Raw genomic sequence first — 112814 nt, forward strand, 5'->3', positions numbered from 1 at the left:
CGGAGCTCCTCCTAAAGGGGACGTCACCACCGGCCCCTTCGTGGTGACGTTGTACGCAGGCCAGCCAGTCGCCGTCGTCGCTTGTGGACCCGTCGCTTCCACAGCCGCCTCCGGCTCGGCAACTGCCCGCGCCGAGCGTTGATACGTCGCAGTGCCAAAGCGAAGGTCCGGGCCAATGGTGTCAGCGATGATCCGCCGGGCTTCACGTCGTTCCCCGTCTTTGTCGTAAGCACGGAACTCAAGCTCACCCGACACCGTCACAGGGTCACCCTTCTTCAGAGAAGTAGAAGCGTTCTCCGCGAGCATCCGGAACGCAGACACGTTGTGGAAGACCGGTTCGCCGTCTCGCCAGGTGCCATCCGGGTTCTGAATCCGCTGGTTCACGGCAACGCGGAGCTTCGCGTGCGGAGTGCCGGACTCCCCGATGGTCAGTTCGGGATCTGCGACCAGGTTCCCCGCGATAGTGATGGGGATCTTTGTATTCATGATGGTTACCTTCCATAGTCGACGGGCCTCTCCCGACGGACATCTGTGGTTTCAAGGACCAGCAATCTCAGGACCGTTCAATGAAGCATTCGGTCCAGGGACGCCGGCATAGGTCGGACTGGCCACAACCGACGGGTCCGCACTGGCGGCAGCGAACTTCCCTCCGAAACCAGGAGGATCCGAGACCGCCAAGATCCCCTTGGTAGCCCCGGTCACCCGCCCCAGCACCGACTTCGCGATGTCGACGCGCGACGTCGGCACCCGGCCATCCGCGGAATCGTGCTTCAAGTCCCTCTCTGTGCTGATCACAGCGTCGGCCCAGCCAGCCAAATAGGACGCTGACTGCGCCCCACGATCGATGCCGTGGGCCCGCAGGACGGTATAGGCAACTGATTCGGCTTCCACTTCCGCTAGGCCGCGATGATTGGCGCTGCTTCCATACAGTCGTCCCAGACGATCGTTTGGTCCGTGCAAGAGGACGTGACCGAGTTCGTGGGCAAGAACCGCTACCCGCTCCTCGTCGTTCATCCAGGCACCAACTTGAATTCGACGAGCATCAAAGTCGGTATAGCCACTGGTGTAACCGTGTTGAAATCCCGACACCTCAACCCGGAAGCTGTGTTCCTTCGCGACCTCCCGCAGGGAACTCCACAGATCACCCACGTCCGCCCCACCGTGAGCATCCGCGCGAGGCACCAGCAGCGGCGTGCCCTCCGTTTGAGTAACGTCAAAGACAGCCTGCCCGCGCCAACCTGTGATCACGTTCTTCTTGCCTCTGCTGACAGCATCATCAGGTGCAGCCTGATTCGCTGGCAGGAGCTTGCGCTGTCCGTCAGGCAAAATCATTTCCTGCATCGAGGCCGTCCGGGGCGCGATCACCCAAAGCGCATGTTCTCCCCGCAGGACTGTTCGCCCATGCCGGGCCCACTCTTTGTAGCCGGCTACCAGAGTCGGCTCTTGGGTGCCGCGCTGTGCCATCTGCATCATCAGCAGGGCGACGTTACCTCCTGAGTACCGCCACAGGGTTGCGGAAGCGTCAAGCAGAACCTGCCAGCGCATGGGCGAATCAATGGCTTCCTCAAGTGCTGTGTGAAGTCCCCTGGTCAGGTCGGCTATGCGCTCCTCAGGTGACAGGCGAACGTTCGACGGCGGCGCGGCGGCTTCTTCAGCCCCGCTTGCGTCAGCATTCAGTTCAGATTCAGAGGCCACGACAGCCATCCTTCGTGCTTCTAGACGGCCCCAAGTAGGGATCACCTATTCATGTCGAGCAAACGAAGCAACGTCATGACGGGGTCAGCTTCGAGTCTGATGGGTGCCCAGCTTCCAGTCCTCGAAGTCCGGCTCGGCTGGCACGATCCTCATGACCGGTTCCTTGTGACTCTGCAACCCGACGCACCCAGCAGTCCGCGTGTGGGTTCGGAGACGTTCGACGGCGTGTGGCAGCCTCTCGTGGAAAGCCAGTGGCCCGAATCCCGAGTCGTCTGACGTGAAGGATGCCACTTCGGCCCGCTGAAGCGCATAAAGCTCGGCCACGATCTCCGAGTGCCGCCACCAACAATCCGGCACCACCGACGTCGTCAGCTGATACGTTGCAACAAGCCACCGCACCCACCCAAAGAGGCTCTGCCAAACTACCTCTGCCTGCGCCGATGACATGTCCCGCCAACGGTGGGTCAAGCCAGCGTTGCGTGGCGACGGCTGGAACGAGGAACGGAACAGTTCCGCGGTTAGTTCGTCATCCAAGTCGGATACCCGCCCCACCTCGAAGTCAGAGTCATCCGCCTGCGTGCTCATGAATCAGCCTCACTGTCTGCTGCCTGCCTACTCAAATGGCCAGCGGCCAATTCCCGCTCCGTCTCCAGCTTCGACCGTCCCAGCTCAGCGGCGTCCTTGCGCTTATGCCAGTCTCGTAAGTCCAACAGGATGGGACGAGTTCGTCGGCCGAGCATGAGAGCCGTACCAACAGGAAGCCGCCGGATCTCGTCCAAGCGAATAACAGGGCTCTCCCTGATCTGCTCGCCGTCCTGCCGTCCCTGAGACGACCAAGAACGCGTGTTGAGGATGAGGCTCCGTTCCCCCAGCAGTCCCGCCAGCGAGCGCAGATCACGCTCATCCGAGCCGCCACCGAAGATCACCTTGATGATCGCTGAATCCCAGATGGTGGCTGCCTCCTCGATCGACCATCCGCTCCGCGCCTGCGAAAGGGACTGCAGAACCACGAGCGTTGAGATGCCGATACCACCACCATCAGAGAGCACTACAGGCAGGCCGGGCCACGGCGATAGATTCGCTATCTCGTCGAGGATCAGAGAAAGCGGTGGATCGAGTCGGCCTCCAGGTGCGACGAAGGCCAGCTCACGCGCGGCGTTGTCGATGTCGTCAATCAGAGCCGAGAGATAAGGGCCAGCGGCCGCAGCTCCAGAGCGGGTGCCAATAAGGTAGAGAGTCCCCCGTCGCCTGATGAAACTCTTGGGATCAAACTCTTGAGCTTCGTCCTGTGGGTTCAGCGCCGCCAACACCCTAGGAGATGAAAGCGGGGCCACGGCGGCTGAGACCCCAATCCAGGAGTTCGAAGTGTTCCGCGGGTCGTCTTCCAAAATCCCCATCAGATCTGCCTGCCAACCCAACGCTGCACCCGGACGCCCCAGGATATCCAGCGCCTCCCTGGCCAACACCGGACTGGACGACCATCTGCGAAATGCAGCTATTCCCTCCCCTGACAGCGCTGCCGCATGGAGCAGGCACTGGAGCACGATCAGCGAGCGCTTTTGCCATGCAGCATTCTCGCCCTTCATCTCTGTATCTGCGGTGATCACAAGAGCGCGTCGGGTGGCGATATCCGGGTCACCGCAACCACGTACCGGCGACCAGCGCAGCGTCGTTGGCAGACCCGACATGCCCTGAGGATCAAAGACTGTAACCGGCCGCCCATCAGACATCCGCGCTCGCATCGTGACCACGAGGTTGTCAGCTCGCGTTGATGTAGTGACGACAGCGCCGGGCGCATCGAGAATCGCATTGATGACCACGTATAGGCCCTTGCCCGACCGAGGAGCCCCCTGAATGACCATCGACTCTTCGGTGGAAACATGGATAGTCACCCCGCGGGAGCGCCCAAGTGTCCACGAAACATCGTGAATGCTCGGCTTGCTAAGGCCCGGCCGAGTGAATTGTCCACGCTTGCGAACGGCTCTGGCTCCGAAGTCCCGAAGTATCTCTGCCCGGCCAGCTACGCCATCCCTACTCAGGATGTCCTGCCGCAGCCATGCGCCTGACTGTTTCCAGGTTCTCCACGCGAAGGCCGCCGCGAGTGCGAGCCCCGCAAGCAAGGTTAGAACGACGCTCACAACCCACCAGACTGCCGCCATGTCCAAGATGCAGGTTCGGGAGGCACCAACAATCCAGTCCTGGCGGCCCGCAAACAGCCCGGCGCCTGCAGCGGGATTGAAGAACGACGGCGGCCTGCCGCCACAGTGCCCCGCGCCAGCAAGGTGGGCAGCTGCCTGGACCAACAGGCAGAAAGCCATGTAACCCGTCAAAGCCCAGAGTCCCACTGAAACCATGGGAGTGCTGCTACTCGATCTCGCCCTCACAGGTGCATCCGGTCATCGGTGCCAAACACTTCCAGCTCGTCCGTGGTCACTCTGTTGGCAACGATGAATGAGCGGTTCCCAACCTTCCAAAGCCCAACGCCCTTCGGAAGGTTCTCGACGTGCTCGCACTCCGCTTCGGTGAGACCCAGGGCTTCCTTGGTCAGGCGCATGGCGTCATGCTTCTGCCGATAGATGATGCGTGTGTCTGCCTCTGTCAGCAGCCCCAAGGCCTTTTGACGGTGACCGCTAGTGCTGTCCCCGATCTCGTTGAGGTCAGCCACTTTGTGCATGATGAGGAGGTTGGCAATCCCGTAGGTTCGCGCAAGGCGCCATTGCTCGCTCATCTTGGCCAACATGTAGGGATCGGCGAGCATCCGCCAACCCTCGTCATACACCACAAGCCGCTTGCCGCCGTCGGGATTTGTCACTGCCGCCTCCAGCCACGTGGCACTGCAGGCGGCGGCAAGGGACAACGCCTGTTCGGAGGCGCCGATGAGCGCGGACGTATCCATGACCATCATTGGCGCGTCGGCATCGAAGGCCACAGTGGACGGCGCATCAAACATGCCTTCCAAGTCGCCAGATACTGTGCGCCGCAGGGAGTGGCTGACCGATGCGCCGCCGTCCTTGCCAACAAGGGCGAGCGTTTCTGCGGAAGGACTCAACAGGTGGTCAAGCACCATAGGGAGGGTCGGCGTCGAGTTTTCCGCGGTGGTTTCCATCAGAGCCATGTCGAGAGCGGTGTGCTCGACGGGATGCAACGGTGTGCCCTGGCGCATGAGAGACACCAAAGCCACGATCAATTGCCGGCGCCTTTGCCGGACGACAGCCTTCCACTGGGTGTCAGACAGTGAACTAGGCCGGGGACCCGCGTCCAGAGGATTCACACGTGCCGTGCGCCCAGGACCAACGGAAATGACCTTGCCACCCACAGCACGGGCCACCGAGACCCATTCACCCTTGGGATCCGATGCAACGGCCGCTTTCCGTCCCAACGTGATGGAGCGAGCAACCAGCGACTTCCCACACATGGACTTGCCTGTGCCAACCGTGCCAATGACGACGATCGAAGGACCGCTGATGATTCCCTTGTCGTACAAGATCCACGGATCGTAGGAAAAGGCTCCCGAACCAAAGACGTCAGTTCCTATGTACGTTCCCTCGTGGCCAAGTCCTGACTCCGTGATGAACGGGTATGCCGCCGCGAAGGTCATGGTCGAGGCGCGGTGAGGTGCCGGCCGGAGTCTATGCGGTCCCCATAATGACTGCGATTCCCTACTCCCCCAGTCGCCGCCGAGGCGCTCGCGGTCACCGCGCCGTTCCAAGGCTTCGTCAATCCGCTGGCCGAGTTTGCGCTTCTGTGGCAATGACTCAGCAGTTGTCGCCTGTCTGAGACTCTTGCGTTCGGCGCGAGTGCCCGACGGCGTATAGGTCACCTCTTGGTTCTTGAGGCTCATCGCAATCCCCTTCCCAGAGGCAGTCCACCGGCAATGAAAGCTGCCCACTGCTGCCCCGCCAGCAATCGAAGTTCGACGAACGCGCCGGCTGCTGCGGACTCGAGTTCGTGGCGGTGTCGGGCCAGATCCTCCAAGGACATTGCGGTAATCGTCACGAAGGCGGTCGGACGTACATCGCCATGTCCGGCAACGATTTCTTCTTCCCGTTGCGATACTTCTTCTTCCTCGGCTCGCTGCTCCCGCGTCGTGGGTCGGTCGAACCGGGCATTGATCCTGCGACGAGTTTCATGAGCTTCCTGGGCTGATCGGATGTCCCGAAGCGCCTCCAAGGTGGGAACAGCACGAATGACCTGCGTGACGGTGTGCCGGAAGTCGCCGACGTAAACCAGCGGGTGCAGGAAGCCGGGATAAACCTTTTGCCGCGGCCATTCTGCGACCCAGAAAGTCTGGTGGAATCCGGAGTCTGTGCGGAGGTACGTCCAGTGTTCCTCGAGAGCCATTGGACTTGAACTCAGTCGCCGTTGCTTGCTCGGTTGGGAATCCTGCGGCTCACTGTCATTCTTCACCGACCCATGGGAGACCGTTTCAGGATCAAAGGAACCCCTGAATACCTCAAGTAGTCGGGATTCCGAAAGCCACTCGTCCACCCGGACTCCATGAGTTGCCAGGGATGTAGTGATGGCCTGCACCTCCAAGCGCAGAACACGCTCCAGTCCGCCTGTGCCTCCGCCGGATTCCTTGATGCGCCTCCTCGACTTGGCCGTATCCACCACGACGGACAACAAGACGTCGTGGCTCATGGCGGACCCGGCTGCAGCTATCAGGTCCTGATAGGCCAGCTCACCCCACGAATTGCCACCAGGTCGGCCGCCATTTTGCACGATGGTGTGGTCGTAGAAATCCTGAAGGGCGGACGACGGATAGGGAACCGTGTAATCCTGCACGGCGATTCTTGCTATGTCCGATCGCTGGGCCAGCCCGGCCTGCACGCGTGACCAGGCCTGGGCCGCCCAAGCTTTGTCATCGTCGTCGAGGAGAGCGAATGATCTGGTGGTGCAACGCAAGACGACCGTTGCTTCCTTGCCCTGAGGGTCGACGATAAAGCACTCTCCACGGCTAGTCATCTGGAGTTTGAGGCTGCCAAGTCCACCTGGCAGCGCAAGCTTTCCCGCTTTCAGCGCCTTCTCGGGACGGGTGAGGTATCGCGTCTGGCCCAGAATCAAACGCACGAAGAACAGCGTGATAAGGCTGACCCAAATGGGATAAGGGATTCGAGCGTGTTGCAGCACTCCCATCAGCATGAGCAGCAGCCAGATGGGACTCATCGTCGTCAGTCCGACCGGACCTCCTGTTGCAGAGGCGATAATCGCCGTCAGGATACCGAGGGCCAGCAACACGAGCTGGTACCACTTCAACCCAATAAAAATGCCGCGACGCTCATATCGGGGAAATTTGACGGCCTCAAGGGCCCGGGAATCTTCAGTCATGGGGTTTCTCCGGAGGAAGGTGCCCCTCAGAAGCCTTGGGCCTGATGGGCGGCAATTGGGATGTGGGCAGCGCGCTGCCGGGACTTCGCACTTCGGGCTGCCGAGGAGTCCTTGGGCGGTTTGACTTTGGCGGTCCGGCGGCCGGGTTCCGGCCTATCGGCGAGGGCGTCGCAGACGATGCTTGCTTGCTCTGCTCGGTGACGACGACTTCTCCACTCACCACGTTGTCCTGTCTCGCGGTGCTTCCGCGGGCAGGGTTTGCTCCGTACGATGCCGAAGCGTTGTCACCTGAGGTGAGTATCGGCGTCGTGCTTGTCAGGCTGCGCGGTAGGGGCAGTGAAGGTGCCAGCGTGCGCGTGGGCATGTCTCTGCGACTTGAGGGAATTGGTCGCGCTAGTGACGATCTGCCCAACATTGAGGAAATCGTCATGCCACCGAGTTGTCGACTGAACTGCCTGGAGACAACGCTGCTGCTGCGAGCAAGAACGTGGCCGCCGCCGGCCGTTTGAGCTGCGGCTGCGAGTTCGCCACCCGCAAAGCTCACCAGCCTCAGCGCCATCAATGGTGCTCCGCAGGCAAGAACCATGCCAACAGTGCCGGCAGCCAAACCTGCAAAGGACGTCGAATCAGCGAACAGCTTGATCGCCGCTGCAAGAACCGTCGCTGCCAGAGGTTTCGCCAGCAAGAGCGCGACGACGACTTCACACCACCGTCCGGCCCAAGCCTTTGACTTCTCCCAGGGCATCATCATGAGCGCGACCGGCGCGACGGCCGCCAAGACTGCGAGGGCGAACGTCCTGAAGATCATCGAGCACATGAGGATGAACGCCAGGATCCACACGACGATGACGGCCATTACGGTCACAATCGCACCGCCGACGGCTCCGCCTTGGTTGCCAGGCGCGAGGGAGATGACGTTCCATTCCCGCTCGGAGCCTTCCGGCGCTCGTTCGAAACCGAAGAGCCGCATGAAAACGACGTAGGGGTCCGTTCCGATCGATTCCAAGAGAGCGATCGAAGCAGAGTCAGTCACTCGGGTGAGCTGCTGAACCAGATACACCGCCGCAGCAACCAAAGGAACCGCTGCCGCTCCCCCAACCAGCGCCCTGACCAGCCGCCGAGGTTGCTGACTGATCAGTCCAGACAGGAGTTGGAGGATCATCACAACTACCAGCGGAGTCATCATCACGACGACCCACCAATTGGTCAGGCCGCCGATAGCCGCCCACTGCGAATCGTCGACTTCGGAAACGTTGAAGGCCCCAGTGATGAATCCCCACATCCACGAGGCGATGTTCTGAAGGACGTTGGCGAAGATTGAAGTGATGGAACCTTGGACGCCGTCGTTGGCTTGGGAAACCAGTCCGCAGCCCGGCGGCCACCAACCGTTGAGGTCACACTCGATAGGCATGATCGCAAGTGGCTAGAAGCCCAAGGGAAAGGCCGTTTGCGACCACAGTATGTATCCGTTGATGCCGCCAAGGATTGCCGCGACCGGGCCCGTCCACAGCAGGATCACCCCACCGCCCGAGGCCAGCCGCGAGGATTGGCTCAGCTTGCCAGCAAGGAGCATAGCTGCTCCGATGATCGCCACTATCGCTATGACGATGAAGGCGCCGACGAGTATGCCGCCGCCGATTTGCTTGAGGGACTCAAGAAAGGGGAAATTCGCGTTTGGTGTGATCCCAGGATCCACCGCTGCCAGTACCATCTGGTGCTCCATCCAGTCGACTTCCAATGGAATGAGCTGCTTGGGCTCACGACTTCATGGGGGTCGGGGAAGGGGAACGACATGACCGTTGCTCGAGCTAGCATATTCGCCAAAGCGTTGCACTCTCGGACAGTGACTAGACGCGCTAGCACCAAACCAGAGAACGAAGCGCAACATTCGAAATCAATACGTCGCTTGCTGAACACCGGCAACAGTCAGTTGAAATCAACCGCCTCAGTTCAACAGTGTGTGAGGCAGGCCTCCCTTATGAATCCATCTCGAGGGCTTGGTCAAAGGCGACTCCAGGATTACCATCTAGGTCCGCTTCGGACTTAACGAGCAGGCTATCTACCTCCATACGAATGTCATCGTCCAATTGCTCTATGGATAGCAAAGCCTCCACCTCAATCCCTATGAGCTCTCCTCTGTCAGAAAAATTCAACACTTCGGCGTGGTCTTCAACGAGCTTCAATGCGACCGACCGACCAAATCCAACTTCTTGAAGTTCGACCGCTCTTGGGTCAGTTGTTCCATATTCGACTAGGCGAGCAACATTGACGCCGGCCCTATCGACGCCCATAGCGTGGATACTAGACTCATAATAGTTCTGAAGATACGAGATGACTCGGAATCGTAGCCCACCCTCAATATCTAACAGAAGATTCTCAATGACAATATTGATATGCTTTGCAGACGTTGGATCGAAAGGCTCCTTCACGATCCTGCGACCACCCACAAACTCCTCATAAGAGAAATCAACCTCTCGAATGTGATAGTTAATCGAGTTCCGGATAAGTCGATTTAGCTGATCCCCTCGAACCCAGCTCTTCATCAAGAGCGCCCAGTACTTCAAGCGTCGGTCCAGGGCCTTGGGCTTGGAATTTGTACTCACGAGCGAATTTCTCCCGATGGACTCCGTGTCTTGCCAAGCATAAATTCGATTGAGAAGTCGCAGAGCGTCGTGGAAGGTTTCCGTCTCTCCCAAGTCAGCATCTTCGGGAATCAAGGGCTGAGCAGAAGCAGACTTCAGCTCTCGCCATAGGGCCGACTGATACTTTGGGAGTATATCCGGCGAGGATCGGATTAACTCTTCGGGGTAGTCGACGGAATTCACAACAGACTTTAGTAGGTCACTACCGCCGGGAACTTTGTTCAAAAAATTCAAAAGGAGTGGACTGGGTTGCCCTCCTTTTGCGTGCAAAGTAAGTATCGACGCATACTGACGAATCGATTGAAGCTTGTCCGCTGAAGGATTACCAGGAACACGGCGGTTCCTGAGAACATGCTCAATATCGGTGTAATCCTTCTTCCGGTTAGAAGGGGGATCTACCAAAAAACTCGATGCCGAAATCGACTTTAGACTTGGGATCAACTCACGAGCATCAGAATTCCATTTTTTCTCATCATCACGGATACACACCACATTGCCAGAAAAATCATAAGTCAGGCGTCCCGCACGACCAACAAGATTCTCAAAATCAATTGGTGAGAACTTACGAAAACCATGCTTGTCACTCATAATAAATATATTCTTAGCGGGTAAGTTGACACCCTCTAAAAGCGTAGATGTGCACACAATGAACTGAACAGGCGAGTGAGGGTCTGCATAAACGGACTCGATCTTCTCGCGAATCTCCTGCGGCATCTTTCCATGATGATAAGCTACACCATTCTTCAATGTGTCAGCCAAGAAATACTTGGCATGCACAAACTCCTGGACATAGCGAATCAAACCCTGAGTTCTGACGTCCGTCACCGGAGAGAGTAAAGCGGCGAGATCTCTAGCCACCGAGGCCGCTTTCTGCGATCCGTTCACATATATAATCGCCTTGCGCACTCCACTACGTTTGATAATGAAACGCAAGGAGTCATCAGTATCCGGTGGCCCAGCCACCTCCCTAGGAGATCCTTTATAGGCTGAGTAGTGATACTGTTTTTGTCCGACAAAATCGATCAAGTAGCGCTGTTGGGTTACAGTTCTTTCCTTGACGGCCAAGGCTCCATTAGTAGATTTCCCAAAAAGCTCGAGAAAAATCTCAGGATTAGAAATACTAGGAGATGAAAAAATCAACTTGGCCGCAAAGAGACGCGTTACTTCGACAATCGCGTGATAGTAGAGCGAACTGCGGGCATCATTCTCCGCGACTATTTTCTGAGCCTCATCAACGATTAGATAGTCAATCTCGCGTACGGGATTAGATAGATAACGGAGAAGGCGCTCCGGCGTGAAAACAAATACGGTTCGAGAATAACGGTCCCGAATCACGCGTGGCAAAGACGGATAAGTTGCCACGTGAACTTCCGGAACTTCCTTAAAGAGGTTTCGAAGATCCTCTGCTGTCTGTCCAACCAGCGCTTTCGTCGGTACCAGCACTACAACACTTCGCTGATTTAGGTCGTCGTTTCGCACAATATCGTAAAGCGAGTCTTTTATTATGAATGACTTGCCCAGAGAGGTAGGACCCGAGAAGCTGAAGAAGTCAGTCGCCCTCATCTTTGAAACGATCCTGAACTGCGCATCGGTAAGCACAGCGTCGTTACGGCTATTGGAGTGGGCGAGCTCCTTGGCCACGCGCACTGCACCCTTCGAGATGGGTAGCGCGTACTTACTCTCGCCGACTTTGTGCAGCGTTCGCAGACCAGGAAAGTTGCCGAGTTGAATCAGCACAGCTTCCGCGACGCCACGCACGCGTTCGATCTCCGCAGACGATAACGCAGCCATGTCACCATAGTCATTAAGGAATGAGATAACACCATAGGCGAAGGAACGATGTTCGCTTATTGTTGAGTGAGAAAGAACATCGGCGTAGCGAAGAAGATGTCCCAGCTCTTCAGAAGACAAACGGTCTTGCCGTTGGACACCAAGATATCCATCTGTCACTATTCGCTCGATCTTGGTCACCAGGTCTTGAAAGTCCTTACGACCCAGGATGATCTCACCGAGTCCATCGGCCACGGACTTACTTACCATTCTGTTTCGCCTTCTCAGCTAGGCGGTCCATAGTCTTCACACTCGGTGTTCTGCCACTCAGCTCTTCGGCGATTCGCATCCGTACTTCCTGAACTCCCTGGACACCGTCAACGGTTCTTCTCTTCAAAAAGGGAATCGCGTAGATGTAGAAGTGATGCCCCCCTAGACCAAACTTACTTATCTGATTCGCAATGGTTTCGACTTGCTTGGTGATGGCATCTTGAGCCATCCTCTTCAGGTGCGATTCAATTTCCTCATCAAGGTAGTCTTCAAAGGCAATGTCCAAGGCATCGATCTCGTAGCCTAAGAAGACGCCAAAAGCATTAGACTTTTTTACGGCATCTGCTGCACGCGCGGATGGCAACAAGATTTCGGCCAACTTGCTGATTTTCTCCTGATCCGCAATCTCCTGCATGATCTGAGACTCGACCAGCCAATTATCCCATTGAAAAAGGTTTCTCTTTGTTTCGGCCATCGATTTGAACGCCGACTCTATCGCATTCTTTATGCTAGAACCGGGTTTACTCTTTGTGTCACCATACATTTTAGATTCGCCAAATATGAGCTGATAGTTTGACGCGTCTACTTCCAGCAAGTGCACACCATCCGCACCATTCACGTACAGTTCAGGCGAAGTCTTTAGCTCCATCTTGGAAAGAACCTTAGGAGCTCCGAGATGGCCTTCGAGGAAAGCATAAAGAAGAAGTTCTCCTCCTTCGCCTGCATTTTCATCAGGCGTCTTGAACTGTGCTTGAATTTTCTTGCGCATTTCAGGATATCGCGAGATATCGCTTACTAGTTCAGCATACTTTGTACGCGACAGGACGTAGGTGTCGCTATGGTTTAGGAGTTGAGTGTACAACGGTCCAAGTGCGAAATCCCCGTCTTCAATGCGCAGCACATGCAGATGGAGCGATGTTTTTTTCTGGATCTCGAAATCGACAGACTTATAAAAGAGATCCAAAAATCGCTCTGGCTTGAGAATTGTAAGAGGAAGAAGCGGTGAGGACATTTAACGTTCAACCCGATCCGTTGCTTCAACCGTCAGTACACTCCGGATCGTAGATCCGCAAAACCCTAGAACGAAGAACTCTTCCATGCTGCTGACTGGCCCCATCTTTTATTGTCTCTATCTTCGCCAAATATTTGCCTAATGGCACATGTGTCCACGTCGTCCAGCCTTGAATCAGTTCGCCCATGACTCTAAGGTCAGAAGCTCACCCTGACCGCCGCCCAAACTGCCCTGGAGGGACACTGGTCCGCTTTACTTTGTGAAGCCTTGCGGAGGCCATCGCTGCGAGGATGATCACAAAATGACGACGCCATTTGGCCTTCGACGACCCAAGCCGTCAGCTTGGGCGGCTCAGGCCTGTACAAATCGGAGGGCTCACGGGACGCACCCGTGGAGTGCCTGACCACTTATGGTGGCAGCACACGCAGAATTAGTAGATCACGTTTCAGAGTCACCCAAAAATCCCGTCCACGGAACGGGTAATTTTGCACCTCAGTCTAGCTGTCAACGTCGAATTGGTAGGTTCGACTGGCCACTGTTGTCTAGGTTGAGGCGGCGCTTCTCGCCGTCCAACTACACGCGCAAGGTCCAGTCACGGGAAGTGGGTGTTCCTGTTCGGAATTCCAGACGCCCCACAACGTGCGTGATGCAAAGGGTTCGGCCAGCCAACTACAGCTGGTGCAACGAGTCTTCTCTCATCGTCAGTTCAAAACGTCTGCAATAGGTCGAAGTATGCGGTCCCCGGGTTCCAGTCGATTGGATGCAGCAGCGTTCCAGCGGACGGGTTGAGCGCGCTATACATCATCCCGTCGCCCGCATAAATGCCCACATGTCCCCAGTTGTATGGACCTTTGGGATTTTGAACCACGAGGTCTCCGATCTGAGGCTTGTCCGTCATTCGCCCGACTCGCCACTGCTCCACACGAGGTAGTTCGATTCCGACTTGGCGGTAGATCCACTGCACAAATCCCGAACAGTCCCAGGCTTTGAAAGCCGTACCACCCCAGACGTAAGCACCGCCTAAGCCTGCCTGGGTAAAGCGCAGAATATCCTTTCGGATCTGAGACAACCCTTCGGCGGAAACCGAATCTGGCCGAGCACTCTCCCCCGCCCCGCACGCCGGGACCGGGGCGACACCTTGGAGCAGGTCTATGATGGCGGTCGCCTGCGGTTCCCACCGGGCATAAAGCTCCGGAAACGCAGACACCTGGACTGCTTGGGCTGCCTGCCCTTTGCTCATGGCAGACCAGCCCGGCACATCCAGCAGACCTCGAGGACTACCCTGATTCGGTCCGGACGGCCCTCCATAGAATGCCCGTGCGTTGTAGGAAAGGTCCATCAACTCTGCAACGGTTCCCCAGCCAGCCGCTGGCCTCTGCTGTGCCGACCCTACTGAGTCGTGGTCGCTCCCAACCCCGTCATGAGGAAACTGGAATGACGCAGGGACATTCGCGTTGGCGAGCATCCGGAGGGTCGATTCCTGGAGCGACATCATTATGGCGATCACCATCGCCTCCCGAGGAACACTAAGTTGCTTCCCGACGGAAATGTACCCCAGTGCCACAGCAATCTGCCCTGCGGACAGTGCAACGGCTTGTCCATCCGGTCGAGATCCGCTGTTCTCGAGGACGCCCTGTGTGACCGCGCTGCTGCTGGACACACACCCGACAGGTGATTCCGGTTTCTCTCCCGAGAAGGCTAAACCGACGACACTGATGACAACACCCAAGGAAAGCACAATGACGAGAACGACGGCGGTGGCAGCCCGTCTGAGCGTTCGGCGCCTGGCTAGGGCCATCGCCAATGTCGCATGCGGCATCAGTAGACGATCCGGCTAGTCGAGGCATAGAAGCCGACCATTTGGCATCGATCAGGCGGGGCGGTCGCTGCCGGCGGGCAATTAGCTATGACGCTGACCGGCGCTGTGTATGAATTGCTGCTACTGACTGTCTGGTCAACGACCTTGAGTCGAACCGTGCAGACATGAAGTCCCACCCACGGAGCCGGCCGTTCGCGAACCTTCACGAGTTCGTTGTCGCATGCCATGGATTCGAACGTCGCAACCCTGTAGGCACCTTGGCCCGCAAGCGAAGCGAAGGACCCCGCGTTTATGCCCGTTGCCTCAAACTCCTGGACCAGGATGGCCAACGGATTTGATCCGTCAGGGAGGACGAACCACCAACCCCGAATTCGAGCGTACACATCCGAATAGGACGAAATTCGGGTGTCCCAGCTATAGATTGTTACGGCGGCCGCGGAAGCAAGCGCCCGATAATCGGCCGTGGCAGGCGGAGCGGACGCAGGCACCTTAGGGAGTGGAGCTGACCTCGTTGGTTTCGCTGTAGTAGACGGGGAAAGGCTCGGCGGAGAGTTGCGGGTTTGAGACTCTTCGGATGGGACACCCGTCCCATCGGGAGACGGGGACTCCTGCGGTACGACCAGAACGAGAATGAGGGTGCCAAAGATTGCCGTCAGTGCTAAACCAAACACCCAGCGACGAGTTGCTCGCCCACGCCAAAGCGACTTCACCGTGTTTGCCTCCTAGCCTCTTCATGGCTCAGCTCCCCATTGAGCAACATGACTCAACCAGTCGAAATCATGGAACTGCGAATGACCCTCCATGCCGCTTGGTACAGGCGACGGGCCGTGCCGATTTGAACGGCCACATATCGATCAGTGACTTTGAACTCCTCGGCGACCGCGGCGATGGCAACCTGCCGTTCGACGCCGTGATGTTCGGGCAGAACGATTGCATCGGCCACTCCCCGCAGCAGCGGACTCGGCAGACAGCCAACGGCGTGCCGGCATAGACCGGGCATGTCGCGCACAGCTTCAGGATCTACATCCAACGCTTGGCTTACCGTCTTTGCAGTCTGCCGGACCGTGGTGACTGCATTCCAGCGGCGACGGTCTTGCGGCGATGGAGGGGCGAATCGTCGCGGCTCGGTAAGACTGCCCACGGCGAGGCGCCATACCGAAGCTGACACAGCGGCTCGAGTCAACCCAAGAACCATATGCGCCCATTCTTGATCGATGAATTCCTCGGCATCGCGGTAATCACGGGACACGACCAGCACCGTTAGCTGCTGAACAATGTTCAAGCTCTCACTGTTGCCCGGATCCAAAAGTAGCGGCAGCGTCTTGTGGCCGAGTTCCCTGCGGACGTGCGCTGCGCAGACATTCCCGGCGACGCCTTGCACCCAGGCCCCGAACGGAACTCCAGGGATCTGTCGGTAATTTCCGCGTGCCACCCCGTCCCAGACAGCCATCCTGATGTCTTGCATGACATCGTCCACATCACACGAGCGGCCGATCCGAGCCAGGTGCGAGATGACGTAGCGACGCACGGCTTCGACTGCTCCCATCATTTGCTCGACGGAAACTCGCAGGGTCGGTGTCACCGGATTCAGCAGCGAAATGTCCACCGGGGATGGGTTTGAGGTCTCTATTTCAGCGTTGCCCGCCAGGTGTTCCAGGCTCATGGCTCTCACCGCTTCGACTAACGGATTCGAATATCTCCAGCGCCACCAGACGTGGTGACTCAACGCGGCAGTGACGACACTGACCACAACACAAGCTTCTAAAGAATATTGTCGAAGATAATTAAAGTATCGTCAAGACCCACGTTCTTACTTTTTGCATGTTGTTCAGCAAGAATGGAGCCATGCCACGGATCACGCAGCCTCACGACGACGCCTGGTCGCCAGACGTTGAAGGCGCCGTGGCAACGTTCGGGAACCGCTCCCGGAATGAGATTCTGAGGTTCCTGACGGCGAATGGTCCGGCGTCCAGAGGGGACATCGTCGCGGCCGTCAGCGCCGGCGAGCCCAGCGTCGCCAAACACCTCATCGCACTTGAACAGGTCGGCGCCATTGAGGTCGATGTGGAGGCTGGGCGGCGTCACGGCCGCTCTCCCCGCTACTCGGCCAATCCTACCCGCATCAAGGAGTTGCTGGACGCCCATCTCCGGTACGTCTTGGAGGAGTAGCCGCGGCACGCTCCCCGTTCGGGTGCAAGTCGATGTCTTTGTTCAGATACTCGGAGATTGCGCGAAGTGTCTCCGGCGAGACGTCCCCGAGCGTCCTAGCAGCGAATGACTTCACCCGGGCTGCCCTCAGAGACTTCACAAACTCCAACTGCGAGTCGATGCGTTCGGGAAGATCATCTTCGACGCCGTTCAGCAAATAGGAGGGATCGACGTCGAACATCTCGCAGATAGCGCCAAGCAGCTGCGGATCACTGACGAGACGACCTGTCCCGTCCTTCATGTAAAACCATCTGGCCCTGGAGATTTTGACTCCTCGAGCTCGGAGTCCGGCCTCAATCTCCCTGAAAGTGACGGGCGAACCCCTCTCGGCTACAACGACGTCGAGCAGCAGGTTTAGCCGGCGGGCAAGGGTCGCCTGTGGTGACAACTCGCCGTTGCGGCTAGCGTCTTTTGCCGGCATGCTCCACTTGCCTCGTTTCAATAGAAATACTGCTGCGTTGCCATCAGTATTCCGCGAGCGCAGTGACTAAACAATCAACCCACCTTGAATCTAGTCCGCTGCCTACATGAGGCGTATCCTGATGCTGTAGACCCGTCTACAGAAGCAGCCTCCACAATCGTGAGCCGTGGTTTGAATGTCGACATCCATCCTGATGAACCGAACACGGAGCCAAATCCTTCGCTTCCTCATCAGAAGTGGGCCATCAACCCTTGGCGTCTTGGCATCAGGAATTCACGCTTCCCGAGCGACGGTTCGGCGCCATCTCCTCGTCCTTGAGTCGGCTGGTTACGTTCAGGCCTTGGCCGACGAGCGTTACTCCGCTCACGCCTCACTCGTCGAGTGTCAACTCATTGACTTAGCGGCCCAGTACTCAGTGCAAATGCCTCCTACGACTGCGCTCCCGCTTGTTCCGGACTAGAGCCAGCCAGCCGGAGACCGTGAAGCCACTCCTCGACCGATCGCTCCCACTTTTCGGAGTCGACATTCCACTCCAGAGAGTGGCCCACAGATTCAAACTCCACCAATCTGACTAGGTCCGGCCTCAGACTGGCAGCTTTCTTGGATGCTTCGAAGGGTGTTGTATCGTCCCCCTCTCCATGGAGTACGAGGATCGGTTTGTTCAATTCAGTTGCTCGCGCCAGCCAGTCCAGGGAATCGAGGCAGATGGGTTCAGCAAGGCCGGTCACCCATCGGAGGGCCTTGGATCGAAGAATGCTGAAGCCCAGATGCACGAGTGGCCGAGGTAGTCCGGCCGCCTTGGCGTTCGCTGCCAGGGTCGTTCGCCAGTCGAAGACTGGTGCATCGAGAATCATCCCGGCTATTCGCGAGGAGTTCGGCGACAACGCCACTGTTTGAAGGGCGATAGCAGCGCCGAGTGACCATCCAAATAGGACTATGAGTTCAGCGCCATTGGAAATGGCGTAGTTGATGCCGGCCTCCACGTCGCGCCACTCAGTCTGGCCGAGACTGTAACGGCCATCGTACGACGGCGGTGCATCGCCGTCGTTGCGGAACGAGACAACCAGCGACGTCAGTCCTAGACGCCTTGCGACCGGTATGCCGCGAAGCGTGCCGGCTCTTTTACCGCCCATGCCATGGATGTGGACGGCCCATTCGCCGGATGGGTTGACGCCGGCTGGAGGATCGAATTTCCAAGCCGGGGCGACGCCATTCTCAACCGGAATCACAACGTCTTCGTACGGCAGGCCGAGTTGCTCTGGTTTCGAGTAGACGTACCCACTCCAGATACCTGCCTTGGCTTGTTCAAGGTCCCCCGAGTCCACTCGCTCAACTACCCGGACTACTGAGTTTCGGTCAGGGTGGGAGCCAACGACCGGTCCGAGGCATGCGTGGCCCGCCCCCTGCTCAAACCACAGACTGTATCGTCCCGGCGCTCTCGTTTGTTCCGTAGCGGGGAGTTCGATCTCTAGGGATCCGTCCCCGTTGGCGTGCACTGCCCGAACTTCCAGACCCTCACGACGGCTGTGTTTTGGCACTACAACCTGACGAGCGAAGTACGCTGCGCCGGCCACGCCTGCAAGCACCGCCCCTGATGCAGCAAGAACGGCAACCTCTAAAGCCCTAGGACTAATTGCTGTCGGCATCGTCCACCCCTTGGGCCCTCCTGCGTTCGTCGATCACTGCGCGGAGTCTCACCAGGGTATCCGGAGAGATCCCGTGCAACTGACGAGCGGCGAAGTTCCGCACACGTGACTCACGCAGGGTACGAAGAAGTTCCAGCTGAGCGTCTACAAGCTTTGGTACCTCGCCGGCATCGTCCAAGAGGTAGTCACGATCCACTCCAAAGAATTCCGCAAGGTTACGAAGCAGCATGGGATCGGTCGCCAACGAGCTGTCCCCGCTACGCATGTAGGCCCAGCGGGAGCGGGAAAGCGGCGTTCCACGCTGACTCATATGCCGATTGATCTCGGGGTATGTCAACGCCTCCGATCCCTCGGCCTCGTAGAGGTCAAGTAGGAGATTGAGTTTTCGTGCCAATCTGGTCTGTGGGGTCTCGAAGGAACTGGCATCATCCGTCATATCGCCGACTCCCCTTCCGTCGACGAACTGCAACTTGGCGCACGATCGGTCCCGCCAGGTAGTTCTCAGCTGCGTTCAAGACATTGAGGTCATGGATGTCCAAGGAGCTGCCTAACCCGGGCTCTACTAACAGTGCGTCCTGCACTTCAACAAGCATCCTATGGAGTCTTTGGGCATGGTCCTGATGGCTGATCATTTCGGTGTCTCGCACGAGTCGAACGTTTTGCCGTTTCTTTGTTGTGTTCTCCCAGATTTTCGTGAGGTCGCTAACCAGCTCCGCCTCGGTCGCGGATTGATTACGGCGGAGAATTCGACGCGCCACGGGTGGGATGGCCAGACCTACGCACAGGAAAGTCATGGCGGCAACGACCGCCGCATCATAAATGGGCGAGATCGCACGCATAGCATCCAGGCGTCCATGCAAATGCAGAACATCCATGGCCAGCACGAGCAGCACAAGGAGAACGGCAAAACTACAACCAACCCCGATACTCGTAAATGCCATGCGGAAGTAGGGCCTCAACATGTCGCCGCGAAATCGGAAACAGGTAACACCCGCAACGCTAACCACGTAGCCGATGTAAACAAACTGGATCGATGAGTAGAGGGCAGCGGGCCACTGACCACCGTAATCCACCATGAAACGAGTGGAACTGCCTTCGGTAACGACGGCGCTGAAGCTGGCTGCAAGGCACACAATTACCGTGGCCAAGAGAACTAGGCCAGCAGTGTCTCGTCTCTCGACCGTTTCGTCCGGTTTAGCCGCCCGGATGATAGCTGTCGAGAGAAAGTAGATGCCCACGACCATAGATATGTTGGACAACAGGTCCACAAAGTTACGACCGCCCAGGACAGCATCAAAGCCCAAGTAGACCTGATCTATGTTGAGCGTCAGTGCGACTGCAATCGTGATGGCGGCCGTCAGCACGCTGTGATCGCGCCGTCTCCTGAAACCAAGCAACAGGCAAACGACGAGTAGCCAAATCATAGCTGCGGCCACTGTCTGGATCATTCGAAGACCTTCTCGAACGATCGCGGCTCCCTGGCACTGTTCCGTATTGCTGCCGCGAAGAGATCTGCCAGCGATTCCGCAGCGGCTTCCAAGTCGTCAGTGAAGCTGCTCCTGGCCAACACACGAGATACCAGGCCGGTCGGAAGGTTCGGGAAGAGGACCCCTATGTAGTCGGCCGGCACCACAAGTTCGTCATGCCTCAAGACCATGTGCCCCAGCTCGTGAAGGACAAACTGTTGACGGTGGAGTCCGGATGGGCTGATGGCATGCAAGATGATCTCGACATCATCCGTGGACAGCCACAAACCGCAGACTGATCCACCATTCAGTGCTCCGGCAGCTTCAATTTCTATGGGCCGATGCCGGACACCCTCAACCACTTCAACGAGGCGTTCCAGGTTCAAATGAGTAGGAAGCGCTAACGAATCGAAGGCACTCGCTGCGCGTTCCGCCGGCGATTGTCCTGAGGGATATGGGTCGTTGGTCATGACATCCCCAGTGATGCGTTTCCCCTCGGTTCGTGTTGACGTGCGCAAATTGCTGCGCCAGCCGACGAACCCTGTAATTCAATTGAACGCCCGCGCTCTGGACATGTCCAGAGCGGCAAAACGACCTACGCCCCCGAGCTTCGCTGCAGGTGTCGGCATAGGGTTCAGTCAGCACCGCCGAATATCGCGAACATACTTCCAGAAGGCAATTCGGGATGCGCAGCTGCTGTCGTCGGGGCCTCGAAATGTAGTCGCCGCCTCAGTAGCTACCCTCCGCTCAGTTCCTGTTTTCAGAGCGGATAATCCTTAGCCTCGGGCCATGTTTCCTTCCACTCCCGATTCTGAGGGTGGCTCGATAGCCACTGACGGATGTTTATTAGGACTTCATTGACATCGTGCAGGAGGTCCTTCTGCTTTCGTACGAAGGTTTGGTCGGTCACGTTGGTTCGAAGAGCGTGGGCCGGCTTTTGCCGAGCCGCTCGAACTTGGCGTAACGGCCTCAACGCCCACTTGGCAGACTCTGGCGCTACGTGCTTCATCGTCATGAACAACTCAAACCGGCCAAGGGTGCCCAAAGGGTCCCCTTTCTCGTTCGTCCGTGGAACCTTGGCCTTATCAAGCGCTCCGCCATCAATGTTGTCTGACAAGAGCTTGTCGAACGAGTGAATGAAATGGTCCCATTCGCGTTGGTCTGCTCTGAGGATCCAGCCGAAGTCGTCAGGAAGTTCGTGCGACCTGAATAGACGGATGCCCCATACGTTTTCGAACAAGTCGCCAATAGCTTTCAGTTCCTGGGCGAGTCGGGCGAACGGGCCCATGCCGTCCGGCCAGTGACCCATTTGTGACGCGTACCAAACTGGGTGGGGATCAACCCCTTTCTTGGCAACCTGGAAACTCGCCCATCGCTGTTGGTGCTCTGGTGTGAGGTCGTCCAAGTCCCCGTAGAATGCGGCCACGCGTCGAATGATCGGCGAATCCGAGGCCTGTGGGTCGTACTGGCGCATATCGTAGGCAAAGCCGAGATGCAGGAGACCAACCCTGTCTTTCTTCGGCTGGTCTCTGTCTTCGAACGCCTCGTCCGACAGTCCAAAATTAATACCAAAGTCCCCCATGCCGAACCTGAACCGGGCATCGTTTCGGTAACCCTCGAGCACGTCCGCGCTGAAGAACGCCAGTTCGAGCGTGGATCGGCCACGAGCCATTGCCTTAGAAAAGGGAGCATTTTCGAACTTCCCGGGCAATTTCGTCTTTTTTAGTGCTTTTGCCTTGGGATAAAGACAGACCCCGTAATCGTCTTCGGAGAGTTCCCGGAGCTCCTCGATTTGCTCAGCCACCGTCCTTCGCGAAGGCCAGGGACGTATGTGAATATTCAGGTAGTCACTCGGGCCCACGACTTCGACCATGCCGGCCTCAGCCAGTTCGACCGCTCCATCGATCTCTTCGGTTGTGTTCCGAGAAGTACTGACGTGGAGTCCGTTGAAGTCCCGGGATTCCAGATATCGCCGTTTGACCTTCTTCAGCATTCCTCTCGCAGATGCGGAAAGGTCCTCTCCTCCTGTTGGCATCTCGCGCTAGCCGTCTTCTCGCGTCGTTACTCGGTTGGATTCGTCTGCGGGCGCAGGCACCTCCGGCGGGACCGCAGCGGAAGTCACGCCATCGACAGACACGACCACGCACCGGTCCAAAAACTTTGCAAGAATACTGAGCGTCGCTAACTGTTCGAGCCCGTCCTGCTCGGTGAAGTCTGCGGAGACGTGCGTCGCTGGGTTTCGTATCACCATGTTTACACCGGGAGCGAAGCTAAGCAGACCGGACTGCATCGTCTTGACGTCCTGGTCATCAACATCCCCGGGCCAGCGCAGCCGAGGCTTACCTTCCTGGGGATCCGCGGCTGCGAAGGCCTGCTGCCATAGAGACGTGTCACTCGCGTTGTTCCGACCAATGAGCTGCTTCATCTGGCCGCTGACGGCCTCCGCAGAAGCTGCAACCGCTTGACGAAGATGACCGTCGTTCCAAAGACGCTGGGCCGCTGCCCACACGAGAGGATGGAGAAGCGATGGCTCGATGTTCGGAGACGACAGAGCGGCGGCTTTAGCCTGCAGGCCCTCTAAACGACCGGCGGCCTGAAGGCAGCAACTTCGGACCACACCAGCATCCAGCAGCGGCTTCGGTTCGAGCATTCGCTGCCAATTCACGAAGGGGTCCAGGACGCCGGCTCCCTGGACGGTCATCCTGACCTGAGTGACATTGCTGAGATCCATGAGAGCTCCAGCGAGGTGGTTCAGCTGATCAGTGAGCGCCCGCACACGTGCTTTGTCAGCACCGTCCTTCGGCAGCACAGCAGGTGCCATGCCCATGGCGATGCCTCCAAAGCCCGTGTTCTCCACGTGATGTGTCATGAACTCGTCGAACGTGCTCGAGAATTTATCAAGTCGATCCCCCAGAAACTCCAAGTAGTCGCTGTTCGTCCGGCTCTCCATCACTCCCCCTAATTCAGTAAGCATCCGCTGCTCCAGTCACGTCATCGTGGCCGAACACAACGTCAAGTCTGCCGGATACGTGCCCGTTTTCAGAACTGTTGAATCGCCGTGCCGTAAGACGACGACCATGCGGGCATCGCTGCTTCCCGCCTCAACACCCATCGCCAGTCTTCCCATGGTTGGACAGGTTCACGTCAATATCAGGGCGATATTAAGAGGACACTGCCTTGGAGGGCGCCAGCCACCATATTTCTGTGGTGTTCACAAGGCAGAGCCATAATCTGACGCAAAGGGTCCGGGGTTGTCCTCTTCGCGAAGGTAGATTTTGTTAGTCATGTCCTTCACGTTCAAATGCTCCATGAAAACTTCACATTGGATTTCACCTTGGACGGATAGACATGGACCTGGAATTCTTTGAGCCTGCGGAAGCAGCAAGTCTCATGCGATGCAGCGAGGGATGGCTGCGTGACGGCGCAGCCGCGGGACGCTTCCCTCACGCGTGCTGGGGCAAGGGAAAGATCGTCTTTACGTCAGAGCACATCGCAGAGATAGCCAGGCTAAGTGAGATCCTGCCCGGCACACACCGGGCGGCCGCCGCAAGCGGCGACACAACCAGCACCCGGCTCATCGGAACAAGGGCCCGCAATCGCCTCGTTTCCTGAGCACGAACAAACCACGGCATCTCTACCGCATAAACGCAGCCACCGAGCGCTCCGTCGCATCCGCCCCAGCCTGCAGAGCTTCCGGCATGAGGTGCCCATAGACGCCCTCTGTAGTCCTGGTCGAGGCGTGCCCCAACCGACGCGAGATCGTGAAGATAGGGACGCCGTCCTGAATTAGCCAGGAAGCATGCGTGTGCCGTAGATCGTGAATGCGCGGGTTCTTTCGCAAGCCGCGCTCCTGCGCAGCTATGACCGCGGGCATCCAGTAGTGGTGCCAGTACAGCTTGTGAACAATCCGCTCACCTTTGGGTGTTGTGAAAAGCAGGTCACCACCAAGGCGGCCGGCCACCAACGGAATCAACAGGTCCACCAGGGCAGGGTTCAACCCGATGGTCCTCTTGCCAGCGCCTGTCTTCGTCGGACCGATATAGAACTGGTTCTGCCCGTCCCGTTTCCACGCCTTGTTGATCCGGGCAGTGGCCGGTTTTCCCAGGAGATCGATGTCCGCGACGGTGAGCGCCGTCGCTTCACCAAAGCGCGTCCCGGTCATGACTAGGAAGTTCGTGAAATCCCGGTAACGCTCCCCCATGCCCTCCATGATCAACCCGAACTCAGCATGGGTGAGGAACATCATTTCGTCCTCGGCCTTTTCAACGCTGGGCAACTGCACGCCGCGGCAAGGATTGCGGGTGATGTACCCCAGCATCTCCGCAGTGTTCATCGAAGCAGAGATCAGCCCGTGCACGTTCTTGATCGTCTTCGGTGAGCGGCCCTTGGCCATCATCGACTTAACCCAGTAGGCGATCATCCGGTAATCCAATTTGTCGACAGGGACGTGCCCGATGACCTTCTTCACATGAAGATCAAGCATTGTCTGATACGTCTTGACGGTCCCGCTCGACGGCCGGATCAGGAGGTCGATGTGCTCCTGAATGACGTCGCCAACCGTGGGTATCTTCGCCCTGTTGTCCAGAAGCGCCTGCTGGGCGACCTCGAATGATTGGCCGTTCGCATCGAGTAACCGCTTCAGCGTTTCAGCCTCATGCGCGGAGTCGACAGTGATGCCCTGCTGCTTCCGGATCTTGGGGTCGCGCCAGACCACCATGAAGGACGAAGAGCCGTCCTTTTTGACGCGTTTCCGGATACTAGCCACATAAAAATGCTAGTTCCGTGTCAACAGATTTGGGGGTTTTGTCAACAGTCAGGGGCCATATAGGCCCCTGACCTGCGACATTACTGTGCCCGAGGTGGGACTCGAACCCACACACCTTTCGATACCGCATTTTGAGTGCGGCGCGTCTGCCAATTCCGCCACTCGGGCGCGGATTACCGGGAAGTTAATTCTCGCTGACTGCTCTCATGGCTGTGAGCAACGCGATCCTTTCCCAGCACGCGAAACTACTCTACATGCAGATAGGCTGTTTTTCAGAACTGGGCGCGCGAGTGCAACAAAATCATGTGCCGCAGCGGTCCACACTAAGATGGACTAGAACCCGCCGAACCTTTTCAAGGAGATCCCGTGACCGAACAGACGGAGTCCACACCCGCAGCCCAACTGGCCCGACGCGTCGTCGTTGCCGAGGATGAGACCCTCATCCGCTTGGACATTATTGAGATCCTGAAGGGCGAAGGGTACGACGTCGTCGGCGAGGCAGACAACGGCGAGAAGGCCGTACAGTTGGCCGAAGAGCTGAAGCCGGACCTTGTCCTCATGGATGTGAAGATGCCCGTCATGGATGGCATCTCGGCGGCAGAGAAGATCGTCAAGGCCCGCATCGCCCCCGTTGTCCTGTTGACTGCTTTCAGCCAGAAGGAACTCGTGGAGCGTGCCCGCGACGCCGGCGCCATGGCTTACGTTGTGAAGCCGTTTACGCCCGCTGACCTCATCCCCGCCATTGAGATCGCTCTGTCCCGCCACGAGGAGATCAAGGCCCTCGAAAACGAGGTTTCCGATCTCCAGGAGCAGTTCGCCACCCGCAAGCTCGTAGAGCGCGCCAAGAGCCTCCTGACCACCAAGATGGGACTTACGGAGCCGGAGGCTTTCCGCTGGATCCAGAAGACGTCCATGGACCGTCGCCTGAGCATGCGTGAGGTTGCTGAAACGATCATCAACCAGGTCAACTAGCACCAAGCAGTCAACGACGGCGGCCGGTCACCTCATCGAAAGGTGGCCGGCCGCCGTCGTACCCACCCAAGCCAGGAAACAGCAAAGCGGGCCCCACGAACAAAAAGTTGGCAGGACCCGCTTCACTCAAGCCTGAGCCAGGAACCTAGGCCCTGGTCTTGCTTTTCTTTTCAGGCCACGGGCCAACGGGCTCCTTGCGCGACGCGTCCACGGAGGACGTGTCGGCGAGGTCGCCCACCTTGTGGACCTTCAGCGAGTTCGTGGAACCGGCCTGTCCGGGAGGGGAACCGGCAGCGATGACCACCAGGTCACCTTCCTCGACGATCTTCATGTCCAGGAGGCTGCGGTCAACCTGTGCGGTCATTTCGTCGGTGTGGCCAACGGTGGGGACCAGTACCGGCTGGATGCCCCAGGTGAGGGCGAGCTGGTTCCAGACGTGTTCAACCGGCGTGAAAGCGAAGACCGGCTTGACCGGGCGCAGACGCGAGAGGCGACGTGCCGAGTCACCGGACTGGGTGAACGTACAGATGTACTTTGCGTCCAGTTGGTCGGCGATTTCGACGGCGGCACGGGTGATGGCGCCACCGCGGGTCTTGGGCTTGGTGCCCAGCGGGGGGACGCGCTCGAGGCCGTGCTCTTCGGTGGACTCGATGATCCGGGCCATGACCTTGACGGTTTCGATCGGGTACTGACCCACTGAGGTTTCGCCGGACAGCATGACTGCGTCGGCGCCGTCGAGAACTGCGTTTGCGCAGTCAGAAGCCTCGGCACGCGTCGGACGCGGGTTGTCGATCATGGATTCCAGGACCTGAGTTGCCACGATGACCGGCTTGGCCCAGCGGCGTGCCAGTTCAATGGCGCGCTTCTGGACGATCGGCACCTCTTCGAGCGGGAGCTCAACACCGAGGTCACCACGGGCAACCATGATGGCGTCGAACGCATCGATGATTTCGTGGAGCTGGTCCACGGCCTGGGGCTTTTCGATCTTGGCGATCACCGGAACGCGGCGGCCTTCTTCGTCCATGATTTCGTGGACGCGCTTGATGTCGGAGGCATCCCGGACGAAGGACAAGGCAACCAGGTCCACGCCACGCTTGAGGGCCCAACGGAGGTCGTCCTCGTCCTTTTCGCTCAGTGCGGGGACGTTGACGGCAACACCGGGCAGGTTGATGCCCTTGTTGTTGGACACCTTGCCACCGACCGTAACGGTGGCGACAACCTTGACGTCGTCAACTTCGATGGCGCGAAGGGCAACCTTGCCGTCGTCGATCAACAGGGCGTCGCCCACGTTGACGTCTTCGGTGAGGCTCTTAAGCGTAGTGGAGCAGATGTCCTTGGTGCCGGGGACGTCTTCGGTGGTGATGGTGAAGATGTCGCCAACAGCCAGCTCGTGCGGGCCGTCAACAAAGCGGCCAAGACGGATCTTGGGACCCTGGAGGTCAGCCATGATGGCCACGGGCTTGTGCAGTTGCGCCGCAGCCTTGCGGACATTCTCGTAGGTGATGTCATGCACGGAGTAGTCGCCGTGGCTCATGTTCATGCGGGCAACGTCAACGCCGGCTTCCAGCACTGCAAGAGTGTTGTCATAGCTGGAGATTGCCGGACCGAAAGTTGCCACAATTTTCGCGCGTCTCATATACCTACCCTAAGTAGTGTGCTGCTGATTGAGTTAAAGATCATTCCTGCCGGCGCTATAAGACCGCGATTGCCCGGTCGGTGGGGGCGACCGGTGCCGGAAGGATTGTGCTTCCCATGAGGAACTTGTCCACTGCTGCCGCACACGCACGGCCTTCGGCAATGGCCCACACAATCAGGGACTGGCCACGTCCGGCGTCGCCGGCAACAAACACACCCTCGGTGTTCGTCATGTAGTAGCCGTCGCGGGCTACGTTGCCCCGACCGTCGAATTCTGCACTGACCTGCTCGGTGATACCGGCCGGTTCAGCACCGGTGAAGCCGAGGCTCAGGAAGACGAGGTCAGCAGGAATGATCCGCTCCGTCCCGGCCTTCGGGAGGCGCTTGCCATCCACGAACTCCGTCTCGGCAACCTTGACCCCGGTGAGTTTGCCGTTCTCGCCAACAAACTCCACGGTGGAGGCCAGGTACGTACGCTCGCCACCTTCTTCGTGGGCGCTGGCGACCTCGAAGAGCGTGGGGAACGTCGGCCACGGYTGGTGACCTGCACGCTCAAGAGGCGGCTGCTTGCCGATCGCCAGCGTGGTAACAGAAGCCGCCTGGTGACGGTGCGCTGTACCGATGCAGTCCGCGCCGGTATCGCCGCCACCAAGGATGACCACATGCTTGCCACGGGCATCGATGTGATTTTCCGGGCTCTCCCCCGCTACTACGCGGTTGGAAGGAACCAGGTAATCCATGGCAAAGTGAACACCTTCAAGGTCACGGCCCGGAATCGGCAGATCGCGCGGGACGGTTGCACCGGTAGCAATCACGACGGCGTCGTAACGACGGCGCAGCTGTTCCCAGGTCACGTCCGTACCGACTGCGACGCCGGTGCGGAAGCGGGTGCCTTCGGCCTTCATCTGCTCCAGGCGGCGGTCAACCTGTTCCTTCTCCATTTTGAAATCCGGGATGCCGTAGCGAAGCAGGCCGCCGATCTTGTCGTCGCGCTCGTACACGGCGACTGTGTGACCAACGCGGGTCAGCTGCTGTGCAACTGCGAGGCCTGCAGGACCGGACCCCACCACGGCAACCGTCTTGCCAGTGAGGCGCGTCGGCGGAAGGGGGTGGACCCAGTCGTTGTCGAAGGCTTCGTCAATGATGGAAACCTCAACCTGCTTGATGGTCACGGCAGGCTGGTTGATACCCAGCACGCAGGACGCTTCGCAGGGTGCCGGGCACAGACGGCCGGTGAACTCCGGGAAGTTGTTCGTGGCGTGAAGGCGTTCAATCGCTTCCTCACCCTTGTCCCGCCACACGAGGTCGTTCCACTCGGGAATGAGGTTGCCCAGCGGGCAGCCCTGGTGGCAGAACGGTACGCCACAGTCCATGCAGCGGCCTGCCTGGCTCTTCAGGACACCCTTTTCCTGGGCTTCATACACTTCTTTCCAGTCCATGATGCGGACCGGAACGGGACGGCGTGGCTGCGTCTCGCGCTGCCGGACTTTCAGAAATCCGCGTGGATCAGCCACCGGTTACCTCCAGGATTCGAGACCATACTTCTTCGCCGTCGGGGTCAAGGCCCTCTTCGATGGCGTCGAGACGGGTTTGCAGGACTGCGGCGTAGTCGCGCGGCAGTACTTTGGTGATGCGGGCGGCGGTGTCGTCGAAGTTCTCGAGCAGACGGCCGGCCAGGACGGATTCGGTTTCCTCGGCGTGCTTGGTGAGCAGGCCGTGGACGATGTCGCGGTCCTCGGCGTCCAGCTCAAGGAGCTGAAGTTCACCGGAGTCCAGCGCATCCTTGTTGACGCGCTCGTGCTGCAGGTCCAGCACGTAAGCAGTACCACCGGACATGCCGGCACCGAAGTTGCGTCCGGTACGGCCAATGATCAGTGTTTGGCCACCGGTCATGTACTCGCATCCGTGATCGCCAATACCTTCGACGACGGCGGTCGCACCCGAGTTACGCACCAGGAAGCGTTCACCAACCTGGCCGCGCAGGAACATCTCGCCACTCGTTGCGCCGTAGCCGATGACGTTTCCCGCAATGACGTTGCGCTCTGCCTGGAACACGTTGGTGCGGTCCGGGCGGACGATGATACGTCCGCCTGAGAGGCCCTTGCCCACGTAGTCGTTGGAGTCTCCGTACATGCGCAGCGTGATGCCGGCAGGCAGGAAGGCGCCAAGTGACTGGCCGGCGGTGCCGTTGAGCGTGATGTCGATGGTGTCCGTCGCCAGCACATCGGTGCCGAACGTCTTGGTCACCACATGGCCGAGCATCGTGCCCACGGAACGGTCCGTGTTGATGACGTCCAGGGTGATCTTGACGGGCATGCGGTCACTGAGCGCTTCGGCGGCCATGGTGATGAGCCGCTGGTCGAAGTGCTTGTCCAGCTCGTGGTTCTGCGTGGTCATGTTGCGCAGCGGCACGTCGTCGTCAAACTCAAGACCGTGCAGGATCGGATCCAGGTCCAGGCCTTCGGCCTTCCAGTGGTCGATCGCTTCGCGGGTGTCCAGTACTTCAGCGTGGCCGATCGCCTCTTCGAGGCTGCGGAAACCGAGCTCTGCCAGGATTTCGCGGACTTCTTCCGCGAGGAACTCGAAGAAGTTGACCACGAACTCAGGCTTGCCGTTGAACCTCGAACGCAGTTCCGGGTTCTGGGTAGCAACACCAACGGGGCAAGTGTCCAAGTGGCAAACGCGCATCATGATGCAGCCGGAGACAACCAGCGGGGCCGTTGCGAAACCGAACTCTTCGCCACCCAGCAGGGCGGCAATGACAACGTCACGGCCGGTCTTGAGCTGGCCGTCCACCTGGACCACTACGCGGTCGCGGAGGCCATTGAGCATGAGGGTTTGCTGGGTCTCGGCCAGGCCAAGTTCCCACGGCACGCCTGCATGCTTCAGCGAGTTCAGCGGCGAGGCGCCGGTACCGCCGTCGTGACCTGAAACAAGCACGACGTCGGCCTTCGCCTTGGTCACGCCGGAGGCCACAGTGCCGATCCCGACTTCCGAAACCAACTTCACGTGTACACGGGCCGAAGGGTTGGCGCGCTTGGCATCGTAGATGAGCTGCGCGAGGTCTTCGATCGAGTAGATGTCGTGGTGCGGAGGCGGGGAAATGAGTCCGACACCGGGCGTCGAGTGGCGCGTGCGGGCTACCCAGGGGTAGACCTTCTGGGCCATCAACTGGCCACCCTCGCCGGGTTTGGCGCCCTGTGCCATCTTGATTTGGATGTCGTCAGCGTTGGTCAGGTACAGGCTGGTGACACCGAAGCGGCCGGAAGCAATCTGCTTGATGGCAGAGCGGCGCTCCGGATCCAGCAGACGGTCAACGTCTTCGCCACCTTCACCCGTATTGGACTTGGCGCCCAAACGGTTCATGGCGATGGCAAGAGTCTCGTGGGCTTCCTTGGAGATGGAGCCGTAGCTCATGGCGCCGGTGGAGAAACGCTTGACGATGCTGGAGACTGACTCCACTTCCTCAAGCGGCACGGCCGGGCGGACGTCACTCTTGAACTTGAGCAACCCACGCAGGGTCATCAGGTTCTCGGACTGATCGTCAACGCCCTTGGTGTAGGCCTTGAAGATGTCGTAGCGGCGTTCGCGGGTGGCGTGCTGCAGGCGGAACACCGTCTCCGGGTTGAAGAGGTGCGGTTCGCCGTCGCGGCGCCACTGGTATTCGCCGCCGCCGAGCAACGGCTGGTGCGGGTGCTCGATGCCACCCTCCGGGTACGCCATCTGGTGGCGTGCCGAAACTTCCGCGGCAATGACGTCCAGGCCCACGCCACCCAGCTGGGAGTGCGTACCCGAGAAGAATTCGTCAACGAGCTCCTGCGACAGGCCCAGTGCCTCAAAGGTCTGGGCGCCGGTGTACGAAGCAACGGTGGAGATGCCCATCTTGGACATGATCTTCAGGACACCCTTGCCGAGTCCCTTGATGAGGTTGTAAACGCCGTCTTCCGGAGTCACGCCCTCGACGTCGCCGTTGGAGATCAACTGTTCAACCGATTCCATGGCGAGGTACGGGTTCACTGCCGATGCGCCGTAGCCAATAAGCACGGCAACGTGGTGCGTCTCGCGGACGTCGCCGGCCTCAACCACGAGTGCCGTCTTGGTGCGGTTGGCACTGCGGAGCAAGTGGTGGTGGACAGCGCTGACCAGCAGGAGCGACGGAATAGGTGCCCACTGCGCGTTCGAGTCGCGGTCGGACAGCACAACGTACTGCACGCCACGGTTGATCGCGCCGGAAACCTGCTCGCAGATCTCTGTCAGACGGGCACGCAGTGCCGCTTCCCCACCCTCCGGGCGGTAAAGGCCACGTACCTTCATGGCGATGCGATCGCCGTCGGCGTTTTCGATGTTCGAGATCTTGGCGAGTTGATCGTTGTTGATCACGGGGAACGGCAGGGAGATCTGCGGTTGGCGGACCTGCTTGCCATCCAAAAGGTTGCCGTTGGGTCCGATGGCGCACTTCAGTGACGTGACCAGCTCTTCGCGGATGGCGTCCAGCGGCGGGTTGGTGACCTGGGCGAAGGACTGCACGAAGTAGTCGAACAGCAAGCGCGGACGCTTGGACAGTACGGCAACCGGGGTATCGGAACCCATGGCACCCAGGGGCTCAGCGCCCGTGCGGGACATGGGGCCGAGCAGGATCTTCAGTTCTTCAGTGGTGTAACCGAAGGTCCGCTGGCGGATGTTAACCGATGCAGCGGTGTGGCGTACGTGCTCGCGCTCGGGGAGCTCGTTGATGTCGATCAGGTTGTCCTTGAGCCATTCGGCCCACGGGTTGGCTGCAGCGACCTCGGCCTTGACCTCGGCGTCGTCGATGATGCGGCCGGCCTCGGTGTCCACCAGGAACATCTTGCCAGGGGCAACGCGACCCTTCTTGACCACGTTGGAAGGCTCGACCTCGATGACGCCCACTTCCGAGGCGAAAATGATCAGGCCGTCTTCAGTGATCCAGTAGCGTCCGGGACGCAGGCCATTACGGTCCAGCGTTGCGCCCACGAGGTTGCCGTCAGTGAAGGACACAGCGGCGGGACCATCCCACGGCTCCATGAGCAGTGAGTGGTACTCGTAGAAGGCGCGGCGGGCCGGATCCATGGTGGCGTGGTTCTCCCACGCTTCCGGGATCATCATCATGATCGAGTGCGTGATCGGGCGGCCGGAGAGCCAAAGGAGCTCGGCTACTTCGTCGAAGGAAGCAGAGTCCGAGGCACCCGGGGTGCAGATCGGGTACAGCTCTTCGGGGGTGTCGCCCAGCAGCGGGCTTGCCAACTGGGACTGGCGGGCACGCATCCAGTTGCGGTTGCCCTTGACCGTGTTGATTTCGCCGTTGTGGGCGATGGTGCGGAACGGCTGCGCCAGAGGCCACGACGGGAACGTGTTCGTGGAAAAGCGTGAGTGGACAATGGCCAGCTTCGTCTTGAAGCGCTGATCCGAAAGGTCGGGGTAGAACGGCTCCAACTGGGCTGTCGTCAGCATGCCCTTGTACACAATGGTGCGCGAGGACAGCGACGGGAAGTAGACGCCGTACTTGTTCTGGGCCCGCTTGCGGATTCGCCAGGCGCGGGAGTCAAGTTCGTTGCGTTCAAGCTGCTCGCCGGTAGCGGATGCAAAGAAGGGCTGCGAGAAGTACGGCATACAGGCCCGTGCCATGGCGCCCACGAGGTCTGCGACCACGGGAACTTCACGCCAGCCAAGGACCGTGAGGCCCTCATCCGCTGCAAGAGCTTCGATACCGGCCTTGGCCGTAGCTGCTTCGCGCGATTCAGCAGGAAGGAAGGCGGTACCCACCACATACTGGCCCGGACCGGGCAGTTCGAATTCTGTGACGGCCCGGAAGAACTCGTCCGGAACCTGCATGAGCAGGCCCGCACCGTCGCCAGTACCTTCATCGGCGCCCACGGCGCCGCGGTGTTCGAGATTGCGGAGGGCAGTCAGAGCCGCTTCCACGATGTCGTATCCCGGTTCCCCGCGGAGCGTGGCGATAATTGCCAGGCCGCAGGCGTCCTTCTCCTTGTCCGGGTTGTAAAGACCCCGGGCCTCCGGAAGCGCAGCAAAGCGCTTGAATGGAGACATGGCACCCTGCGGTTCGATATTTTCGGACCAACCGGGGTTATGAAGATGGGTCATGGGAGACGTCCTTCCTCGTGATCGTGCGTATGGAAGGGACAACGTTGGCCCCACCTTGCATGCCCTTGTGATGGGCACAACAAAGCGCTAGTTATTGGAATTGTAGGCCAGCCAATCAAACGCAACTAACAGTTACGCAGACCACTGGCCCCGGCTTGACCAGTGAACATCGGTATGCTGCGATCCGGTTTCCGGGGTGCCACGACGCTGTGGACTGGGCCCTACGAGCGGTGACTCTGTTGCCCCTTTGCCGGAAGCGACTACTTGGTGTCGTCAGCTTCCAGCGAGGATCCGGGGGCCTTCCTTGCGGCAGTCGCAGCAGATTCCGATTCCGCCTTGGACGTTGTGTCCTTTGCGGAATCTCCTGCTGCATCCTGCGGCTCGTCAACGTGGCCCGGATCGCTTTGGTTATCTGGGAGATTACCACGGGAACCACTATCCGAGACAGATGGGTCCACATCATGACTGGTGACGCTCGTCACGGAAGCCTCATCTTTGGACGGCGTCGCTTCAGGTTCCCGGCCCGGTAAATAAGGGGTATCCGGCTGCGGCCGTCCTCCCCTGCCCAGAACAAGGAAGATAACCAGCGCCGCAATGAAGACGAAGATACTCGTCCATACATTCAGCCTGGTGGTGATCCCGAAGAGGCTGATTTGCTCGGCGTCGTCAATCCTGAGGGCTTCGATCCACACACGGCCAAGCGTGTAATACATTGCGTAGAGCCAGAACAGGCGTCCGCGGCGGAAGTGGAACTTCCGGTCCAGCAGGAGCAGAATGGCGACCCCCAGAATGTTCCACAGGAATTCATAGAGGAACGTCGGGTGGAAGAGCGTGTCTGCGGGCATACCCGCTGGAAAGTTGGCGTTGGCAGGGTCAATCTGGAGTCCCCACGGCAACGTGGTGGGGGCGCCGAAGAGTTCCTGGTTGAACCAGTTGCCCCAACGGCCGATCGCCTGGGCAAGCAGCAAACCGGGAGCCGCAGCATCCAGGAACGCCGTGAGCTTGACACCTGCCCGACGGCAACCGATCCAGGCACCCACGGCGCCAAGCAGCACGGCACCCCAAATACCGAGGCCGCCCCGCTGTATCTGCGGAATCAGGGAGAGGTCACCTGTGCCGTCGAAGCCAGGACCAAAGTAAGCGTCCGGCGACGAAAACACGTGGTAGAGGCGGCCACCGATGATGCCGAAGGGAATCGCCCAAATAGCGATATCCCACAGGCTGCCTTCCGGGGCTCCGCGGCGCTTCCAACGGGCAGACGTCAGCCAGAGGCCGATGATGATGCCCGCCAGGATACAGAGGGCGTAAGCGTGGATACGCAGCGTCCCCCACGGCAGCGGAATGTCGAAACCGGACCACGATGGGCTCGGGATGCTCAGTGGAACCATTGCCGCTGCGTGGAGGACGGTCTGCATTGGGCTTCGCTGTTTCCTTTTCCTAGGCGTCTGCAGCTGCGCGGCCCAAGCCGGCGCTGAGGTTCTTGGTGAGTTGGCCGACGGCGTCAACGCCGCCGTCGCGGAGGGCCGCCACGAGCGCGGTGCCGACGATCACGCCGTCCGCGTAGGCAGCTATCTCGCGTACATGATCCGGGTTGGAAACACCAAGGCCAACGCAAACGCGTTCCGCGCCAGCAGCATGGGCGCGTGCCACGACGTTTTCGGCGGTGCTGCTGACGGACTGGCGCGTGCCGGTCACGCCCATGATGGAGACGGCATACACAAAGCCACGGCTCGCCTTGACAGTCATATCCATGCGTTCCGGCGTTGACGACGGAGCCACCAGGAAGACCCTGTCCAGTCCGTACTTGTCCGAGGCTGCGAACCATTCACTGGCTTCATCCGGAATAAGGTCCGGAGTAATCAGGCCTGCTCCCCCGGCTTCAGTCAGACGGCGGGAAAACTCATCCACACCCATCCGCATAACCGGGTTCCAGTAGGTCATCACCAACACGGCGGCGTCAGTAGCGGCAGTAATCCCCGCAACGACGTCGAAGACATTGGCGACGCGGAAACCGTTGTTGATCGCTTCCGTGGTTGCAGCCTGGATTACAGGTCCGTCCATCACTGGATCGGAGTAGGGAATACCGATCTCGATGAGGTCCGCACCGTTCCGTGCCAGGGCAATGCCTGCCTCGATGCTGTCCTGGACAGTGGGGTAGCCCGCCGGAAGGTATCCGACAAGGGCTGCCCGGCCTTCAGCCTTGGCACGGTCGATGGCGGCAGCAGATTTGCTGGCGAATTGTTCAGTCATCAGTTCTGGTCCTCGTTTACGTCCACGGCTGCTTCGGAGGTGCGCTCTGCAGGACCTTTGGGCTTACGGGTAGACAGGGTGGTGCCCTTGACGTGACCTTCTTCGTCCAACATGTTGAACCATGCGGCTGCGGTTTCCACGTCCTTGTCCCCGCGACCGGACAGGTTCACGATGACGGAGATCTGGGACGGGTCCTCTTTGCCATCGGTGAGGCGCTTGCCCACCTTGATGGCACCGGCAAGCGCGTGCGCAGACTCGATAGCTGGGATGATCCCCTCGGTCCGGCACAGGAGGCTGAAGGCGTCCATGGCTTCGGTGTCAGTGATGGGCTCGTACGTCACGCGTCCAATGTCCGCGAGGTACGAGTGCTCGGGTCCCACGCTGGGGTAGTCCAGTCCGGCAGAGATCGAGTGGGATTCGATGGTCTGGCCGTCTTCGTCCTGCATCAGGTAGGAACGGGCACCGTGCAGCACACCGGGACGTCCCAGGGAGATTGCTGCAGCGTGACGCCCGGTCTCTACGCCGTCGCCACCTGCCTCAAAGCCGTAGATCTTCACGGATGCGTCGTCCAGGAAGCTGTGGAACAGGCCGATGGCATTGGAGCCACCACCGATGCAGGCACAGATGGCATCGGGCAGCTTGCCAGTCTGGTCCAGGATCTGGGCGCGGGCTTCCTCGCCGATAACTTCGTGGAAGAAACGAACCATGGCGGGGAATGGGTGAGCTCCGGCCGCGGTACCCAGCAGGTAGTGGGTGTTCTCCACGTTTGAAACCCAATCCCGCAGGGCGTCGTTGATGGCGTCCTTGAGGGTCTGCGAACCATTGGTCACGGGAACCACAGTGGCGCCGAGCAGTTGCATGCGTGCCACGTTTAGGGCCTGACGGCGGCAGTCCTCGGCACCCATGTAGACAACACACTCAAGGCCCAGGAGGGCGGCTGCCGTCGCGCTGGCAACGCCGTGCTGGCCTGCGCCGGTTTCGGCAATGACCCGGGTCTTGCCCATGCGCTTGGCCAGGAGGGCTTGCCCCAGGACGTTGTTGATCTTGTGCGAACCGGTGTGGTTGAGGTCCTCACGCTTAAGGAAAATCCTCGCGCCACCAGCGTGCTTGGAGAAGCGCTTGGCCTCAGTGAGCAGTGACGGACGCCCGGAGTAGTTCTTGTTGAGGTCCTTCAACTCCGCGAGGAACTCAGGATCGGCCTTGGCTTTTTCGAACGTGTCCTGGACTTCGTCGAGTGCGGCGATAAGTGACTCGGGCATCCAACGGCCACCGTAGTTACCGAAGTACGGCCCGCTCGCGTTGCGCAGCGAAGTGCCACCTTGCAGGAATGCGTCGGCCGCATTCTCTTCCGAGCTGGCTGTTGGCGCGTCCACCATCAGTCTCACCGTCCTGTTCGAAGTTAGTTCATCGGGTAGTTCCACGTGCCACAAGGCAGCCGCAGGCTCATGCCCGGGCTGCCTCATGGCTGTCGCCTTGTTTCAGGTACTGCCTCAGTTCCTGACGGCGATGGCAGCAGCTCCAGCTGCCTTGAATTCTGTGATGCGTTCGCGCGGGGTTGAGTCGCTGACCAGCGCCTCCCCCACCAAGATGGCATTGGCACCGCTCGCAGCATAGTGTGTGACGTCCTCGGCCGTCCGCACGCCGGACTCCGCCACAATCACTGCCTCAGCCGGAATCAAACCGGCCAGTGAACCGAAAACTGAACGGTCGACGTCGAGCGTCTTCAGGTTGCGGACGTTGATGCCGATGATCTTGGCCTGCGCAGCGACGGCGCGCTCAATTTCCTCTTCGGTATGCGTTTCCACGAGCACGTTCATGCCAAGCTCATGGCTGAGGGCGCTGAAGTGAGCCAGCTCCGAGTCGGACAAGGCCGCAACGATCAGCAGAATAAAGTCCGCACCGTGGGCGCGGGCTTCCCAGATCTGGTACTCGTCCACCGTGAAGTCCTTGCGCAGCAAGGGAATATCGACGGCGGCACGTACGGCATCGAGATCTGCCAGCGATCCGCCGAAACGTCGCTTCTCGGTGAGGACGCTGATAACGGAAGCTCCGCCATGTTCGTACTGCACCGCGAGCGAGGCGGGGTCGTCGATGGGTGCGAGATCGCCCTTGGAGGGGCTCCGACGCTTGATCTCAGCGATGACCTTGAGATCCTCGCGGTTCGAGGAAGGACCACCCAGGGCAGCCCAAGCGTCACGCGCGGGAACTGCACCTGCAACGCGGTCCTTCAGCTCAACGAGGGACACAAGCCGGCGGCGGGCCTCCATGTCCTCCTTGACGCCGACGATGATGTCGTCAAGAACGGTCACGATTAGTGGCCGTTGTTCTGCAGCTTGCTGCCACCCACTCCGTAGCCGGCCTTGCGCATGGCCCAGCCCACGATGAGGCCGGCCACCATGACCACGACACCGCCGATGAAGATGGGGGTGCTGGCAATGACGAAAGCAATGGAGGAAATCAGGGCGCCGACCAGCATCACAATCACGCAGGTCCAGGCAGCCGGGCTGTTACCGTGGCCGATGGCATCAGCGTGGCTGGCCATGGTGGAGGTAGCTTGGTTTGCGGACACTGTGGTTTTGCTCATGTGGAATCTCCTCAGGATGAATACTGCTTACATTCTGCCATTTATTGACGGCGGCCGGGACATCGTCCGACGTCAGGACCGGCCCCGGCGCTTATGTTGCGCCATACCGGCCCGAAAGAGTGCTGGACGGCCTAGGTTGGGTCTTCGCCGCGGGAAAGACTGTCCCAGCTGTCGATCTCGTCCACTGGTCCGTTACCGCGTTCCCTAACAGCAGCGGCATCGTACTTGGTCCGGGATTTCCAATACCGTCCCGCCAGCGGCAAGACCACTGCACAGACGGCAAGCAGGGCACCGGCCACGATTGCCAGCACGGGGAAGACCGTTGTGGCCACGCTCGCCTGACCTCCCGAGATGCCGGTTGCCGCAGCGATGGAACCCTGGGCTGCCCCGAGAGGATCGGACAGGACCGTGGCGGCTGCGAGGATAATCCCAGCAGCAGACAGAGCAAGGAGGGCCGCGATGATCCAGCGGGCGATCCGCCCCGCAATGGAAGCGGCCAACCCACCGGCGAGGGCTACGAGTGCCAGTGCGGTAACGGCCGTGGCTGCCTTGCTGCCTTGAACGTGGAGGTCGCTGTTGGAGGCAGCTGTCGGATCAAGACGGACCTCGATCCAGGTCTGCGTGGTAGTTCCAAAGACAGCGAGTGCCAGGAGTGCCGTTGCAAGAACAAGAGTTGACTTCCGCGCCCAACGCGGCGATGTGGTCGCCGTCGGCCCCTGTGCTTCAGCGGTCATGAGCCGGGCGTCCCGCCGTCGACGATTCCTGCTTCGGGAACGGTCTCCGCAGAAATATTTTGCAACGAACCCGCCGTGTGCACGGCCCGAAGCGGCGCAGCAGCCTTGTTCACGGTTTCAAGGGCTTCCGACGGCTTGTGTGAATCAGCAACAATCCCGCCGCCGGCCTGCACGTAGGCCCGGCCTTCCCGCAGCAACGCAGAACGGATGGCAATCGCCATGTCCATGTCACCGGCAAAGTCCAGGTAACCCACAACGCCACCGTAGATACCACGGCGGTGCGGTTCGAGTTCGTCCAGTAGGCGCAGGGCCCGTGGTTTCGGGGCACCGGAAAGGGTACCTGCGGGGAACGTTGCCTTGAGGACGTCGTAGGCCTTGGCATGCGGAGCCAACTCCCCCACCACAGTGGACACCAAGTGCATGATGTGGCTGAAACGCTCCACCTCCATGAACTGGGTGACGTCAACCGTGCCGGCAACGCAGACCTTTGAGAGGTCGTTACGTGAAAGGTCAACCAGCATGAGGTGCTCTGCACGCTCCTTCTGGTCGGCCAAAAGTTCCGTGGCCAGGGCTTTGTCAGCTTCAACAGTCTTGCCACGGGGACGCGATCCGGCGATGGGGTGCGTAATGACTTCGCCGCCGGTTACCGTCACCAACGCTTCCGGCGAGGAACCCACGATCGAATACTCGCGGCCGTCAGCATCTTCGAGGCTGAAGATGTACATGTACGGGCTCGGGTTGGTGTTGCGCAGTACGCGGTAAACGTCCAGCGGGTCGGCCTTGCACTCCATCTCGAAGCGGCGCGAAATGACCACCTGGAAGACCTCGCCATCAACGATCGCTTCCTTGCCGCGATCGATAGCTTCCAAGTACTTGGCCTCGTCCCAGCGTTCTTGCACGCTCGACGCGAAATCCAGTGCGGCCGGCTCCAGCACCGAGACCGGCTGGGCAACAGGTGTACTGACCTGGTCCAGCAGCGCTTTAACCCGCGCCACGGCGTCGTGCCAGGCGTCATCCACACGCTCGGAACTGTTGTCGAAGTTGATCGCGTTGGCGATCAGGAGGACTGTGCCGTCCACGTTGTCGTGCACTGCCATGTCGGTGACCAGGTTCAGGGCCATCTCGGGCAGCTGGAGGTCGTCTTCCGGCGGTGCCGTCAGCTTCTCCCAATGGCGCACGGCTTCCCAGCCCAGGAAACCAACGAGGCCGGAAGTAAAGGGTGGCAGCCCTTCAAAACGGTCCGTTTCCAGGGCGGCGATGGTGTCACGGACTGCTTCCACCGGGTTGCCAGTCACGGGAACGCCGACGGGCGGCTCGCCAATCCAGTGTGCCTGGCCGTCCTTCGTGGTCAGCGTGGCCCGGGACTTGGCACCAATGAAGGAATAGCGCGACCAGGCACCGCCAACGGCAGCCGACTCAAGGAGGAACGTTCCGGGCTGGCCCTTGGCGAGCTTACGGTACAGCCCGATGGGGGTCTCGGCGTCGGCGAGGACTTTGAGTCGGACAGGGATGACACGGCTGTGGACGGCGAGTTCGCGGAACTCTTCCAGGCCCGGGCTGATGATTCCAAGGTCCTGCATGGCTATTGTTCTCCGCCTTTGGTCTTAGGTGGTGCGTCAGGGAAACTAGGGGGTGCCTTAATCGCGGTGGCCCGTTACGACCGAAAAGTCGCGCCCGTCGAAGCAGGTCCGGGTACCGGTGTGGCAGGCTGCGCCGATCTGGTCCACGCGGACCAGGAGGGCGTCACCGTCGCAGTCAAGGGCGACTGACTTCACGAACTGAACGTGTCCGGAAGTGTCGCCCTTGCGCCAGTATTCCTGGCGGGAGCGCGAGTAGAACGTCACGCGTCCCGTGGTCATAGTGCGACGGAGTGCCTCGTCATCCATCCAGCCCAGCATGAGGACCTCATGGGTATCGTGCTGCTGGATGATGGCGGCTACCAGGCCTGCGGAGTCGCGCTTAAGGGCGCTGGCGATCTCCTGCGGCAGGGCGTCCGCGGGGTCGCTGGAGAGCTCCACGGCAGGAGTTGGACTGGGGGCGGACTGCTCTGACATCAGATCAAGTCTAGTGCCTTTGATGGGAGCCGGATTCTGCGGCGGTTCCACTGCGCAACCTTGCCCTGATCGTGCTAGTTTCACAAGTGATGCATTTCGTCGATCCTTCCCGAGAAGTACTGGCCGAAACCCTGTTGGCGGCCGGACCTGACTCCCCCACGCTCTGCCAAGGGTGGCTCACCCGGGACCTTGCGGCGCACCTCTACCTGCGCGAGCGTAAAGCTGCCGTGGGCATTGGCCTCCTGATCCCCAGCCTCGGTAAGGCTTCGGACAAAGCAACGGCCAAACTTGCTGCAAAGCTGAAGACCACTGACGACTACGCGGAGCTCGTCAAGACGTTCCGCGCAGGACCGCCAGCTCTTTCACCGTTGAAGATCAAGGCACTGGACGAAACGTCTAATCTCATCGAATATTTCGTCCACACTGAGGACATCCGCCGCGCGGGTGACCGTTGGGCGCCCCGGGCCCTCGACGAAGCGTACTCTGACGCCCTGTGGGATGAACTCATCAAGCGGGCCGCTTTCCTTTACCGCGGCGTGGACCTCGGCATCGTTCTGGTGCGGCCCTCCGGCCCCCGCCATGTGGCCAAGCGCGCTCCGGTGTCGGTAGCGATTGTGGGCGAACCCGGCGAATTGCTCATGCATGCGCACGGCCGCACCAGCCAGGCGCTGGTCACCTTCGAAGGCCAGCCGGACGCCGTCGCGCTTTTGCAAACCGCAGACATCGGCCTCTAAGACAAACAACGCGGGGTCACTTTTGGCCCATCATCCTTGCGGAGATGGGCCAAAAGGCTGGAGGGAAATGCGCAGGCTTCCCGGCACCACCGGAGGCGATGATCGGAATGTTGACCGCCCCACGGACAAGGCGGATCAGTTCAAGGTCGAATCCGTCCTTGGTGCCGTCGGCGTCGATCGAGTTCAAAAGGATTTCTCCCACACCCCGGTCCGCGGCTTCCTTGGCCCAGGCGATGGCGTCGATTCCTGTCCCGGTCCGGCCGCCGTGTGTGGTGACTTCAAAACCGGACGACGTCGGGGCGTCGCCTTCGCGGGTACGGCGCGCATCCACGGAGAGCACCAGGACCTGCGAGCCGAAGTGGCGGGTGATTTCGTCGATGACCTCAGGCCGGGCCACGGCAGCGGTGTTGATCGATGCCTTGTCTGCACCGAAGCGCAGGAGTTTATCCACCTCCGCCACGCCACGGACGCCGCCGCCCACAGTCAGCGGGATGAAGACTTCCTCGGCGGTGCGGCGAACGACGTCGAACGTGGTTTCGCGGTTGCCCGATGATGCCGTGACGTCGAGGAACGTGAGTTCATCGGCGCCGCCATTGTCGTAGCGATGCGCCAGTTCCACGGGGTCTCCGGCGTCCCTCAGGCCTTCGAAGTTGACGCCTTTGACCACTCGGCCGGCATCGACGTCGAGGCAGGGAATGACGCGTACGGCTACAGCCATATGCTGCTCCTTAATTCTGCTGTGCGCTGCTGAGGCGGTCCGGTCAGATACGGCAGGCGTGGATGCTGCTGACCAGGATGGCGCGGGCGCCAAGATCGTACAGCTCATCCATGATGCGGTTGGTTTCCTTCTTTGGAACCATGGACCGCACGGCCACCCAATCCGAATCCCGCAGCGGGGAAACGGTGGGTGATTCAAGGCCGGGCGTGAGCGCAGCAGCATCCTCCACCAGATCCTTACGGATGTCGTAGTCCATCAGGACGTACTGCCGCGCCACGAGGACGCCCTGCAGGCGACGGATGAGAACGTCGATTTCCTTGGCAGTGCCGTTCGCGGCCCCACCAGGACCGGTCCGCCTGATCAGCACGGCCTCGGACTTAAGAATGGGATCGCCGAAGATTTCCATCCCGGCTGCCTTGAGGGTGTTGCCCGTCTCGACGACGTCGGCAATGGCGTCGGCGACGCCGAGCCGCACCGATGACTCGACGGCACCGTCCAGTCGGACCACCTTGGCGTTCACGCCGCGATCCGCCAGATAGTCACGAAGGAGACCGTCGTAACTGGTGGCGAGGCGCTTACCTTCGAGCTGTTCGACGCCGGTGAAGTCACCTACGGGGCCGGCGAAACGGAAGGTGGAAGGGGCAAAGCCCAAGGGAAGGAGTTCTTCGGCCTCCACCTTTGCGTCCAGCAGGAGGTCGCGTCCGGTGATTCCGACGTCCAGGGTTCCCTGGCCCACATACACGGCGATGTCGCGGGGGCGCAGGAAGAAGAATTCAATGTCATTGTCGGGATCAACCATGACCAGTTCGCGGGTGTCGCGGCGCTGGCGGTAACCGGCCTCGGACAACATTGCAGAGGCGGCTTCTGACAGGGATCCCTTGTTGGGGACTGCTACACGGAGCATGAGGAGACTTCCTGTTTGGAATGGAGGTTTTCAGGCACTTCGGCCACGCAGCTGGCTTCGCTTGAGGAATGCGAAGTGGCGTGGCTAGAGATGCTTGTAAACGTCTTCCAGGCTGAGGCCCTTGGCGAGCATGAGGACCTGCAGGTGGTACAGCAACTGGGAGATTTCCTCGGCAGCGGCTTCGTCGGATTCGTACTCGGCGGCCATCCAGACTTCGGCGGCCTCTTCGACCACTTTCTTACCGATGCCGTGGATTCCGGAGTCCAGTTCGGCAACCGTGCGCGAGCCTGCCGGGCGGGTCGCTGCTTTCTCACTCAGTTCTGCGAACAGCGTCTCGAAATTCTTCACGCCCTACAGACTACTTGCTTAGGGGCTGGCACCGCTCGTTGGGGCGTTGCATGACGAAGGGGATGTGAGTGAAGACACACCCACATCCCCTTCAACCCATACTGTCCCAGTGTCAGCTGTACTGCTTCAGCGTCACTGCCGTGGCAAGGGCCGCGGTGACTGCCTCGTGTCCCTTGTCTTCGTTGGAGCCCGGGAGGCCTGCGCGATCCAAGCCCTGCTGTTCCGTATCGCAGGTCAGGACACCGAACCCGACCGGAACCCCGGTGCGGACGCTGACGTCGGTGAGTCCCGACGTCGCGGCCTGGCATACGTACTCAAAGTGCGGCGTCCCGCCGCGGATAACAACACCAAGGGCCACGACGGCGTCGAAGTGCGGTGCGAGCCGGGCCGCGGCAACCGGGAGTTCGAAGCTGCCGGGGACGCGCAGAAGGGTGGGCTCGGCGATGCCGGCTTCCTTGGCTGCGCGGAGTGCGCCATCAACCAGTCCATCCATGATCTGGGTGTGCCAGCTGGCTGCCACAATGGCGAGCTTGAGCTGCGAGGTTTCCTCGGGATTGAGGGTGGTGAGGTCGATGGTGGGTGCGCCGTGTCCGCTCATTGTTTGCTGGAATTCCGTTCAGTCTTGTTCGTGGTCAAAGGGGCTTCGGGACGGTGTCTTTCCGTTGCCGACGGTCTCGGTTTCGAGCGTCAGACGGTGATCCATCCGGTCTTTCTTGGTCTGCAAATAGCGAAGGTTCTGTTCGCGCGAAGGAACTTCCGTGGGAACCATTTCCACCACCGAGACGCCAGCCTCGGCCAGGCGATTCTGCTTGTCCGGATTGTTGCTGAGCAACCGGACCTCATGCAGGCCCATCTCGGCCAGGATCTGACCCGCGGCACCGTAGGAGCGTGCGTCTACCGGCAGGCCCAGCTGTTCGTTGGCCTCGACGGTATCGAAACCGGCTTCCTGCAGCGCGTAGGCCTTGATCTTGTTGGCGAGACCAATGCCGCGCCCTTCCTGGCCCCGCAAGTACAGGAGTGTTCCACCCTCAGCGTGGATGAGCTCAAGGGCAAAGGCCAATTGCTCGCCGCAATCGCAACGATAAGATCCGAAGACGTCGCCAGTGAGGCATTCGGAGTGCAGGCGCACCAGTGGGGCGTGGCCATCCTTAGGCGGGTTGGGGGAACTCACGGCAAGGTGTTCCACGCCCGTAACGTGGTCCGTCCAGGCCTGGGCTACAAAGTCCCCAAAGGCTGTGGGCAGCTGGACAATCGGGCCGCCGCTCACCGGGTGGGGTGTGGGCTCGGTGTCGCCGCTGCTGCGCGTTGTCGGTGCGGTCATCGCTTCTCCTCGTCTGCCACTGAAACGTGTGCCGTCTGGGACTCTACCGCGTCGACGTATGCCACCAGATCCTCAATGGAGATGAGGGGGCATCCGTGTTCGGCGGCGAAATCACGCAGACTGTCCAGGCGCATCATTTCACCATCGTCATGTACCAACTCAGCGATCACGCCCACCGGAGCAAGCCCGGCAAGCCGACACAGGTCCACGGCTGCTTCCGTGTGTCCCGGACGTTCACGCACTCCCCCCTTAACCGCCCGAAGCGGGAAAATATGCCCGGGGCGCGTGATCGCCGCTGGAGTGCTCTGCGGATCGGCGAGGATCCTGGCCGTCAATGCGCGGTCCGTAGCCGAGATACCAGTGCTCACTCCGATGGCCGCATCGCAGGAAACAGTGTAGGCAGTACCTTTGGCGTCCTCATTGACTGCCACCATGGGCGGAAGCGCAAGGGCATCTGCACGTTCCGCTTCAAGCGGAACGCAAATGACGCCCGATGAATACCGGATGGTCCACCCCATGAGGGCGGGCGTGGCGTGTTCGGCAGCGAAAATGATGTCGCCTTCATTCTCGCGGTCTTCGTTGTCCACCACGATGACTGCCTGGCCGGCAGCCATCGCCGCGATCGCAGCTTCCACGGGATCCAGGCCTGTACGATCCGTCGCCGTCGAGACCGTCTTGGTCGGGGTACTCATCGCGCAGCCTCCTTGTTTCCAGCTGACTCGCTGGCCGTTTCCACGCTGGACGTTTCCACGCTGGCGCGGTGCGCCGGGGAGCCCTGCGGAGCGAAGGACAGGAGCCTTTCGGTGTACTTCGCAAGCACGTCCACTTCCAGGTTCACCCGCGCACCAACCTGCTTAGCCCCCAGGCCTGTCTCCTCCAGAGTCGTAGGGATGAGCCCTACTTCGAACCAGGGAGCCGCTTCAGCAGCTGCACTCACGGCCGTCACGGTCAGCGAAACACCGTCGACGGCGATCGAACCCTTCTCGGCGATGTATCGTGCCAGCGGGCCAGGGACGCCAAACCTCAAACGGTCCCAGTTGCCCAGGGGCTCACGTTCCAGCAGCTCACCCACGCCGTCAACATGTCCTTGGACCACGTGGCCGTCGAGGCGCCCACCAGCAGGGACGCAGCGCTCAAGGTTCACCGTATCGCCCGCAGCCAACTCGCCGATGGTGGTGCGGACCAGGGTCTCCCCCATGACGTCGACGCTGAAATCCTGCCCGTCAATCTGAGTGGCGGTGAGGCAGACTCCATTGACTGCGATGGATCCTCCCAACGGGAGACCTTCTGTGGTGGTCGGGGCTTTCAGCCGCAGCGTCGCGCTATCATCGCCGTCGCGGTCAATACCCAGGACGGTGCCCTGTTCGGCAACGATTCCGGTAAACATTTAGTGTCCTCCTGTGACGTATTCCGCAGCTTCACTGCGCGGAATGGAATTCGTGGTGGTGCTGGCTGGTGCTGTATTGGTTGCCGATCTCATTGACCGCAAATGCAGCCGAAGGTCGTTGCCCAGGGTCTGTACAGCCCCGCCACCGGCATCGTCCCAGGCCCATTGCTGGGCATCGGCCAAGGTGGTAATGCCGAGGTCGTTCAGAGCGGGCGTTCCGGACCCCAAAAGGGTTGGAGCAAGATAGACGATCAGTTCGTCCACCAAGCCAGCAGCAAGGAACGTACTGAGGATGCTTGAGCCGCCCTCCACCATGACGTGCCTGACGCCTTGGTGGAACAGTTGGCTGAGCGCTTCCGCCGGGTCCCTGCTTTGTAGGTGCACAAAAAGGCCATCGGTTCCGCGTACCGCCGCGTCTTGGGGAACGTCCCTCAAACCCATGACGGCGCGGAGCGGCTGGCGCTGAGCCAGGCTACCGTCGGATGCCCGGGCCGTAAGCCGGGGGTTGTCGATAAGTACCGTGCCTGTGCCCACCAGGATCGCGTCGATGAGTCCCCGCAACGCATGGTTGTCCGCGAGGGACTCAGGACTGGAAATCCATTGGCTGGTACCGTCCACTGCGGCGATGCGGCTGTCCAGCGTCTGGGCAATGTGCAACGTGACGAAGGGACGTTTGGTTGCGACGGTGTCGAACCATTCGCGATTGAGGTCAAACGCCTTGTCGGCGGCGAGCCCGGATTCGACGTCGACTCCCGCTGCTTTCAACGTGCGGGCGCCGCCCGCGGCGGGATCGTGGGGATCGTCGACGGCGTAAATCACCCTGGAGATTCCGGCCTCAATGATGGCCTGTGCGCAGGGACCCGTACGGCCCACGTGGTTGCAAGGCTCCAGGGTGACCACCATGGTCGTTCCTGCAAGGTCCACTCCCTGACGGCGTGCCTCAAGAATGGCATCTGCCTCGGCGTGGGCTGTGCCGGCTCCCCGATGGTAGCCGACGGCGAGTTGTTCGCCCCCGGGGCTGAGCACAACGGCGCCCACCAAGGGGTTGGCTCCACGCGGCCCGCCCAAGGCGGCTGCAAGTGCCACGTCCATGGCCGCTGTCTCGGCGGTACTGAAGAATTTGGGGTTCAGAGTCACGGAGCGACCCCCGCAACAACAGGAGCGGGGCCGGCCGAGGCACGTTCGCGCTTCTCTGCCCGCCACCACACGAAGAATCCGGTCAACGTAAAGAAGCCATAGAAGAGGTACATGACGGCGCTGGCGTAGTATCCGGCGCTGAAGAGGAGTGGGACGCCAACGATGTCCACGGCTACCCAGATGAGCCAGAACTCCGTCCATCCCCGGGCCATACCGTATGTGGCCAGCAGGGAACCTGTGAATGTCCAGGCATCGGCCCACACGGGCGGGTAGGAGCCCAGCGCGTCGAAAAGCGGAGTCAGGGCGGCCGTTCCTGCCACCATTGCCCCGATGAGGCCTATGCGGACCTTGTTGCTGGCCCAGCCCGGAAGGATTGCGCGTCCCTGGGTGCTGGCCTGCCGCCCTTGTTGCCACCGGTACCAACCGTAGACGGCGACGGCTATGAACATGATCTGCCGTGCGGCCTGTCCCCATAGGGTTGCGGGGGCGGCTGCGCCGAAAACGTTGCCGAGGAAGACCGTCAGCAGGAGGATATTCCCCACGATGCCTACAGGCCACGCCCAGACTTTGCGGCGCATTCCGCCGAGGGCGCTGGCGAGCCCAAAGATGTTGCCAAGCACTTCGCGTAAAACAAGCGCAGATCCTCCAACGGGAATCTGTGCTTCGAAGAGCCATCGCAGAAAGTCCATGCCGTTCCTTCCCAGTAAGCCGCGATGGCTCCGGGGGTGTACGACAGCACACTGCGCGGCGTCCCTAAGGACGCACACAGCATGACTGTACGTGCTTCTCCCATCCAGACTTTAACTGTCGGTACCGGAATTCCACCGGTTCAACCGTTTGCCAGCAGCTTCCAATTTCTTGGATTCCAAGGCGCGCGGGTCGCGGACTATAACCGCCGGTTCGGACTTACACCGACCCCGGAGCACGTATGTGTGTTGCTATTCTGCCACAACTGCGAAGATACCTGAGCTATTCCCTGCAATCTTCGTAACATCTGATGACGGTCGTCACGGTTTCGCCGAGCCACCCGCCATTGCGGCCTTGGATCCGGCGGCGCGGAGCCGATCAATTGCCGCCGCGGGGTCTTCGTCCCCGTACACGGCTGAGCCTGCCACGAACACATTCGCGCCTGCCTCAGCGGCGCGGAGGATGGTTTCCTCAGTGATCCCGCCATCCACCTGGATGGCCACGCCGATTCCGGATCCTTCAATTGCTACGCGGGCGCGGCGGATCTTGGGCAAGGTGATATCCAGGAAGGACTGGCCACCAAAGCCCGGTTCAACCGTCATGATCAGGAGCATGTCCAGTTCACTGAGCATGTCAAGATACGGCTCAACGGGAGTGGCAGGCCGCAATGCCATACCCGCTTTTGAACCTCGGGCCCGGAGCTCACGGGCAAGCTTGATAGGCGCCATGGCAGCCTCGGCGTGAAACGTCACCGAGGCAACACCGGCATCCGCGTAGGCAGGTGCCCACCGATCAGCATCCGAAATCATCAGATGCGCATCCAGGGGAACCGGGCTGACAGCTTGGATCCGCTGTACCACCGGCAAGCCAAGTGTCAGGTTGGGAACGAAGTGGTTGTCCATGACGTCCACGTGGACGGCATCGGCATTGCTGATCCGCTGCAGCTCCGCCTCAAGGTTGACGAAGTCTGCGGACAGGATGCTCGGGTTGATACAGCACTGAGACAAGGCAGCCCCTTTGGGTCAGTTGTTTTATCGATTGAGTTCAAGCGAGGGTGGCGGCCTAGGACTTTTTACGGAGCCAGGACTTTTTTTCGGAGCTAGGACTTTTTGCGGATGAGGGCCATGAACATGGCATCCGTGTGGTGAACGTGCGGCCAAAGCTGCGCCGTAAGCTCGTGCCCGGCCCCGAGCCCTCCGGTGAGGCTGACAGCGTCCAGCGCCTGACCGGCGTCGAGCATCTCAAGGTCATCACGCTTTCCCATGACGTCACCCACAACGGCTGTTGTTTCCGCCGGGTGGGGTGAACACGTCACGTACGCCACCACGCCACCGGGCTTGACGGCGTCGATGGCCGACGTCAGCAGTTCACGCTGCAGGGGGCCGAGGTCCGCGATGTCCTTGGGTGCACGGCGCCAGCGCGATTCGGGACGCCTGCGCAGGGCACCGAGACCACTGCAGGGAACGTCCACCAACACCCGGTCAAAGGAGTCGGGCTGTTCGCCGCCAACCTCCCGCCCGTCACCGGTCCGCACCGTCCAGGATTCCGCAGGCACCGCAGACAGCGCCTGCTGGACCAGCTTGGCGCGATGCGGGGCGGGCTCATTGGCCAGCAAGGTGGCGCCTTCGCGGTGAGCCAAAGCGGCAAGCAAGGCAGCTTTGCCTCCCGGACCTGCGCACAAGTCCAGCCAGCGCTCTCCTTCCCGGGCAGGGGCGCCGAGATCGACGCTTGCAACGGCGCGGGCCACGAGTTGGGAGCCAACATCCTGAACACGGGTAGTGCCCTTTCGGACGGACTCGAGCCGGCCAAGGTCGCCTCCGGCCGACAGCGCGGAGTCCTCTACCAGCTCTCCGGCTGTAGCCCCGTTCTCGAAAGCTTCCTCCAGGTTACCCAACCCAGGCAGGGCAACCAGATTAACCACAGGCGCTGCGTTGTCTGCCTCCAGCAGGGCGTCAATCTCGGTTTTGGATCTCCCATGGTTCACCAACGACTGGCGCAATGCGCGGACGATCCATTCCGGGTGCGCGTGCCGCAATGCAGCAATCTTGGTCTCGTCAGTCTCCTGCTCCAGCAGGATGTCCAGCCACTCGGTCATGGTGTGCGCCGTGACTTTACGGAGAACAGCGTTGATGAGCGCAGACGGCCCGGCGCCGATGACCGCGCGGGCCAGGCCCACGGTTTGGTCCAGCGCAGCATGGGCCGGAACACGCATGGAGAGCAGCTGATGCGCGCCGATGCGCAAGGCATCCAGGATCGCGGGGTCAAGTTGCTCGAGGGGGCGGTCAACGCAGCGGGCCAGGATGGCATCGTACGTGCCCTGCCCTCGCAAGGCACCGTAGCTCAACTCGGTGGCAAAACCAGCGTCGCGGCGGTCCAGACGGTGCTCACGGATTCTGGCGGGAAGGACAAGATTCGCGTACGCGTCTTCCGATGCGACGGCACGGAGGACTTCGTAAGCTACGAGGCGCGCAGGATCAGCGCGGCGCGTGCGCTGGGATGGGGCGTTATTGGAGAAGCCCCTCTGGGGTCCCCTGTTTCGTTCCCTGCCCTGGGCATTGCGCTTGCTGTCGCTGCGGCCTCCACGATCAGCGTGTCCGCCACCGTCCCGGCTCCCGCTGTTGTTGGGGCCTCGCCGGCCGGACTCACTCATTCGAATACCACTTTCTCAGGTGCAGCCAAGCCGCGGGCCCAGTCGGCCGACGACATCATTTTTTTGCCGGCGGGTTGAATCCGCCCCAGTTCCACGGCGTGGGAACCAGTCCCTACCAGCACGGACTTTCCATCAACGCGGATGGCTCCAGGAGCAATGTCCTTGACATCGGGTCGGAGTGCGACGGGTTCAAGCTTGATCCTTTGCCCCTCCAACGTTGTCCACGCGCCGGGCTCGGGCGTAACGCCACGCGCCCTTCGATTCAGGGCAAGGGCCGGCTGCTGCCAGTCCAACCGTCCGTCCTCGAGAGACAGCTTGGGGGCCAGGGATACCTCGCCTGTCTGCGGCTGCGGTGCAGCCTGACCGGCGTCGATAGCGGACAGCGTCTGGCTGAGGAGGACGGCGCCACTCAGGGAAAGACGCTCGAGAAGATCGCCAGCAGTGTCATCCGGCCGCACGGTTTCGGTTAGCGTGCCAAACACAGGGCCGGTGTCCAGCCCTTCTTCCAGTTGGAAGGTAGCCGCCCCCGTGACGTCGTCACCCGCGATGATGGAGCGCTGCACGGGAGCCGCACCACGCCACGCGGGAAGAAGCGAGAAGTGGAGATTGACCCAGCCATGCCGGGGACCGCCCAGGGCAGCGCGGGGAACGATTCCCCCATAAGCCACGATGGCGGCTACATCCGGAGCAATTTCAGCAATTCGAGCCGTAGTGTCAGCATCCACCTTGGCAGCGCGAATGATCTCGATGCCGAGTTCCTCCGCTCGGGCGGCAACCGGCGACGGCGTCAGGACCCGTTTGCGTCCTAACGGCGCATCCGGGCGCGTCAGGACTGCCACGACGTCAAAGCCGGCTTTGACCAGGGCGTCCAAGGACGGAACGGCAACGGCCGGGGTTCCTGCAAAGAGAACCCTCACTCGGGAGCCCCGAAACTGCCGGCACCAAAGCTGGAACCAACAGAGCTTGCCCGCTTTGATGTGGTCTGCTCAGTCACAGCGTGGTAGTTCGCGTTTCGGATGGCACGCAGCGCGGCTTTCCGGTCTTCGCCCTCAAGCCTGTCCGTGAAAAGGACGCCGTCGAGGTGATCGGTCTCGTGCTGGAAGCAACGTGCCAGCATACCTTCGGCCTCAACCTCTACCGGATTGCCATTGAGATCCACACCCGTGGCGCGCGTTGCCCGGTGTCGGCGCACGGGGAAACCAAGGCCGGGTATGGAGAGGCAGCCCTCAACTTCGTCAGGCTGGAAATCTTCGCTGTTGTCAAGGATCGGGTTGATGATGTGCCCCTCTACACCGCCAATGCGGTAGGTGAAGACCCGCTTGCTGACGCCCACCTGGGGAGCTGCAAGGCCTGCGCCTTCCACGTCCTCCATGGTTTCCATCATGTCGGCTACCAGCTTGGCGAGCTCCGGACCAAATTCAGTGACGGGATCGGCTACGGTGCGCAACACCGGATCCCCAATGATTCGGATACTCAAAATTGCCATCTGCTGTCAGTCCTCACGATCGTCACACTCTGGTCCGGCTGTTGCGGAGCCTAAGCCAGTTTAGTTGAGTGCAGGCTGCTGCCGTTGTCTCCAGCGCCAGCAGTGGCAGTCGCTGCGCCGGCAGGCACCAGCGACGCCGACTCAAACGACGGTGAAACGAACGACGGCGGTGGGACGGGCATGAGCGCCTGACCGGCCGCAGTAACATCAGCTGACATCTCCCAGACGCGCCTCAGGGCGCAGAACTTCCACCAATGGTGCTTCAGGACATCCGGGTTGGCTCGCTGGGGCCTCACTTCGGTTTCTCCGATGGCGACCGCCAACAACATGGGGTTCTCGCCAAACTTCCATGCCTCCCACTCCCCCGCTACGGGGTCCACGAGGCTCTCTTCCGCTTTCATCCCCGCCACAAGTTGCATCACGACTTTGTCGTCGAGGGCCTTAACAGTGCCATCGCGGGTGGTGCCCTTGGTCTTGTAATCGATCAGGCAGATGCGCCCGTTAATCCGCGCAACGAGGTCCAGGGTGCCGGCATAGCCAACGGTCTTGTTCCAGACAGTGATTTCCGGAGCAAGCGGCTCCACTCTGTACAGTTCCCACCATTCGTCGAAGCGCGCTGCAAAGGCCTGTTCACCGTGGGAGGCAAGCTCATCGCGGCATTCCTGCATCCGGTGCGGACGACCCAGGGCGCGAAGGGCTACCTGCTCACAGTAGTTGTGGACGCGATCGCCCCTTGCCGCAGCTTGGTCCCTGTAGGCCTCAGCAGCTTTGGAGGCCTTATTGACCGCCTGCCGGATCCTTGCCGGGCTGCCAAGCACGGCGGGAAGTTCGGGATCTGCGGCCAAGCTGCTTGCTCCCATATAACTGAACCAACCGTCCAGGGAGTGCGCCTGCTGCCCTATCACCGTGGTGATGGAGGGCACAGAGAATTGCTCTGTTGTGGAGCGGGCGTACATACGTCCGTAGTCGGTAGCGTGGGCAAGAAGTGGAGCAGTCATATAAAGACTCTGACACAGAGCACCGACAGAATTCCCCTCAGCCGCCAGACGTGCCTGTGCATATACCGCCTTCGGTGGACCATTCACCAAAAATCATGGCCGCTTGTTCAAGCGGCAGGCGGGCGAGCTTTGCCGCGAGGATGGGCGACGTTGTGGCCAAGTCCTTCAGGAGTGCCTTGGAGTCTTCAGCTTCTGTTGATCCACTCATGTTGATGCTGTGCACTGGCGGGCATTTTTGTGACGCCGAATGCTCCCCGGAGTCCTGACAACGAAAACCCCGCCTGAAGCTGAGTCCCAGGAATGTCAAGCGATTGATCGATCAGCGGTCGCGCAGTTATGAACTTCGCGATAGGCCCCGGCAGGTGTCCGAATCAGGCTTGCACTCAGTGCTGAACGCACACACCCGGAAAAGGTACTTACTCCCCCTCGACGGCGACGAACCGGAAGAAGGCAAGAAACGGAAGCGCACACAGAACTGCGCCTGCTATCCACCAAGCCATAGCTCCGGCAAAAAGGACCGTACCCAAAAGAACGGTCACCACGACCAGCGCACCAGCGATCGGAGTCAGGCTGTAGGCCCACGGCCGCTTTGACGAAGGGAAGTTTCCTTGCACGACCAGTCCAAGCAAAATAGCCACAGGGATGAAGGCCAGGGCGGAAATCAACTGAAGTCCGCCGGGCGATGAAAAAGCACCCACGACAATGACAACAAAAACTTCCATCAGGGCAAGTGCTAAAGCGACCCAACGGGTTAGTGCGGACGACGAATGACGTACGACAGGCGACGTGCTCATTTGATTTCCCCCTTTTACTGACCATCTCCACTAGTTGAGCCACGTGCCACTTATGACGCTATGCGGCGGCAAGCGACCTTGAAGATTTGCCGCCATCATACCAAGAACGCGCCCTTCAGCTGGTAAGAATCCAAGCAGATTCATTTCCCTATGAACGTATTCCAATAAGAGCTGTACACGCAATGGACCCACCGACAACCTTTCGGTTGTATCAAGCGGTGCGTTCAATTCTGATGCAATTTCCTCGGCCATGTCCACTATTCACGGGCCGTGACCCAATGGAGGAATGGGTGATCATTCGTGAACACACAGGAGCCGTCTTCATCGACGTGCGGCTGCCGGATTCCATTTCCGTAGAAACCTTGCATTCCCGGCGATGCAATTGGTCATCACCGGCTTGGCACCGCGCGATTCCGGCGGCGAATGCAAGTGGGGAAGAGCGCGTGGTTGGCGTTCTTCCCCACTTGGGGTCACTGCGGGGGTCGCGGGTAGCGGCCCCTGCAGTGTTGCTACCAGTTAGTGGTGCTACCGGTTGCGGTGGTGCTGGTGTTAGTTGTTGCTGGTGCGGCGGTTGCGGACGAACATCAGGGCCGCGCCGACGACGAGGAGGGCACCGGCTGCGTAGAGAATGCCGGTTCCCACGCCACCGGTCAGCGGCAGCTGGAAGCCGCTGTTGGAGGGGATGTTCTTCACGCTCAGGTCGATACCGACCGTGGTGCTGGTGGAGTTGATCAGGAAGGACACCGGCTCGGCGAGCAGTTCATAGCCTGCCGGGGCGGTGGTCTCTACCAGGTAGTACGTGCGGTAGTCCGGGGTTCCGGGTGCCACGGCTGCGCCGTTGGCCCAGTCCGAGTACCGCAGGCCCGAGATCGTCAGGGTGCCGTCAGCAGCGACGGTGAAGACCGTCTGGCCGTTGAGGTCCACCGGGTTGGTCCCGGCTTTGGCGTCGGCTTCGTTGGTGTAGACGGAGAAGGAAGCACCGGCAAGGGCTGCACCGTTCTCGTTGACCTTCTGCAGCGTCATTTCGCCCCACTTGGTCACGACCGGGGGCGTGACGATCGGGCCGCCGGGCTCGCCCGGGGTGGTGGTGAAGCTGGCAGCGTTCGGGTACACGAGGGCTTCGTTTTCGATCTCACCGATGGTGTTGACCTTGGTGTTGACCATGACCTGCACACGGGTGTCGGTATGTGCAGCCAGTTTCGCCCGGCCGGCGGTAGTGAAAACAACTGAGACGGTGTTGGTCGCGGCGTCGAAGCTCACGGTGTAGTCCGTGCCGGCCGTGATGGGCGTGCCGTCAACGAGGGTCGCGGACGCGCCGACGTAGGTCAGCTTCGGGTCCAGGACGTCCACGATCTTGTAGCCATCGATGACGGCTTCGTTCGGGATGTCACCGGTGATGGTGAAGTCGATCTGGTCCCCGAGCTTCACGTCAGGGGCATCCGTGACGGTCTTCTCGGCCCCGGCAACGGAGTTCTTCGGATAGACGTGGACGTCGTAGATCCAGTTGTCCTTGTTATCCGGATCCGTCAACGGCACGGACACCAGGAACGGAGCCGACGGCGTCACACCGGCCGGGTAGTTCGTTTCCGTCACCAGGTACAGGCCCACCGGCAACGCGGTGAAACCGGCGGTCCCGGCAGCATCGGTGGTCTTCGCCTGGGCAGCGCCCAGGGTGTACCCGGCACCGGTGATCGAGCCCGCAGCGTTCGCCGGGGCGAACACGCCCGAGAGGTTATGCGCGGCGTCCCACCCGGCGTTGGTGGACAGGTCGATGGTGTTGACCTGTTGGATCGTGAACTCGATACCGGCCAACGGTGTCAGACCGGTGGTGTCCACGGACGTGCCGTTGTTCGGCAGGCCCGTCGGGGTGGAGGGACGTTCGAACTTGTGGACCGTGATGGAACCGGTCTTGTCCCCATCAACCAGGGGCGCAGCCGAGGCCGGGGCCACGGAGAAGGACATCGCCAACACCGCCCCGGCGATCGTAGCGGCGGCGGTCTTCCAAAGCCGCCCGGTATGGTGATTACTCACTGTGTTTTCCTCTTTCATCGTGATGGTTTTTCATGCTGGTGGTACTCGGTAATGGACATGCACCGCCCCGCCCCGCAACACACGCGGGGCCTGGGGGAACTCTTCTTTAGTACTGACCGGCCCGTGCCGGGTAGTAGTGGACGGGTGTCAGGTAGTGACGGACTCGTTCCGGCGGCGGTTGGCGGCCAGGGTCAGTGAGAGGGCGGCCAGCAGCAGGGCTGATCCGCCGGTGGTGAAGGGCCACCAGCCGATGCCGCCGGACTCGGGCAGCTTCAGGGCCGGCACGTCCCGGACCGTGAGCAGGAAAATCCCGTCCCCGTCGGCGTCCGTGCTGGTCACTACCCCACTACCGGCGCCTTGTCCCTGGGAACCCTGGCCCAGGGTCACGGCACCGGTGGTGGCGAGGGTGAACTTCACCGGTTCGGCGAGCAGGCTGAACCCGGCCGGGGCCTTGGTTTCTGCAAGCCAGTACGTTCCGGGCTGGATTCCTTCGAGTTGGAACCGGCCGGTTTGCCCGGCCACGGCGGTGACGGCCGGGCTGGCCAGGAGGGCGCCGGGGGCGCCGTTGTTGTCCACGTGCACGGCCCAGGTGGAGCCGGCCATCGGAACCCAGGTGCCGCCGGAGGATTCGCCGATCTTCTCGATCAGGACCTTGCCCGGGGTGCGGTGGGTGGTGGTGCAGTCAGGGCCCGGCGCTGCCGAGCCTGGTGCGCAGGTCTGCGGTGGGGTGGTGGTGGCCGTGCCCGTCACCATGTTGACGAGTTGTTTGTTCCAGGCGCCGGTCTTGACCACGACGCTGTATTTCAGGGTGGCTGTCTGCCCGGCGGGCAGGGTGAACGGTGCAGTGTTCAGCAGGGTGGAGGGCGGCACCGGGTTGGCTACCGCTACGGGTGTTCCCGTGCCGATTACCAGGGTCGCGGAGCCGGACACGAATGTAGCGTCGTCCAGGACATCCGCCAGGTTGTCCTTCAGCACGACCCCGGTGATGGTGCCGCTGATACTGGTGGCCGTGACCGTGTACACGATGGTCTGCCCCGGGGTGACGGACCCGTTCGCCGGAACAGAGCCGTTGACTGTGGCGGTCTTTTTGATCTTCCACGCCGGTGGTGCGGTGACCTGCGCGTCATCGACCGCGGTGACGGGCGAGCCCAGGGGCGGGTTCCCGGTGACCTTCGCCGTGTTGGTCAGCAACCCCGTGGTGACATCCGGCGCCGTGACCACATACGTTGCAGTCGCGGTCACGGACTGCCCGGGCAAAAGAATCCCGGGAAGGCCAGGCCAGGCATAGGACAGGGCCGACATCGTGCCGGTTCCGGAGAACTGCGTCTCGGTGATCACGACTCCGGTAAGTATCATGTTGCCCGTGTTTTTCGCCACGAAGGTGTACGTGGCCGTTTCACCGGCCACCAGGGTGGTCTTGTTCACCGTCTTCACCAGCGTGATCGCCGGAGCAGCGGCAGCGATCGTGAAGATGTAATCTTCCACCTCGCCGGAATCGGCCGCACCGATCGGAGACTCGATCTGGGCGGCCGCATAACCGATCCGGAACCGCGCATACGTCGTCCCCGCCGTCACCCCCGCAGGGACCGTCCAGGTAAGTGTCGCGGTCGTGGCGCCGGCCAGGAAGGAGGCGCAGGCCTGCTCGGCCGGGTTGTCGAATTTCCCGTTCTTGTTGAAGTCGATCCACCCACAGGTCCTGCCGGGCTTGCTGGCTGCACTGATCGCCACGGTTGTGGAGTAGCTCGTGGCGCCCTGCGTCATCGGTGCGAGCGTCACGCCGTCGTCCATCAGGTCCTGGGCCGCCGTCGAACCCGCGTTCGAGGAGGTGGTGCCGTTGGCCACAGTCGCGTTGTCCTCAGTGACGTTCGCCCCAAGCGTCACGTCCGACAGAACAGCCCAGGCCGCGTTGCTTTGGTCATAAGTGGCCGGGGCATCACCGAAATCCTGCGGGACGGTCATCGCGATAACGTAGTTGTCCTGGTTGTGGGCCGGATCCTGGACGTCGTTGATGGTGTACGGCGGAAGCGCGCTGGTGGTCTGCACGAAGACCGCGGTGATATTGAAGGTCAGAGAGGTGACGATTCCGTTGATCCGTACAGCCCCACAGGCTGCAGTCGCTTGTGCGTTGACAGGCTGGGGATCGCTCCCTTGGACTGTCGTGTTGCACTGGGTACCCGTGTTGTCGTTGGTAGCCGTAATGGCATTTCCGGTCACACTGAGGTTTCCGCCGGAAAGCTTTGTCATTGTCAACCCCGTGGTTGCGAGATTCAACACGGCATGGAGCTGGGACTGTTTGTCGACAGGTCCTTTCTTGTTTCCGTACGCGTTCACGTTTCCACCGAGGCCAGCGATGTTGAGCACAGGATTCCGCACCGGCTGGCTGAAAGCTATGGTGACAGTCCCCAAGCCGCTACAGGGGCCGGTTGCCGCGCAATTGTTGACTGCGTTGGTTGAGAATTCAACAGCCGGGGTCCCGGTTCCGATGTTTTGTGAGAAATCAGAGGCCACATATCCACGGCTGCCCATAGTTGTCTGCCCCACGAGGTCAGTCAGTCCGGATTGATCATAGGTGGCCGTGAGACCGGATCCCGGCATCGTCAAAATGGCCGCCCCACCGGTGACGTTCGCCTGGTTGGTTGCTACTTCGTAAGCGTGAGCTGGTGCAGTCGGGTGGAGCACCCCCAATAAAAGTGCGCCAAAAACGACCATTAACACGGTAACGAAGGCAGTAATTTTCCCAAGCAGATACTTCAAGGGATTCTCTCCAATGAACAGTGACCGACAGACCCCACAGCCGACGGCCAAACATATGTTGCGGAGACTGACCGATTGCGTCCGGCAAGGTCGGTCTCCAGTCAAAGGAGTGCAGGATAGGAATAGTTCATGTCGCAAAATGCGAAAACTTTTTGAGAGACAGCTCTCGGGCGAGGAGGCGAATCAGTCTGATTGGCGCAAGACAGCCTGAATGCTCTCTAAGTTTGCGATCCATCCAATGTAGTCATCGTCATCTTCCCCGAGCTCCGCCCATGTATCGTGACCGTCAACTTCCGGGTCATCGATGACCGCCTGGATCGCATCCAGCAGCGGAGCGATGCACCGTCGGCGTCGGTTGCCGTTGCGATCCTCTATATTGCCAGGGTCGTTACTTCTCTCATGATCGTTGGCGGGCTCGCTCTCGCCATCTGGATGTACGTGTGGTCCCGGGAGGTGATCGCAAAATACCCTGTCGAGCCTGACAATGACGTAACACGCGGATTCTTCATCGGCATGGCTCGCGGCCTTGGAATAGCAGGACTCTCCGTCGTGGCCCTTATCGGATTAAGCCGCGGAAGGCGCTGGGGCGGCATTGTTGACGTGTTCCAGTGGGTTGTCATTTGGTTGCCCTTCTCATTTGGGCTTCAACAGTTCTCAGCAGATGCCTTGGCGATCTCCACGACCGTATCCCTGGTAGGTGCGCTGGTGGGTATGCTGGCGTTCGTTGCTGCGCCGCGGCCGCCTCCTCAAGGGCGGGCTCGGCATGAGAATTGGACTTGAGACGTCTGAAACGGGTGGCCCACAGCTCTATCCTCCGCAAAATGGCAGGCGTAATCTGAGTGGAATTCACTACCACCCAGCATTGCCCGGCAGAAGGGGACGTCCACGGCATGAGCATTAAACACGAATGGAATCGGCTCGACTCCGAGACCCGAACATGGCTCTTGGAGAATCCGGCGTGCCTCGTTCTGCCCCAAGCCCTATCGAGCAGGATCAGCAACGAAGCATACAAGGACGTCGAGTACGACGTGCACGGGCAGGTTGTACTCACCCGCGATGATCACGACTTCCTTCGGGACAAAGCGGAGGCCGCCGGAACCATCCGCGTTCCGGACACGGAGTACCGATTCTTCGACACAGCGCCCTTACCCGTCATCGGGACACCGTCCTCTGGAAAAGGAAAACATACCCAAGAGTCGGCCAATAAAGGTCGGTAGGAGCAATTACCCAGCTTCCACACTTTGCCTATCCCCCCTGCTCTTCCACGGCAGCAGGGAACAGCCCGGCCCTGCGCGCGCTCGGCGCCGAGGTTCAGGCTGATACAACGGCCAAAGTGAGCGGCCCTGAGGGCTGCAAAGCCACCGCCATCCGCACCAGCGTTACGGAACGGTCGTTTGGAGTAGCCAGAGCATGGCCTCATCGCGAGAGGTGAAGAACCGAGTGGGACACGGGAGTGTCCGCCGTGCCATGGCGAAGTTGGCAATCACTCGACTGACCGGGTTTGAGCCGAGCAGCGCAATTCGTGAAGCGGCGCACTTGACGCTGAAAACGGATCTGGCTTGGCGGGTCACGGCTTGGGTGTTCGCTATGTCGATCAGCATCGGGTACTCGGCACCGGCGGCAAGTTCATTGACCTTTGCCATCGCCGCATGTACGTCAGCAGCCTCCAGAACAGTCCCCGGATGCCACACCAGGTGAAAAACTTCTTCGGCATCGAGTTCCACTGTGCCCTTGCCGCCGTCAACGGTTGTTGGCTTCATTTACTCCCCCAGAGCCTTGTAGAGCTAAGACTAACTGCCTGCTTGAATATGCGCACCGGAACGAACAGACAAAGGCGTGCAATTCGTCGCAAATGCTGCTTGTTAACAGACCCAGACGGTCAGTCTTGTCCGATTTCGTTGGATATGGGCACGGTGGTGTCAGGAAACGGGTGCCTGGAGAAGCCAAGACATCGCCTCATCGCGGGAGGTGAAATACCGAGTGGGACACGGGAGTTTCCGCCGCGCCATGGCGAAGTTTGCAATGACCCGATTGAGTGGGCTTGAGCCAAGCAGGGCAATTCGTGAAGCGGCGCACTTGACGCTGAAAACGGACTTGGCCTGAAGGGTCACTGCTTGAGTGTTGGCTATGTCGATCAGCATCGGGTACTCGGCACCGGCGGCAAGTTCATTGACCTTTGCCATCGCTGCATGTACGTCGTCGGCCTCCAGAACAGTCCCCGGTTGCCACACCAGGTAGAGAATTCCTTGGGCGTCGAGCTCCACTGTGCCCTTGCCGCCGTCGACGGTGATTGGTTTCATCTCTTGCTCCCCCAGAGTCTTGTAGAGCCAAGACTAACTGCCTGTTTAAAGATGCGCACCCAAACGACTGATCAAATTTCGCGGCGCCGGGAAGCTCCTGTGACATGACCTGACCGAGCGCCGGCTCTTGAGCGTCCGGATACCGAAGCGGATACTGGTTGGGTCAACAGGCTTAGGCCGTTGTAAAAATACCGACAAGGATGACGGGGTGTTCGATATGGGAGCTGCAGAAAACGCTGAACTCGTTCGGCGCGGGTACGAGGCCTTCAACACTGGGGATTTGGCGACCCTTGGCGAACTATTCGCGGAGGACGCAGTCTGGTACGCGGCCGGAAGCGGCGTGCTGTCAGGCAAGAAAGAAGGACGCGAAGCAATCCTGGCTTACTTTGGCGAGCTGGGCGCACGCTCACAGGGGTCATTCCAGGCGAACGTCCAGGACATCGTCGGCGGGGAAAACCACACAGTGGGGATCCAGCAAAGCCACGCGGAAAACAACGGGAAGACTTTGGACGTGGCGTCAGCCATCGTGTTCGTGCTCCGCGACGGAAAGGTTGTCGAGGGCCGGGAGTTCTTCGAGGACACCGCCAAGGCGGACGAATTCTGGACCTGAGTTCTGGAATTGTCCAAGCCGGAGAATTGGGAACTCCAGGGGGTAAGGACCCCGATAGTCACAGCCCCAACACTCGATCCTCTTTATGAAGCTTAGTCGGCCAGCACTGCGCCATGGCCGGCTTCCAAAATGCGCATACGGTCATCGGCCGTCGGCCCAAGCTTGACGTGGACCGCTGCGATGAGGGCTTCCACCAACACCGTTGCCGGCACGATGCTGTCGAAGGAACCCGCCGCCTCCACCCGCGCCGGCAGAACGACGTCCGCGACAAATGAAACCGGAGAGAGCCACGGGTCCGTGATGAGGACAATCTTTGCCCCCTTCTCACGGGCTGCCTTTGCCAGGTCAACGGTGTCTTTCTGGTAGCGGCGAAAATCGAAGAAGACGCAGACATCGCGTTTGCTGAGGTCAGCTATGAACGTGGAGTCATTATTAGGATGCTGGGCGTGCACCACGGTGTTGGGTCGCATCAGGCGAAGGTGCAAGTCCAAGTAGGTGGCCAGCAGGTGAGAGAACCTGCCACCGACCGAAGTAATGTCCAGTGACGTATTGCATAGAAGCGCAACGGCACGGTCGAACTCGTGCTCCGGAAGTGAGGCGACCGTGCTCTCGATGCCCTCGACCGCCGTCTCTGCCACTGACTGAGCCAATTCTGGAGCGGCTGAATCAACTCGTATTTTGCCTTGGAGGGTCAGCGGCGATGCCCGCCGCGCCTGCACTTCTTCGCGCAGGGCATCCTGGAAGTCCCGGTACTTGTTGAAGCCCAATCTGCTGACGAACCTGAGCACCGTGGGGGCACTGACATTTCCTTTCTTGGCAAATTCAATGGTGGACTCAAGCCCTGCCGTCGGGTAGTTGGCGAGGAAAACGCGGGACAGCTTGTGCTCTGCCGGGGAAAGCGAACCCTGAATTTGACGGATTCGGTCCGCCAGGGTCAACCGGGCAGATTGGTTCTCAGACTGTTCAAATCGTCCGGACTCCGTCATGGCGTTCCTTTCTTGCATAGACGGCAAAGCTGGAAGTTAGTGTGAACTCCCCGCTTTTATCCCCATTCAATCAGGAAACCCAGAACGGGTTGACCGGTGCCTGCCGTCAGCTTGTTGGGGCAGCGACCAAGGGCAGGTCATGGACGGGCAGTAACGTCCTGGCGGCGCCAACGTATCCAGCCAGGAGCGCATGAGCTACATCATGGACGTGAGAGTCATGGGGCACGAAAGTGCTTGAGTGCAACCGTTCCCCGGTTCCGCTGGTACCCACGAACATCATCAATGAAGGCATTCTTTCCGAAAAATACGAAAAATCGTCGGAGCCTGCCGACCTGAGATTGCTGTCCACTTCCAAGCCCAGAGCCAGCAGTAGAGGAGCAGTCGCCTTAACGATGTGCGCATCATTTTCCAGGACGGGTTCGCCTTCGGTGACGCTGACTTCGCCGCTGCAGCCGTGCGCAGCGGCAATCAGGTGGACTGTCTCGGCAAGACGCCGCAGCACTTCCTCCCTCACTGGCGTGGCCATGGTGCGGACAGTTCCCCGGGCAGCGGCAGTACCCGGTATGACATTGGCCGCGGTACCAGCCTGAAGGGTAGCAATGGTGAGAACGACCGAATCCATGGGATCCACGTTCCGGCTCACGATGTTTTGCAAAGAGACCACAACGTGGGATAGCGCCAGGACAGGATCCGCTGCAATGTGCGGGTAGGCAGCGTGTCCACCCCTACCGTGAACGTTGATGATGAACTCGTCCGATGAGGCATTCACGGCCCCCGGTGTGCACGCCACTGTCCCTCCGGGTAGCAGCGGCTGAACATGGGCCGCGACTGTGGCACTCACCTCTTGCTCCGTCAGTATCCCTGTTGCGCAGATGTCCTTTGCCCCGGACGGGTACGTTTCTTCCCTGGGTTGCAAGACCAGTGCCATGGGAGCTGCGCCCGGTGTTGAGTGGACAGCCCTGGCCAAGGCAACGACGGCAGCCAGATGGATATCATGGCCACAAGCGTGCATGACACCCGGCCTTTGGGAAGCCCAATCGACTTCGGAATCTTCCAACGCCGGCAGCGCATCCAGCTCAGCCCGGATAGCAATCGCCTTGCCGGGCCCGCCAATTCGCAGTACTGCCCCTGTTCCGGCCACAAACCTGGTTTGCAGGTCGCCAGGCAAGGCATTCAAGACCAGATCAAGGGTCGGTCCCTCGGAACCGGACAAATCCGGCATGCTGTGCAATTTGTGGCGCAGTTCTATTGCACGCGGAATTTCCTGGTCAATGCGTCTCCTGAGCACTTCAAACAGTTCAGAGTTCACTTCTCCCCCAGCTCATAGACGCGCACCGCGTTATCCCTTCCGACCATGTGAACCACTCGAATGGCATCCTCCTCAGCCCAGTCCCCGTCGCGAACCCAAGCCCCCAGGACCTTGCCCATTCCTTCGCGCCATAGTCGCGCCCCGAGGTAATGGAGTTCCGGAGGCCCCCATGCATCCGTTGAAAACAGGATTTTGGAGAACGGTGCCAATTCGAAAGACTCTTTGATCAGTTCCAGAGACTGAACGCCTGTGTAGTTGGTCCCGAGCCCAACATCGAAGTAGACGTGTGGAAATACCTGCGCAAGATAGCCTGCGTGACGATGGAACGGGTAGCAGTGGAGAAGGAGTACATCCACCTTCAATGATTCAATCAGCTTCAACCAGGGAACCAGCAGCAACGGGTCGCAGGCCTCCAGACGCAAGTCGGGATCGCCGTATCCAGTGTGCATTTGAATGGGCAGGCCACGGTCGACACCCGACCAGAGAAAGAAGCGCAAAAGCACAGGATCCGAAACACGGAGCGAGTAGCCCGCTGCTACCAGACGGAGCCAGGACGCAGCCGCTTTCACTACTTCTTCTTTGGAGGGCCTGATTGGATCAAAGTCGAACCCGTGTCGGTAGGCGATGATGCTCTTGACTCCGACCGCGTTCTCCGTTGCCAAGGCTAGTCGGGCCGTATAGGCGTTAGCGAAATCGGCGGCTGATACGCCTTCCCACGCCAAAGATTCAGCTACGGATTCGAGTCTGACAACCTCACCTACCGCGGCTGAGCTGATGCGCTCCATCCCCGAAAGGCCGTGGATTTGATCACCGCGATATCCAGTCTCGACCAGGAAATGACCTATCCCCGCAGACTTGAGCAGGCGAGAGGTTACTTCCGACGTCCCGAGCCCCATACGCCGTTCAAAGTACTCGTCGGCACTCGCATGTGCAGGAAGGCCCAGCAACGGCGCACACCAACGACGAATCGCGAATCCCAACTGCGAATCGAATTGCGTCATCCATTCAGGAATGGGCCTGTCCGACTCCGTCAGCAGTTCCTCCAGCGAGGATCGGTCAACGTCGTCCTTCAACGCTCCATGGACATGGTGGTCCACCAAGGGGATTTCCTCGATGGTGGACAGGAGATGTTCTACGGAATTAGTAGACATCAGATACCGCTTTGACTCGGCCAGCATCGTCGAGTGTGGCCACATGGGCGAGCTCATGCCGCTTGACCGCCAAATACGTTGCCAACAAATCAGGATGGAACCACGACGTCACGCTCTGGTCCTTTTCCAACGCCAGGAGTGCGTCCTCGAGTGTACGAGGCAGTCGAGGTACGTCGTTCACTTCAGCCGGGTCTGCCCTCTCCGGGAAAATGTCTGGTTCGGGGTACTCGTCGCCGCCTACGATTCCGGCAAGACCGGCCCGGAGGAGGACACCAAGCGTGAGCCACGGGTTGGCAGTTGCATCCGCTGCCCTGTACTCAAGATTGAACTGGTGGTCCGGAGCAGATCCACCTGCCGAACTGGTCGGGCAGATTCGTAGAAGAGCCTCCCTGTTTCGTTCCGCCAGGAATATTCCCCCTACACTCCATCGATCCGGCGCCAGGCGCATGAAGGAAACCGGGCTTGGCGCTGTCCAGGCCGTCAGCGCTTCGGCGTGACGCAGGATTCCTGCGCTGAATCTTGATCCAACTTCGGATAGGCGCCCCGGACGGGCGGCGTCGAACAGAACCGGAGTACCGCCGTCGTCGACCAAACTAATGTGGACATGGACGCCGGTACCGGTACCGTTTGGTTCCTGAAGCGGTGCGAAGGAAGCTCTGAGGCCGCGTCGGATTGCCAAATCGCGGACCAATTCGCGCACGAGTACCGCCCTGTCTGCTGCAGTGAGGGGGTCGCTCGGTTCCACCGTGATTTCAAACTGGTTCGCCCCGTATTCGGGCAACCAGTTCTCGGGTGCGAGACCACAATCCGTCAAGAGACGCAGCAGGTCCATTCCGAACGGATCGGCGTCCAGGTGCCTGCGCAAGGAAAACGGAGCCGATTGAGGCAGGCCCTCCACAACGAACTCGTGTTCGAACGTGGCGATAACGCGCAGGCCCGTTTGCTCTCGAAAGTCGCTGATGGCCCGGCGCAGGAAGGTCCTGGGACAGCAATCCCAGTCGGTTCCGTCAGGTTGTGTTTGGTCGGCGAGCAGAATCCTGAGTCCGGCCTCTTTGGGGCCATCGGCCACGGTGATTTCCGTGGCCTCGTCCGGCATAAGGCGCAGGTCGCCGGTTGAACCGAAGGCGCTGCCCGGCGCAATGCTGCCGAAAGCCGAAATGCCAAGGTTGGCCGGCACCCAGCCCAGTCCGGAGCGAAGGACAGAGCTGTAGGCTTCGCCGGGTGCGCCTCGTCCTTTGACCTGACCAGCGAGATCGCAGGTAGCAACGAAGATATCGGGGGTGTTCACGGGCGCCTCCGGGCGGTCGTGGGTGGATTGATGTTGGATTCAGTACCCGAGACGCCGCAATAGTCCATTGCAGATAGGGCGTACGTCTTTACTGCCGTAATGATCTGGTGGATTGGCACATACTCGTTTTCCGCGTGCGCGGTTCGGCCAACCCCAGGACCGTAAACGAGCCCGTCGATGCCTTGGGCATGCATCCATGTGAGATCGCAGACACCGAGGAACCCCTCTTGTTCAGGAGGGGTGGCCAAGCCAAACCCGCCGACTGAATCACTGTGGGCCTTCATGACCGCGGGGATAAGTTCATGGCTGGCCGGCGCGGTGTACGGCGGCCACAGGAGCTTCCAGTCGAATTCGGGTCGGTGGGCGCTCAGCCAGGCATCGTTGGCACAAGCTTGACGCACGGTTCGTTCGATCTCGTCGATGACTTCGTCGTTGCTTCGCTCAGGATGATGGTAGACGCAGTATTCGACTGTGAGCGTGTCGGCGAGGAAGAACGGGACCAGGACGCCCTCCGGGTTTCCACGGATCACCCCGGGCAAGAGATTGAAGTAGCCCGGCTGGAACAGGGGGTGCCTGTCACGCCGCGCCCAAGTATCTTCCAACTGCCGCAAGGCGTGATAAATGATCCAGAACTTATCGATGGTATTAACGCCCAGAGCTTCGCCGTCAAGGGTTGGATGAATGGTAAGACCCCGCAGTCCGGAGTGCGCAGCTTTGCCGACAAGAGACAGCGAGAACCACAGCAGCCCCGGCGTGGTGGGAACCAGATTGGGGGCTGCGTCCGAGAAGTTCGACGGTTCGCAGACGATTGCGGCATCGGCCCCGTATCCCGCCTGTAAGGCTGCCGTTGTACCCGAGAGGTGGTCACCGATTTCTTCTCCGACGACCGCCTGCAGTACGAGGTCTCCTTTGAGCCGGATTCCTGCGGTGGCTAATGCGATGGCAGCATATGCCGTGGCGACTGTGCCGGCTTTGTTATCCGTAGCTCCCCTGCCATGAACCGCGTCATCGGTAATCAACCCGGAGAACGGCGCGTGATCCCAAAGACCTTCCCGGTTGGGTGGCACAACATCGACGTGCCCGTTGAGCAGCAGCGAGCGGCCACCGCCCGTTCCGGCAATCCGCCCGCAAGCATTGTCCCGGCCTTTCTCAACTGTGACGAGTTCCGTGGAGGCTCCTGCTTCGCGATGAAGATCGTTCATGAGCGCGCTCACCTCACCCTCACCGCCCACAAGCTTCTGGTAGTCCTGACCGGGATACTTGGGGTTTATGCTCGGGATCCTGACTGCGTCGGCGACGGACTGCACGATCCTGGGCGCCAGACGATCCACAGCGTCCAGGACCGCCTTTCGCTGGTTCTGCTCTGCCCGGGCAGTGGCATCAATGGACATGCGTGGTCTCCTCGACTTCCATAGTCCGGCTTGCGGGTTTTTGGAGTGCTCTATGGGCGGATTTGTTCGGGTTTCCTGGAAGTAGCCTCCGCGCTCTGGTCCATACGTCTTCGAAGAGCCCGGAAATGCCGCGTGGAAGGAAAATGAGAACCAGAAGGGTTCCAACGCCGATGATGATCGCACGCACAGGCCCAAGGCCAGTGACTTGGCGGTCGATGACGGTGACTATCAATGCCCCCAGGACCGGACCCCAGATGTGGCCGGTACCGCCGAGGAAGATCATGCTCAAGCCAAGGGTGACGAATCCGAAACTGAAGAGTGTGACGTCCGCAACGCGGAAGTACGCAACATAAAGGGCTCCTGTGACGCCGGCGACTGCTCCGCTGAGGATGAAGGCCAGGAGATGCTGCCTTATGCGGTTCATTCCGCGGCTCACGGCAAGGTTTTCATTGTCGCGCAGCGCGATGAGGCTCTTGCCGAACGGTCTGCTCAGGGCGGTCCGGAGCAGAACCAGGAGCAGGACCACTGCTCCGCCGAGCAACCATAAATAGCCCAATCCCGAGTACTTTGCGAAGGAAAAATCCCCAACGCTCAGGGCAGGTACGCCTGTCAGTCCGCTGGATCCGCCGGTGATTCCGGGAATGGCCAACACCAGGTAGTAGCAGAGCTGCACGAAGACGAAGGTGATAAGTGCGATGTAAATGCCTCGCATGCGTATCACCGGGATATAGGCCAGGGCACCAGCCAGCCCACCGGCAACGGTTGCCAGTATGAGCCCAAGCCATGGATTCATATCCCATGTCACTGTGGCAACGGCCATCGCGTAGCCACCGACCCCGAAGAAGCCAACGTGTGCGAAGTTGAAGATACCGCCGATACCCAGCGTCAGGTTCCAGCTGGCCGCGAGCAGGGCGTAAATGAGCGCTGTCGCGGCCAGCAGGCGTGCAGAGCCGCTGATGACGACATACGGCAGCAAGGCGGCGGCAAGCAAGAGCAACGGCCACGTCGCGAAGCGCTTGAGGGATCCAAGAATGTTCATCACGAACGTCCTTTCACGAGACCTTGGGGGCGGACCAGCATAATGAGGACCAGCACGAGGAATACGGCTACAGGGCTCCATTGCAGACCGAGCCAGTACGTTGTGCCCGCCTCCAACAGGCCTATGGTGAAGGCGCCGACCAAGGTTCCCCACAAAGTCGCCGACCCGCCGAAGACCAGGACGACAAAGGCAGTCAGCAGGGGTTCAAATCCCTTGGTGGGCGTAATGGTGGTGGTCGTTCCGTAGACGAAGGCAGCGGCGCAGGCCAGTATTGACGCCACCGCAAATACGCCGGCGTATATGGCGCTGGCCTGATTCCGACGAGCATTGCCATGTCCCGGTTTTGTTCCACTGCCCGGACGGCCATCCCCCACTTCGTCTTGCGCAGCAACGTAATCAGTCCTACGACTAGAACTAATGCCAGGGCCAGGGCAAGGAGGGTGGAGCTTGCGATTTTTACGTCGCCCAAGGCAAATGTTGAGGTGCTCACGGCCTTTATCTGCTTGTTCTGTGGTCCCCAGATTAGTTGTGCAGCACCTTCGACGGCGTTGGCGATGGCGAGGGTCGAAACCATGACCAAGAGAGTTCCGTTTGCCCTGCTGATGAACGGCCGGACCGCGACGAGGTCCAGGAGCATACCCAGTAAGGCCAGCAAGGGAATCGCAGCCGCGAAAGCGAGAAGTACCGGGAGCCCGACCTTCTCTGAGAACGTCCAGATAAGGTACGCGCCCAGCAGCAGGAGCGCGCCGTGAGCGTAGTTGAAGACCCCCAGCGTGGACCAAATGAGGGACAGTCCGCTTGCCATCAATGAGTACAGTGACCCGAGCACGAGGGCTGAGACGAGGATGGAAAGGAGCGCGTCAGACATGCTTGTCTCCCTCAATGTCGTTGGTAGCGGATGACGGGTGGGAGCCGACGTACATATCCATGACTTCCTCGTGACTGGGCTTGATGTCGGTGGTCCCGCTGGAGACGATCCGCCCGAGCTCCACAAGATGCCACCGGTCCGCGAGTTCGAAAAGGAACTCAATGTCGCCATCGGCGACTATCAGGGATAGGCCCAGTCGGCGGACTTCGTGAAGTGTGTCAAGGATTTCGTACCGGATCTTGGGTGCCAGCCCGAGAGTTGGTTCATCCAGCACCAGAAGCTTGGGCTTGGCCATAAGGCCCATTCCGATGGCCACCATTTGACGTTCGCCTCCGGACAGCGTGCCCACAAGCTGCCCTCGACGTTGCAGGAGCTTGGGAAACAGTCCCTGGACCATTTCAAGAGTCTCTTCCCGCTGGCCCCTGGCTGCCGGGATCCCACCTGCCAAGGCCAGGTTCTCCCTGACGGTGAGCCTGGGAAAGAGCTGATTGCCTTGGGGCACATGCATCATTCCCTGGTTGACTACCTTATGGGCGGGCATCCCGGTGATATCGCTGCCATCGAAGACAATCTGACCCGAAGAGATCCTGCCAAGGCCTGAGATGGCGCGCAGGGCGGTCGTTTTTCCATGACCGTTGGGACCCAACAAGGCCAGGGCTTCACCCGGGGCGACCTCCATGGAAAGTGATCTGACGACAGGCAGGCGTCCATATCCGGCCGCCAGGTCACTGACGCGGAGCAGTGGGCTGGCGGTCTCCTGATCGGCGTTCATGCTGCGGCCTTCCCCAGATATGCCTCCATGACCCGCGGATCCGAAAGAACGGCGTCGGGGGTTCCTTCAACCAGGACTTCGCCGGATGACATGATGACCATCCGTTTGGCCAGATCGCGGATCAGACTGAGTACATGCTCAATGATCAGCAGCGTCAGGCCGCCCTTCTGAAGCTCCCGCAAAAGCAGGATTAGTTCGGCCTGATCTTCATCGTTGAGTCCCCCGGCTGGTTCATCCAGCATCAAGAGCCGCGGCTGTGAGACGAGGGCGCTCGCGATCATTAGCTTCTTTTTTGCCAGCAGTGGTATGTCCGCCGCCGGATCATCTCTGTACTTGGTGATTCCGACTGTCTCCAAGGCAGTTTCCACGTCCCCTTTGGTGCGCCGCCCGCCGAGGTAGTGGTTGGCCACGGCGATGTTGTCCGAAACGCTCAACGACGGGAACAGCTGTTCCGCCTGGAAGGTTCGACGCATTCCCGAACGAGCGATTCTGTGCGCGGGAAGCCTGTCAATCCGCGTACCGTCAAAGAAGATCTCTCCGCCTGTCGGGCCGAACGGCACCCCGGAGATCAGGTTGAAGAGAGTACTTTTTCCCGCACCGTTGGGACCGGCAATTCCCAGGATCTCCCCCTCGTGAACATTCAGCGTGACGTCGTCCAATGCCACGAATCCCCCGAAGTGTCGACTCACCTGCCGTACTTCCAGGAGGTGCCCTGTAGACGTGCCGGGGACTGGTGACTTGGCGATCCTCATTTCATCCACTCGGGCCTCTGGAACTTGCCGTCGGCGAACTCTTCGGGAGCGATGTTCAGGCGTTTGCCGTTTTGGATTTGGTAGTACGTCATCGGGATACCGTCCTTGCCGGCTACCGCCAGATGGGTTGTTGGATCAAAATGGACACGCCCGAGGGTGGTTTGTTTGTCCAGCTTGCCCAGTGCAGCTCCGACTTCGTCTCGTTTGTCGGGATCCCCGACTTCCTTGACGGCGTCGGCCCACAGATGGACCTGTTCGTAGAGGCCATAGCTATAAAGGCTCGGTTCGTTCTGGTATGTCTCCGTAAGCTTCCGGGTAAGGTCTTTGGTTTCGGGCAATGCCGGCAACGGGGCAAACGGCAGGTTGTAAAGCACGCCATCAGCGTTCTTCCCTGCAAGCTCAGTGAACTCCGGGACGCTGGGGGCGTATTGCGAAAACACCAGTGACTTCGTGGGGTTCTGGCGGAATTGGGTGAGGAACTTTGACGCATTTGCAGTCAGGTAGTCGAGGTTGATGATTACAGCCGGATCGACCTGCCGGATTTTGGTGATCTGCGTGGTCCAGTCGTCCACTTCCCCAAACGGAACAGTGTCAGGACCGGTGACTTCCCAGCCTTTTGCCTTGAAGTTCTTGTCCAGACCTGACGCTATGCCATTGGAATATGCATTGTCGCTGGAGATGATGTAGACCCGGCGGTTAGTGAGCGGGAACGTGCCATCGGCGTTCCATGCATCCAATTGTTCAGGAATTCCAGTGCTATACCCCTCGTATGAAGGGGCAAGGGACCAAACACCGGGGTACTTTTCGGGATTCTTGGAAATGATCTCCTGCGTTTGGCCGCTGTTGCCGCTGAGCAGGTACGGAATCCCGGCTTCTGCGAGCTGATCGATTTCGAAGTTCGTCGTGCTGGCGTAACCGGTGACTACGGCGGCAACATCGGGGTCTGAGGTCAGTTGTGTCACAGCGGCCGAGACCGCATCCGACTTCTGGTCCCGTACGTCAAGGGCTTTGAGTTCAACCTTTCGGCCATCGATGCCGCCCTTGGCATTGATTTCGTCGACCGCGAGTCGTGCACCCTGTTCCATGAGCTTGCCATCGGCAGCAGCCACACCTGTGAGTGGGGCCAACAGACCGAGCGTGATGGTCTCTCCGGATGCCCCGGAGTCACCGCCTTCGCCGGTGGGAACGGTACAGCTCACCATCGAGATGGCCATGAGCGTAGCTGCTGAAAGGAGTAGGGAGGAACGTAAGTGGGGCTTGATTGAGGTGGACATAGCGCTCCGTGGGAGATGGGGATTTTGGTCCGGGTTTGGGAGTCATATCTGGATACATTTGGTGGTGGAGTTAGTCCCCTACCCAACCGGGGACAAGGCACCGACAAGACCGAACAGGTCTTTTGGATCGTCGGGATTGGCGACGAGATCGATATCTTCAAAGAACTCGGAACCGTCCACGGAGTCCCGTACATAACGCAGGGCCGAGAAGTCTTCCACGGCAAATCCGACGGAGTCGAAGATGGTGACTTGATCTTCTGATGTACGCCCAGGTGCGGCGCCGAGGAGGACCTTCCAGAATTCGGTAACGGCGAAGTCGGCCGGCATCTGCTGGATTTCACCTTCGATCCGCGTCTGTCCCTCGTACTCGACAAAGACGTCACCCATCTCCAGGATCAACGGATCCAGTTCCGTCTTTCCGGGGCAATCTCCGCCAATCGCATTGAGATGGACGCCAGGAGCAACGTGCTGAACGCTGAGGATCGTGGCTTGGGCTTTGTCTGCCGTGCACGTCGTGATCACGTCGGCGCCCTGAACCGCTTCCAGAGCAGATGCAGCAACATATATTTCGAATCCAAGCGGAACCATGTTGCGGATGAACTTCTTCACTGCGGCAGGATCGGTGTCCCAAACGCGCAGCTTCGCCACGCCCAATGCTGTTCTCATGGCCAGTGCCTGGAATTCTGCCTGGCTGCCGGTTCCAATCATGGCCATGACCCTGGAATCCGGTCGAGCCAGTGCCTTCGCAACCATGGCGGACGTGGCGGCGGTGCGCAGCGCGGTAAGGATCGTCATTTCTGCAAGGAACGTTGGATAGCCGTTCTGGACATCTGCGAGGACGCCGAATGCCGTGACGGTTTGGTAGCCGCGTGCAGGATTGGAAGGGTGCCCGTTCACATATTTGAATCCGTAGGTCTCATGATCGCTGGTGGGCATGAGTTCTATAACGCCGTACGGGGTATGACTCGCTACCCGGGGCGTCTTATCGAACCGCGCCCATCGGCGGAAGTCCTCCTCCATGTAGTGGATCAGATCTTTGATGATCGTCTCCGGACCCTGGGATCTGACCCAGCTGATCATGTTGTGTACATCAACAAAGCGCGTCATCTGCGCTCCCTTCTTGTTGGTGCCGCTCGCGTCCTCGGGAACGGCTGATTCCATGATGCGTTACAAACAAACCAAAGTCACTAGTTTTGAAGAATTTGTTACATTTCTTTCAGAATCTGTCTGTCAGAGACGGGTGTCGCGCTTCCTGGCCAACGACGGCGTGGACGGTCACCTCCAGCTGGCCGGTCACTCACCTCCCGGATCAACGGACACCCGCTGCAACGTGGTGGGTGCTTACTATGTCGCAGCTCGGCAGTACACTGAACTATCGAACATATATTCGAATAAAGGTGTGTTGTGGGCGTGATAGTTGGCCCCCGTGTGATAGATGCGGGACTCTCTCTGGTGAAGGTGTTGCTGGCACCAGTTGCGGTGGCTGCAGGCTACCCCTCGCCGGCCCAGGACTACTTCGACGGGCGGATCGATCTAAACGAACACCTGATCAAGGACGTGACCAGCACCTTTATCGTCAGGGTCACCGGCCAGTCCATGGAGCAGGCCGGAATCAGCGACGGCGACGAGCTGATCGTCGACCGCGCACTGGAACCCAAGGACGGTTCCGTGGTCGTGGCTGTACTTGATGGCGAGCTGACCATCAAGCGGCTGAGGATCACCGCCCACGGTGTCATCCTGCAGGCCGACAACCCGAACTTCCCCGATATCAAGGTTCCAGCGCTCTCGGACCTGACAATCTGGGGCGTCGCCACCAGGTGCCTGCACCATGTGTAAGCGACGCTATTGCGTTAAGCGAGCGATCGGCGGCCGCGATGTCTAAGCCCGCCGTCATGCGCCGCATGCAGGAGATAGCGCACGTGGACGTGAACTGCTTCTACGCCTCAGCCGAGCGTGTCTTTAATCCCGCGTTGGAGGGTAGACCCCTCGTTGTGCTCTCCAATTATGTTCCCCGGAACATAATTGGAGTTCTGTGGCCTGTCTGGTTATGTGGCCTGAGTCCGCGAGACCCGTCGTGGCATGGGAATGCGGTATTTCCCTGAAAGCAATGTGTTTGTCAGGGGAACATATATTGTGCAATCGAAGCAATGTATATGATTGCGAGTCCGTGTCCGGCTCCCCAGGCCACCGATTGCGGCCATTTTGCCGAGGACAGTCTGGATCTTTCCGCTACTTCTCTGCTCTGTCGGTCTTGGTGTTCCAGGCGCAGCGGTTTTAGGCCGTAAATTACGAGCGAAACCGTTAGGGCCGTGAAGGCAGCGTACGCAAGTGCGGGTAGCCCCTGGTAGGACGTCATCGGAGGCAGGGCAAAAGTGATCGCTGCGGCGGTGACAAGGACCGCAAGGTGGACTGCCTCGAAGCCGATCTCGCCCTTTCCGCCCGGTTTGATGGCCATGCGGTGTCGCCCGGCCCAGCTGAGGCCATAGCCCAAGAGGAAGAGATACACATAGATCAAGATGCGTGTCATTTGCAGTGCTTTCGCGCGTAGTTGAATGCATCATAGCCAACGCGCGGAATTTGTCCCGCTCCGAGTCTCAAGGCGCGAATTAGCAGATCCGTGGTACACCCTAATCGAAACAGTTCCGCCATGAGGGAGAGGTGTCCCGTCTCGATTAAGTTGAACCCACATCGCCCCGGAAATGCGCAGTTGGGTCAACTAAAGTGAAACAAGTCTCCCCGGGCCAAGCGGATGTGGCGTGGTGATATTGCATCAGATCACGGCCCTACTGGCCACATAACCATCAGAGGTTTGATAGCCAGTTGAGCAAAGTTTCATCGGATCTCCAGACGGGGATGGGGCGGTGTGCCGCTGAAGCATCGGACGGCTCGGTTGCCCGAAGGGCCTCCATCTTCGTCTTGGTGTTGATTTCTGCGTAGCGGTTGGTGGTTGTCAGGTCAGCGTGCCCGAGCCAATCGCGGATCACGTTGATTTCGACTCCGGATTCAAGGAGGTGCATCGCTGCAGTGTGGCGGAAGACGTGCGGGCTGACCGTCCGGTGTGTGCCAGGGTTATCGAGGTGTCCGGAGAGGCGCCGCACGACCTTGTAGATACCGAAGCGGGTGAGCGCTTCACCGGTTGCTGAACAGAAGACCGGGGAGTCTGGGGCAGGTGGCCGCCCCAGAGAATCCAGCAGTGCAGTGAGAAGTTTCGCGGTCTGATCCCAGAGCGGGCAGGTCCGCCATTTGTCTCCCTTCCCGTGGAGCCGGACGAGGGCCCGGTCGCCGAGTTCGAGGTTTCCGGCGCGCAGTTCCGCGACTTCCTGTGCCCGCGCTCCGGTGTTGTAGAGGAACAGGATGAGGGTGTGATCCCGCTGCGCGAGGCGGCCGGTGGATGGCAGGTGCCGAAGCAGCGACTCCATCTCGTCGCGTTCGAGGAAGTGCGTCTCTGCAGGTGCCACCCGTTTCGTGGGAATGGCTGCCACCCGTTGGCAGGTTTCGAGCATCGTTGGTTCCCGGCTGGCGATGTATTCGAAAAAGGTGTGCAGGGCTGCCAGGCGTTGGTTGCGGGTTCTGGTGTGGTTGTGGCGGTCGTTTTCGAGATAGCGAAGGAAGCCGAGGACGTTCTCGAAGCTCAGGTCCTCAAGGGCTAGTCTGGTGATTTTTGTTCTTTTTTGCTGGGCCACGAAGCACAGTAACAGTCGGATGGTGTCACTGTAGCTGTGCAGTGAAGAAGGGCGGAAGCCCTTGACGGTGGTGAGCTGGTCGATGAAGAAGGAGTGGACCAGTTGTCCCAGTTGTTGTTTTCCGGTCATGGCTTTTTCTCCGACCAGGTGGGTTTGGCGTATGTTTCGAACCTGCGGCTGGCCTCAGACAGGAGTTCCGGGGTGATGGTCAGGTATACAGCTGTCGAGGCGGGACTGACATGGCCCATAAACGTTGAAAGTTGGATGAGCTTCGTCGACGGGTCCAGGCCTTCGCGATACCAGCGCAGCAGGCATCCGACGGCGAAAGAATGACGCAGGCAGTGCAGGCGGGGTGCGCTGGTGCCCTGAGGAACAGGGAACGCCAGCTCTGCGGTGAGTCGGCTGAACGTTTCGCTCACACCGCACGGGTTGAGGCAGCGCCGGCCGTCAAAAGTGAACAACGGAGCCTGCTCGGCTCCTCCTTGCTCGCGGCGGCGCTTGAGTTGGAGCGCGAGCAGCTCCCCGATCCGGGGACCGAAGGGGACCAGTCGGCTCTTGCCGAATTTGCCGCCATGCACGATCAGGAGCTGCCTGGCGGTATCAATATCCTCCAGATGCAGGTTGCAGGCCTCCCCGACTCTGAGTCCGAGACCGTAGCACAAGGCAAAGATGGCGTGGTAGGTCGGGCCACGGCCGGTGGCCCGGGAGTAATCAGGAAGGGCAGCTGCGGCTTTGAGCAGCTGACGGGCCTGGGAGGGGTCAAACAGGAAAGGCAGTCGGCGGTCCGTCTCGCGGCGGTGCTCTCCACGCCAATGAAATGTTGTATCCAGGCGTTGCTGGGCGCGAGCCCAGTCAAGGAAACTTCCGGTTACTCCAGTGAGGTGGTTGAAACTACGTGACCGTTCTCGTGGCCTGGAGGCAACAAACTCATCAAGCAGGCTCGGGGTGAGTTCGGCCAGATCGGTCGCCTCGTGCTGTTCGGCGAAGCCCACGAGCAGGTGCAGCGTAGCTTCCTCGGTCAGGTATTTTCTGCCCAATGCCCGTTTGTAGGCTAGGAAGTCCGCCACGGCGGCAGCCAGGTCCGCGCTCATTTCAGCGCCGCCTCACCGTCACCAAGGGCGACTTCGCGCAGCGCTTCGACCGCGACTTTGGCATAGACCTCGGTGGAACGCGTCGAGCGATGCCCGACGAAGTCGCCGATGGTCTTCAGGGCAAAGTTCGCATCGACGAGGCGCTGCACGGCCGAGTGGCGCAAGGTGTGCGACCCGGGCCGTCGGACGTTGATGCCGGCCTTGAGCAGATAAAAGCGGGCGCAGGAGGAAACCGCGGCCGCGCTGAGCGGCTGGCGGGGCGCCACGGCACGAATGAAGACGTGCCGATCACTAGTTGTTGGCCGCCCATGCTGGAGGTAGTCAACGAGAGCCTCGCCGACCACGGCGGAGAGGGGAAACGCCGTTGAGTGTCCTGCCTTGCGTTCGGGAACCGCCAGACGTTCATGCTTCCAGTCGATGTCATCGAGGGTCAGTGCAGCGACTTCCCGGCCGCGCAGCCCGTAGGTGACCAGCAACAACAAGATGGCATAGTCGCGCCTGCCCGTCTCGGTCCGGCGGTCAACGCTGGCCAGAACCTCATTGACGTCCGCCCAGGAAATGGACCGCGGAATGTCCGATAGCCGGTAAACCTGTGGCCATCCGACAGCCGGACTCAGGTCTCTGGAAAGGAGTCCCTGACGATGTGCGTAGCGCAGGAAAACCTTCAGCGAGCCGGCCTCATCACGCAGTGTGGTTTTTGCCAGCCCGGTCCCGGCGCGCTCCACGAGGAAGGCACTCAGGATCGCCGGGGAGAGCTCCTGCACGGACTTCACACCGATCTGGCGCAGGTAGGTTTCTAAGTGATCCAGGTGGATACGGTAACCGCGTATCGTGAGCGGGCGCAGGCCACGCTCCTGGACAAGATAGTCGAAGAAACCCGGGACAGTGTCGGCGAACGGATGCAGATTCCGGCTCCGACCCGTCGGCTTGTAACCGGCCAAGACCACCGCCAGCATGTGCTCCACCGGGCCCCGGACTTCGTTAGCCATCGACCGAGTCGAGCCCGTGTGCTCGTCGTGAAGCGCTACCCGATGCTCAACGAAGGCGTCCACCTGCGCAGGCAACTCCTCAACGCGAGTGACCCCACGCGCGCCTGCGAACTCACCGAACGCGAAGATCACCGGGACGCGGGACCAGATGTACCGGTCCCTGTACTGGTGCGCGGCAAGCCAATCAACGTACGTCTCAATCTCCGCGCCCATCCATGAGCGTCGGAGCCGATCGACAGTGGACGGCTTGGCGAAATACTCCTCCAACATGGCAACTTCCTTTCTCGTCAAAGAAAATGAAGTAACCACCATCGCCCCAACCAGCGTTATGTGCCACGGAACACCGGTTCAGCCTGCGAACCGGCCGCCAACGCCCATCACGTCGCGGTTGAGGCCACATAACCAGACAGGCCACAGAACTCCAACAACGATGGCTGCGCAGTAACCCGCTCTCCGGAAGCCAAGAAGCTCGGCGTTCCCATTGGTGAGCCGTGGTTCAAGCTCAGGCCCCGGGCCAAGGAATGGGGACTGGTGGCCCTGTCCAGCAATTACGAGTTGTACGGGGACATTTCCGCCCGGGTGATGGAGCTGCTGGGCCGCTACTCAGCCTGGCTGGAGGTGTACTCGATCGATGAGGCGTTCCTAGGCGTCAAAGGCGAGCCCGATGAGCTGCTGGCCCTGGGCCGGACGATAAAAGCCGCCTGTCGGCGCCATGTCGGCGTGCCAGTGTGCGTGGGCACGCCCACCAAGACCCTGGCCAAACTTTGCAACAAATGGGCCAAGAACAACCCCGCCTTCGACGGCGTCTGCCGCTGGGAGTCTGTACCCGTGGATCAGCGCGAAGCGCTGATGGCGAAACTGTCGGTCATTGAAATCTGGGGCGTGGCCACACGGCTGACCAAACGCCTGAACGCGATGGGGATTTTCTCCATCTTGGACCTCACCCAAGCTAATCCTGTGGCGATCCGGGACAAGTTCTCCATCGTAATGATGCGTACCGTGCTGGAGTTGCAGGGAACACCGTGCATTCCCATGGAGGAAGAGCGCATCGGCCGTGACCAGCTGATCTTCTCGAGGTCCTTCTCCACGCCCATCACTACGGCTGCCGGTTTGCGGCAGGTCATGAGCGTCTACGCACAGATGGCCAGTGCCCGCCTGGCCAAACACGACCTGCAAGCCAAAGTGCTCACGGCATTCGCCGCGACTTCGCACTTCAACCCCAACGATAAGTCCTTCCCTACTGTGTGCCTGGCGCTGCCGATGCCCACGGCGGATCCGGTGTTGCTGACCAGGGCAGCCCACGCGCTGCTCCCCCAGGTCCACGAAGGAGTGAAGTATGTTCGCGCCGGCATCATGGTCACCGACCTCCGGCCGACCGGCAATCAGAAGCCCCTGGAACTATTCGAGAACCCGCACGAAGAACGCGGCATCGGGACCCTGCTGGAGGACGTAGCCAAACGCTACGGCCGCGGCGCTATTGGACTGGGCCACGCCGGCATCAAAGGCGGCCCGGACTGGACCATGAAACGCGACATGCTCTCCCCCAGATACACCACCCACTGGGATGAGCTCCCCCTCGTCAAAGCCGCCTGACCGGCAGCTCACGAAATTGAAAGGAACACCATGACCATTGCGCCTGAAACACCCACGACCGGCCATGAAGTCGCTGTACGGTTCAGCCCCGACGGAACACCCCTGGCCATCAGGTACGACGGCCGTATCTGGATGGTCGACCCCGACATCCACACAGCGCACTGGTTCGCCAGGGACGCCTGGTGGGAAAGCCGGGACCGGGCCGCCGCCGACACCGGTGATCTTGTCAGCGTTGAGTACTGGCAGGTCCAGGCCCGACCATCTGGAGCCCATGAACAGCTCCACACGTTCACCCTTCGCCGTGAGCCCCTGGCCACCGTGTGGCAACTCGAATCCATCAGTTAGTGCGAAGTGACATTTACCGCCAGCCCGTCCCGGACCAGCTCTGGGAACGAATCCGGAACGAGTTCAAGCTACCAAGCCTGGAACAGGTCCGTGAGACACGCTGCCCTCAAGAATCAGGACATCTTCGGTCCAAGTTCCGTTGGACGGACGACAACGCCAACAGGACCAATCCCAGGCTGCGCCCGAGGCAGACGGCCAGCACGCTCCATAAATTCATTGGCGTCTGCCAGCGCAGCTTTTAGGCGATCGCTCTTTTGTTCTATCGCGATGACGAAAGGGACATCTACGGTGCGCCAACGATCGAGGATATTGGGAAACATTGATATGAAGTCACCCGCGATGGGTGAGGAATCATTGGCCCCGCGAACGGATACCAAGTAGCCTTGTGTGCTCCCAAACCATTCAAGGTCCGAGATCAGGTCAATTGCTGCATCGAGTCCTGCGGTCCTGTGAGGGTACATAAACTCTGTTTCGAGGTACTGGCAGAGGGCTGTAACGTCCGAAAGTCCCGAGAGGTCAAGTTCGAAAACCATCATGCCGAGTAGACGCGCGTCAGCTTTGAGTTCATCAAGCAGAGAACCATCAACCCCCAGATGAACGGCATACTGTTTGCTGATTTCGTCGATTTTCACGTGCCTACCTGATCTGAACCGGTGGATTTATGTGGACCCAATAATAGATCCGATCTCATCGCTACGACGTCCCTACACCCAGGACCGTTTGGGACGGTGTCATGGGGGGTCGTCATTGGTACTTCCGAAGGATGTACTTACGGTCATTATCTGGATCGCCCGTTTAAATGATCAATTCCCAAGAACCATTCTCCTCAATTATGAACAATTGATTCGACGTACGAAGCTCGATGCTCCTGGCTCGAACATAGGCAGTGCCTACCCCGTTTCCTTACCTTGCAGCTCCGCGACCGATGACTACACTTTCAATTCAGGAAATAGCCATTCTGCAAGCATCCCAACACCATTGGATTGGGCGCTCATGCTCGCTGACCATTCCACTATCGCTTGCATACGCCCGGACAAGTTTGGAGGAACGTAGGGCGCGGCACTAAACGATGGGGTTCATGACATTCCAGCCCTGACCTACCTGGACTCGTGGCATCCAGCCGTAGTCACCGGCTTCCGGATAAAGCCACAGCAAGCCGTCATTATCCCTTGCGAGCACGTCCGGCCTACCGTCACCCGTGAAGTCACCGGGTGCGGTGATGGCGCTCATGACGTTCCAGCCCTGCCCTGACTGGAACCGTGGAAGCCAACCTCCGGAGCCGTCGCCGGGGTACACCCACAGCAGCCCTGCAGAGTCCCTGGCCAGGACATCAGGTTCCTCGTCCGCGTTCAGGTCACCGGCGCCAAGGACCGTCGTCATGCCGTTCCAGCCCTGACCAACCTTGATCCTGGAGAACCAGCCGCCGGTCCCGTCGCCTGGATATAGCCACAGCACACCCCCGGGGTCCCGGGCCAGTACGTCAGGGAAGCCATCGCCGTCGAAGTCCCCAGCACCGAAAAGAGCCGTCATCGACTGCCAGCCTTGCCCGACCTGGACACGTGGAAGCCAGCCGCCATCCCCATCCCCCGGATACAACCAAAACAACCCGGAAGTGTCCCGGGCCAGCACGTCCGCGCGTCCGTCCGTGTTGAAATCACCACCGGCGACGATGGCTGTCATTGGGTCCCATCCCTGGCCGACCCGTTGCGGGGCAAGCCAGCCGCTGGAACCATTCGTGGGGTACAGCCAGAGGGCACCGTTGCCGTCACGGGCCAAAACGTCAGTTCGACCGTCCGAGCTGAAGTCCCGGTTGGAAGGGTCCCGGATGACAGCCACTGCGCCGACCGGCGAGGGGACATAGACAGAGTGTGATACCGGATCCACCACAGGTCGACCAGGGCTGTGGAACGAGACAGCAGAGGACACCGCGCTGCCATGAATTACGGACACCAGGTGGGGACCGGGACTTGTGACGTACGCGGTGTGAGTTGAGGAATCCACCGCAACGTCCCGGGGAAACAACGGAACATCAATCGTGCGCACCACCGTGCCCCCGTTGATTACCACGACTTTCCTGTGGAACTCAGCCGGCACATAGACGTCATGGGTCACCGAATCGACAGCAATCGACCAACCACTGGCCGCCGGGATGGTTTTCGTGACGACGCCATCAACAATGACCGAAACCGCAGCCTTGGAATAGTTCCCTGCATACACTGCGTGCGTGGAGGTGTCCACGGCGATCGACCACACATATCCCTCATCCTTCAAGGCGATCGTGCCAGTGACTTTATCCCCCTCAATGACAGTCACACCCGCCATTCCGTTGGCGATGTAGACCTTTCCGGCACCTGGGTCCAGTGCCAGATCCTGCGACCCCTCAGGAATTGGAATGGTGGCCGTCACCGTTGTCCCGTCGATGACCGCGACAGTGTTGTGTGTTGAGTCGAGCGCGTACAGCGTGTGCGTCAGAGGGTTTACCGACATGGTCCCCGCAACCACGGCAATCTTGCCCACCGGGACGCCGTCCTTCATAACGGAGATAGCTCCATCGGCCCCCACAAAGAGGGTCCGTGTCGTCGGGTCATAGGCAACCGCGTACGCGGAGTCGCCAACCTCGAGCCAGTCGCTCACCTCAGGAGCTGCCACGGCGACGTTACTGCCCCAGGCAGAAGCGACGGAGAAAGAGAGGGTCATAACCAGAGCGATGCCAATACGACCAAGATGCCTAGCCAAAATCATGCGACATCATTCCCCCCAAGGATTTCGCACCGATTCATCCTGCTCAGACAATATGTCCGGACCCGCTTTGCGGCAAGCTGTTTGGACACGCATCGGGGAATTATCAGTGTCTACGCGCGGCAAAGTGATGGTCGGTCCACCAAGGAGACCGCTGCCCGGAAGACAAGGCACGCGATTACGACCATTAACGCAGACGACGCCACAAGCCATGGGGTCGCCCCGCCGCGCTTCATTGCAGTCGTCGTTACCTCTGCTTTATCCGTGCCCTTCCCTTGGTATTGCTTGCGGGCCGATGGACAACTTCTGGTGTAACGGGAGCCCTCATCGGACGCATGTTCACGATGCTTTCCTATTGGCACCCTGAAGAGGTCTACCGCCGCGATAGGAGGGCCCTGCAAAGGATGCGTTCGCGGGCAGCTGAACCCATACCGGCGCGGTCATCGTCGCAAGATCCAGTCCATCGGGTATCCGAGTTCCTCGAGACTTAGAAGCAGTGGTTCGGGAGGGAGCGCAAAGACAAAGAGCTCAAAGTCGCCTCCGCGGATGTGGATCCGCTTAGAGAACAAATCCACGAGTAGTGAAGACCTCGATGACCTGTTCCCAGCGGAATTGCCATGGCCCGAAGATGCGCCCAAGACCGAACCGAAAGCGAAAGTTGAGATCCTCCTGCGTTGCGGTTAGTTCAACGAGCGGCGCACTTGACTGGAGTGTTGGCTATGTCGATCAGCATCGGGTAGTCGGCACCTCCGGCAACCTCGGTGACCTTCGCCATCTCTGCATGTACGACATAGTCCTCAAGGAGGCTCCACGCAGACTCTTTCCTCAGTGTTCAGTGTTTCCGGCGGCGATTCCGGCCTTTGTGCATGTGATCAGCAGTGAGCTGGCCGGATCTGAGGCGTATCTGGCTCGAACGATGCAGACCCTGTCCTCGTCGCGTGTTTCTAACGAGAGCCTGGTCATCGACTCGATGGAACCGCGCGGATTCCCCAGCGTTCCTTTACTAGAGTGTTCTCGCCCTCTTTCGCCATTATGACTGCCTCCAGCAAGTGCACGTTGAATAATCGCAAGGAGGCTTCCTCGACAGTAGCCTCGGGCCATAAAGCACTCCTGTCCGACTCATGCACTTGTATTTGATTCCACAAATCTTCCGGTTCGATCGGCATTGTGAACTGGCGGGAAACGCCTCGGTCATCTGTGAAGACAACTTCGAATTGCCGCTCGGACTCATTGAACGTCGCTTCCAACTCGCTATCGTTCATTTTGGCCAGCAGCGCGACGAGATGTTCGATGGATGTATTCATCAGGTCCGATCTAACTAATGCGCAGGATATGCCGTGATCAGCACGTAGTTACAGAGTCCACGGTGAAGCGTCAATCTGAGCAGTTTCCAAAGGCTCTTACTCTTACGCTAAGGCGCCATGTGTGGCCGTGAGGGTGATGCCTGATCTCTGGAACCAACTTTGGCCCACCTATACGCCGCTACTGCGAAGGCACTCCCAACAACGGGGCCAGTGACAGCAGCCGCCACCCAGCGATCGTATGTCAGCGGAAAAAGCGTGTAATACGTATAAATGAGCGCGCCGGACATCAGCATTACGACGATACCAGCCACCAGAAACCAGACTGTTGGGGGCATCACCTTCGGGAGTCGAAGCAGGACGACGAGCACTGCAGCTGCAACGACCAAGCCCAGAATCACCATGGTAGGTATCTCGAACACGAAAAGATTAAACAAGACCCATGGAACGTACGCGATACTGAAGCGCCCTATGTTGTACGAAGCGCTGAGCCCCACGGCCCCACATGCACCAAGAATCGCGCCCAGGAGGAAAAGTCTCCAATTCAAGCTCTTGGAGCGCCACCAGTTCCCCGGACGTCGACTAACCACCATAGTGCTGCACCTCTTCGAGTTTCACTTTTAGTTTGCTCCACGGGATCTGCGCCTCAAAGGAATGTTGATACCGGTAGCGGGGTAAGTACTGGCGCCACGCCCCACTCACGATCCAGCTGAGCGCCACTAAATATGTCTTGCTTATCCCAGCAGCTTGGATGGGATGATGTCGATTTGGCGCCGGGCGAAAGTGAAGCCTCCGCTGCCGTTGCCCGGGTAGAGCCAAAAGGCACCAGCCCCGTCCTTGGCTATGACATCGCCGTAGCCGTCATAGTCAAAATCGCCGGGAGCAACCATCAAGTCCATGTCCGTCCAGCCCCACCCGATCTGAAGGCGCGGCTTCCACCCTCCAGTCCCGTTGCCTGGGTAAAGCCATAGGTTTCCATTCGTGTCCCTGGCAATGACGTCGGGGACGCCATCGCCGCTGAAGTCGTGGCCGCTGAAGATGGACGTCATGATGTTCCATCCCCAACCAACCTGCGTCCTGCCCGGTATCCAGCCGCCGGTTCCGTCGCCACGGTACGTCCAAAGAGCACCAGAACTGTCTCGGGCCAGAACGTCCGGTGCCCCATCGCCATCCCAATCTCCAGGCGATGTTAGCGCCGTCATGACGTCCCATCCCCACCCGATTTGGGAGATATACGCAGATCCATGCCCCTCCTTCAGCCCTCCACGTACGTGCAGTCCGCCGTCGGCATGCCGATACAGCCAGTCGGCGTAGCCATCACCGTCCCAGTCGCCGGGCAGGAGGAGGGCATCAGCATCCGGAATCACAGTATGGCCGATGGTGAGCAGCTGGGTCTCCCAATTCGGTTTGCCCTCATAGACCCACTGGTCCCCGTTGCCTTCCACAACCAGGAGATCAGAATAGACCACGTCCCAGTCCCACCAGATCTGGATGAAGTTGTGCCACGAGTCGTCGGCACGTGCCGGCGCGGCCACTGCCGGTGCAGCCAGGAAGAAGACTAGAAGAGCGGCAATGGAAAAACTTATGCGACGCACGGTACTCCCCCTCAAACCGTTATCCCCCACGCGCACGAGGGATTTCTTGACCTTATCTGCCGCGAATACGCTGGGCAATGGCCGACGACCAACCGCGACCGGACTTAGTATCGGATAGCTTTGTCTGTGCCATCTGTCTGTCTCTAGGCGCGTTGGACCCCGGACGTCCGGCAGACACACTGAAGGGAGTCCCCCAATGGCCGCAAATGCCGGTGTTGAGGTACTCAAGGGTCTTTACCTGGACGACAGCTATGTGCTGGACATTCGAGCCAGCCGCGGTCTGCTAGCCATCACTGTGGAGTTCGCCCTCGCCCCGGAACATACGTCCTACTCTCCAGCTCTGGCCGGCGAGCAATACTGCTACCGCCAGGGCGTCCTGGTCTTCGAGGGAGTAACCGAACTGAACTGGACCGGACAGCTCACTTCCAGGCCGTCACAAGACCCTGACGGATCGATCGACTATGGCAACATTGACACCCTCGTTATCGACGGGAATCACTACACCCTGGAAGGAGACTTAGGGACGATCGAGCTTCTAGCCGCTTCTATCAGAGTGGCCCTGGTCTCAGACGGCACCACCCGGACACCGCCACAATAGGTATGGCAAGTACAAGTCAACAAGGGGCTCCGCCCGCCCCCGTACCTTGGTAGGCAGTCATGAATTACATCCTCGTGTTGCAATGGCCAGGTCGCACTGAGGCTGGCTATTACGAACTTGTCGCCATGGAAGACCTTCTGCTGGCTGAACTCCCGGAAGCGCATGGATTGGTTGATGGGCACGATTTTGGGTCAGGCGAGATGAATATCTTCATCCATACTGAACGACCGCTGGAAGCGTTCGCGGATGCGATGAGGACGCTGGGTTCTCACTCACGATGGGCCGATGCCCGGGCAGCGTACAGGAGCATTGATTCAGATGATTTTGTCATTCTGTGGCCAAAATCCCTGGAACAATTTGAAGTGTCATGACGATGCAACTAAGTCCCTGGAGGCCGGCAAAGTTGGGTCTGGCTCACAGAGGGCCGCGGAGGTAGTTGCTGTCCGGGCGAGGCTCCAGGACGGGCGAGCAGAAAAATAACGCAGACACGAGCCGCTGTCCTATCACGATTCCATCAGGAGAAATGGTCCCGGGGATGGAAGAAGGGAACTCCCGCCTCACGAAAAATCATGGATGCCAGTTAAGAAGGCCAACGCAGCTGCAATCAGGTGGCAATACTGCATTACGAATTCGCTTGTCTGAGCAACACACAAGCGTGGCAGCTGGCTAATTTCTTGTTGGGATCAGGCAACACAGACCGAGGTGGAAAAATGGCGTACACCCGGTCGGCCACAGGGACACCGCCGAACTACATCCTGCTTATTTGGCGGTGTCCCGCCAAATAAGCACTGTCTCGTGGGCACACCCGAAGCCACTCAGGAACCACCTAAAATGTGAACGCGATAGTAGCCCTGACCGTAGAAGCCCCCGATGGCACGCCGGACCATGTCAGTGCCGGAGGCCAGACATATGACGAAGCCAAAGCAGCCGCCGAGGCACTGATTCCCGAGGGCTTCAAAGTACTCGTCATCCGGACAAGCGAGAGCCGGGATCCGCAGCCGTAGGCACCGCCCCGTACTTTCAGCAACTGATCCAGCGCGAGTCCGCACAGGCCAGAACAGGCGATCGCTGGCCATTTGTTCAAGTTGATGTTGGTAATCCGCACCCATACCGTTGGGGCGGAAGCCCGTCGATCCCCCATCGGCGGGCTTCTTCTATGTCCGCGGGCGGCCTGCCCGACAACGCGACCGTTCGCGGAGAAGGCCAGGATTTTCTCTGGCGTTGCGTGCTTTGGGTGATGTATAAATACGGATCAGAGAGGACGAGTATGTTCTGGAACCAGCGTCTCCTGGCATCAGTTGTAACGTCCGTACTGTCGCTGTGTAGTCTGGCTCTGATTGTGGTCGCGGCGCTCCAACCTGGCGCCGGTCCTCTGGACGCCCTCTGGCTTGGTTTTTCGTTAATGGCGATTTACACGCTTGTACGCGCTTGGCAGCTAGGTAGAAAACAGCGCTCACCGCAGGTGCTTAGTACCAAGCTGTGGAAATGGGTGGTCTTCGTTGCGGCCCTTTTTGGTTCAGGTATTTTCGCGGCTTTTACCATAGGCACTCCCCGAGTTTTTGGCATCAGCGGCATGCTCCTGCTGTTGATTGCCAACCTGATCCCAATGCTTCTTTTCGAGTCTGACCCTAGGCCCGCTCAGCAGACCGATGACGCCAAGCACTGAGACCCTTGGTCAGTGGGACAACTCTTTTTGTGTTCGCGAGCGTCGCATAGGTCCTTGGCCTCGTCGGCACAGTACTTTCAGGTCCGACCAACTAAATCAAAGGATATACACAATGAAGGGGTTGATGCTCACTTTCGGCGCGTTGGGTCTAATAAGCATTGCAATGGTGTTCCTATCTGAACAGCTAAGCGTTCGTATCATCTTCGTCGCTCTATTGGCTGTCTGCGTGGGAGCCATCCTTTGGATGGGCCGCAAGTCCAGAGCGCAGTAGCCTAAACGAGCACCATCAGTTACGCGCAGCAGCGACGACGAGGTCTTCTGACAAGAAAGGAGCTCGCGTGAGGAACCTTTCGAGCAAAGCGACTTGGAACGCTGTCCTCTCGATGTTCGGTCCTTACAACATCGCCAACGTCATCATGCTGATCACGATCATCTTCTTCTGGGTCACACAGCCAAAAATCAATGACGCCTCCACATATTGGTCCATCGCCTTAGTGGGCCTGCTCTTGCTTGCGGCGGCTCTGTTCGTGGTCAAGGGCGCACGGGGACTACGGCGAGTCAACGCGGAGGCAAGGGAGGACCGTCGGCGACACGCAGCAGGTCTTCCCCTGGAACGCGAAGAGCCTGAACCGCCGGAAACGAGATCAGCGGACGGAGATGGTCACTAACCAGCTTTACGCGCCAAATTTGATGCGGGTCCTTTGTTTGGGGCCGCTGGAGGCCTTGTATCAGGTGGTAGGAACGATTGTGACGGTTTTCGTTCTCGTCGAGGTAGCCCGGAATGCTTGGATTTATAGAAGAAGACACAGGAACAGTGGCCAATAACCTGGCTTCGATCAAGGTGGTCAAATGACGTACATGTTCAAAGGCGGCCTGGAGAGACCCGGGAAATTGATAAGGATCCTGGGTCCTTGGGTGCTGCTGATCCTGGATGACTCACACATTGAATTCCGGATGAGGTTTCGTTGGCTAGCGCACTTTGCCGGGCCATGACGTGTTGAACGGTCCGCCATCCGTGAGGTGTACCTGGGCCGTTTGAACCTCATAACGCCGGCGCAGGTGGAGTTCCTCGCAGATGAGAACATGCCCTGGACGTTTCTTGCCCGAACACCACATATCGTGCTTGAAGCCGCAGAGGAGCTTGGCTACCCGGTTCGATATGACGACCGAATGCCATGACGGTGCGTTTACCACCCGTCGGTAGCCTCGCGAAGACACAAAACGAAACCGCCAACTGAAACTGCAAACGAAAGGAGCCTTGACTTGAGCGGAAAATCAAAACGCCTGATACCTATCGGCAAGTTTCCCACTCCACTGGCCATTTTGTTTGCTCTAACAGGGATCTCGGCGTTGTTTACCGACGTACACGAACCCTTCTGGGTGACGTGGAAGATTGTGCTTGTCGTTATCACTCTCGGTTTTGCTGCAGCCAATGTCATCGCCTATGTCGTCCTTTGGTATCGCCAACAACGATCCGCCCGGAAAAGGAGCAACCAATGATCGGCGCGATTCTGATGGGAGCAACGCTTATCGTCATGGGCCTTGTGGGGTATGCCATATCCACCACGCTTGCAAGATGGGGTGCAAACTGGCATTGGACACTCCGAGACGAACAAAAGCCCGCATATGCGAGTAGGAATCGGCAAACGCTTAGGATCGGGGCGATCTGCTTCATGGCGCTGGGTGGTGCACTGATAATCATTGGTCTTCTTACTGCCCTTGTGACCGGTCGCTGGGTGTGGAGCTCTCTGGCCCTTTGATCATCGCCCTTGGTGGACATTGCAAGAGAAGCCAGCCAACTGCGACAAAACCACAAGGAGAAAAAACGATGGCGTCGGGAACGTCAAGGTGCTGGGCGCCATGTTCGGGGCCTGGATTGTCCCGGGCGTTGTCCTAGCCCTCGTCGCTTGGATCTCAGGGCCGTCATGATTGGTCTGCAGCGCCCTGGCGCTCAAGCAAAGTACGCAAGATGAGCCTTTTGCCGGGACGAAGCAATCCGGAGGCCAGCCGCTAGCTCCTGCTCATAAATAGCTCCACGACTTTGCGGCTAACGGCTCCCCGAGAGGCAACATGGATGCCGTTCTCTTTGACCCAAGCCCGCACCTTCTCATTCTCTGGTTGTGGAGAGCGTGGCTTCCGGGCCTGTTTCACGACTCGGGCAGCTGCAGCGCACGGAGCAAGCGCTGAATGTAGCTGCTGTGCATGTACATCGTTGAGGTCGATTTCGTACGAAGTGCCCTCAACGGAAAAGGAAACTGTCTGGTGGGCTTCAGTTCCATCCAGATCGTCGTGCAAGGTGATTATTGTTTTCGTAGCCACCCTCAGACAGTACCTCGCGGAATAGCTGGTTTTGAAGCAAATAAGCGTGAACTGCGGCCTTTTAATTTACGTTAGAAGCGACCTCCTCCACGGCTACAATTCCCCCTACGGCTACAGTGCGTTCCGACTTGCAATCCTGACGCGAAAAGCGCCAATGAATATAACGCGCAAGGACGAAATAGGCTCTTCGACTTATTCACCCGGGCGGCCAAGCTGCTCGTCGCCGGAAGCCACCGAGGCTGGCTCGATCAGTTCAGGTCCGTTGTGGCGCACACTGTTCACACGCGGGCTGACTATCCGTGGCGTCAACGTCGGCTCGGGCAGCGACTTGAGCAAGTGCTGGACAATCGGCTTTATCAGTGAGGTTCGGATCCAACCACTCAGCGAACCTGTCGCGGGGAACAATAACGGGCGACCTGTCGTGGACATGCCCCAGAGCGTCCTGCGTCGTTGTGGTGAGCACCGTGCAGCTGAGCAGCCAACGGTTTGGATCATCCTCTTCCAGCTCCGGGTCCGGCCAGAACTCGTACAGACCCGCGAAGCCTAGCAACGGCTCCTGCTCCGAGAACAAGTAATTGGGAGTCTTCTTGCCATCCTCGGTCTTCTGCCATTCGTAGTAACCCTCGGCCGGATATGGCACGGCGCTTCACTGCCGCGTTGCGGAACGAGGGCTTCTCCAAAATGGTCTCGCTCCGGGCATTGATCAGCTTGGAGCCGATCTTGATGTCCTTCGCCCACGACGGAACAAGGCCCACCGGGCGATCAACAAGTGTCGATCGATCGTGCCCCTCGTCAAGGCGCTCAGCGATGATCGGCACATCCTGTGTTGGCGCCACATTCCAGCTCGGACGCGGAGGAGTGCCTTCGACTTCCTTGGCCTCGAAGTAGCTCAGAAGATCACTGGTTGCCTTGGACATCACGTATCCGCCGCACATAAGCCCATTCTGCCAACAGACTCACCGGAATAGATCCACCACGCCAGCGCTACAGAGTTACTCATCGCGACACGACCGAACCCTCACTCGGTTGTCTCGAGATTGCGGCCGAATGAGTCTCAATGGTTCATGACAGGATTGCTTTGTGATTACCGAGACGATGAATGAGGCGATGCGGCCCCTTCGCGGCATGGCACAGCTTCTTCTGGAGACCAGCCACCTGGAACCCGGAATCCAAGCTGAACTCGACAAGGGCCTGACAATCCGAGACGGGTGCCTGTTCTTTGTCTCCCAACTACACAACATCCGCCAGAACAGCGAGGGTGACTTCGGCGGCCCCACCGGCTTTGAGGGCTACATCAACAAGCTCCCTCTGGACTGGCTTATCGACGGTGCCAATGATTCGCCAGCTTGGCCGGAGTTCGCTGGGACCAGCGACTGGGCGGCTGGTTGTTTGACCCAGGGCATCCTGCTGGGCCACCTGGTCATCGCCGCAGCTGCTGAGCTCACGGACAATCCCATCGATGTCTGGATCCACGTCGACTACGGCCACGACGAGGAGAATCCCTCTGCGTCTTTCCGCTTCGTGACATACCGGGAAGAAGACCTCTGGGCTAGCAACCTGGACGGCTTCGAACAGCCGGTCCTGCGGATGGCTTCCAGGAACAAGATCAAGAGCGTCGGAACATGATTCAATCAGCCGAAGAGTTCGTGAGACTGCGCTCGAGCGAAGACGCCGCGGAGTATCACCGGGCAGCTCATGAAGAGGCTGACGTTTCGGTATGGCTGGACGTCATCGACAAGTACCCTGACATGCGCTTCTGGGTCGCCCACAACAAAACGGTGCCACTGGAAATCCTTGAACTACTCGCGTCAGATCCCGACGTGCGCGTCCGCTCCTTCGTGGCGACAAAAAGAAAGATCAACATTGATCTCCTGCAAAAACTCGCCCTGGACGAAGACGACACCGTCCGGGCCGCAGTCACCCGCCACCGCCGAGCAACCACCGAGCTTATCGAATCACTGCTTGATGACGAGTCCTGGTTCGTCAGGGATGCCGCCAACGAGGCACTGGCCAAGAGGACAATCAGCCGCGGGCTCGCCTGAAATTGACTCGAGACTCAGGCCATGGGGAACGATCCGTCCTTGCCTTCCCTTTGCAAAGGGGCGCGGATGACTGCCCGCCACAAGAGAACGGTTGGGCTGCGATGCCGCTACTAAAGTCCACTAACGAGTCCGGCCAGACATGGGAGGATCCTTCCGAGGATGCCTTGTTCATGTTCATGGAGGACATCGAGCAGGGTGAAGAGGCATTCCTGATCGTGGAGCTACTGGCTGATCCCAGCGGTCAGACCTTCATACAGTCAACCCGCAACGATGACGGAACCTACGTCGTCGAATTCCGTGAAGGAGCCCGAGCCAGCACTTCGGCACGGTAGTGGACGACATGCGCGCCGCCCATGCCCTTATCGCTTCGTGGTCCTTTGGTTTGGACGGCTGGCGCGAGAGTGTGGAATGGACCAAGATTCTGTTCGACGAATAATGGCCAACGTGGAAGGGCAGCTCCGCGGGCATGGCCAATTTTCCATGCGATCCCCATTTTGGGGGTTCCGGTAGTTGATTCACCAAGGCCACAGACTCAGCTCCGGCGCTATCAGTCGCCGCCCATGCTCAGGTAGCAGTTTCGGGCAAGGTCCAGTCAAAGTCGCGGGGACTTAATTGCTCATCGGTCGGACTGAAATCCAAGGTGATGAACTCTCCTGAATCGGGATCTATCTCGCCGCCTACAAACCGAATGCCGGACCAGACGCCCATCACGCAGGAACCCGGATGACGGCGGGCATGATTGACCTCGTTGCGGGTAACGATGACTGACTCACCACGGCTCTGGGTACCTTTTGCCTCAAGATAGATCCGCTCATTGCCTTTGACGGCCAGTGCATCGTACGGATGGTTCAGTCGAGTGTCCGTCACCGTCCATCCTTGTTCGACGTAGAGCCCCATCAACCGGTCCTGGGCAGCGTTCTCGATGACCCGGCGGATCTCGGCGTCCATTTGCTTTCCCTGACCCCGTGCACCGGGCAGGTCGATTCCACCATTGAGCAAGTCAGAAGCAGCTGGGCCTGCAACGGCAGGGTCTGCAGTGTAGAGGATCGAGTTCCGGCTGCCTGCTGGATAGTCCACCTGTGTTCCGATGAGCGCATCGTAGATGGCAGAACCGCCTTCCAGGACACGGCCAAGGAGGGCCTTCTTCGGCACCCTTGAAGTGCTAGGAAGAATCTCGTGATTCGGGTCCAGGAGTTCCGCTACCAGCACGACGCGGCCCTGATAGTTCAGCGCTGCCCAACGATGCTCCGAAATCCTGTCCGCATTCAGGGACCAGTCGCCGCGGTTGTTCTCCCACAAAAGCTCCGGCGTCACGGAGGGATCGTAGCCGTACCACGTCCGTCCCAACGGGTCGTCGCTCTCGGCAGTCTTTCGATCGCTGAGTCTAATGTTAATGACCATGAATTGAGTATCGCCGATCGACGCAGAATCATCGTGGACATCGAATCCCAGCAGCGCAGGATGCAAAGGCTCTCGCTGGAGAAAGCTAAATTTTACAATTGGAACCGTGGTGGATCCTCACCTGTGATCATCTCCGGAGCCGCAACCGTGGCCTGGCGGAACGCTACCCTGATCGGAGCCTGATGGTCATTGCCAGGTGCCCAGGACAACACGACGCGGCCTGCTAGGACTTGAACACCGGCAAGGTCTCCATGTAACACTCCATCTGGGACGATAGCGACGAAGTCGCTGTTCATAATGTCCTCGCCGCCTTGTCCACGAAGCTTTCATGGGCCAAAATTCCCAGTCCCGGCTGTAAGAATCCTGCCGATGGCGGAAACATAAGGGGTATCTGGAAACAAAAGGCCTCAAACGGACGGGGGCGGCGTGATGTTGTTGCAGCGGGAAGCCGAGTTCATCTCTCTTCATGCTGCCCAGCACGAGCGCGTTCTGCACTATGTCCTCCGCCGGGTTGGCGACGTGGAAGTAGCCCGGGAACTCACGGCGGACGTTTTCCGGATTGCATGGCAGCGATCCGAGGATGAGCCCACGACCGACATTGCCTGGCTGTTCGGCGTCGCGAGAAACGTCATAGGCAACGAGTATCGCGGCAGACGGCGAAGGCGAGAGTTGATGCTCAAACTCGCCGACGGTGTCCGCGCCGCCGCCCCATCGGATGGCGAAGTGGAGGCCACGGTTGCCGAAACGCTTGGCAAACTCCGCCCAAGAGACAGGGAGATCCTGATGTTGCATTTCTGGGACAGGCTCTCCACGGCGGAGATCTCGGCTACGCTCGGCTGCACCGAAAACAGCGTAAGCGTGCGCGTTCACAGGGCAAAGCGGGCATTCGCGGCCGCGATGCCCCCAGAACTCCGAACCGGTCATATGGACAAAGCGGGTGATCACTCACATGGACAAGATTGACCAACTCCTGGAATCAGCCAATCCCGTGCGCCCCCCGAACGCGCCGCGGCTTGACCCCCGGGCAGAGCTGCGTGCCGCACTCGATGGTGCGCCCGGCCTACAAGCCAGCGGTTCGGACTTTGTTGGACAAAACAGAAAAGCCCTTCCCCGGAGCAGATACTCTCGCAGGTCCTTCGCTCTTGCCGTGGCCATGGCCGCGTTGACCGTCCTGGTAATAGCCACCATCGCCCTGGTCCAACTGCTGGCCCCGCTGCAGCCCACACCACCGGCAGTCAGCCCATCACCAAGTGTCAGCAGCACCACCGAGATTGGATCGGAGGGGTGGCGGGTGGTGCGCCTATCCACTACACAGGCTGGCTCTGATAAGGGTCCTCAGATTCAATTGGATATTGCGCCCGGATTTACGACAAGCAGCGACGTCCCGAACGAAGGCTACGACTCCCTTTCCATCAAGATCGTCAGGGACACTCCGACGCAGGATGTCCTTGCCCAGATCTACTACGGAAAGGCGCTGCCGCAGCGCGACCCCCACGCCTGTGTCGCCTCTCCGGAGAACTATGTGGAACTGGATAGCACCCCGGTGGATGTACCCGCCAACGCTGCTACGCCCGGAACGGCGTCGCCACGGTTCGTTTACCGGGTTGTGGACGGATCGACATTGAAGCCATCCCTCGGAATCACCTCGCTGCCACCAGGGAATGCAGTCGATTCCTGCACTGAATACCACCACGTGGAATCCTTCCCGGCCGGCACCATGCTGATCGTTTCCGACCACTTCCAATTCAATGGCCTGGCCGCCGGCTGGTTGTCGAGCTCGACAACATCACTAACCCCCAGGTTTGCCTCAATTGACGATGCCCGGGCATACATGGGGACCGATGAATACCTGACGTTCAAGCGGATGCTGACTTCGGTGCGCATCATCGAGCCGAAGTAGGAGCGATGACGATGCCCAGTGCAACGGACTATCAGCGGCTGGCCATCTTCCTCGCCCGCCGGATAGGCGATATGGATTATGCCCAAGTGCTTACGACAGACACTTTCCGCTGGGCCGTGAGCCAGGCACAAGCCGGAATAGAAATCCCCTTCGGAGCCCTGCTTGCCGCATCCGCCCGGTCCGCAGCAATTGCAATTCGAGACAATGACAAAGCAGTCGCCGAACAGGTGTCCATGGCCGGGATCATCGCGGCACTACACCCTGTGGAGCGCGAAGTACTGAGGCTCATTTACTGGGACCAACTCAGCATGGGTGAACTTGCAGACTATCTGGGCTGTTCCATCTCTCATGCGGGAGCGCTTCTGGACAGGGCTTATGGACACGCGGAAGACCGGGCCAAGAATCTCGGATTCTCTATGGAGGACAGCGCCCATGAAACCCCTTGAGCTGCAAATATCCAACGCAGCTCCATCCATCGACGTTGCAGTCCTTCCCGTCAACACGATTCCGCCAGGCACCGTCGATGACGTCGAAACACTCGGGATCGGTTTAGCACCGTCCTGGCGTCGGCCTAGATCCAGTCGGAGAAGGATTAACCAGACCATCCTTATCTTCGCCCTGTCAGCCCTCATTGCCTTAGCGATCCCTGCCGTCCTATCGTCGGCGACAAAGCAGACGGGCAACGACGGCGATGCTGGCCGACCAATAGCCAGCGGCAATTCCGGAGCCGCAACCCACGAAGCCTCACCAGCAAAATGGCGCACCGCCGTCTTGGTCAATCCGTGGGCCGACACCGACACCGCGGCCGAGGCCAGCATCGACCTACCCGCTACATGGAGTGTTCAGCGCCACGAGCCCTCGGCCGAGTACCCGGGACTGCACGTAACCGTATTGGACCAAGACTCGCTGCCTGTCGCCAATCTGTACTTCGGTCCGTTGGCCGATGCCGTTTCGTGCCCGCTCCTGCCGCCGCCCATTGTCCAGCTCCAACATTCGGAAATTTCAACGGGCGCCGAACTCCTGGATCCGACCCTGGCAGCTGCATTCTCCTTTGGATTGACGGCGGAGGCAGAACCCAGGGGTTCCTTCGGGCTCGTGGCTCAAACGACCGCCGACCAAGTCTGCGACAGTCCGTTTGGAGCAACGGTGGGACCTCGGTCCGTCCTCCGCTTCGGCGACCAGCTGGGACTGGGTAATGCCGCTCACCAGTCCAGCTACGCCCGCACTTTTGTGTCGGCGGATGAAGCGCAGCAGTACGTCCGATCCCAGGAATTCGTCACGATCAAACGCCTCATCAGCTCACTAAGGTTCGCATTTCCTGAGGACCGGTCGCGGATGTGGCAACTTCCCCCTCAACGGCGCCCCGTGGGCTGAAGTCAAAGATGGCCGCCCGCGGCACAAAAGAGATCCTGCACATCTCTGCTACGACGACCAATCCCGCCCGTAAGCTTGTCGCGAAAGGGGCCCACGTGAATTCAAAGAGAACCTGCGTCGTCATCGAAGACAATGCTGACATCCGCGACCTCATCGCACTGATCCTCACGGGTGCCGGCTTCGACGTCCATCCCTGCGAAACAGCACATGAAGGCATGACCGCAGTCGAACGGCTGAACCCGGTACTGATCACCCTTGATCTGGGACTGCCCGACATGGACGGTCGCGAAGCCGCCCGCCTGATTTCCGCGGTTTCCCAGGCCCCGATATTGATGATCACAGCTTTCGCTGAACGGGACGATGAACTCCATGGCATTGCCTCCGGCGCCACGGCATACCTGATCAAGCCCTTCCGGCCCCGCCAACTGCGTGAGCTCGCGCTGAAACTCAGCCCCCAGGAACTCACATCCCCGGATCCCTACAGCACCTGAAGGGACGTCTGAGCCAGACCTGCCAGTCGCCCTCCGCTACCCTTCCCGGTTGGCAGACTGCAACTATTTACGACGTCGCGCAGTACTTCGCGGAGGTAGCCGTGACGCAACTGTTCGCTGCATAGGCTGATGCGTGGAATCCGTGCTCCTGGACAAGTTCGACCTCATCCGGGGTGACAATGGCGGCTTCGACTGCATCTACGAAGAGGACTTGTCCAGCTGCGGCTTCACGAGCAAGAGCCTGATCGTCTGAACGCAGATACCCACATTCAGGAACAACATAAAAAGACTCGGAATCCTGCCGCTGGTCGTCGCGAAGTCAAAGACATTGATCACGGTGAACGTCAGCGCGAGGCACGACAACACAAGCGCAGCAATGAGCGGCAGTTTGGACGTGCTACGCCTGGCAGCGATATTCCAAATACCAACTGCAGCCAACGCCATGAAGTAAAAGATGTTGAGGGTTACGAAGACTGCGTGTTCAGACCTATCGCTCTCGGTGAGGGTTGCCAGCCCAGCCCCATACAACGAATACAGCCAAATCATTGCCGCCGCACTGATCACGGCGACAGCAATGAGGCCGATGCCAATGGAAGTACGGGCTTTGCGGTTCTTCTTCGGGTCCTCGTCTGCTGTCGCTGCGGGTAGGTCGCCCGGGCGCGGAATCTGAAGGCTCATACGGGAACTCCTCGGCGTGCAGGAAGCACCCTTTGCACCCCCATCGGAAACAATGTAACAGTGAGCGCGGTCAGATACGGAGCTTCTTCGCGATAGCGATCGATGCGACGCCCTGGGGGTACAACGCAAGAAACCCCCGGAAATCCGGGGGCTTCTTTTGGTGGGCGATACTGGGTTCGAACCAGTGACCTCTTCGGTGTGAACGAAGCGCGCTACCACTGCGCCAATCGCCCGGGTAGAACGTGCATCAACTCGCTGATGCATACAGAAGACTAGCCCACCCTGGCTGGATTGCAAAACGCGCTCAGCCCACCTTTCCAACACCGAATCACAACCGCGGAATTACAACCATGAAACTCCCCGCCAGCCGCGTAAATTCAACGATCCAAGCCCATTAAGAAGCCAAAGCAACCAACCGATTTGGAGTTTCAAGCAACCTCCTATAGAGTTTTTACTCGTCGGAAAGCGACGGAATGCCTACTGGGCAGGCCGGCGTAACGGCACTGCGGACGTAGCTCAGCTGGTAGAGCACCACCTTGCCAAGGTGGATGTCGCGAGTTCGAATCTCGTCGTCCGCTCGCAAGGCACTGTCAAGGCAAGAATTCCTCGGAATCTGCTTACACGGTGGGTTGGCCGAGAGGCGAGGCAGCGGCCTGCAAAGCCGTATACACGGGTTCGAATCCCGTACCCACCTCGGTGAAAACCATGTCTTCCAGCCACGGCTGGATGCATGGGCGATTGGCGCAGCGGTAGCGCGCTTCCCTGACACGGAAGAGGTCACTGGTTCGATCCCAGTATCGCCCACCAGAACAAGGCAACTTGTTTGTTGTTGAAGGCCAGGCATCTGCCAGGCAGACAACATGTGCGGACGTAGCTCAGCTGGTAGAGCACCACCTTGCCAAGGTGGATGTCGCGAGTTCGAATCTCGTCGTCCGCTCTCTTTCATGAGGAACGGATTCCTTCATGAGGACCCGGAAACGGGCGATTGGCGCAGCGGTAGCGCGCTTCCCTGACACGGAAGAGGTCACTGGTTCGATCCCAGTATCGCCCACCAGAACAAGGCAACTTGTTTGTTGTTGAAGGCCAGGCATCTGCCAGGCAGATAACATGTGCGGACGTAGCTCAGCTGGTAGAGCACCACCTTGCCAAGGTGGATGTCGCGAGTTCGAATCTCGTCGTCCGCTCCAACGAAAAAAGGCAGCTCCTCGGAGCTGCTTTTTTTATGCCCGCACTGAGCCTTTATGCCCACACGCGGAGCCACATGCCATTCATTATTTGAAGTAACTGATACACCTAAGAAAAAGTCGCTTTATCTAATGTGATTCGTCTCGCAGAATGTAATGCGAGCTCATCACCGTTCCACGCCAACTGGCAGGAGTACCCCATGAATCAACAGACGGCTTCCCAATCCGTCATGAGGCGCAAGCCCATCGACGACATCGAGGAAGAAAGCAAGCACAGTGGACTCTTCAAGAGTCTTGGCCTCTGGCAACTGACGGCCATCGGCGTCGGCGGCATTATCGGCGTCGGCATCTTCTCGCTGGCCGGCCTTGTAGCCCACGGCGACGCAAACAACCCGGGCGTTGGCCCTGCAGTGCTCGTCTCGTTCCTTATTGCCGGACTCGCTTCCGGCGCCGCAGCTCTGTCCTATGCCGAATTTGCCGGCATGATCCCCAGGGCCGGCTCCGCCTACACCTATGGCTACGTGGCTTTGGGCGAGATCATCGGCTGGTTTATTGGCTGGGATCTCCTGCTTGAATACATTGCCATTGTTGCCGTTGTGGCAATCGGCATCTCCGGCTACTTCGATGCCTTCTTGTCCGGCATCGGAATCCACATGCCCACGTGGATGACATCCACAGCGGATGAAGGCAAGGGCGGCATCATCAACCTTCCGGCGATCCTGGTCTGCCTCTTGGTGACCTGGATCCTGAGCAGGGGAACCAAGGCTTTCGGCCGCTTCGAGTTGGTGGCTGTCGCCATCAAAGTGGTGCTGATCCTGTTCATCATCGGGTTGGGCACTTTCTACATCAACACCGAGAACTTCAATCCGTTCATGCCTAGCGGCTTCGGCCCGGTCTTCTCCGGTGCAGCTACGGTGTTCTTCGCTGTCTTTGGTTACGACGCCATGAGTACAGCCGCGGAAGAAGCCAAGGACGGCAAGAAGCACATGCCCAAGGCGATCGTCCTGTCCCTGATCATCGCCATGCTGCTGTATGTCGCGGCTACGCTCGTCCTCACCGGCATGCAGAACTACAAGGACATCGATCCCAAGGCTGGCTTCGCATCGGCGTTCACCGGGGTGGGTCTGCCTGTCATCGCCACCATCATTTCGGTTTTCGCTGTCCTGTCCATCCTGACGGTCATGCTGACCTTCCTCCTGGGCGTCACCCGCGTATGGTTCTCCATGAGCCGCGACGGCCTGCTGCCGGGCTGGTTCGCCCGTACGGACCGTCACGGCACACCGCAGCGCGTGACGTGGATCGCGGGCATCGCCTCAGCGTTCCTGGCTGGCGTTTTCCCGATCAAGGAAGTGGCAGACCTCACCAACATCGGCATCCTGGCAGCATTCGTTGTGGTTTGCATTTCCGTCATCGTCTTCCGCTACAAGCGGCCCGAGGCCCCCCGCACGTTCCGTTTGCCATGGATGCCGGTAGTTCCTGCGTTCGGCGTGCTGGCCTCCGCGTTCCTGATGTCCCAGTTGCACTGGGAAACCTGGCTGCGTTTTGTCGTCTGGCTCATTGTTGGCTTGGTCATCTATTTCTCCTACGGCCGTAAGCACTCGCTCATGAATCCGGACAGCCCGCGCCACCTTGAGCTGAGTAAGCCCTTGGCATAGCGCGCCTGGAATCCTTGGCACACCCTGAATGTGGTGTTAGGGTCGGACGCGGAGGAGCGAACTGGCTCCGCGAAGGAAGGGAGGTGCCCGTGGGTTTAATTGACGACCTGAAGGGTAAGGCTCAGGGTCTCATTCAGGGCAACGAAGAAGCCATCCAGAATGGCATCGAAAAGGCCGGAGACTTCGTCGACGAAAAGACAGGCGGCAAGTTCGCAGGTCAGGTTGACGCGGTTCAGAATGCCGCTTCCGACTTCGTGGCTACAACAGACGGTGACGCCGCACAGGCTCCCGTCGCGGATGAGCCTAAGCAGCTGTAGCTGCCTGAGCCCGCCGTACCAGATACGTCAAGGGGGCACCGGTCCCGCCGAGAGGCGCCACCGGTGCCCTTGGCGTTTAACGAGTAACCAGCTTCCTGTCCGGTATTTTGGTCCTTATGCCATCAGCCTCTTCCGCAGTCCAGCGCCCTTCCCGCCAGGACACGTTGGGGCCACCCATCACGGCAGGCATCGTCACCGCCCTGGTCGGTTTCACGTCCTCCTTCGCTGTGGTCCTTGCCGGACTCCGGGCTGTGGGAGCCAACCAGACGCAAGCCTCCAGCGGCCTCCTGGCCCTCACGCTGACGTTCGGCCTGGGCATCTTATGGCTGGCGTGGAGGTCGAAAATGCCTGTCACGTTGGCCTGGTCCACCCCAGGTGCGGCGCTCCTCGCCTCGGCAGGAATGGTCGACGGCGGCTGGCCGGCGGCGGTGGGTGCGTTCCTCGTCGTCGGGGTGCTGATCGTCCTGACAGGGTTACTGCCCAGCCTGGGAAACCTCATGGCGAAGATACCCACAGCGCTTGCGCAGGCGATGCTGGCGGGCGTGCTGCTCCCCCTATGCCTGGCACCCTTCAAATCCCTGGGTGAGGCGCCCTTGCTGGTTGGCCCGGTGGCCCTTTGCTGGTTGGTCATGATGAAGTTCGCGGCCCGCTGGGCCGTCCCCGCCTCACTGTTGGTCGCCCTGGCCGTTATCGGCATCCATATCGTGACGAACGGCGTTCAGATTCCCGGGGACGACCTGTTGCCGCGGCTCGAATGGACTACTCCAACATTTACTGTGGAAGCAGCCGTAGGGCTTGCCTTGCCTCTGTTCATTGTCACGATGGCATCGCAGAACATTCCCGGCGTCGCCGTGCTTAAATCCTTTGGCTTCACAACACCTTGGCGGGCATCGATGGTGGTAACCGGAGCCGGAACCATCGCGGGCGCTCCGTTCGGAGGCCACGCCATCAACCTTGCTGCTTTGAGTGCCGCCTTGGCCGCGGGCGAGGAAGCGGGGAAAGATCACGGCAGGCGCTGGATCGCCGCGTTCGTTGCGGGGCTGGCCTACCTGATATTGGCAGCGTTCTCCGCAGCCCTTGTCACAGTGGTGGCTGCTGCACCGGCGGGTTTGCTTGAAGCAGTGGCAGGGCTGGCCTTGCTGGGCACCTTGGCCTCAGCCATTTCTTCCGCATTGGCAGTCGCCGAAGAACGCGTACCGGCGTGCATCACTTTCCTGCTTGCCGCCTCAGGGATCAGCTTCGCCGGAGTAGGTGCCGCCTTCTGGGCATTGGCGGGAGGCATCCTGGTCCGCTGGTTACTGAAAGACCGGGAACCGCTTATGCCTTCACACAAGTAAAGCCGGAACCGAATCAGGCAGGTTCGTGGTTCTGCCCCTCACGGGCAAGAGCCGTAAGCCTGGACACCGCACGGAAGTACTTCTTCATGTACCCGCCCGTCATCATCTCTTCGGTGAAGAGTTTGTCGAAAGGGACGCCGCTGGCAAGAATCGGCACATCTTTGTCATAGAGACGGTCGGCGAGGACCACGAAGCGCAGCGCTACTGCCTGCTCGGTAATCGTCTCGACGTCGCGCCACACCACGGCTTCGATGCCTGAGATCAGCTGGCGGTAGCGGCTGGGGTGAACGCCGGCGAGGTGGTGCACGAGAGTGCCGAAGTCATCCACGGCAACTGTTTGTCCGTCGAACTCGGCATGCATGCGGTGCTTGAGCTCTTCAGTCTTCAACGGTGACGGAGCTGCGGGCAGGCCACGGTGGCGGAAGTCTTCGCCGTCAATCCTGACAACATCAAACTGATCGGCAAGGACCTGGATTTCCCGTTGGAAGTCCACGGCTGCGAAGCGTCCTTCGCCCAAGGAACCCGGCAAGGTGTTGGAGGTTGCGGCCAGCTTTACGCCGGCGTCGGCCAGTTCACGCATCAGGCGGGACATCAGGACAGTATCGCCGGGATCGTCGAGTTCGAACTCGTCAATGCAAACCAGCTTGTAGTTGCTGAGGGCTTCCACGGTTTTGCGGAACGAGAGCGCGCCTACGAGGTTGGTGTATTCAACGAAAGTACCGAAAGCCTTGGGACCTGGAGACCGGTGCCAAAGGGAGGCCAGAAGGTGGGTCTTTCCGACGCCGAAGCCACCGTCAAGGTAAATGCCAGCACGGGTGGCGGGGGCCTTCTTGGCGAACAACTTCTTGAACAGGCCACCGCCGTCATCGGCCCCAACACCGTCAGCGAATGCGGACAGCAGCTTCACCGCATTGGCCTGGCTGGGCTGGGCAGGGTCCGGGCGGTAGCTATCGAACGATACCTCTCCGAATCGCGGAGACGGGTAGAAACCCTTAAGGAGTTCCTCCACGGAGACTGCCGGTGTGCGGGCAGCCAGTTGTTCGATCTGTACCACGGTGGTCCGTTCTTAGAGTATTTGGGTCCCCAGCAAGAATACCGGCATCGGGCGGCCCGAAAACGGTGACGTGACCAAGGCCATGTTTCACCATGTGACCAGCGGGGAAGCATTCGTCGCGGCCCATGGTTAGTGTTGGAGCACGCCGGGCCGGCAACTGATGCAGCTTCCAGGGCCTGGCTCCGCCCGTTGTCAGTGAAAGGCCATCATCATGTCCTACCCCGTTGAAGAAAACGAAAAGTTCGCGTCCTACGCAAACCCTGAACGACTCGTGTCCACGCAGTGGCTTGCCGAAGCACTTGCCGACGGCGCCATCGCCGACGGCAAGCTGGTGGTTGTGGAATCCGATGAGGACGTCCTCCTTTACGAAACCGGCCACATTCCGGGTGCCGTAAAGATCGACTGGCACACGGACCTGAACGATGAAGTAACTCGCGACTACGTCGACGGTGCCGCGTTCGCTGCTTTGGCAGCGTCCAAGGGCATCTCCCGCGACACCACCGTGGTGATCTACGGTGACAAGTCCAACTGGTGGGCTGCCTACGCCCTCTGGGTCTTCACACTGTTCGGACACGAAGATGTCCGCCTGTTGGACGGTGGCCGCGACAAGTGGATCGCTGAAGGCCGCGAATTGACCACGGACGTACCGACGCCGGCCCCGGGCACCTACCCGGAAGTTGAGCGCAACGACGCTCCCATCCGGGCCTTCAAGGAGGACGTCCTGGCTCACCTGGGCAACCCCCTGATCGATGTCCGTTCCCCCGAGGAGTACACGGGCCAGCGCACCCACATGCCCGCGTACCCCGAAGAAGGCGCACTGCGTGGCGGCCACATCCCCACGGCCGCTTCGATTCCGTGGGCCCGCGCTGCTGCTGAGGACGGCACCTACCGTTCCCGTGAGGAACTGGAAGCCCTCTACCTCGGCGAAGCCGGCCTGACGGCGGGCGACGACGTCGTGGCCTACTGCCGCATCGGCGAGCGGTCCAGCCACACTTGGTTCGCGCTTAAGTACCTGCTGGGCTTTGAGACCGTCCGCAACTACGACGGTTCCTGGACCGAATGGGGCAACGCGGTCCGCGTACCCATCGTCAAGGGCGCCGAGCGCGGTTCCGTACCGGCAGCCTTGGTCCGTAACTAGCGATACAACGTAACCAGCAATGCAATCAGCACTGTTGTGCGTAAGCTGGAAGTGATGAGTACCAACACTTTGCCCGCCGCACTGGCGGAAATCGTCGATGACTTCCAGGCACTGACGGAGCCTGACCGCCTGCAACTGCTGCTCGAGTTCTCCCGTGGGCTGCCCGAACTTCCGGAACGCCTCAAGGACCACCCGGAGCTGCTGGAGCAGGTTGTGGAGTGCCAGTCGCCTCTGTTCCTCACGATCGAATCCGAGAAGAACAAGGATGACGGCGAAGGCCCCCGCGCCTACCGGTTGTTTTTCAAAGCTCCTCCGGAGGCTCCCACCACGCGTGGATTCGCCGGGGTACTGCACGAAGGACTCGATGGGTTGACTGCCCAGGAAATTCTGGACGTTCCGGATGACATGCCGGAGTTGCTGGGATTGACCAGGGCTATCACTCCCCTGCGTATGCGCGGCATGACCGCCATGCTGGGCCGTATCAAGCGGAAAGTGGCGGCCGCAAGCCGCTTGGAACGCTGAGCCTTTCGATTAGAGAAGGCTGAGGGGCACCAGAAGGAATGGCCAAGAAGATGGCATCACAGGGAACGCCGGCCACTGCAGCACTCGCTGCGGCCGGCGTTCCCTTCGTGCTGCACCCGTACTCCCATGATCCGTCGGCCTCAAGCTACGGGCTGGAAGCTGCCGAAGTCCTGGGCATCGATCCCAAGCGGGTTTTCAAGACATTGATGGTGGAAGTCGAAGGCAAACTCGCCGTGGGCATCGTCCCCGTTTCAGGAAACCTGGACCTCAAGTCCGTGGCGGCAGCCCTGGGTTCGAAGAAGGCAGCCATGGCCGACCCCAAGGCGGCCGAGCGCAGGACAGGCTATGTCTTGGGCGGAATCTCTCCCTTAGGCCAGCGCCACCCCTCCCCCACTGTCCTGGACGAGTCGGCTTTGTCCTTTGACACCATCCTGGTGTCCGGTGGGCGACGCGGTCTCGACATCGAGCTTGCCCCAGGGGACCTGGTCCGGCTGACCAAAGCAGTGACGGCGCCCATCGGCGCCAAGGGCTAACATCACCCAGGGCTAACGTCACCCAGCCTGCGCGTTACCCTCCGACTGCCCGGCACGTTCTGACAGACCAGCAGCCTCCGACTGCCCGGGATTGTTCCGGGGAGCCAACTGACGCTGCAGCCATGAGCGAACCAGCCGTTCCCATTTCTCCGGGTCAACGTTCCACTCCTTCGTGTGCCGCGCTCCGTGGAATGGTTCGAACGTCACCATGTCCGGGTTCTTTTCCGCAAGGCTCGCAGAAGGCTCAAACGGGACGTAGTCGTCGTCAACACTGTGGATCAGCAGGGTTGGGGTTCGTAGCTCAACGGCCCGTGCTTCCCAGTCCATCGCTTTGAAATCCACGGGAGCGGATAATCCGGTGAGCCTGCGGCCCAGTGGATGTCCGAGCATCAACTGTCCATAACGGCCCACGTTGTAGGGGATCCTGTTCATCTCTGCGTGGTGGGCCATCACGTTGACCCAATTGATCACTGGCGCGTCCAGCACCAAGGCCCGGATCAGGTGCCTGTGCTTGGAGAGATCTGCTGTCTGGAGGCTGATCGCTCCACCCATGGACCAGCCGAACAGGACAACTTCCCGGGCACCGTTTGCCATCGCATATTCGATCGCAGCTTCCACGTCCCGCCACTCCGTGGAGCCCAGGCCGTACCGCCCATCGATCGCCGAGGGCGCAAGTCCATCATTGCGGTACGAAATCAGCAGGCTATCCAGTCCCAACTCCCGGGCGGTCCGAACAGCCCTGAGACCTTCAAGCCTGGTGGCCCCGCGGCCATGAACCATGATCGCCCAGATGGGTGCGTGGGTAGCGGCATCGGCCCGGACAAGCCATGCTGGTGCCTTTCCGACGTCGAGGTCGATCTCTACATCCTCGGCGGCCAGGCCGATGGCCGCGGGATCCGGGTACGTTGCTCCGCTCCACCATCCCCGGCGGGCTTCAGCCAGATTGCCGCTGTAAACCTCTTCGACCTCGCGCAGCACCGTTTGTTCAGCTGGTGAGTAGGACACGATCCTGCCAATCCTGGCAAGGCCTTTACCGCCCTCGAAGAAGAGGCTGAACACGCCGTCGATGGTGGTGTCAGGGGTGGCCGCAAGGATGACCTGCAGTCCCTTGTCGCTGCGGATGACGGCGAGAACCTCCTGGTCCTCATGACGGGCAGCGGGCGTAATGACGCGGCGGGCAAAATACACTGCGAGCGCGGAGGATCCTGCACCGACGAGTCCTGCGAGTGTCCCTCCGGTGAGGATTCCCGCGATGGCCCATTTGGTGCTCAGGGACATTTTCTTCTCTGCAGCGCTGCTTGCTGACCGGGTATTCAATGCCATGGCTCCATTGTCGCCGTTCAGTGGCCGTGGTCCATGCACGTGGAGGGCGCGCGGCGGATTGGTTGCCGGGAATGGCCTGGCGGGAATTGAGTGCCGGAAATCTGCGTCGTCTTGTTCGGCGGGACTACGCTGTAGCCATGAGCGATCCCATCGTCATCCTGACAGAAGAGCCCCTTGGTCCCGACGACCGCGTCAACATCGCCAAATTGGTCGACGGCGGCGACGCACCCTTGGTTGTCCTGGTCCCGGCCAATACCGAGCGACATCTCCTGGTTGATTTCCTGGAGAACCTTTCCATGCTTGATATTGCCAAAGCTTTCCGCGAACTTGGCGGCCAGTCCCCCACCCCGGATGCTGAGCGGGCGGAGGCGTCGGAAACCCTGGCCACTTCGTTGGCTGCGCTCGAAGGTTTGGGCGGCGGTGTCACGGGAGAGATTGTCGACGGCGGTGCCGTGGCCGGCTTGGTATCGAAGGTCCGGGCCTTGGATGCCGCGCAAGCTGTGGTGGTAACGCGTCCGCACGCAATCGCGGATACTTTCCACACGGATTGGGCCAATAAGGCGCAGGACCAGTTGGGGCTTCCCGTTCTTCACTTGTATGCGGGTTCGGGATTTATCGGCGACTCGTGAGCGTTGCATAAGACATGAACACTCCTGAGAACACCAGCAAGACCACGGGCGTGCCCATGGAGAAGTCCGACGCCCAGTGGCGTGATGAGCTAACCCCTGATGAGTACCGAGTGCTGCGTCAGGCCGGTACTGAGCGGCCTTACACCGGCGAGTACTGGGACACTCATACAGAGGGCGTTTATCAGTGCCGCGCTTGTGGCAGTCAGTTGTTCACCAGCCACGAAAAGTTTGATTCCCATTGCGGTTGGCCGTCTTTCTGGGCGCCGTTGGCGGAGGGCACGGTGCGTTACCTGCATGACCGCACTATGGGGATGGACCGGGTGGAAGTCCGGTGCGCGAACTGCGATTCGCATTTGGGTCACGTGTTTGAAGGCGAGGGGTACGGCACTCCCACGGATCAGCGGTTCTGCATTAATTCGATCTCGCTGCGGCTTGTGGAATCGAAAGAGCCAGTTGAGTCCATGGAGCCAGCCGAGTCCGACAAGAAGTAGGCCCTTCCGGGGCGGGCTCGCAAGCGGTGCCCGTCCCGGAACGCACAGCTGCTGCATCTCGAGCACTTTGAAACAACCCTTTGCAACAGTCTTGCTTATACTCAGCCCATTTTTGGATTAGCTAAGCTTTTCGGTTGCTACGCTCACATCAGAAACATGAACGACTTCTGAAAGGACGAGCATCAATGACCATCACTGCCACCGCCGCCCTCCCGCGTGTCACTTCCGACAACATGGAGTGGACTGCCCTCAAGGCCGCTGCCACCGCACTCCAGGGATACCAGGAGCAGGACGGTTCCATTGCGGATACGGCCCTCCACGCAGAAGCCGCACAACTGGTAGCAACGATTTCGGATGCCATCATCGCGTTGGCCCCTCACTTCCCGCACGACGCCCGATACCTTGAACTGTTGGTGGAAGACTTCAGCCGCTGGGTCCAGGGCGGGTTTGGAGTTCCGGATTTCCTGGACTCCCTCCAGGCCTTCCAGCCGCAGGAGCAGCGTGTCGATGGCCTCCAGCATCTGGTGGTCTTCCCGATGTACACCCAGAACGGCAGCACCAATCGGCTGGTCGAAGCTGTCTTGATCGAGGTCATTTGGCCGGAGTTCATTGGCGGACTGGAAGCCGGCGAGTACTCCAACAAGCTCTTCGTTCCCATTCGTTTTGTTGATTTCACGCCGGGCTACGACACCAATTCGGCAGTCCTCTTCCCGGAGACAGTGGCTGTCCGCGAGACACCGACGTTCACGTGGGGCGCCATCTTTGCAGACCGCGAAGCGGCCCGCTTCCGCCGCGTACTCAAAGCTGCGGCTGCCACCACATCACTTGTGCTCCCTGCGGACGCCGCGGAGCTCCTTGAAGACCAGGAACTCACCCAGCGCACTTTCGTCATGTGGGACTTGATCCACGACCGCACGCACATGCGAGGCGACCTTCCCTTTGATCCGTTCATGATCAAGCAGCGCATGCCGTTCTTCCTCTACTCCTTGGAAGAGCTCCGATGCGATCTGACCGCCTTCCGTGAGTCAGTACGCATCGAAAAGGACGAGAATGCCGATCCTGATGCCCGCAAGCACGCCAAGCTCGTGCAGTACGCGGTGATTTTTGACCGGATCTTCCGGTTCGCCATCACCGGCAGCCGCGTCCGGAATTACGACGGCCTTGGTGGCCAGCTCCTGTTCGCGTGGATGCACCAACACCACGTGCTGCACTGGACGGACAGCAAGCTCAGCATCGACTGGGATGAAGCAGCAGACGTAGTTGTGGAGCTCGGTGCCAGGATCGAAGAGCTGTACTGGCGTTCCATCGACCGCCCGAAGGCCTCCCACTGGCTTGCGGCCTATGAACTCATTTCCGGTACAGTGACTCCACACCCGGCGTCGATCTGGGCCAAGGGCCCTGAAGCCCTGCCTTTGAACGGTGCCCCCCGCGGCCTTACCGACCAGGTCCTGGACGATGAGTTCCCGCTGTCCATGTTCTACGAAGCATTGGAGAAGAAAATGCGCCCTGTTATCGAATCCACTACCGGCATCACTGGCGCGACGGCGGCCTGATGAGCCCACTGACAGTCCTGGTGACCGGCGGCAGCAGCGCGTCCGGTGTAGCTGCGGCGCGCGCTTTGGCGGCCGCCGGTCACAGGGTTTTCACCATCGGTTCAGACGATGTCCGCATCAAGGCCGCATCCTTGGAGGCCGGTGATGGCGTAACCCCGCTGGTTTGCGATCTCGCCAGCCTTGATTCTGTTCGCGAACTTGCAGAGACGATTCATCAGCTCGGCGTCGAGCGAATAGACGGCGTCGTCCATCTGGTGGGCGGCTGGCGCAGCGCGACCGGCATCGAGGACCAGTCCGACGACGACTGGGAATCCCTTGAAGAGGGCGCGATTACCACCCTGCGCAACGTCTCGCGCGTTTTCTATCGCCAGTTGGAAGAGTCACCCCATGGCCGCTTTGCCATGGTCTCATCCACCGTCGTGTCTGCACCGACCGCCGCAACGGCCAGCTATGCAGCTGCCAAGGCCGCGGCGGAAGCCTGGACCCTCGCGGTAGCCGACGGTTTCCGGCAGGATCAGTCAGGAAACAAGCAAGCCCCGGCGCCTCAACACAGCGCCGCGGTGATTTTCGTGGTCAAATCCCTCGTCGATGCCGCTATGCGGCGCGCTCACCCGGAGCGGCGCTTCCCCGGCTACACGGACGTCGAAGAACTGGCTGCCTCCGTCGTCGAACTCTTTAGCGAACCGGCGGACACCCTCAACGGCCAGCGCATCCTGCTGGCCAAATAGACTTGAAAGCGTGAATGAACCAGTGACGAGCACAACAGAGGCGCTCCACAGCGCCACCGCCACAACCGGCCACGGCCAACTCCACGACCCCTCGGTTCGAGGCTTTGCTTCGGACAATTATTCCGGAGTCCACCCCGAGGTCCTCGCTGCTCTGGCTTCAGCCAACGGAGGCCACCAGGTCTCCTATGGTGAGGACGTTTACACCGCCCGGCTCCAGGAGGTCCTGGAACAGCAGTTCGGCAGCGGTATCGAAACCTTCCCGGTCTTCAACGGCACAGGCGCCAACGTCCTGTCCCTGCAATCGCTCCTCCCCCGCTGGGGTGCCGTCATTTGCGCATCCACGGCGCACATCAACATGGACGAGAATGGTGCGCCCGAGCGGGTTGGCGGTATCAAGCTGCTGCAGATACCCACCGAAGACGGAAAGCTCACGCCTGCGTTGATCGACCGCGAAGCCTGGGGCTGGGGGGATGAGCACCGCGCTCAGCCCCTGGTTGTCTCCATTACCCAGACCACCGAGTTGGGCACGTGCTACACCCCTGAAGAAGTACGGGCCATCGCCGATCACGCCCATGCCAAGGGCATGAAGTTGCACATGGATGGAGCGCGGCTGGCAAACGCGGCAGCACACCTTGGCGTTCCCCTGCGTACGTTCACGCGCGACGCCGGTGTGGACATCCTGTCGTTCGGCGGCACCAAGAATGGACTGCTTTTTGGTGAAGTCGTGGTTGCCCTCAACCCTGAAGCCGCCGACGGCCTGAAATTCCTTCGCAAAATGAACATGCAGCTGGCTTCGAAGATGCGCTTCATCTCGGCGCAATTCATCGCCTTGCTGGAGGACGGACTGTGGCTACGGTCAGCTGCCCGCGCCAACGCGATGGCAGCACGCCTGCGCTCGGCCATCGAGGGTATCGACGGCGTGGAGCCCACCCAGGCCACACAGTCGAACGGCGTCTTCGCGATTCTGCCCGGCGGAGTCGCCGACCGCCTGCGCTCATCCTTCGCCTTTTACGATTGGGACGCTGCCCGTGGTGAAGTCAGATGGATGTGCTCCTTCGATACCACGGAGGAAGATATCGACGCCTTCGTCGCCGCCATTAAGCGGGAGCTGGCCACCGATTTGGCGGCCGGCTAACAAGTGAACAAGGAATTGTCCGGGGCGGCGAGCCTGCAGGGATTCGCTGCCCCGGACGCATAATCTGCGATGGTGAACGCCCTCGCCCAGGTTCCCTCGGAATTTCTTTCCGCCTTGGGATCGCTACGAAAAGCACAATGCCGCAGCGAACTGCGGTTGGACGAAATCCCTGCGCCCGCCCGTCTGGCACCATACGCTGTGGCCCTTGGAGCGGAAGTCTTCAGCCCGACGGCAGCCACCCGCCAAATTCCGGTCCACGGCCCTGCAGCCAAAGCCTTCGCCGAAAAGCAGAACGCCAGCCCTCCGGATGAAGAGGACGACGAGCTGGCT

The 112814-nt window shown here is 59.9% G+C and carries 113 protein-coding genes, 8 tRNA genes, 3 pseudogenes and 1 riboswitch (2 of these 125 cut by a window edge); of the genes and pseudogenes, 44 read left to right on the top strand and 80 right to left on the bottom strand.

The genetic code is table 11. The features are described from left to right. The 12 genes from AC1DCM_RS01630 to AC1DCM_RS01685 all read right to left on the bottom strand — a co-directional run. Window positions 1-486, bottom strand: the 5' portion of a protein-coding gene (locus AC1DCM_RS01630) for a single-stranded DNA-binding protein (protein ID WP_477517053.1). 21 nt of this gene lie to the left of the window's left edge; only the first 486 of its 507 coding nucleotides appear in the window; it begins with the start codon at window positions 484-486; its stop codon lies off the left edge, out of view. 51 nt (window positions 487-537) lie between these two features. Continuing rightward, window positions 538-1695 (bottom strand): ArdC-like ssDNA-binding domain-containing protein, encoded by a 1158-nt coding sequence (locus AC1DCM_RS01635; RefSeq protein WP_477517054.1) that lies wholly within the window; start codon window positions 1693-1695, stop codon window positions 538-540. A gap of 84 nt (window positions 1696-1779) precedes the next feature. Then, window positions 1780-2280, bottom strand: a complete 501-nt coding sequence (locus AC1DCM_RS01640; RefSeq protein WP_477517055.1) for a hypothetical protein — start codon at window positions 2278-2280, stop codon at window positions 1780-1782. Continuing rightward, window positions 2277-4049, bottom strand: coding sequence for a type IV secretory system conjugative DNA transfer family protein (locus AC1DCM_RS01645; RefSeq protein ID WP_477517056.1), 1773 nt, complete (start codon window positions 4047-4049; stop codon window positions 2277-2279). Before AC1DCM_RS01645 ends, AC1DCM_RS01640 begins: the two co-directional genes overlap by 4 nt. Window positions 4050-4075: 26 nt before the next feature. Next, window positions 4076-5536 (bottom strand): ATP-binding protein, encoded by a 1461-nt coding sequence (locus tag AC1DCM_RS01650; protein ID WP_477517057.1) that lies wholly within the window; start codon window positions 5534-5536, stop codon window positions 4076-4078. Then, window positions 5533-7023 carry an SCO6880 family protein gene (locus tag AC1DCM_RS01655; RefSeq protein WP_477517058.1) on the bottom strand — a complete coding sequence of 497 codons (1491 nt, stop codon included), beginning with the start codon at window positions 7021-7023 and terminating at the stop codon, window positions 5533-5535. The genes AC1DCM_RS01650 and AC1DCM_RS01655 overlap by 4 nt, the downstream gene beginning before the upstream one ends. Continuing rightward, on the bottom strand, window positions 7016-8434 hold the full coding sequence (locus tag AC1DCM_RS01660; protein ID WP_477517059.1) for a hypothetical protein: 1419 nt from the start codon (window positions 8432-8434) through the stop codon (window positions 7016-7018). Before AC1DCM_RS01660 ends, AC1DCM_RS01655 begins: the two co-directional genes overlap by 8 nt. Window positions 8435-8446: 12 nt before the next feature. Beyond that, complete coding sequence (locus AC1DCM_RS01665; RefSeq protein ID WP_017197424.1) at window positions 8447-8734, bottom strand: hypothetical protein; 288 nt, start codon at window positions 8732-8734, stop codon at window positions 8447-8449. Between the two features lie 265 nt (window positions 8735-8999). Beyond that, entirely contained in the window at window positions 9000-11705 is a 2706-nt protein-coding gene (locus AC1DCM_RS01670; protein ID WP_477517060.1) for a DEAD/DEAH box helicase, read from the bottom strand. Then, window positions 11695-12717 (bottom strand): HamA C-terminal domain-containing protein, encoded by a 1023-nt coding sequence (locus AC1DCM_RS01675; protein ID WP_477517061.1) that lies wholly within the window; start codon window positions 12715-12717, stop codon window positions 11695-11697. Before AC1DCM_RS01675 ends, AC1DCM_RS01670 begins: the two co-directional genes overlap by 11 nt. 706 nt (window positions 12718-13423) lie before the next feature. Further along, window positions 13424-13957, bottom strand: coding sequence for a C40 family peptidase (locus AC1DCM_RS01680; protein ID WP_477517062.1), 534 nt, complete (start codon window positions 13955-13957; stop codon window positions 13424-13426). 1342 nt (window positions 13958-15299) lie between these two features. Then, the gene (locus AC1DCM_RS01685; RefSeq protein WP_477517063.1) at window positions 15300-16199 is read right to left on the bottom strand and encodes a sigma factor; all 900 of its coding nucleotides are present in this window, start codon (window positions 16197-16199) and stop codon (window positions 15300-15302) included. Between the two features lie 182 nt (window positions 16200-16381). On the opposite strand from AC1DCM_RS01685, the gene AC1DCM_RS01690 reads away from it, so the two are divergent. Further along, window positions 16382-16705, top strand: coding sequence for an ArsR/SmtB family transcription factor (locus AC1DCM_RS01690; RefSeq protein WP_477517064.1), 324 nt, complete (start codon window positions 16382-16384; stop codon window positions 16703-16705). Here the strand turns inward: AC1DCM_RS01690 and AC1DCM_RS01695 are convergent. Continuing rightward, window positions 16659-17165, bottom strand: coding sequence for a hypothetical protein (locus tag AC1DCM_RS01695; protein ID WP_477517065.1), 507 nt, complete (start codon window positions 17163-17165; stop codon window positions 16659-16661). The two genes, AC1DCM_RS01690 and AC1DCM_RS01695, sit on opposite strands and share 47 nt — an antisense overlap. A 193-nt stretch (window positions 17166-17358) precedes the next feature. Here AC1DCM_RS01695 and AC1DCM_RS01700 point away from each other — a divergent pair, with 193 nt between their 5' ends. Further along, a complete protein-coding gene (locus AC1DCM_RS01700) occupies window positions 17359-17625 on the top strand; it encodes an ArsR family transcriptional regulator (protein ID WP_477517162.1) in 267 nt (88 codons plus the stop codon). On the opposite strand, the gene AC1DCM_RS01705 is transcribed toward AC1DCM_RS01700, so the two are convergent. From AC1DCM_RS01705 to AC1DCM_RS01730, 6 genes are all read right to left on the bottom strand, one after another. Beyond that, window positions 17594-18811, bottom strand: coding sequence for an alpha/beta hydrolase (locus AC1DCM_RS01705; protein WP_477517066.1), 1218 nt, complete (start codon window positions 18809-18811; stop codon window positions 17594-17596). The two genes, AC1DCM_RS01700 and AC1DCM_RS01705, sit on opposite strands and share 32 nt — an antisense overlap. Further along, entirely contained in the window at window positions 18795-19247 is a 453-nt protein-coding gene (locus AC1DCM_RS01710) for a hypothetical protein (protein ID WP_477517067.1), read from the bottom strand. Before AC1DCM_RS01710 ends, AC1DCM_RS01705 begins: the two co-directional genes overlap by 17 nt. Further along, complete coding sequence (locus tag AC1DCM_RS01715) at window positions 19237-20259, bottom strand: hypothetical protein (RefSeq protein WP_477517068.1); 1023 nt, start codon at window positions 20257-20259, stop codon at window positions 19237-19239. The genes AC1DCM_RS01710 and AC1DCM_RS01715 overlap by 11 nt, the downstream gene beginning before the upstream one ends. Further along, on the bottom strand, window positions 20256-20747 hold the full coding sequence (locus tag AC1DCM_RS01720) for a hypothetical protein (RefSeq protein ID WP_141282090.1): 492 nt from the start codon (window positions 20745-20747) through the stop codon (window positions 20256-20258). The genes AC1DCM_RS01715 and AC1DCM_RS01720 overlap by 4 nt, the downstream gene beginning before the upstream one ends. Window positions 20748-21037: 290 nt before the next feature. Then, on the bottom strand, window positions 21038-22270 hold the full coding sequence (locus tag AC1DCM_RS01725; protein ID WP_477517069.1) for a hypothetical protein: 1233 nt from the start codon (window positions 22268-22270) through the stop codon (window positions 21038-21040). Window positions 22271-22318: 48 nt separating this feature from the next. Further along, window positions 22319-23251 (bottom strand): TIGR02391 family protein, encoded by a 933-nt coding sequence (locus tag AC1DCM_RS01730; protein WP_477517070.1) that lies wholly within the window; start codon window positions 23249-23251, stop codon window positions 22319-22321. Window positions 23252-23625: 374 nt separating this feature from the next. Here AC1DCM_RS01730 and AC1DCM_RS01735 point away from each other — a divergent pair, with 374 nt between their 5' ends. Continuing rightward, window positions 23626-23889 (top strand): hypothetical protein, encoded by a 264-nt coding sequence (locus AC1DCM_RS01735; RefSeq protein WP_477517071.1) that lies wholly within the window; start codon window positions 23626-23628, stop codon window positions 23887-23889. Between the two features lie 22 nt (window positions 23890-23911). Here AC1DCM_RS01735 and AC1DCM_RS01740 read toward each other — a convergent pair whose 3' ends face one another. Together AC1DCM_RS01740 and AC1DCM_RS01745 are read right to left on the bottom strand one after the other, a co-directional pair. Further along, window positions 23912-25042 carry a tyrosine-type recombinase/integrase gene (locus AC1DCM_RS01740; RefSeq protein WP_477517072.1) on the bottom strand — a complete coding sequence of 377 codons (1131 nt, stop codon included), beginning with the start codon at window positions 25040-25042 and terminating at the stop codon, window positions 23912-23914. Between the two features lie 86 nt (window positions 25043-25128). Continuing rightward, window positions 25129-25210, bottom strand: a tRNA-Leu gene (locus AC1DCM_RS01745). A 198-nt stretch (window positions 25211-25408) separates the two neighbouring features. On the opposite strand from AC1DCM_RS01745, the gene AC1DCM_RS01750 reads away from it, so the two are divergent. Next, window positions 25409-26014, top strand: coding sequence for an ANTAR domain-containing response regulator (locus AC1DCM_RS01750; protein ID WP_431119893.1), 606 nt, complete (start codon window positions 25409-25411; stop codon window positions 26012-26014). Between the two features lie 145 nt (window positions 26015-26159). Here AC1DCM_RS01750 and pyk read toward each other — a convergent pair whose 3' ends face one another. The 11 genes from pyk to hisI all read right to left on the bottom strand — a co-directional run bounded on the left by pyk (window position 26160) and on the right by hisI (window position 41391). Beyond that, the gene (gene pyk / locus AC1DCM_RS01755; RefSeq protein ID WP_431119891.1) at window positions 26160-27650 is read right to left on the bottom strand and encodes a pyruvate kinase; all 1491 of its coding nucleotides are present in this window, start codon (window positions 27648-27650) and stop codon (window positions 26160-26162) included. 55 nt (window positions 27651-27705) lie between these two features. Further along, window positions 27706-29163: a glutamate synthase subunit beta gene (locus AC1DCM_RS01760; RefSeq protein ID WP_442003002.1), complete on the bottom strand. Its 1458-nt coding sequence runs from the start codon at window positions 29161-29163 to the stop codon at window positions 27706-27708. Continuing rightward, window positions 29156-33769, bottom strand: a complete 4614-nt coding sequence (gene gltB, locus AC1DCM_RS01765; protein ID WP_477517073.1) for a glutamate synthase large subunit — start codon at window positions 33767-33769, stop codon at window positions 29156-29158. The genes AC1DCM_RS01760 and gltB overlap by 8 nt, the downstream gene beginning before the upstream one ends. 260 nt (window positions 33770-34029) lie before the next feature. Continuing rightward, window positions 34030-35184: a prolipoprotein diacylglyceryl transferase gene (lgt, locus tag AC1DCM_RS01770; protein ID WP_477517074.1), complete on the bottom strand. Its 1155-nt coding sequence runs from the start codon at window positions 35182-35184 to the stop codon at window positions 34030-34032. A gap of 22 nt (window positions 35185-35206) precedes the next feature. Beyond that, a complete protein-coding gene (trpA, locus tag AC1DCM_RS01775) occupies window positions 35207-36019 on the bottom strand; it encodes a tryptophan synthase subunit alpha (protein ID WP_477517075.1) in 813 nt (270 codons plus the stop codon). After that, window positions 36019-37395 carry a tryptophan synthase subunit beta gene (gene trpB, locus AC1DCM_RS01780; RefSeq protein WP_477517163.1) on the bottom strand — a complete coding sequence of 459 codons (1377 nt, stop codon included), beginning with the start codon at window positions 37393-37395 and terminating at the stop codon, window positions 36019-36021. The genes trpA and trpB overlap by 1 nt, the downstream gene beginning before the upstream one ends. Before the next feature lie 114 nt (window positions 37396-37509). Continuing rightward, window positions 37510-38328 carry an indole-3-glycerol phosphate synthase TrpC gene (gene trpC / locus AC1DCM_RS01785; protein ID WP_477517076.1) on the bottom strand — a complete coding sequence of 273 codons (819 nt, stop codon included), beginning with the start codon at window positions 38326-38328 and terminating at the stop codon, window positions 37510-37512. Between the two features lie 2 nt (window positions 38329-38330). Further along, window positions 38331-38603: an HGxxPAAW family protein gene (locus tag AC1DCM_RS01790; protein ID WP_216923214.1), complete on the bottom strand. Its 273-nt coding sequence runs from the start codon at window positions 38601-38603 to the stop codon at window positions 38331-38333. A gap of 131 nt (window positions 38604-38734) precedes the next feature. Next, window positions 38735-39337 carry a Trp biosynthesis-associated membrane protein gene (locus AC1DCM_RS01795; protein ID WP_477517077.1) on the bottom strand — a complete coding sequence of 201 codons (603 nt, stop codon included), beginning with the start codon at window positions 39335-39337 and terminating at the stop codon, window positions 38735-38737. Next, the gene (locus AC1DCM_RS01800; protein ID WP_477517078.1) at window positions 39334-40917 is read right to left on the bottom strand and encodes an anthranilate synthase component I; all 1584 of its coding nucleotides are present in this window, start codon (window positions 40915-40917) and stop codon (window positions 39334-39336) included. The genes AC1DCM_RS01795 and AC1DCM_RS01800 overlap by 4 nt, the downstream gene beginning before the upstream one ends. A gap of 57 nt (window positions 40918-40974) precedes the next feature. Next, window positions 40975-41391 carry a phosphoribosyl-AMP cyclohydrolase gene (gene hisI / locus AC1DCM_RS01805; RefSeq protein ID WP_442016822.1) on the bottom strand — a complete coding sequence of 139 codons (417 nt, stop codon included), beginning with the start codon at window positions 41389-41391 and terminating at the stop codon, window positions 40975-40977. 89 nt (window positions 41392-41480) lie between these two features. Here hisI and AC1DCM_RS01810 point away from each other — a divergent pair, with 89 nt between their 5' ends. After that, window positions 41481-42125, top strand: a complete 645-nt coding sequence (locus tag AC1DCM_RS01810) for a TIGR03085 family metal-binding protein (RefSeq protein ID WP_216923805.1) — start codon at window positions 41481-41483, stop codon at window positions 42123-42125. A gap of 55 nt (window positions 42126-42180) precedes the next feature. Here AC1DCM_RS01810 and hisF read toward each other — a convergent pair. From hisF to AC1DCM_RS01900, 18 genes and pseudogenes are all read right to left on the bottom strand, one after another. After that, window positions 42181-42843: pseudogene (gene hisF / locus AC1DCM_RS01815) on the bottom strand (imidazole glycerol phosphate synthase subunit HisF); the annotation flags it as partial. A gap of 43 nt (window positions 42844-42886) precedes the next feature. Continuing rightward, on the bottom strand, window positions 42887-43747 hold the full coding sequence (hisG, locus tag AC1DCM_RS01820; protein ID WP_442002993.1) for an ATP phosphoribosyltransferase: 861 nt from the start codon (window positions 43745-43747) through the stop codon (window positions 42887-42889). Between the two features lie 84 nt (window positions 43748-43831). Continuing rightward, the gene (locus AC1DCM_RS01825) at window positions 43832-44095 is read right to left on the bottom strand and encodes a phosphoribosyl-ATP diphosphatase (RefSeq protein ID WP_018778638.1); all 264 of its coding nucleotides are present in this window, start codon (window positions 44093-44095) and stop codon (window positions 43832-43834) included. Between the two features lie 112 nt (window positions 44096-44207). Further along, window positions 44208-44693: a 6,7-dimethyl-8-ribityllumazine synthase gene (gene ribH / locus AC1DCM_RS01830; RefSeq protein WP_477517079.1), complete on the bottom strand. Its 486-nt coding sequence runs from the start codon at window positions 44691-44693 to the stop codon at window positions 44208-44210. A gap of 18 nt (window positions 44694-44711) precedes the next feature. Beyond that, complete coding sequence (gene ribA / locus AC1DCM_RS01835; RefSeq protein ID WP_477517080.1) at window positions 44712-45416, bottom strand: GTP cyclohydrolase II; 705 nt, start codon at window positions 45414-45416, stop codon at window positions 44712-44714. After that, complete coding sequence (gene ribB / locus AC1DCM_RS01840; protein ID WP_442002990.1) at window positions 45413-46108, bottom strand: 3,4-dihydroxy-2-butanone-4-phosphate synthase; 696 nt, start codon at window positions 46106-46108, stop codon at window positions 45413-45415. The genes ribA and ribB overlap by 4 nt, the downstream gene beginning before the upstream one ends. Beyond that, complete coding sequence (locus AC1DCM_RS01845; protein WP_477517081.1) at window positions 46105-46803, bottom strand: riboflavin synthase; 699 nt, start codon at window positions 46801-46803, stop codon at window positions 46105-46107. Before AC1DCM_RS01845 ends, ribB begins: the two co-directional genes overlap by 4 nt. Further along, window positions 46804-47895 carry a bifunctional diaminohydroxyphosphoribosylaminopyrimidine deaminase/5-amino-6-(5-phosphoribosylamino)uracil reductase RibD gene (ribD, locus tag AC1DCM_RS01850; protein ID WP_477517164.1) on the bottom strand — a complete coding sequence of 364 codons (1092 nt, stop codon included), beginning with the start codon at window positions 47893-47895 and terminating at the stop codon, window positions 46804-46806. 41 nt (window positions 47896-47936) lie between these two features. Further along, on the bottom strand, window positions 47937-48629 hold the full coding sequence (gene pnuC, locus AC1DCM_RS01855; RefSeq protein ID WP_477517082.1) for a nicotinamide riboside transporter PnuC: 693 nt from the start codon (window positions 48627-48629) through the stop codon (window positions 47937-47939). An 87-nt stretch (window positions 48630-48716) separates the two neighbouring features. Beyond that, a riboswitch (FMN riboswitch) is annotated at window positions 48717-48870 on the bottom strand. 77 nt (window positions 48871-48947) lie between these two features. Then, window positions 48948-49634 carry a ribulose-phosphate 3-epimerase gene (gene rpe, locus AC1DCM_RS01860; protein WP_477517083.1) on the bottom strand — a complete coding sequence of 229 codons (687 nt, stop codon included), beginning with the start codon at window positions 49632-49634 and terminating at the stop codon, window positions 48948-48950. A 92-nt stretch (window positions 49635-49726) separates the two neighbouring features. After that, window positions 49727-51277 carry an RsmB/NOP family class I SAM-dependent RNA methyltransferase gene (locus AC1DCM_RS01865; RefSeq protein WP_477517084.1) on the bottom strand — a complete coding sequence of 517 codons (1551 nt, stop codon included), beginning with the start codon at window positions 51275-51277 and terminating at the stop codon, window positions 49727-49729. After that, on the bottom strand, window positions 51274-52194 hold the full coding sequence (fmt, locus tag AC1DCM_RS01870) for a methionyl-tRNA formyltransferase (protein ID WP_477517085.1): 921 nt from the start codon (window positions 52192-52194) through the stop codon (window positions 51274-51276). The genes AC1DCM_RS01865 and fmt overlap by 4 nt, the downstream gene beginning before the upstream one ends. Then, the gene (gene def, locus AC1DCM_RS01875) at window positions 52191-52763 is read right to left on the bottom strand and encodes a peptide deformylase (protein ID WP_477517086.1); all 573 of its coding nucleotides are present in this window, start codon (window positions 52761-52763) and stop codon (window positions 52191-52193) included. Before def ends, fmt begins: the two co-directional genes overlap by 4 nt. A 50-nt stretch (window positions 52764-52813) precedes the next feature. Next, entirely contained in the window at window positions 52814-53761 is a 948-nt protein-coding gene (locus tag AC1DCM_RS01880; RefSeq protein WP_477517087.1) for a cytochrome, read from the bottom strand. A gap of 37 nt (window positions 53762-53798) precedes the next feature. Then, complete coding sequence (locus tag AC1DCM_RS01885) at window positions 53799-53969, bottom strand: hypothetical protein (RefSeq protein ID WP_477517088.1); 171 nt, start codon at window positions 53967-53969, stop codon at window positions 53799-53801. Between the two features lie 208 nt (window positions 53970-54177). Beyond that, entirely contained in the window at window positions 54178-54555 is a 378-nt protein-coding gene (locus tag AC1DCM_RS01890) for a hypothetical protein (protein ID WP_477517089.1), read from the bottom strand. A 549-nt stretch (window positions 54556-55104) separates the two neighbouring features. Continuing rightward, window positions 55105-56586: a SpaH/EbpB family LPXTG-anchored major pilin gene (locus tag AC1DCM_RS01895; protein WP_477517090.1), complete on the bottom strand. Its 1482-nt coding sequence runs from the start codon at window positions 56584-56586 to the stop codon at window positions 55105-55107. A 147-nt stretch (window positions 56587-56733) separates the two neighbouring features. Next, window positions 56734-58830, bottom strand: coding sequence for a DUF7507 domain-containing protein (locus AC1DCM_RS01900; RefSeq protein WP_477517091.1), 2097 nt, complete (start codon window positions 58828-58830; stop codon window positions 56734-56736). Between the two features lie 789 nt (window positions 58831-59619). Here AC1DCM_RS01900 and AC1DCM_RS01905 point away from each other — a divergent pair. Further along, the gene (locus tag AC1DCM_RS01905; RefSeq protein ID WP_477517092.1) at window positions 59620-60120 is read left to right on the top strand and encodes a hypothetical protein; all 501 of its coding nucleotides are present in this window, start codon (window positions 59620-59622) and stop codon (window positions 60118-60120) included. Window positions 60121-60230: 110 nt separating this feature from the next. Further along, a complete protein-coding gene (locus AC1DCM_RS01910; protein WP_442006055.1) occupies window positions 60231-60557 on the top strand; it encodes a hypothetical protein in 327 nt (108 codons plus the stop codon). Window positions 60558-60719: 162 nt separating this feature from the next. On the opposite strand, the gene AC1DCM_RS01915 is transcribed toward AC1DCM_RS01910, so the two are convergent. Together AC1DCM_RS01915 and AC1DCM_RS01920 are read right to left on the bottom strand one after the other, a co-directional pair. After that, window positions 60720-61100 (bottom strand): DUF7793 family protein, encoded by a 381-nt coding sequence (locus tag AC1DCM_RS01915; RefSeq protein WP_477517093.1) that lies wholly within the window; start codon window positions 61098-61100, stop codon window positions 60720-60722. Between the two features lie 159 nt (window positions 61101-61259). After that, a complete protein-coding gene (locus AC1DCM_RS01920) occupies window positions 61260-61640 on the bottom strand; it encodes a DUF7793 family protein (RefSeq protein ID WP_477517094.1) in 381 nt (126 codons plus the stop codon). Between the two features lie 217 nt (window positions 61641-61857). On the opposite strand from AC1DCM_RS01920, the gene AC1DCM_RS01925 reads away from it, so the two are divergent. Then, window positions 61858-62250 (top strand): nuclear transport factor 2 family protein, encoded by a 393-nt coding sequence (locus AC1DCM_RS01925; RefSeq protein WP_477517165.1) that lies wholly within the window; start codon window positions 61858-61860, stop codon window positions 62248-62250. A gap of 92 nt (window positions 62251-62342) precedes the next feature. Here the strand turns inward: AC1DCM_RS01925 and AC1DCM_RS01930 are convergent, their stop codons facing one another. From AC1DCM_RS01930 to AC1DCM_RS01980, 11 genes are all read right to left on the bottom strand, one after another. Next, window positions 62343-63236, bottom strand: a complete 894-nt coding sequence (locus AC1DCM_RS01930) for a MurR/RpiR family transcriptional regulator (protein ID WP_477517095.1) — start codon at window positions 63234-63236, stop codon at window positions 62343-62345. A 106-nt stretch (window positions 63237-63342) separates the two neighbouring features. Further along, on the bottom strand, window positions 63343-64545 hold the full coding sequence (locus tag AC1DCM_RS01935; protein WP_477517096.1) for a M20 metallopeptidase family protein: 1203 nt from the start codon (window positions 64543-64545) through the stop codon (window positions 63343-63345). Further along, window positions 64542-65696 (bottom strand): amidohydrolase family protein, encoded by a 1155-nt coding sequence (locus AC1DCM_RS01940; RefSeq protein WP_477517097.1) that lies wholly within the window; start codon window positions 65694-65696, stop codon window positions 64542-64544. The genes AC1DCM_RS01935 and AC1DCM_RS01940 overlap by 4 nt, the downstream gene beginning before the upstream one ends. Then, window positions 65686-66984, bottom strand: coding sequence for a type I glutamate--ammonia ligase (locus AC1DCM_RS01945; protein WP_477517098.1), 1299 nt, complete (start codon window positions 66982-66984; stop codon window positions 65686-65688). The genes AC1DCM_RS01940 and AC1DCM_RS01945 overlap by 11 nt, the downstream gene beginning before the upstream one ends. Beyond that, entirely contained in the window at window positions 66981-68375 is a 1395-nt protein-coding gene (locus AC1DCM_RS01950; protein ID WP_477517099.1) for a M20 family metallopeptidase, read from the bottom strand. The genes AC1DCM_RS01945 and AC1DCM_RS01950 overlap by 4 nt, the downstream gene beginning before the upstream one ends. Then, window positions 68365-69414: a branched-chain amino acid ABC transporter permease gene (locus AC1DCM_RS01955; protein WP_477517100.1), complete on the bottom strand. Its 1050-nt coding sequence runs from the start codon at window positions 69412-69414 to the stop codon at window positions 68365-68367. Before AC1DCM_RS01955 ends, AC1DCM_RS01950 begins: the two co-directional genes overlap by 11 nt. A 193-nt stretch (window positions 69415-69607) precedes the next feature. Next, a complete protein-coding gene (locus AC1DCM_RS01960; protein WP_477517101.1) occupies window positions 69608-70282 on the bottom strand; it encodes a branched-chain amino acid ABC transporter permease in 675 nt (224 codons plus the stop codon). Further along, window positions 70275-71054 (bottom strand): ABC transporter ATP-binding protein, encoded by a 780-nt coding sequence (locus tag AC1DCM_RS01965; RefSeq protein WP_477517102.1) that lies wholly within the window; start codon window positions 71052-71054, stop codon window positions 70275-70277. Before AC1DCM_RS01965 ends, AC1DCM_RS01960 begins: the two co-directional genes overlap by 8 nt. Continuing rightward, window positions 71051-71806, bottom strand: a complete 756-nt coding sequence (locus AC1DCM_RS01970; RefSeq protein WP_477517103.1) for an ABC transporter ATP-binding protein — start codon at window positions 71804-71806, stop codon at window positions 71051-71053. Before AC1DCM_RS01970 ends, AC1DCM_RS01965 begins: the two co-directional genes overlap by 4 nt. After that, window positions 71803-73080, bottom strand: coding sequence for an ABC transporter substrate-binding protein (locus AC1DCM_RS01975; RefSeq protein ID WP_477517104.1), 1278 nt, complete (start codon window positions 73078-73080; stop codon window positions 71803-71805). Before AC1DCM_RS01975 ends, AC1DCM_RS01970 begins: the two co-directional genes overlap by 4 nt. A 78-nt stretch (window positions 73081-73158) precedes the next feature. After that, window positions 73159-74187 (bottom strand): ornithine cyclodeaminase, encoded by a 1029-nt coding sequence (locus tag AC1DCM_RS01980; RefSeq protein ID WP_477517166.1) that lies wholly within the window; start codon window positions 74185-74187, stop codon window positions 73159-73161. Between the two features lie 297 nt (window positions 74188-74484). Here AC1DCM_RS01980 and AC1DCM_RS01985 point away from each other — a divergent pair, with 297 nt between their 5' ends. After that, window positions 74485-74916, top strand: coding sequence for a LexA family protein (locus tag AC1DCM_RS01985; RefSeq protein ID WP_477517105.1), 432 nt, complete (start codon window positions 74485-74487; stop codon window positions 74914-74916). 38 nt (window positions 74917-74954) lie between these two features. Then, a pseudogene (locus AC1DCM_RS01990) lies at window positions 74955-75083 on the top strand (Y-family DNA polymerase); the annotation flags it as partial. A 113-nt stretch (window positions 75084-75196) separates the two neighbouring features. On the opposite strand, the gene AC1DCM_RS01995 reads toward AC1DCM_RS01990, so the two are convergent. From AC1DCM_RS01995 to AC1DCM_RS02010, 4 genes are all read right to left on the bottom strand, one after another. Further along, window positions 75197-75607 carry a hypothetical protein gene (locus tag AC1DCM_RS01995; RefSeq protein ID WP_477517106.1) on the bottom strand — a complete coding sequence of 137 codons (411 nt, stop codon included), beginning with the start codon at window positions 75605-75607 and terminating at the stop codon, window positions 75197-75199. 274 nt (window positions 75608-75881) lie between these two features. Then, on the bottom strand, window positions 75882-76892 hold the full coding sequence (locus AC1DCM_RS02000; RefSeq protein WP_477517107.1) for a tyrosine-type recombinase/integrase: 1011 nt from the start codon (window positions 76890-76892) through the stop codon (window positions 75882-75884). Next, window positions 76889-77854, bottom strand: a complete 966-nt coding sequence (locus AC1DCM_RS02005; protein WP_477517108.1) for a tyrosine-type recombinase/integrase — start codon at window positions 77852-77854, stop codon at window positions 76889-76891. Before AC1DCM_RS02005 ends, AC1DCM_RS02000 begins: the two co-directional genes overlap by 4 nt. Continuing rightward, the gene (locus tag AC1DCM_RS02010; RefSeq protein WP_477517109.1) at window positions 77851-79113 is read right to left on the bottom strand and encodes a site-specific integrase; all 1263 of its coding nucleotides are present in this window, start codon (window positions 79111-79113) and stop codon (window positions 77851-77853) included. Before AC1DCM_RS02010 ends, AC1DCM_RS02005 begins: the two co-directional genes overlap by 4 nt. A 150-nt stretch (window positions 79114-79263) precedes the next feature. Here AC1DCM_RS02010 and AC1DCM_RS02015 point away from each other — a divergent pair. Together AC1DCM_RS02015 and AC1DCM_RS02020 are read left to right on the top strand one after the other, a co-directional pair. Continuing rightward, a pseudogene (locus AC1DCM_RS02015) lies at window positions 79264-80436 on the top strand (Y-family DNA polymerase); the annotation flags it as partial. Window positions 80437-80466: 30 nt separating this feature from the next. Further along, window positions 80467-80781, top strand: a complete 315-nt coding sequence (locus AC1DCM_RS02020; RefSeq protein ID WP_477517110.1) for a hypothetical protein — start codon at window positions 80467-80469, stop codon at window positions 80779-80781. A gap of 113 nt (window positions 80782-80894) precedes the next feature. Here AC1DCM_RS02020 and AC1DCM_RS02025 read toward each other — a convergent pair whose 3' ends face one another. The 5 genes from AC1DCM_RS02025 to AC1DCM_RS02045 form a co-directional block, all read right to left on the bottom strand. Next, window positions 80895-81413: a barstar family protein gene (locus AC1DCM_RS02025; RefSeq protein WP_477517111.1), complete on the bottom strand. Its 519-nt coding sequence runs from the start codon at window positions 81411-81413 to the stop codon at window positions 80895-80897. A 430-nt stretch (window positions 81414-81843) separates the two neighbouring features. Continuing rightward, complete coding sequence (locus tag AC1DCM_RS02030) at window positions 81844-83523, bottom strand: FG-GAP-like repeat-containing protein (protein WP_477517112.1); 1680 nt, start codon at window positions 83521-83523, stop codon at window positions 81844-81846. A gap of 956 nt (window positions 83524-84479) precedes the next feature. After that, window positions 84480-84824 (bottom strand): hypothetical protein, encoded by a 345-nt coding sequence (locus AC1DCM_RS02035; RefSeq protein ID WP_477517113.1) that lies wholly within the window; start codon window positions 84822-84824, stop codon window positions 84480-84482. Window positions 84825-84931: 107 nt separating this feature from the next. Next, window positions 84932-85243 carry a hypothetical protein gene (locus AC1DCM_RS02040; protein ID WP_477517114.1) on the bottom strand — a complete coding sequence of 104 codons (312 nt, stop codon included), beginning with the start codon at window positions 85241-85243 and terminating at the stop codon, window positions 84932-84934. A gap of 312 nt (window positions 85244-85555) precedes the next feature. Then, entirely contained in the window at window positions 85556-86416 is an 861-nt protein-coding gene (locus tag AC1DCM_RS02045; RefSeq protein WP_442017487.1) for an FG-GAP repeat domain-containing protein, read from the bottom strand. A 196-nt stretch (window positions 86417-86612) separates the two neighbouring features. On the opposite strand from AC1DCM_RS02045, the gene AC1DCM_RS02050 reads away from it, so the two are divergent. The 6 genes from AC1DCM_RS02050 (at window position 86613) to AC1DCM_RS02075 (ending at window position 90180) form a co-directional block, all read left to right on the top strand. Continuing rightward, entirely contained in the window at window positions 86613-87014 is a 402-nt protein-coding gene (locus AC1DCM_RS02050; protein ID WP_442017488.1) for a hypothetical protein, read from the top strand. 59 nt (window positions 87015-87073) lie between these two features. Beyond that, the gene (locus AC1DCM_RS02055) at window positions 87074-87385 is read left to right on the top strand and encodes a hypothetical protein (RefSeq protein WP_442017489.1); all 312 of its coding nucleotides are present in this window, start codon (window positions 87074-87076) and stop codon (window positions 87383-87385) included. Between the two features lie 462 nt (window positions 87386-87847). Beyond that, window positions 87848-88018 (top strand): hypothetical protein, encoded by a 171-nt coding sequence (locus AC1DCM_RS02060; RefSeq protein WP_477517115.1) that lies wholly within the window; start codon window positions 87848-87850, stop codon window positions 88016-88018. A 263-nt stretch (window positions 88019-88281) separates the two neighbouring features. Further along, entirely contained in the window at window positions 88282-88680 is a 399-nt protein-coding gene (locus AC1DCM_RS02065; protein WP_442017491.1) for a hypothetical protein, read from the top strand. Between the two features lie 338 nt (window positions 88681-89018). Next, entirely contained in the window at window positions 89019-89348 is a 330-nt protein-coding gene (locus tag AC1DCM_RS02070) for a hypothetical protein (RefSeq protein ID WP_442017492.1), read from the top strand. A 595-nt stretch (window positions 89349-89943) separates the two neighbouring features. Next, the gene (locus tag AC1DCM_RS02075; protein ID WP_442017493.1) at window positions 89944-90180 is read left to right on the top strand and encodes a hypothetical protein; all 237 of its coding nucleotides are present in this window, start codon (window positions 89944-89946) and stop codon (window positions 90178-90180) included. A gap of 510 nt (window positions 90181-90690) precedes the next feature. Here AC1DCM_RS02075 and AC1DCM_RS02080 read toward each other — a convergent pair. The 3 genes from AC1DCM_RS02080 to AC1DCM_RS02090 form a co-directional block, all read right to left on the bottom strand. Then, complete coding sequence (locus tag AC1DCM_RS02080; protein ID WP_442017494.1) at window positions 90691-90999, bottom strand: histone-like nucleoid-structuring protein Lsr2; 309 nt, start codon at window positions 90997-90999, stop codon at window positions 90691-90693. Window positions 91000-91252: 253 nt separating this feature from the next. Continuing rightward, a complete protein-coding gene (locus AC1DCM_RS02085; RefSeq protein ID WP_442017495.1) occupies window positions 91253-91570 on the bottom strand; it encodes an SOS response-associated peptidase family protein in 318 nt (105 codons plus the stop codon). Continuing rightward, entirely contained in the window at window positions 91491-91916 is a 426-nt protein-coding gene (locus AC1DCM_RS02090; protein ID WP_477517116.1) for an SOS response-associated peptidase family protein, read from the bottom strand. Before AC1DCM_RS02090 ends, AC1DCM_RS02085 begins: the two co-directional genes overlap by 80 nt. Window positions 91917-92079: 163 nt before the next feature. Here AC1DCM_RS02090 and AC1DCM_RS02095 point away from each other — a divergent pair, with 163 nt between their 5' ends. The 3 genes from AC1DCM_RS02095 (at window position 92080) to AC1DCM_RS02105 (ending at window position 93373) form a co-directional block, all read left to right on the top strand. Then, window positions 92080-92625: a hypothetical protein gene (locus tag AC1DCM_RS02095; protein ID WP_442017497.1), complete on the top strand. Its 546-nt coding sequence runs from the start codon at window positions 92080-92082 to the stop codon at window positions 92623-92625. Then, the gene (locus tag AC1DCM_RS02100; protein WP_442017498.1) at window positions 92622-93041 is read left to right on the top strand and encodes a HEAT repeat domain-containing protein; all 420 of its coding nucleotides are present in this window, start codon (window positions 92622-92624) and stop codon (window positions 93039-93041) included. The genes AC1DCM_RS02095 and AC1DCM_RS02100 overlap by 4 nt, the downstream gene beginning before the upstream one ends. A 101-nt stretch (window positions 93042-93142) precedes the next feature. Then, a complete protein-coding gene (locus AC1DCM_RS02105; protein WP_442017499.1) occupies window positions 93143-93373 on the top strand; it encodes a hypothetical protein in 231 nt (76 codons plus the stop codon). A gap of 232 nt (window positions 93374-93605) precedes the next feature. On the opposite strand, the gene AC1DCM_RS02110 is transcribed toward AC1DCM_RS02105, so the two are convergent. Then, on the bottom strand, window positions 93606-94442 hold the full coding sequence (locus AC1DCM_RS02110; RefSeq protein WP_442017500.1) for a protein NO VEIN domain-containing protein: 837 nt from the start codon (window positions 94440-94442) through the stop codon (window positions 93606-93608). Between the two features lie 429 nt (window positions 94443-94871). Here AC1DCM_RS02110 and AC1DCM_RS02115 point away from each other — a divergent pair, with 429 nt between their 5' ends. From AC1DCM_RS02115 to AC1DCM_RS02135, 5 genes are all read left to right on the top strand, one after another. After that, a complete protein-coding gene (locus tag AC1DCM_RS02115) occupies window positions 94872-95405 on the top strand; it encodes an RNA polymerase sigma factor (RefSeq protein ID WP_442017622.1) in 534 nt (177 codons plus the stop codon). Next, on the top strand, window positions 95380-96342 hold the full coding sequence (locus tag AC1DCM_RS02120) for a hypothetical protein (RefSeq protein ID WP_477517117.1): 963 nt from the start codon (window positions 95380-95382) through the stop codon (window positions 96340-96342). The genes AC1DCM_RS02115 and AC1DCM_RS02120 overlap by 26 nt, the downstream gene beginning before the upstream one ends. An 11-nt stretch (window positions 96343-96353) precedes the next feature. Next, a complete protein-coding gene (locus tag AC1DCM_RS02125) occupies window positions 96354-96788 on the top strand; it encodes a sigma factor-like helix-turn-helix DNA-binding protein (protein ID WP_442017502.1) in 435 nt (144 codons plus the stop codon). Further along, entirely contained in the window at window positions 96775-97716 is a 942-nt protein-coding gene (locus tag AC1DCM_RS02130; RefSeq protein WP_442017503.1) for a hypothetical protein, read from the top strand. Before AC1DCM_RS02125 ends, AC1DCM_RS02130 begins: the two co-directional genes overlap by 14 nt. Window positions 97717-97811: 95 nt before the next feature. Next, window positions 97812-98207, top strand: a complete 396-nt coding sequence (locus AC1DCM_RS02135; protein WP_442017504.1) for a response regulator transcription factor — start codon at window positions 97812-97814, stop codon at window positions 98205-98207. Between the two features lie 198 nt (window positions 98208-98405). Here the strand turns inward: AC1DCM_RS02135 and AC1DCM_RS02140 are convergent, their stop codons facing one another. Together AC1DCM_RS02140 and AC1DCM_RS02145 are read right to left on the bottom strand one after the other, a co-directional pair. Then, a complete protein-coding gene (locus tag AC1DCM_RS02140; RefSeq protein ID WP_442017505.1) occupies window positions 98406-98885 on the bottom strand; it encodes a hypothetical protein in 480 nt (159 codons plus the stop codon). A 158-nt stretch (window positions 98886-99043) separates the two neighbouring features. Beyond that, a tRNA-Val gene (locus tag AC1DCM_RS02145) sits at window positions 99044-99118 on the bottom strand. A gap of 272 nt (window positions 99119-99390) precedes the next feature. Here AC1DCM_RS02145 and AC1DCM_RS02150 point away from each other — a divergent pair. From AC1DCM_RS02150 to AC1DCM_RS02190, 9 genes are all read left to right on the top strand, one after another. Further along, window positions 99391-99463: transfer RNA gene (locus tag AC1DCM_RS02150), tRNA-Gly, on the top strand. Window positions 99464-99508: 45 nt separating this feature from the next. Further along, a tRNA-Cys gene (locus AC1DCM_RS02155) sits at window positions 99509-99579 on the top strand. A 38-nt stretch (window positions 99580-99617) separates the two neighbouring features. Beyond that, window positions 99618-99692 (top strand) — tRNA-Val (locus tag AC1DCM_RS02160). A 57-nt stretch (window positions 99693-99749) separates the two neighbouring features. Continuing rightward, window positions 99750-99822, top strand: a tRNA-Gly gene (locus AC1DCM_RS02165). A 42-nt stretch (window positions 99823-99864) separates the two neighbouring features. Next, a tRNA-Val gene (locus AC1DCM_RS02170) sits at window positions 99865-99939 on the top strand. 57 nt (window positions 99940-99996) lie between these two features. Next, window positions 99997-100072: transfer RNA gene (locus tag AC1DCM_RS02175), tRNA-Gly, on the top strand. Between the two features lie 197 nt (window positions 100073-100269). Beyond that, window positions 100270-101724, top strand: coding sequence for an amino acid permease (locus AC1DCM_RS02180; RefSeq protein WP_442006531.1), 1455 nt, complete (start codon window positions 100270-100272; stop codon window positions 101722-101724). 83 nt (window positions 101725-101807) lie between these two features. Further along, complete coding sequence (locus tag AC1DCM_RS02185; RefSeq protein ID WP_442006530.1) at window positions 101808-102041, top strand: antitoxin; 234 nt, start codon at window positions 101808-101810, stop codon at window positions 102039-102041. Between the two features lie 116 nt (window positions 102042-102157). After that, the gene (locus tag AC1DCM_RS02190) at window positions 102158-103378 is read left to right on the top strand and encodes a benzoate/H(+) symporter BenE family transporter (RefSeq protein WP_477517118.1); all 1221 of its coding nucleotides are present in this window, start codon (window positions 102158-102160) and stop codon (window positions 103376-103378) included. A gap of 13 nt (window positions 103379-103391) precedes the next feature. On the opposite strand, the gene zapE is transcribed toward AC1DCM_RS02190, so the two are convergent. Beyond that, window positions 103392-104432 carry a cell division protein ZapE gene (gene zapE, locus AC1DCM_RS02195; RefSeq protein ID WP_477517119.1) on the bottom strand — a complete coding sequence of 347 codons (1041 nt, stop codon included), beginning with the start codon at window positions 104430-104432 and terminating at the stop codon, window positions 103392-103394. A 211-nt stretch (window positions 104433-104643) separates the two neighbouring features. Between zapE and AC1DCM_RS02200 the strand changes: the two genes are divergently transcribed. The 3 genes from AC1DCM_RS02200 to ybaK are packed head-to-tail and all read left to right on the top strand — an operon-like array spanning window position 104644 to window position 106625. Then, window positions 104644-105570, top strand: a complete 927-nt coding sequence (locus AC1DCM_RS02200; protein WP_477517120.1) for a sulfurtransferase — start codon at window positions 104644-104646, stop codon at window positions 105568-105570. Window positions 105571-105624: 54 nt separating this feature from the next. Beyond that, complete coding sequence (locus AC1DCM_RS02205) at window positions 105625-106092, top strand: SufE family protein (protein WP_477517121.1); 468 nt, start codon at window positions 105625-105627, stop codon at window positions 106090-106092. 38 nt (window positions 106093-106130) lie between these two features. Next, complete coding sequence (gene ybaK, locus AC1DCM_RS02210) at window positions 106131-106625, top strand: Cys-tRNA(Pro) deacylase (protein ID WP_477517122.1); 495 nt, start codon at window positions 106131-106133, stop codon at window positions 106623-106625. Window positions 106626-106643: 18 nt separating this feature from the next. On the opposite strand, the gene AC1DCM_RS02215 is transcribed toward ybaK, so the two are convergent. Next, on the bottom strand, window positions 106644-107948 hold the full coding sequence (locus tag AC1DCM_RS02215) for an alpha/beta hydrolase family protein (protein ID WP_477517123.1): 1305 nt from the start codon (window positions 107946-107948) through the stop codon (window positions 106644-106646). A 137-nt stretch (window positions 107949-108085) separates the two neighbouring features. Between AC1DCM_RS02215 and AC1DCM_RS02220 the strand changes: the two genes are divergently transcribed. The 6 genes from AC1DCM_RS02220 to AC1DCM_RS02245 form a co-directional block, all read left to right on the top strand. Then, window positions 108086-108577 carry a hypothetical protein gene (locus tag AC1DCM_RS02220; protein ID WP_477517124.1) on the top strand — a complete coding sequence of 164 codons (492 nt, stop codon included), beginning with the start codon at window positions 108086-108088 and terminating at the stop codon, window positions 108575-108577. Between the two features lie 14 nt (window positions 108578-108591). After that, the gene (msrB, locus tag AC1DCM_RS02225; RefSeq protein ID WP_442006522.1) at window positions 108592-109068 is read left to right on the top strand and encodes a peptide-methionine (R)-S-oxide reductase MsrB; all 477 of its coding nucleotides are present in this window, start codon (window positions 108592-108594) and stop codon (window positions 109066-109068) included. Window positions 109069-109253: 185 nt separating this feature from the next. After that, window positions 109254-110621, top strand: a complete 1368-nt coding sequence (locus tag AC1DCM_RS02230; protein WP_477517125.1) for a DUF6421 family protein — start codon at window positions 109254-109256, stop codon at window positions 110619-110621. Beyond that, a complete protein-coding gene (locus AC1DCM_RS02235) occupies window positions 110621-111349 on the top strand; it encodes an SDR family NAD(P)-dependent oxidoreductase (RefSeq protein WP_442017512.1) in 729 nt (242 codons plus the stop codon). Before AC1DCM_RS02230 ends, AC1DCM_RS02235 begins: the two co-directional genes overlap by 1 nt. Before the next feature lie 22 nt (window positions 111350-111371). Beyond that, complete coding sequence (locus AC1DCM_RS02240; RefSeq protein ID WP_477517126.1) at window positions 111372-112484, top strand: threonine aldolase family protein; 1113 nt, start codon at window positions 111372-111374, stop codon at window positions 112482-112484. 69 nt (window positions 112485-112553) lie between these two features. Then, on the top strand, window positions 112554-112814 hold the 5' portion of the coding sequence (locus tag AC1DCM_RS02245) for a DUF3000 domain-containing protein (protein WP_442006519.1). It continues 399 nt past the right edge of the window; 261 of the gene's 660 nt are visible here — the first part of the coding sequence; its start codon is at window positions 112554-112556; the stop codon falls past the right edge of the window.

Source organism: Paenarthrobacter sp. 10N417 (assembly GCF_056394745.1).

Coding starts and splice junctions, on each gene's coding strand:
- AC1DCM_RS02110 (WP_442017500.1), bottom strand. CDS start 94,442: ATGGTCATTAACATTAGACTCAGCGATCGAAAGACTGCCGAGAGCGAC.
- AC1DCM_RS01890 (WP_477517089.1), bottom strand. CDS start 54,555: ATGAGCACGTCGCCTGTCGTACGTCATTCGTCGTCCGCACTAACCCGT.
- AC1DCM_RS02115 (WP_442017622.1), top strand. CDS start 94,872: ATGTTGTTGCAGCGGGAAGCCGAGTTCATCTCTCTTCATGCTGCCCAG.
- pyk (WP_431119891.1), bottom strand. CDS start 27,650: ATGAGACGCGCGAAAATTGTGGCAACTTTCGGTCCGGCAATCTCCAGC.
- AC1DCM_RS01810 (WP_216923805.1), top strand. CDS start 41,481: ATGCATTTCGTCGATCCTTCCCGAGAAGTACTGGCCGAAACCCTGTTG.
- AC1DCM_RS02035 (WP_477517113.1), bottom strand. CDS start 84,824: ATGAATACATCCATCGAACATCTCGTCGCGCTGCTGGCCAAAATGAAC.
- AC1DCM_RS01975 (WP_477517104.1), bottom strand. CDS start 73,080: ATGTCCACCTCAATCAAGCCCCACTTACGTTCCTCCCTACTCCTTTCA.
- AC1DCM_RS01685 (WP_477517063.1), bottom strand. CDS start 16,199: ATGAGCCTGGAACACCTGGCGGGCAACGCTGAAATAGAGACCTCAAAC.
- AC1DCM_RS02180 (WP_442006531.1), top strand. CDS start 100,270: ATGAATCAACAGACGGCTTCCCAATCCGTCATGAGGCGCAAGCCCATC.
- AC1DCM_RS01795 (WP_477517077.1), bottom strand. CDS start 39,337: ATGACCGCTGAAGCACAGGGGCCGACGGCGACCACATCGCCGCGTTGG.
- AC1DCM_RS02105 (WP_442017499.1), top strand. CDS start 93,143: ATGCCGCTACTAAAGTCCACTAACGAGTCCGGCCAGACATGGGAGGAT.
- ybaK (WP_477517122.1), top strand. CDS start 106,131: ATGGCCAAGAAGATGGCATCACAGGGAACGCCGGCCACTGCAGCACTC.
- AC1DCM_RS01980 (WP_477517166.1), bottom strand. CDS start 74,187: ATGACGCGCTTTGTTGATGTACACAACATGATCAGCTGGGTCAGATCC.
- AC1DCM_RS01695 (WP_477517065.1), bottom strand. CDS start 17,165: ATGCCGGCAAAAGACGCTAGCCGCAACGGCGAGTTGTCACCACAGGCG.
- AC1DCM_RS01995 (WP_477517106.1), bottom strand. CDS start 75,607: ATGACACGCATCTTGATCTATGTGTATCTCTTCCTCTTGGGCTATGGC.
- AC1DCM_RS01960 (WP_477517101.1), bottom strand. CDS start 70,282: ATGTCTGACGCGCTCCTTTCCATCCTCGTCTCAGCCCTCGTGCTCGGG.
- AC1DCM_RS02090 (WP_477517116.1), bottom strand. CDS start 91,916: ATGTCCAAGGCAACCAGTGATCTTCTGAGCTACTTCGAGGCCAAGGAA.
- AC1DCM_RS01730 (WP_477517070.1), bottom strand. CDS start 23,251: ATGCTTACTGAATTAGGGGGAGTGATGGAGAGCCGGACGAACAGCGAC.
- hisG (WP_442002993.1), bottom strand. CDS start 43,747: ATGCTCCGTGTAGCAGTCCCCAACAAGGGATCCCTGTCAGAAGCCGCC.
- gltB (WP_477517073.1), bottom strand. CDS start 33,769: ATGACCCATCTTCATAACCCCGGTTGGTCCGAAAATATCGAACCGCAG.
- ribH (WP_477517079.1), bottom strand. CDS start 44,693: ATGAGCGGACACGGCGCACCCACCATCGACCTCACCACCCTCAATCCC.
- AC1DCM_RS01970 (WP_477517103.1), bottom strand. CDS start 71,806: ATGAGGATCGCCAAGTCACCAGTCCCCGGCACGTCTACAGGGCACCTC.
- AC1DCM_RS02220 (WP_477517124.1), top strand. CDS start 108,086: ATGAGCGATCCCATCGTCATCCTGACAGAAGAGCCCCTTGGTCCCGAC.
- AC1DCM_RS01925 (WP_477517165.1), top strand. CDS start 61,858: ATGGGAGCTGCAGAAAACGCTGAACTCGTTCGGCGCGGGTACGAGGCC.
- AC1DCM_RS01675 (WP_477517061.1), bottom strand. CDS start 12,717: ATGTCCTCACCGCTTCTTCCTCTTACAATTCTCAAGCCAGAGCGATTT.
- ribD (WP_477517164.1), bottom strand. CDS start 47,895: ATGGACGTGGCACTTGCAGCCGCCTTGGGCGGGCCGCGTGGAGCCAAC.
- trpA (WP_477517075.1), bottom strand. CDS start 36,019: ATGACTGAACAATTCGCCAGCAAATCTGCTGCCGCCATCGACCGTGCC.
- AC1DCM_RS02000 (WP_477517107.1), bottom strand. CDS start 76,892: ATGACCGGAAAACAACAACTGGGACAACTGGTCCACTCCTTCTTCATC.
- AC1DCM_RS02235 (WP_442017512.1), top strand. CDS start 110,621: ATGAGCCCACTGACAGTCCTGGTGACCGGCGGCAGCAGCGCGTCCGGT.
- AC1DCM_RS01900 (WP_477517091.1), bottom strand. CDS start 58,830: ATGACAAAGCTTTCCGGCGGAAACCTCAGTGTGACCGGAAATGCCATT.
- AC1DCM_RS01645 (WP_477517056.1), bottom strand. CDS start 4,049: ATGGTTTCAGTGGGACTCTGGGCTTTGACGGGTTACATGGCTTTCTGC.
- trpB (WP_477517163.1), bottom strand. CDS start 37,395: ATGGTGGACGCGCCAACAGCCAGCTCGGAAGAGAATGCGGCCGACGCA.
- AC1DCM_RS01845 (WP_477517081.1), bottom strand. CDS start 46,803: ATGTTTACCGGAATCGTTGCCGAACAGGGCACCGTCCTGGGTATTGAC.
- AC1DCM_RS01915 (WP_477517093.1), bottom strand. CDS start 61,100: ATGAAGCCAACAACCGTTGACGGCGGCAAGGGCACAGTGGAACTCGAT.
- AC1DCM_RS02065 (WP_442017491.1), top strand. CDS start 88,282: ATGTTCTGGAACCAGCGTCTCCTGGCATCAGTTGTAACGTCCGTACTG.
- AC1DCM_RS01865 (WP_477517084.1), bottom strand. CDS start 51,277: ATGAGTGAGTCCGGCCGGCGAGGCCCCAACAACAGCGGGAGCCGGGAC.
- AC1DCM_RS02140 (WP_442017505.1), bottom strand. CDS start 98,885: ATGAGCCTTCAGATTCCGCGCCCGGGCGACCTACCCGCAGCGACAGCA.
- AC1DCM_RS02130 (WP_442017503.1), top strand. CDS start 96,775: ATGAAACCCCTTGAGCTGCAAATATCCAACGCAGCTCCATCCATCGAC.
- AC1DCM_RS02055 (WP_442017489.1), top strand. CDS start 87,074: ATGAATTACATCCTCGTGTTGCAATGGCCAGGTCGCACTGAGGCTGGC.
- AC1DCM_RS01640 (WP_477517055.1), bottom strand. CDS start 2,280: ATGAGCACGCAGGCGGATGACTCTGACTTCGAGGTGGGGCGGGTATCC.
- AC1DCM_RS02100 (WP_442017498.1), top strand. CDS start 92,622: ATGATTCAATCAGCCGAAGAGTTCGTGAGACTGCGCTCGAGCGAAGAC.
- AC1DCM_RS01700 (WP_477517162.1), top strand. CDS start 17,359: ATGAACCGAACACGGAGCCAAATCCTTCGCTTCCTCATCAGAAGTGGG.
- ribB (WP_442002990.1), bottom strand. CDS start 46,108: ATGAGTACCCCGACCAAGACGGTCTCGACGGCGACGGATCGTACAGGC.
- AC1DCM_RS01940 (WP_477517097.1), bottom strand. CDS start 65,696: ATGTCTACTAATTCCGTAGAACATCTCCTGTCCACCATCGAGGAAATC.
- msrB (WP_442006522.1), top strand. CDS start 108,592: ATGAACACTCCTGAGAACACCAGCAAGACCACGGGCGTGCCCATGGAG.
- ribA (WP_477517080.1), bottom strand. CDS start 45,416: ATGACCGCACCGACAACGCGCAGCAGCGGCGACACCGAGCCCACACCC.
- AC1DCM_RS01655 (WP_477517058.1), bottom strand. CDS start 7,023: ATGACTGAAGATTCCCGGGCCCTTGAGGCCGTCAAATTTCCCCGATAT.
- AC1DCM_RS01965 (WP_477517102.1), bottom strand. CDS start 71,054: ATGAACGCCGATCAGGAGACCGCCAGCCCACTGCTCCGCGTCAGTGAC.
- AC1DCM_RS02215 (WP_477517123.1), bottom strand. CDS start 107,948: ATGGCATTGAATACCCGGTCAGCAAGCAGCGCTGCAGAGAAGAAAATG.
- AC1DCM_RS02050 (WP_442017488.1), top strand. CDS start 86,613: ATGGCCGCAAATGCCGGTGTTGAGGTACTCAAGGGTCTTTACCTGGAC.
- AC1DCM_RS02030 (WP_477517112.1), bottom strand. CDS start 83,523: ATGATTTTGGCTAGGCATCTTGGTCGTATTGGCATCGCTCTGGTTATG.
- AC1DCM_RS01920 (WP_477517094.1), bottom strand. CDS start 61,640: ATGAAACCAATCACCGTCGACGGCGGCAAGGGCACAGTGGAGCTCGAC.
- hisI (WP_442016822.1), bottom strand. CDS start 41,391: ATGTCAGAGCAGTCCGCCCCCAGTCCAACTCCTGCCGTGGAGCTCTCC.
- AC1DCM_RS02190 (WP_477517118.1), top strand. CDS start 102,158: ATGCCATCAGCCTCTTCCGCAGTCCAGCGCCCTTCCCGCCAGGACACG.
- AC1DCM_RS01715 (WP_477517068.1), bottom strand. CDS start 20,259: ATGATCCAGACAGTGGCCGCAGCTATGATTTGGCTACTCGTCGTTTGC.
- AC1DCM_RS01650 (WP_477517057.1), bottom strand. CDS start 5,536: ATGAGCCTCAAGAACCAAGAGGTGACCTATACGCCGTCGGGCACTCGC.
- AC1DCM_RS01705 (WP_477517066.1), bottom strand. CDS start 18,811: ATGCCGACAGCAATTAGTCCTAGGGCTTTAGAGGTTGCCGTTCTTGCT.
- AC1DCM_RS01725 (WP_477517069.1), bottom strand. CDS start 22,270: ATGCTGAAGAAGGTCAAACGGCGATATCTGGAATCCCGGGACTTCAAC.
- AC1DCM_RS01720 (WP_141282090.1), bottom strand. CDS start 20,747: ATGACCAACGACCCATATCCCTCAGGACAATCGCCGGCGGAACGCGCA.
- AC1DCM_RS02010 (WP_477517109.1), bottom strand. CDS start 79,113: ATGTTGGAGGAGTATTTCGCCAAGCCGTCCACTGTCGATCGGCTCCGA.
- AC1DCM_RS02125 (WP_442017502.1), top strand. CDS start 96,354: ATGCCCAGTGCAACGGACTATCAGCGGCTGGCCATCTTCCTCGCCCGC.
- AC1DCM_RS01885 (WP_477517088.1), bottom strand. CDS start 53,969: ATGAGTGGATCAACAGAAGCTGAAGACTCCAAGGCACTCCTGAAGGAC.
- AC1DCM_RS02205 (WP_477517121.1), top strand. CDS start 105,625: ATGAGTACCAACACTTTGCCCGCCGCACTGGCGGAAATCGTCGATGAC.
- AC1DCM_RS01950 (WP_477517099.1), bottom strand. CDS start 68,375: ATGTCCATTGATGCCACTGCCCGGGCAGAGCAGAACCAGCGAAAGGCG.
- AC1DCM_RS02200 (WP_477517120.1), top strand. CDS start 104,644: ATGTCCTACCCCGTTGAAGAAAACGAAAAGTTCGCGTCCTACGCAAAC.
- AC1DCM_RS02230 (WP_477517125.1), top strand. CDS start 109,254: ATGACCATCACTGCCACCGCCGCCCTCCCGCGTGTCACTTCCGACAAC.
- AC1DCM_RS01955 (WP_477517100.1), bottom strand. CDS start 69,414: ATGAACATTCTTGGATCCCTCAAGCGCTTCGCGACGTGGCCGTTGCTC.
- AC1DCM_RS01690 (WP_477517064.1), top strand. CDS start 16,382: ATGCCACGGATCACGCAGCCTCACGACGACGCCTGGTCGCCAGACGTT.
- AC1DCM_RS01800 (WP_477517078.1), bottom strand. CDS start 40,917: ATGCAGGACCTTGGAATCATCAGCCCGGGCCTGGAAGAGTTCCGCGAA.
- AC1DCM_RS01930 (WP_477517095.1), bottom strand. CDS start 63,236: ATGACGGAGTCCGGACGATTTGAACAGTCTGAGAACCAATCTGCCCGG.
- AC1DCM_RS02020 (WP_477517110.1), top strand. CDS start 80,467: ATGACCATTGCGCCTGAAACACCCACGACCGGCCATGAAGTCGCTGTA.
- AC1DCM_RS01735 (WP_477517071.1), top strand. CDS start 23,626: ATGGACCTGGAATTCTTTGAGCCTGCGGAAGCAGCAAGTCTCATGCGA.
- def (WP_477517086.1), bottom strand. CDS start 52,763: ATGGCAATTTTGAGTATCCGAATCATTGGGGATCCGGTGTTGCGCACC.
- AC1DCM_RS01680 (WP_477517062.1), bottom strand. CDS start 13,957: ATGAGCAAAGGGCAGGCAGCCCAAGCAGTCCAGGTGTCTGCGTTTCCG.
- AC1DCM_RS01670 (WP_477517060.1), bottom strand. CDS start 11,705: ATGGTAAGTAAGTCCGTGGCCGATGGACTCGGTGAGATCATCCTGGGT.
- AC1DCM_RS02005 (WP_477517108.1), bottom strand. CDS start 77,854: ATGAGCGCGGACCTGGCTGCCGCCGTGGCGGACTTCCTAGCCTACAAA.
- lgt (WP_477517074.1), bottom strand. CDS start 35,184: ATGCAGACCGTCCTCCACGCAGCGGCAATGGTTCCACTGAGCATCCCG.
- AC1DCM_RS01660 (WP_477517059.1), bottom strand. CDS start 8,434: ATGCCTATCGAGTGTGACCTCAACGGTTGGTGGCCGCCGGGCTGCGGA.
- AC1DCM_RS01665 (WP_017197424.1), bottom strand. CDS start 8,734: ATGGTACTGGCAGCGGTGGATCCTGGGATCACACCAAACGCGAATTTC.
- AC1DCM_RS01910 (WP_442006055.1), top strand. CDS start 60,231: ATGAGCATTAAACACGAATGGAATCGGCTCGACTCCGAGACCCGAACA.
- AC1DCM_RS01790 (WP_216923214.1), bottom strand. CDS start 38,603: ATGAGCAAAACCACAGTGTCCGCAAACCAAGCTACCTCCACCATGGCC.
- AC1DCM_RS01710 (WP_477517067.1), bottom strand. CDS start 19,247: ATGACGGATGATGCCAGTTCCTTCGAGACCCCACAGACCAGATTGGCA.
- pnuC (WP_477517082.1), bottom strand. CDS start 48,629: ATGGACTTTCTGCGATGGCTCTTCGAAGCACAGATTCCCGTTGGAGGA.
- AC1DCM_RS01880 (WP_477517087.1), bottom strand. CDS start 53,761: ATGACTGCTCCACTTCTTGCCCACGCTACCGACTACGGACGTATGTAC.